The organism is Nocardia sp. PE-7 (assembly GCF_030486425.1).
GTDB classification, from domain to species: Bacteria; Actinomycetota; Actinomycetes; order Mycobacteriales; family Mycobacteriaceae; genus Nocardia; species Nocardia salmonicida_A.
Genome location: NZ_CP129614.1, coordinates 2,409,140 through 2,522,052, shown reverse-complemented (window position 1 = coordinate 2,522,052; position 112,913 = coordinate 2,409,140). Strand labels below are relative to the sequence as shown.

The 112,913-nt window shown below is 65.6% G+C and carries 116 protein-coding genes and 2 pseudogenes (1 of these 118 cut by a window edge); 69 read left to right on the top strand and 49 right to left on the bottom strand.

Going from position 1 to position 112,913, the window contains the following annotated elements; genetic code table 11:
• Positions 1–146: the 5' end (the start) of an AMP-binding protein gene (locus QX204_RS11855; protein WP_301906741.1), read on the bottom strand. The gene continues 1,918 nt to the left of window position 1, outside the view; 146 of the gene's 2,064 nt are visible here — the first part of the coding sequence; the start codon lies at positions 144–146; the stop codon falls past the left edge of the window.
• Between the two features lie 317 nt (positions 147–463).
• Here QX204_RS11855 and QX204_RS11850 point away from each other — a divergent pair, with 317 nt between their 5' ends.
• A complete protein-coding gene (locus QX204_RS11850) occupies positions 464–3,055 on the top strand; it encodes an ATP-dependent Clp protease ATP-binding subunit (protein WP_301906740.1) in 2,592 nt (863 codons plus the stop codon).
• A gap of 57 nt (positions 3,056–3,112) precedes the next feature.
• On the opposite strand, the gene QX204_RS11845 is transcribed toward QX204_RS11850, so the two are convergent.
• The 4 genes from QX204_RS11845 to QX204_RS11830 form a co-directional block, all read right to left on the bottom strand.
• Complete coding sequence (locus QX204_RS11845; RefSeq protein WP_301906739.1) at positions 3,113–3,505, bottom strand: hypothetical protein; 393 nt, start codon at positions 3,503–3,505, stop codon at positions 3,113–3,115.
• Positions 3,506–3,630: 125 nt separating this feature from the next.
• Complete coding sequence (locus QX204_RS11840; protein ID WP_301906738.1) at positions 3,631–4,467, bottom strand: carbohydrate-binding protein; 837 nt, start codon at positions 4,465–4,467, stop codon at positions 3,631–3,633.
• Positions 4,468–4,886: 419 nt separating this feature from the next.
• Positions 4,887–5,699, bottom strand: coding sequence for an N-acetylmuramoyl-L-alanine amidase (locus QX204_RS11835; RefSeq protein WP_301906737.1), 813 nt, complete (start codon positions 5,697–5,699; stop codon positions 4,887–4,889).
• 117 nt (positions 5,700–5,816) lie between these two features.
• Entirely contained in the window at positions 5,817–7,055 is a 1,239-nt protein-coding gene (locus QX204_RS11830; protein ID WP_301906736.1) for a cytochrome P450, read from the bottom strand.
• Between the two features lie 216 nt (positions 7,056–7,271).
• Between QX204_RS11830 and QX204_RS11825 the strand changes: the two genes are divergently transcribed.
• Positions 7,272–7,826: a TetR/AcrR family transcriptional regulator gene (locus QX204_RS11825; protein ID WP_301906735.1), complete on the top strand. Its 555-nt coding sequence runs from the start codon at positions 7,272–7,274 to the stop codon at positions 7,824–7,826.
• 18 nt (positions 7,827–7,844) lie between these two features.
• Here QX204_RS11825 and QX204_RS11820 read toward each other — a convergent pair whose 3' ends face one another.
• The 4 genes from QX204_RS11820 to QX204_RS11805 all read right to left on the bottom strand — a co-directional run bounded on the left by QX204_RS11820 (position 7,845) and on the right by QX204_RS11805 (position 10,297).
• Positions 7,845–8,222, bottom strand: coding sequence for a DUF5313 family protein (locus tag QX204_RS11820; RefSeq protein WP_301906734.1), 378 nt, complete (start codon positions 8,220–8,222; stop codon positions 7,845–7,847).
• Positions 8,219–8,680, bottom strand: a complete 462-nt coding sequence (locus QX204_RS11815; RefSeq protein ID WP_301906733.1) for a MarR family winged helix-turn-helix transcriptional regulator — start codon at positions 8,678–8,680, stop codon at positions 8,219–8,221. The genes QX204_RS11820 and QX204_RS11815 overlap by 4 nt, the downstream gene beginning before the upstream one ends.
• Before the next feature lie 96 nt (positions 8,681–8,776).
• Complete coding sequence (locus tag QX204_RS11810; RefSeq protein ID WP_301906732.1) at positions 8,777–9,655, bottom strand: siderophore-interacting protein; 879 nt, start codon at positions 9,653–9,655, stop codon at positions 8,777–8,779.
• Between the two features lie 39 nt (positions 9,656–9,694).
• Positions 9,695–10,297 (bottom strand): TetR/AcrR family transcriptional regulator, encoded by a 603-nt coding sequence (locus QX204_RS11805; RefSeq protein WP_301906731.1) that lies wholly within the window; start codon positions 10,295–10,297, stop codon positions 9,695–9,697.
• 128 nt (positions 10,298–10,425) lie between these two features.
• Between QX204_RS11805 and QX204_RS11800 the strand changes: the two genes are divergently transcribed.
• Complete coding sequence (locus QX204_RS11800) at positions 10,426–10,821, top strand: nuclear transport factor 2 family protein (RefSeq protein ID WP_301906730.1); 396 nt, start codon at positions 10,426–10,428, stop codon at positions 10,819–10,821.
• Between the two features lie 51 nt (positions 10,822–10,872).
• Here QX204_RS11800 and QX204_RS11795 read toward each other — a convergent pair whose 3' ends face one another.
• The 5 genes from QX204_RS11795 to QX204_RS11775 are packed head-to-tail and all read right to left on the bottom strand — an operon-like array spanning position 10,873 to position 14,688.
• The gene (locus tag QX204_RS11795; RefSeq protein WP_301906728.1) at positions 10,873–12,078 is read right to left on the bottom strand and encodes a cytochrome P450 family protein; all 1,206 of its coding nucleotides are present in this window, start codon (positions 12,076–12,078) and stop codon (positions 10,873–10,875) included.
• Positions 12,075–12,677, bottom strand: coding sequence for a GTP-binding protein (locus tag QX204_RS11790; protein ID WP_056817091.1), 603 nt, complete (start codon positions 12,675–12,677; stop codon positions 12,075–12,077). Before QX204_RS11790 ends, QX204_RS11795 begins: the two co-directional genes overlap by 4 nt.
• Positions 12,652–13,002 carry a DUF742 domain-containing protein gene (locus QX204_RS11785; protein WP_301906727.1) on the bottom strand — a complete coding sequence of 117 codons (351 nt, stop codon included), beginning with the start codon at positions 13,000–13,002 and terminating at the stop codon, positions 12,652–12,654. Before QX204_RS11785 ends, QX204_RS11790 begins: the two co-directional genes overlap by 26 nt.
• Positions 12,999–13,412 (bottom strand): roadblock/LC7 domain-containing protein, encoded by a 414-nt coding sequence (locus QX204_RS11780; RefSeq protein ID WP_301906726.1) that lies wholly within the window; start codon positions 13,410–13,412, stop codon positions 12,999–13,001. The genes QX204_RS11785 and QX204_RS11780 overlap by 4 nt, the downstream gene beginning before the upstream one ends.
• The gene (locus tag QX204_RS11775) at positions 13,390–14,688 is read right to left on the bottom strand and encodes a sensor histidine kinase (RefSeq protein WP_367620179.1); all 1,299 of its coding nucleotides are present in this window, start codon (positions 14,686–14,688) and stop codon (positions 13,390–13,392) included. The genes QX204_RS11780 and QX204_RS11775 overlap by 23 nt, the downstream gene beginning before the upstream one ends.
• Here QX204_RS11775 and QX204_RS11770 point away from each other — a divergent pair.
• Both QX204_RS11770 and QX204_RS11765 read left to right on the top strand, forming a co-directional pair.
• Positions 14,687–15,055: a hypothetical protein gene (locus QX204_RS11770; protein ID WP_301908242.1), complete on the top strand. Its 369-nt coding sequence runs from the start codon at positions 14,687–14,689 to the stop codon at positions 15,053–15,055. The two genes, QX204_RS11775 and QX204_RS11770, sit on opposite strands and share 2 nt — an antisense overlap.
• A gap of 10 nt (positions 15,056–15,065) precedes the next feature.
• Positions 15,066–15,497, top strand: coding sequence for a type II toxin-antitoxin system Rv0910 family toxin (locus QX204_RS11765; RefSeq protein WP_301906724.1), 432 nt, complete (start codon positions 15,066–15,068; stop codon positions 15,495–15,497).
• A 61-nt stretch (positions 15,498–15,558) separates the two neighbouring features.
• Here QX204_RS11765 and QX204_RS11760 read toward each other — a convergent pair whose 3' ends face one another.
• Entirely contained in the window at positions 15,559–17,091 is a 1,533-nt protein-coding gene (locus tag QX204_RS11760; protein WP_301906722.1) for a DHA2 family efflux MFS transporter permease subunit, read from the bottom strand.
• A gap of 65 nt (positions 17,092–17,156) precedes the next feature.
• Entirely contained in the window at positions 17,157–18,047 is an 891-nt protein-coding gene (dapA, locus tag QX204_RS11755; protein WP_301906721.1) for a 4-hydroxy-tetrahydrodipicolinate synthase, read from the bottom strand.
• A 71-nt stretch (positions 18,048–18,118) separates the two neighbouring features.
• Between dapA and QX204_RS11750 the strand changes: the two genes are divergently transcribed.
• Positions 18,119–18,991 carry a LysR family transcriptional regulator gene (locus QX204_RS11750; protein WP_301906720.1) on the top strand — a complete coding sequence of 291 codons (873 nt, stop codon included), beginning with the start codon at positions 18,119–18,121 and terminating at the stop codon, positions 18,989–18,991.
• Between the two features lie 44 nt (positions 18,992–19,035).
• Here QX204_RS11750 and QX204_RS11745 read toward each other — a convergent pair whose 3' ends face one another.
• Positions 19,036–20,280, bottom strand: a complete 1,245-nt coding sequence (locus QX204_RS11745) for an MFS transporter (protein ID WP_301906719.1) — start codon at positions 20,278–20,280, stop codon at positions 19,036–19,038.
• A gap of 75 nt (positions 20,281–20,355) precedes the next feature.
• On the opposite strand from QX204_RS11745, the gene QX204_RS11740 reads away from it, so the two are divergent.
• Complete coding sequence (locus tag QX204_RS11740; protein ID WP_301906717.1) at positions 20,356–21,192, top strand: TetR/AcrR family transcriptional regulator; 837 nt, start codon at positions 20,356–20,358, stop codon at positions 21,190–21,192.
• Between the two features lie 20 nt (positions 21,193–21,212).
• Here the strand turns inward: QX204_RS11740 and QX204_RS11735 are convergent, their stop codons facing one another.
• On the bottom strand, positions 21,213–21,959 hold the full coding sequence (locus tag QX204_RS11735; RefSeq protein ID WP_301906716.1) for a GntR family transcriptional regulator: 747 nt from the start codon (positions 21,957–21,959) through the stop codon (positions 21,213–21,215).
• A gap of 135 nt (positions 21,960–22,094) precedes the next feature.
• On the opposite strand from QX204_RS11735, the gene QX204_RS11730 reads away from it, so the two are divergent.
• The 6 genes from QX204_RS11730 (at position 22,095) to QX204_RS11705 (ending at position 28,244) form a co-directional block, all read left to right on the top strand.
• Positions 22,095–23,087 carry a BMP family protein gene (locus tag QX204_RS11730; RefSeq protein WP_301906715.1) on the top strand — a complete coding sequence of 331 codons (993 nt, stop codon included), beginning with the start codon at positions 22,095–22,097 and terminating at the stop codon, positions 23,085–23,087.
• A 5-nt stretch (positions 23,088–23,092) separates the two neighbouring features.
• Positions 23,093–24,670, top strand: coding sequence for an ABC transporter ATP-binding protein (locus QX204_RS11725; RefSeq protein WP_301906714.1), 1,578 nt, complete (start codon positions 23,093–23,095; stop codon positions 24,668–24,670).
• Between the two features lie 107 nt (positions 24,671–24,777).
• Positions 24,778–25,839 carry an ABC transporter permease gene (locus tag QX204_RS11720; RefSeq protein WP_301907974.1) on the top strand — a complete coding sequence of 354 codons (1,062 nt, stop codon included), beginning with the start codon at positions 24,778–24,780 and terminating at the stop codon, positions 25,837–25,839.
• A complete protein-coding gene (locus tag QX204_RS11715) occupies positions 25,836–26,762 on the top strand; it encodes an ABC transporter permease (RefSeq protein WP_301906713.1) in 927 nt (308 codons plus the stop codon). Before QX204_RS11720 ends, QX204_RS11715 begins: the two co-directional genes overlap by 4 nt.
• A 28-nt stretch (positions 26,763–26,790) precedes the next feature.
• Complete coding sequence (locus QX204_RS11710; protein WP_301906712.1) at positions 26,791–27,771, top strand: ornithine cyclodeaminase family protein; 981 nt, start codon at positions 26,791–26,793, stop codon at positions 27,769–27,771.
• The gene (locus QX204_RS11705) at positions 27,768–28,244 is read left to right on the top strand and encodes a nucleoside deaminase (RefSeq protein ID WP_301906711.1); all 477 of its coding nucleotides are present in this window, start codon (positions 27,768–27,770) and stop codon (positions 28,242–28,244) included. Before QX204_RS11710 ends, QX204_RS11705 begins: the two co-directional genes overlap by 4 nt.
• Before the next feature lie 55 nt (positions 28,245–28,299).
• Here QX204_RS11705 and QX204_RS11700 read toward each other — a convergent pair whose 3' ends face one another.
• The 3 genes from QX204_RS11700 to QX204_RS11690 all read right to left on the bottom strand — a co-directional run bounded on the left by QX204_RS11700 (position 28,300) and on the right by QX204_RS11690 (position 31,443).
• Complete coding sequence (locus QX204_RS11700; RefSeq protein ID WP_301906710.1) at positions 28,300–29,658, bottom strand: MFS transporter; 1,359 nt, start codon at positions 29,656–29,658, stop codon at positions 28,300–28,302.
• 81 nt (positions 29,659–29,739) lie between these two features.
• Entirely contained in the window at positions 29,740–31,017 is a 1,278-nt protein-coding gene (locus QX204_RS11695) for an RNA polymerase sigma factor (protein WP_301906709.1), read from the bottom strand.
• 6 nt (positions 31,018–31,023) lie between these two features.
• Positions 31,024–31,443, bottom strand: coding sequence for a YciI family protein (locus QX204_RS11690; RefSeq protein WP_056817150.1), 420 nt, complete (start codon positions 31,441–31,443; stop codon positions 31,024–31,026).
• Positions 31,444–31,696: 253 nt separating this feature from the next.
• Here QX204_RS11690 and QX204_RS11685 point away from each other — a divergent pair, with 253 nt between their 5' ends.
• From QX204_RS11685 to QX204_RS11665, 5 genes are all read left to right on the top strand, one after another.
• Positions 31,697–32,476, top strand: a complete 780-nt coding sequence (locus QX204_RS11685) for a crotonase/enoyl-CoA hydratase family protein (protein WP_301906708.1) — start codon at positions 31,697–31,699, stop codon at positions 32,474–32,476.
• A gap of 4 nt (positions 32,477–32,480) precedes the next feature.
• Entirely contained in the window at positions 32,481–33,287 is an 807-nt protein-coding gene (locus QX204_RS11680) for an SDR family oxidoreductase (RefSeq protein WP_301906707.1), read from the top strand.
• A 51-nt stretch (positions 33,288–33,338) separates the two neighbouring features.
• A complete protein-coding gene (locus QX204_RS11675; protein WP_301906706.1) occupies positions 33,339–33,908 on the top strand; it encodes a TetR/AcrR family transcriptional regulator in 570 nt (189 codons plus the stop codon).
• Between the two features lie 83 nt (positions 33,909–33,991).
• Positions 33,992–35,011 carry a medium chain dehydrogenase/reductase family protein gene (locus QX204_RS11670; RefSeq protein ID WP_301906705.1) on the top strand — a complete coding sequence of 340 codons (1,020 nt, stop codon included), beginning with the start codon at positions 33,992–33,994 and terminating at the stop codon, positions 35,009–35,011.
• A 25-nt stretch (positions 35,012–35,036) separates the two neighbouring features.
• Positions 35,037–35,609 (top strand): ABC transporter permease, encoded by a 573-nt coding sequence (locus tag QX204_RS11665; protein ID WP_301906703.1) that lies wholly within the window; start codon positions 35,037–35,039, stop codon positions 35,607–35,609.
• 50 nt (positions 35,610–35,659) lie between these two features.
• Here the strand turns inward: QX204_RS11665 and QX204_RS11660 are convergent, their stop codons facing one another.
• Complete coding sequence (locus QX204_RS11660; protein ID WP_062981759.1) at positions 35,660–36,268, bottom strand: TetR/AcrR family transcriptional regulator; 609 nt, start codon at positions 36,266–36,268, stop codon at positions 35,660–35,662.
• Between the two features lie 121 nt (positions 36,269–36,389).
• On the opposite strand from QX204_RS11660, the gene QX204_RS11655 reads away from it, so the two are divergent.
• Both QX204_RS11655 and QX204_RS11650 read left to right on the top strand, forming a co-directional pair.
• Positions 36,390–37,316, top strand: a complete 927-nt coding sequence (locus QX204_RS11655; protein WP_301906702.1) for a metal-dependent hydrolase — start codon at positions 36,390–36,392, stop codon at positions 37,314–37,316.
• Positions 37,317–37,327: 11 nt separating this feature from the next.
• Positions 37,328–38,479, top strand: coding sequence for a hypothetical protein (locus tag QX204_RS11650; protein ID WP_301906701.1), 1,152 nt, complete (start codon positions 37,328–37,330; stop codon positions 38,477–38,479).
• A gap of 90 nt (positions 38,480–38,569) precedes the next feature.
• Here the strand turns inward: QX204_RS11650 and QX204_RS11645 are convergent, their stop codons facing one another.
• Positions 38,570–38,782, bottom strand: coding sequence for a hypothetical protein (locus tag QX204_RS11645; RefSeq protein ID WP_301906700.1), 213 nt, complete (start codon positions 38,780–38,782; stop codon positions 38,570–38,572).
• 243 nt (positions 38,783–39,025) lie between these two features.
• Between QX204_RS11645 and QX204_RS11640 the strand changes: the two genes are divergently transcribed.
• The 6 genes from QX204_RS11640 (at position 39,026) to QX204_RS11615 (ending at position 45,176) form a co-directional block, all read left to right on the top strand.
• Positions 39,026–40,288, top strand: a complete 1,263-nt coding sequence (locus tag QX204_RS11640; RefSeq protein ID WP_301906699.1) for an FAD-dependent monooxygenase — start codon at positions 39,026–39,028, stop codon at positions 40,286–40,288.
• A gap of 456 nt (positions 40,289–40,744) precedes the next feature.
• A complete protein-coding gene (locus QX204_RS11635; RefSeq protein ID WP_301906697.1) occupies positions 40,745–41,140 on the top strand; it encodes a hypothetical protein in 396 nt (131 codons plus the stop codon).
• Between the two features lie 177 nt (positions 41,141–41,317).
• On the top strand, positions 41,318–43,030 hold the full coding sequence (locus QX204_RS11630; RefSeq protein WP_301906695.1) for an SMI1/KNR4 family protein: 1,713 nt from the start codon (positions 41,318–41,320) through the stop codon (positions 43,028–43,030).
• A 57-nt stretch (positions 43,031–43,087) separates the two neighbouring features.
• Positions 43,088–43,558: a hypothetical protein gene (locus tag QX204_RS11625; protein ID WP_301906694.1), complete on the top strand. Its 471-nt coding sequence runs from the start codon at positions 43,088–43,090 to the stop codon at positions 43,556–43,558.
• A 254-nt stretch (positions 43,559–43,812) separates the two neighbouring features.
• Entirely contained in the window at positions 43,813–44,421 is a 609-nt protein-coding gene (locus QX204_RS11620; RefSeq protein WP_301906693.1) for a histidine phosphatase family protein, read from the top strand.
• Positions 44,422–44,687: 266 nt separating this feature from the next.
• The gene (locus QX204_RS11615) at positions 44,688–45,176 is read left to right on the top strand and encodes a hypothetical protein (protein WP_301906692.1); all 489 of its coding nucleotides are present in this window, start codon (positions 44,688–44,690) and stop codon (positions 45,174–45,176) included.
• A gap of 553 nt (positions 45,177–45,729) precedes the next feature.
• On the opposite strand, the gene QX204_RS11610 is transcribed toward QX204_RS11615, so the two are convergent.
• Positions 45,730–46,491 (bottom strand): nuclear transport factor 2 family protein, encoded by a 762-nt coding sequence (locus QX204_RS11610; RefSeq protein ID WP_301906691.1) that lies wholly within the window; start codon positions 46,489–46,491, stop codon positions 45,730–45,732.
• A gap of 61 nt (positions 46,492–46,552) precedes the next feature.
• Between QX204_RS11610 and QX204_RS11605 the strand changes: the two genes are divergently transcribed.
• From QX204_RS11605 to QX204_RS11595, 3 genes are all read left to right on the top strand, one after another.
• Positions 46,553–47,161, top strand: a complete 609-nt coding sequence (locus tag QX204_RS11605; protein ID WP_301906690.1) for a TetR/AcrR family transcriptional regulator — start codon at positions 46,553–46,555, stop codon at positions 47,159–47,161.
• A gap of 197 nt (positions 47,162–47,358) precedes the next feature.
• On the top strand, positions 47,359–47,769 hold the full coding sequence (locus QX204_RS11600; protein WP_301906689.1) for a VOC family protein: 411 nt from the start codon (positions 47,359–47,361) through the stop codon (positions 47,767–47,769).
• Between the two features lie 260 nt (positions 47,770–48,029).
• Positions 48,030–48,512: a hypothetical protein gene (locus tag QX204_RS11595; protein ID WP_301906688.1), complete on the top strand. Its 483-nt coding sequence runs from the start codon at positions 48,030–48,032 to the stop codon at positions 48,510–48,512.
• A 212-nt stretch (positions 48,513–48,724) separates the two neighbouring features.
• Here the strand turns inward: QX204_RS11595 and QX204_RS11590 are convergent, their stop codons facing one another.
• From QX204_RS11590 to QX204_RS11575, 4 genes are all read right to left on the bottom strand, one after another.
• Positions 48,725–49,066 (bottom strand): DUF5713 family protein, encoded by a 342-nt coding sequence (locus tag QX204_RS11590; protein ID WP_301906687.1) that lies wholly within the window; start codon positions 49,064–49,066, stop codon positions 48,725–48,727.
• Between the two features lie 1,149 nt (positions 49,067–50,215).
• Positions 50,216–51,457, bottom strand: coding sequence for a lipase family protein (locus QX204_RS11585; protein WP_301906686.1), 1,242 nt, complete (start codon positions 51,455–51,457; stop codon positions 50,216–50,218).
• A gap of 180 nt (positions 51,458–51,637) precedes the next feature.
• Positions 51,638–52,477: a DUF1206 domain-containing protein gene (locus QX204_RS11580; protein ID WP_301906685.1), complete on the bottom strand. Its 840-nt coding sequence runs from the start codon at positions 52,475–52,477 to the stop codon at positions 51,638–51,640.
• Between the two features lie 87 nt (positions 52,478–52,564).
• The gene (locus tag QX204_RS11575) at positions 52,565–52,732 is read right to left on the bottom strand and encodes a CsbD family protein (RefSeq protein WP_194827835.1); all 168 of its coding nucleotides are present in this window, start codon (positions 52,730–52,732) and stop codon (positions 52,565–52,567) included.
• A gap of 193 nt (positions 52,733–52,925) precedes the next feature.
• Here QX204_RS11575 and QX204_RS11570 point away from each other — a divergent pair, with 193 nt between their 5' ends.
• Positions 52,926–53,324 (top strand): hypothetical protein, encoded by a 399-nt coding sequence (locus tag QX204_RS11570; RefSeq protein WP_301906684.1) that lies wholly within the window; start codon positions 52,926–52,928, stop codon positions 53,322–53,324.
• A gap of 49 nt (positions 53,325–53,373) precedes the next feature.
• A pseudogene (locus QX204_RS11565) lies at positions 53,374–54,207 on the top strand (metal-dependent hydrolase); the annotation flags it as partial.
• A 173-nt stretch (positions 54,208–54,380) separates the two neighbouring features.
• Here QX204_RS11565 and QX204_RS11560 read toward each other — a convergent pair.
• Entirely contained in the window at positions 54,381–54,788 is a 408-nt protein-coding gene (locus QX204_RS11560) for a PPOX class F420-dependent oxidoreductase (RefSeq protein WP_301906682.1), read from the bottom strand.
• Positions 54,789–55,051: 263 nt separating this feature from the next.
• Between QX204_RS11560 and QX204_RS11555 the strand changes: the two genes are divergently transcribed.
• Positions 55,052–55,531 carry an HIT family protein gene (locus QX204_RS11555; protein ID WP_301907973.1) on the top strand — a complete coding sequence of 160 codons (480 nt, stop codon included), beginning with the start codon at positions 55,052–55,054 and terminating at the stop codon, positions 55,529–55,531.
• Here the strand turns inward: QX204_RS11555 and QX204_RS11550 are convergent.
• Positions 55,524–56,699 carry an alanine--tRNA ligase-related protein gene (locus tag QX204_RS11550; RefSeq protein WP_301906681.1) on the bottom strand — a complete coding sequence of 392 codons (1,176 nt, stop codon included), beginning with the start codon at positions 56,697–56,699 and terminating at the stop codon, positions 55,524–55,526. The two genes, QX204_RS11555 and QX204_RS11550, sit on opposite strands and share 8 nt — an antisense overlap.
• 407 nt (positions 56,700–57,106) lie before the next feature.
• Between QX204_RS11550 and QX204_RS11545 the strand changes: the two genes are divergently transcribed.
• Both QX204_RS11545 and QX204_RS11540 read left to right on the top strand, forming a co-directional pair.
• Positions 57,107–57,661 (top strand): GNAT family N-acetyltransferase, encoded by a 555-nt coding sequence (locus QX204_RS11545; protein WP_301906680.1) that lies wholly within the window; start codon positions 57,107–57,109, stop codon positions 57,659–57,661.
• A gap of 400 nt (positions 57,662–58,061) precedes the next feature.
• Positions 58,062–58,532, top strand: coding sequence for a nuclear transport factor 2 family protein (locus QX204_RS11540; RefSeq protein ID WP_301906679.1), 471 nt, complete (start codon positions 58,062–58,064; stop codon positions 58,530–58,532).
• A gap of 49 nt (positions 58,533–58,581) precedes the next feature.
• Here QX204_RS11540 and QX204_RS11535 read toward each other — a convergent pair.
• Both QX204_RS11535 and QX204_RS11530 read right to left on the bottom strand, forming a co-directional pair.
• A pseudogene (locus tag QX204_RS11535) lies at positions 58,582–58,896 on the bottom strand (TetR/AcrR family transcriptional regulator); the annotation flags it as partial.
• Positions 58,897–58,911: 15 nt separating this feature from the next.
• Positions 58,912–59,214 (bottom strand): TetR/AcrR family transcriptional regulator, encoded by a 303-nt coding sequence (locus tag QX204_RS11530; RefSeq protein WP_301906676.1) that lies wholly within the window; start codon positions 59,212–59,214, stop codon positions 58,912–58,914.
• Positions 59,215–59,286: 72 nt separating this feature from the next.
• Here QX204_RS11530 and QX204_RS11520 point away from each other — a divergent pair, with 72 nt between their 5' ends.
• The gene (locus tag QX204_RS11520; protein ID WP_367620177.1) at positions 59,287–60,270 is read left to right on the top strand and encodes a zinc-binding dehydrogenase; all 984 of its coding nucleotides are present in this window, start codon (positions 59,287–59,289) and stop codon (positions 60,268–60,270) included.
• Positions 60,271–60,416: 146 nt separating this feature from the next.
• On the top strand, positions 60,417–60,782 hold the full coding sequence (locus QX204_RS11515) for a VOC family protein (RefSeq protein ID WP_301906674.1): 366 nt from the start codon (positions 60,417–60,419) through the stop codon (positions 60,780–60,782).
• Positions 60,783–60,804: 22 nt separating this feature from the next.
• Here QX204_RS11515 and QX204_RS11510 read toward each other — a convergent pair whose 3' ends face one another.
• Positions 60,805–62,172, bottom strand: a complete 1,368-nt coding sequence (locus tag QX204_RS11510) for an FAD-dependent oxidoreductase (protein WP_301906672.1) — start codon at positions 62,170–62,172, stop codon at positions 60,805–60,807.
• Between the two features lie 150 nt (positions 62,173–62,322).
• Here QX204_RS11510 and QX204_RS11505 point away from each other — a divergent pair, with 150 nt between their 5' ends.
• Positions 62,323–62,886, top strand: a complete 564-nt coding sequence (locus QX204_RS11505; protein ID WP_301906671.1) for a TetR/AcrR family transcriptional regulator — start codon at positions 62,323–62,325, stop codon at positions 62,884–62,886.
• A 63-nt stretch (positions 62,887–62,949) separates the two neighbouring features.
• On the opposite strand, the gene QX204_RS11500 is transcribed toward QX204_RS11505, so the two are convergent.
• Positions 62,950–63,477: a hypothetical protein gene (locus QX204_RS11500; RefSeq protein ID WP_301906669.1), complete on the bottom strand. Its 528-nt coding sequence runs from the start codon at positions 63,475–63,477 to the stop codon at positions 62,950–62,952.
• A 75-nt stretch (positions 63,478–63,552) separates the two neighbouring features.
• A complete protein-coding gene (locus QX204_RS11495) occupies positions 63,553–63,765 on the bottom strand; it encodes a hypothetical protein (protein ID WP_301906668.1) in 213 nt (70 codons plus the stop codon).
• Between the two features lie 380 nt (positions 63,766–64,145).
• On the opposite strand from QX204_RS11495, the gene QX204_RS11490 reads away from it, so the two are divergent.
• A complete protein-coding gene (locus QX204_RS11490; RefSeq protein WP_301907971.1) occupies positions 64,146–65,576 on the top strand; it encodes an FAD-dependent monooxygenase in 1,431 nt (476 codons plus the stop codon).
• A gap of 25 nt (positions 65,577–65,601) precedes the next feature.
• On the opposite strand, the gene QX204_RS11485 is transcribed toward QX204_RS11490, so the two are convergent.
• A complete protein-coding gene (locus QX204_RS11485) occupies positions 65,602–66,447 on the bottom strand; it encodes a winged helix-turn-helix transcriptional regulator (protein ID WP_301906667.1) in 846 nt (281 codons plus the stop codon).
• 112 nt (positions 66,448–66,559) lie between these two features.
• Here QX204_RS11485 and QX204_RS11480 point away from each other — a divergent pair, with 112 nt between their 5' ends.
• The 5 genes from QX204_RS11480 (at position 66,560) to QX204_RS11460 (ending at position 71,186) form a co-directional block, all read left to right on the top strand.
• Entirely contained in the window at positions 66,560–67,843 is a 1,284-nt protein-coding gene (locus tag QX204_RS11480) for an MFS transporter (RefSeq protein WP_301906666.1), read from the top strand.
• 259 nt (positions 67,844–68,102) lie between these two features.
• On the top strand, positions 68,103–69,284 hold the full coding sequence (locus QX204_RS11475; RefSeq protein WP_301907970.1) for an acyl-CoA dehydrogenase family protein: 1,182 nt from the start codon (positions 68,103–68,105) through the stop codon (positions 69,282–69,284).
• A gap of 349 nt (positions 69,285–69,633) precedes the next feature.
• The gene (locus QX204_RS11470) at positions 69,634–69,804 is read left to right on the top strand and encodes a hypothetical protein (protein ID WP_301906665.1); all 171 of its coding nucleotides are present in this window, start codon (positions 69,634–69,636) and stop codon (positions 69,802–69,804) included.
• A 38-nt stretch (positions 69,805–69,842) separates the two neighbouring features.
• Complete coding sequence (locus QX204_RS11465) at positions 69,843–70,067, top strand: hypothetical protein (protein ID WP_301906664.1); 225 nt, start codon at positions 69,843–69,845, stop codon at positions 70,065–70,067.
• Positions 70,068–70,211: 144 nt separating this feature from the next.
• A complete protein-coding gene (locus QX204_RS11460) occupies positions 70,212–71,186 on the top strand; it encodes an oxygenase MpaB family protein (RefSeq protein ID WP_301906663.1) in 975 nt (324 codons plus the stop codon).
• A 17-nt stretch (positions 71,187–71,203) separates the two neighbouring features.
• Here QX204_RS11460 and QX204_RS11455 read toward each other — a convergent pair whose 3' ends face one another.
• Entirely contained in the window at positions 71,204–71,836 is a 633-nt protein-coding gene (locus QX204_RS11455; protein WP_301906662.1) for a TetR/AcrR family transcriptional regulator, read from the bottom strand.
• A 225-nt stretch (positions 71,837–72,061) separates the two neighbouring features.
• Here QX204_RS11455 and QX204_RS11450 point away from each other — a divergent pair, with 225 nt between their 5' ends.
• On the top strand, positions 72,062–72,967 hold the full coding sequence (locus QX204_RS11450) for an oxygenase MpaB family protein (RefSeq protein ID WP_301906661.1): 906 nt from the start codon (positions 72,062–72,064) through the stop codon (positions 72,965–72,967).
• Positions 72,968–73,005: 38 nt separating this feature from the next.
• Here the strand turns inward: QX204_RS11450 and QX204_RS11445 are convergent, their stop codons facing one another.
• The gene (locus QX204_RS11445; RefSeq protein WP_301907969.1) at positions 73,006–73,761 is read right to left on the bottom strand and encodes an alpha/beta fold hydrolase; all 756 of its coding nucleotides are present in this window, start codon (positions 73,759–73,761) and stop codon (positions 73,006–73,008) included.
• Positions 73,762–74,583: 822 nt separating this feature from the next.
• Between QX204_RS11445 and QX204_RS11440 the strand changes: the two genes are divergently transcribed.
• The 5 genes from QX204_RS11440 to QX204_RS11420 all read left to right on the top strand — a co-directional run bounded on the left by QX204_RS11440 (position 74,584) and on the right by QX204_RS11420 (position 80,194).
• A complete protein-coding gene (locus tag QX204_RS11440; RefSeq protein WP_301906660.1) occupies positions 74,584–75,846 on the top strand; it encodes an ABC transporter substrate-binding protein in 1,263 nt (420 codons plus the stop codon).
• An 88-nt stretch (positions 75,847–75,934) separates the two neighbouring features.
• Positions 75,935–77,947, top strand: coding sequence for an ABC transporter permease (locus QX204_RS11435; protein ID WP_301906659.1), 2,013 nt, complete (start codon positions 75,935–75,937; stop codon positions 77,945–77,947).
• Positions 77,937–78,734: an ABC transporter ATP-binding protein gene (locus QX204_RS11430; RefSeq protein ID WP_301906658.1), complete on the top strand. Its 798-nt coding sequence runs from the start codon at positions 77,937–77,939 to the stop codon at positions 78,732–78,734. Before QX204_RS11435 ends, QX204_RS11430 begins: the two co-directional genes overlap by 11 nt.
• On the top strand, positions 78,731–79,477 hold the full coding sequence (locus QX204_RS11425) for an ABC transporter ATP-binding protein (protein ID WP_301906657.1): 747 nt from the start codon (positions 78,731–78,733) through the stop codon (positions 79,475–79,477). Before QX204_RS11430 ends, QX204_RS11425 begins: the two co-directional genes overlap by 4 nt.
• 42 nt (positions 79,478–79,519) lie before the next feature.
• A complete protein-coding gene (locus QX204_RS11420; protein WP_301906656.1) occupies positions 79,520–80,194 on the top strand; it encodes a TetR/AcrR family transcriptional regulator in 675 nt (224 codons plus the stop codon).
• Positions 80,195–80,254: 60 nt separating this feature from the next.
• Here QX204_RS11420 and QX204_RS11415 read toward each other — a convergent pair whose 3' ends face one another.
• The gene (locus QX204_RS11415; protein ID WP_301906654.1) at positions 80,255–81,253 is read right to left on the bottom strand and encodes an oxygenase MpaB family protein; all 999 of its coding nucleotides are present in this window, start codon (positions 81,251–81,253) and stop codon (positions 80,255–80,257) included.
• Between the two features lie 414 nt (positions 81,254–81,667).
• Positions 81,668–82,834: a thiolase family protein gene (locus tag QX204_RS11410; RefSeq protein WP_301906653.1), complete on the bottom strand. Its 1,167-nt coding sequence runs from the start codon at positions 82,832–82,834 to the stop codon at positions 81,668–81,670.
• A gap of 578 nt (positions 82,835–83,412) precedes the next feature.
• On the opposite strand from QX204_RS11410, the gene QX204_RS11405 reads away from it, so the two are divergent.
• The 12 genes from QX204_RS11405 to QX204_RS11350 all read left to right on the top strand — a co-directional run bounded on the left by QX204_RS11405 (position 83,413) and on the right by QX204_RS11350 (position 94,404).
• Complete coding sequence (locus QX204_RS11405) at positions 83,413–83,637, top strand: hypothetical protein (RefSeq protein ID WP_301906652.1); 225 nt, start codon at positions 83,413–83,415, stop codon at positions 83,635–83,637.
• Positions 83,637–83,822 carry a hypothetical protein gene (locus QX204_RS11400; RefSeq protein WP_301906651.1) on the top strand — a complete coding sequence of 62 codons (186 nt, stop codon included), beginning with the start codon at positions 83,637–83,639 and terminating at the stop codon, positions 83,820–83,822. The genes QX204_RS11405 and QX204_RS11400 overlap by 1 nt, the downstream gene beginning before the upstream one ends.
• Before the next feature lie 79 nt (positions 83,823–83,901).
• Positions 83,902–84,720 carry an MlaE family ABC transporter permease gene (locus QX204_RS11395; RefSeq protein ID WP_235569592.1) on the top strand — a complete coding sequence of 273 codons (819 nt, stop codon included), beginning with the start codon at positions 83,902–83,904 and terminating at the stop codon, positions 84,718–84,720.
• 1 nt (position 84,721) lies between these two features.
• Positions 84,722–85,585: an ABC transporter permease gene (locus tag QX204_RS11390; RefSeq protein ID WP_301906650.1), complete on the top strand. Its 864-nt coding sequence runs from the start codon at positions 84,722–84,724 to the stop codon at positions 85,583–85,585.
• Positions 85,586–85,594: 9 nt separating this feature from the next.
• Positions 85,595–87,037, top strand: coding sequence for an MCE family protein (locus QX204_RS11385; protein WP_301906649.1), 1,443 nt, complete (start codon positions 85,595–85,597; stop codon positions 87,035–87,037).
• Complete coding sequence (locus QX204_RS11380; protein WP_301906648.1) at positions 87,034–88,056, top strand: MCE family protein; 1,023 nt, start codon at positions 87,034–87,036, stop codon at positions 88,054–88,056. The genes QX204_RS11385 and QX204_RS11380 overlap by 4 nt, the downstream gene beginning before the upstream one ends.
• A complete protein-coding gene (locus QX204_RS11375) occupies positions 88,053–89,066 on the top strand; it encodes an MlaD family protein (RefSeq protein WP_301906647.1) in 1,014 nt (337 codons plus the stop codon). Before QX204_RS11380 ends, QX204_RS11375 begins: the two co-directional genes overlap by 4 nt.
• Positions 89,066–90,166 (top strand): MCE family protein, encoded by a 1,101-nt coding sequence (locus QX204_RS11370; RefSeq protein WP_301906646.1) that lies wholly within the window; start codon positions 89,066–89,068, stop codon positions 90,164–90,166. The genes QX204_RS11375 and QX204_RS11370 overlap by 1 nt, the downstream gene beginning before the upstream one ends.
• Entirely contained in the window at positions 90,163–91,275 is a 1,113-nt protein-coding gene (locus QX204_RS11365) for an MCE family protein (RefSeq protein ID WP_301906645.1), read from the top strand. Before QX204_RS11370 ends, QX204_RS11365 begins: the two co-directional genes overlap by 4 nt.
• A complete protein-coding gene (locus QX204_RS11360) occupies positions 91,272–92,456 on the top strand; it encodes an MCE family protein (RefSeq protein ID WP_301906644.1) in 1,185 nt (394 codons plus the stop codon). Before QX204_RS11365 ends, QX204_RS11360 begins: the two co-directional genes overlap by 4 nt.
• A 15-nt stretch (positions 92,457–92,471) precedes the next feature.
• Positions 92,472–93,074, top strand: coding sequence for a hypothetical protein (locus tag QX204_RS11355; protein ID WP_301906643.1), 603 nt, complete (start codon positions 92,472–92,474; stop codon positions 93,072–93,074).
• A 232-nt stretch (positions 93,075–93,306) separates the two neighbouring features.
• Positions 93,307–94,404 carry a TetR/AcrR family transcriptional regulator gene (locus QX204_RS11350; RefSeq protein WP_367620176.1) on the top strand — a complete coding sequence of 366 codons (1,098 nt, stop codon included), beginning with the start codon at positions 93,307–93,309 and terminating at the stop codon, positions 94,402–94,404.
• 70 nt (positions 94,405–94,474) lie between these two features.
• On the opposite strand, the gene QX204_RS11345 is transcribed toward QX204_RS11350, so the two are convergent.
• Positions 94,475–95,620 (bottom strand): acyl-CoA dehydrogenase family protein, encoded by a 1,146-nt coding sequence (locus QX204_RS11345; RefSeq protein WP_301906641.1) that lies wholly within the window; start codon positions 95,618–95,620, stop codon positions 94,475–94,477.
• Positions 95,621–95,978: 358 nt separating this feature from the next.
• Here QX204_RS11345 and QX204_RS11340 point away from each other — a divergent pair, with 358 nt between their 5' ends.
• Together QX204_RS11340 and fadD5 are read left to right on the top strand one after the other, a co-directional pair.
• Entirely contained in the window at positions 95,979–96,959 is a 981-nt protein-coding gene (locus QX204_RS11340) for an NAD(P)H-dependent flavin oxidoreductase (protein ID WP_301906640.1), read from the top strand.
• A gap of 28 nt (positions 96,960–96,987) precedes the next feature.
• The gene (fadD5, locus tag QX204_RS11335; RefSeq protein ID WP_301906639.1) at positions 96,988–98,565 is read left to right on the top strand and encodes a fatty-acid--CoA ligase FadD5; all 1,578 of its coding nucleotides are present in this window, start codon (positions 96,988–96,990) and stop codon (positions 98,563–98,565) included.
• 130 nt (positions 98,566–98,695) lie between these two features.
• Here the strand turns inward: fadD5 and QX204_RS11330 are convergent, their stop codons facing one another.
• Positions 98,696–99,799, bottom strand: coding sequence for an acyl-CoA dehydrogenase family protein (locus QX204_RS11330; RefSeq protein WP_301906638.1), 1,104 nt, complete (start codon positions 99,797–99,799; stop codon positions 98,696–98,698).
• 144 nt (positions 99,800–99,943) lie between these two features.
• Here QX204_RS11330 and QX204_RS11325 point away from each other — a divergent pair, with 144 nt between their 5' ends.
• Both QX204_RS11325 and tatB read left to right on the top strand, forming a co-directional pair.
• On the top strand, positions 99,944–101,314 hold the full coding sequence (locus tag QX204_RS11325) for a PucR family transcriptional regulator (protein ID WP_301906637.1): 1,371 nt from the start codon (positions 99,944–99,946) through the stop codon (positions 101,312–101,314).
• A 14-nt stretch (positions 101,315–101,328) separates the two neighbouring features.
• Positions 101,329–101,739, top strand: a complete 411-nt coding sequence (tatB, locus tag QX204_RS11320; RefSeq protein ID WP_301906636.1) for a Sec-independent protein translocase protein TatB — start codon at positions 101,329–101,331, stop codon at positions 101,737–101,739.
• 20 nt (positions 101,740–101,759) lie between these two features.
• Here the strand turns inward: tatB and tatC are convergent, their stop codons facing one another.
• From tatC to QX204_RS11295, 5 genes are all read right to left on the bottom strand, one after another.
• A complete protein-coding gene (gene tatC, locus QX204_RS11315) occupies positions 101,760–102,677 on the bottom strand; it encodes a twin-arginine translocase subunit TatC (protein ID WP_301906635.1) in 918 nt (305 codons plus the stop codon).
• An 87-nt stretch (positions 102,678–102,764) separates the two neighbouring features.
• Positions 102,765–103,025 (bottom strand): Sec-independent protein translocase subunit TatA, encoded by a 261-nt coding sequence (gene tatA / locus QX204_RS11310; RefSeq protein WP_301906634.1) that lies wholly within the window; start codon positions 103,023–103,025, stop codon positions 102,765–102,767.
• A 257-nt stretch (positions 103,026–103,282) separates the two neighbouring features.
• The gene (locus QX204_RS11305) at positions 103,283–104,512 is read right to left on the bottom strand and encodes a PucR family transcriptional regulator (protein WP_301906633.1); all 1,230 of its coding nucleotides are present in this window, start codon (positions 104,510–104,512) and stop codon (positions 103,283–103,285) included.
• Between the two features lie 309 nt (positions 104,513–104,821).
• The gene (locus QX204_RS11300) at positions 104,822–105,190 is read right to left on the bottom strand and encodes a histone-like nucleoid-structuring protein Lsr2 (protein ID WP_301906632.1); all 369 of its coding nucleotides are present in this window, start codon (positions 105,188–105,190) and stop codon (positions 104,822–104,824) included.
• 10 nt (positions 105,191–105,200) lie between these two features.
• A complete protein-coding gene (locus QX204_RS11295) occupies positions 105,201–106,847 on the bottom strand; it encodes an acyl-CoA synthetase (RefSeq protein WP_301906631.1) in 1,647 nt (548 codons plus the stop codon).
• 196 nt (positions 106,848–107,043) lie between these two features.
• On the opposite strand from QX204_RS11295, the gene QX204_RS11290 reads away from it, so the two are divergent.
• From QX204_RS11290 to QX204_RS11275, 4 genes are all read left to right on the top strand, one after another.
• Complete coding sequence (locus QX204_RS11290) at positions 107,044–107,901, top strand: oxygenase MpaB family protein (protein WP_301906630.1); 858 nt, start codon at positions 107,044–107,046, stop codon at positions 107,899–107,901.
• Positions 107,902–107,912: 11 nt separating this feature from the next.
• Entirely contained in the window at positions 107,913–109,838 is a 1,926-nt protein-coding gene (locus QX204_RS11285) for an AMP-dependent synthetase/ligase (RefSeq protein WP_301906629.1), read from the top strand.
• A 116-nt stretch (positions 109,839–109,954) separates the two neighbouring features.
• Positions 109,955–110,839, top strand: coding sequence for a hydroxymethylbilane synthase (gene hemC, locus QX204_RS11280; protein WP_301906628.1), 885 nt, complete (start codon positions 109,955–109,957; stop codon positions 110,837–110,839).
• 58 nt (positions 110,840–110,897) lie between these two features.
• A complete protein-coding gene (locus tag QX204_RS11275) occupies positions 110,898–111,221 on the top strand; it encodes a WhiB family transcriptional regulator (protein WP_301906627.1) in 324 nt (107 codons plus the stop codon).
• A gap of 6 nt (positions 111,222–111,227) precedes the next feature.
• Here QX204_RS11275 and QX204_RS11270 read toward each other — a convergent pair whose 3' ends face one another.
• Together QX204_RS11270 and QX204_RS11265 are read right to left on the bottom strand one after the other, a co-directional pair.
• The gene (locus tag QX204_RS11270; protein WP_301906626.1) at positions 111,228–111,860 is read right to left on the bottom strand and encodes a TetR/AcrR family transcriptional regulator; all 633 of its coding nucleotides are present in this window, start codon (positions 111,858–111,860) and stop codon (positions 111,228–111,230) included.
• Between the two features lie 46 nt (positions 111,861–111,906).
• Positions 111,907–112,650, bottom strand: a complete 744-nt coding sequence (locus QX204_RS11265) for an SDR family NAD(P)-dependent oxidoreductase (RefSeq protein WP_301906625.1) — start codon at positions 112,648–112,650, stop codon at positions 111,907–111,909.
• Between the last annotated feature and the right edge of the window lie 263 nt (positions 112,651–112,913).

Below are 112,913 nucleotides of genomic sequence, written 5' to 3'. Positions count from 1 at the left end.
ACCGCGCCGTCGGGGCGTTCCACCGGTTCACAACTGCCGATACCGGTGAACATGCGTGGGTAACTCTGGGGATCGAGTAGTACATCCCACAACGCTTGACGCGCGATCGTGAAATCCGCGCTGACATCGATGACGTCGGTGACCAAACTCCGTGCTCTACTTCCCGTCGGCCTGTTCGACCCAGTTGGTCGGCGGGCAAAAATGGGCGCTGTGGTCGATACCACCTCGCGGGTCGCCACGCTACCCCGCAGCGGCGCCCCGTCATCAAGAATCGGACAAAACCGGTGGTTCGGGACCGATTCGGCCGGATTTTGGTCGCAGGGCCACACCTGCCGACATCGCCGATGTGAAACTGTCCAATCCCTTGCACACCCTTCGGGGATGCCGAAGTATTGCTGGCAGTACCGACCCGATCTGCAGGAGTCGCCGCGATCCGCGGCACGACGAGCGAAGAGGTGTGGACATGACAGCGAGCTGGCCGAGTTCTCGGGACCCTTTCGACGACATCTTCCAGCGGTTTTTCGGTTCCGGAATGTCATCGAAACCACCGGTACAACGCATCGATCTCGGCAGGCTCATGACCGACAACGCGAAGTTGCTGGTCGGTACGGCTCGCGAGGCGGCCCAGGATTGGGGCAACCCCGACATCACTCCCGAACACCTGCTCTACGCGGCCACCGAAGCAGAACCCGGGCGCAGCATCGTGGCCGAACTCAGCCTGGACCCCGACCAGGTCGCCGAGCAGATGCAGGACTATCTCGACACCGGCCGACCCAGCGAGGACGACCTCGCCGACATCACGCTCAGCCCCGCCACCAAGGTCGCCCTGCGTGCGGCCCAGCGGCAGGCGGCCCAGTCCGGCGCCAGCTACATCGGCCCCGAACACATCCTGCTCGGCATCGCCTCACTGCCCGACAGCGTCGCGGCACAGGCCCTGGTCGCCGGGATCGCGGCCACCGAGAGCGGTGGTGTGCCCGCGCCGGGCACCCCGATGGCGACCGCGCCCTCGAAGCGGCAACAGCCGGAATCGGATACACCTACCCTCGACGAATACGGTCGCGATCTCACCGCCGAAGCCCGCGAGGGCCTGATCGACCCGGTGGTCGGCCGCGCGGAGGAGATCGAGCAGACCATCGAGATCCTGTCGCGGCGGCGCAAGAACAACCCGGTGCTGATCGGCGATCCCGGCGTCGGCAAGACCGCGATCGTGGAGGGGCTGGCCCAGCGCATCGTCAACGGTGACGTGCCGGTCACCCTCGCCGACCGCCGCGTCATCGCCCTCGATGTCGGCTCGCTGGTGGCAGGCAGTAAGTACCGCGGCGAATTCGAGGAGCGCCTGACCAAGATCCTCGACGAGGTCCGCGCCCACAAAGACGAGTTGATCGTGTTCATCGACGAGCTGCACACCATCGTCGGCGCCGGTGGCGGCGGCGAGGGCTCGATGGACGCGGGCAATCTGCTCAAGCCCGCGTTGGCCCGCGGTGATCTGCACGTCGTCGGCGCGACCACCATCGACGAGTACCGCAGATACATCGAGAAGGACGCCGCCCTGGAACGCCGGTTCCAGCCGGTGATGGTCTCGGAGCCCTCGGTGGACGACACCATCGAGATCCTGCGCGGTCTCGCCGACGTGTACGAAGAGCACCACCAGGTGCGCTTTTCCGACGAATCGCTGGTCGCGGCCGCGCAGCTGTCGGATCGCTACATCACCGACCGGTTCATGCCCGACAAGGCGATCGATTTGATCGACCAGGCGGGCGCGCGGGTCCGGCTCCGTTCGGGCACCCCCGATCCGGCGGTGAAGGCCAGGGACGAGGCGATCGCGCGCCTGTACCGGGAGAAGGACGCCGCGGTCGACAACGAGGACTACGAGAAGGCCAAGGCGCTCAAGGCCGATATCGCCGCCGCCGAGGAGGAACTGGACGAGTCCGGTGCGACGTCCTCGGAGCCGATCGTCGACGTCGTCGACATCGCCGAGGTGATCTCCAGGCGCACCGGCATTCCGGTGGCCGATCTGACCGCCGAGGAGAAGCAGCGCCTGCTCCAGCTCGAAGACGTCCTGCACAAGCGGGTGATCGGGCAGAACGAGGCGATCGTGGCGATCGCCGAAGCGGTCCGCCGGGCCAGGGCCGGACTCAAGGATCCGAACCGGCCGATCGGATCGTTCCTGTTCCTCGGTCCCACCGGTGTGGGCAAGACCGAGCTGGCAAAGGCCCTGGCGGAGGCGGTCTTCGGCGACGAGGACCGGCTGATCCGGTTCGACATGAGCGAATTCCAGGAGAAGCACACGGTCTCGCGGCTCGTCGGCGCCCCGCCCGGATATGTCGGCTACGACGATGCCGCGCAGCTCACCGACAAGGTGCGCCGTCAGCCGTATTCGGTGATCCTGTTCGACGAGGTCGAGAAGGCGCACCCCGATGTGTTCAATGTGCTGCTGCAATTGCTCGACGACGGCCGCGTCACCGATTCCAAGGGCCGGACAGTCGATTTCAAGAACACGATCGTGATCATGACGTCCAATATCGGTTCACACGTGATCCTCGAGGCGCCTCCCGGCGACCTCGACTCGATCGTGCCGCAGCTCGAACAGCTACTGCGCCAGCACTTCCGGCCCGAGTTCCTCAATCGCATCGACGAGCAGATCGTGTTCCACCGCCTCGACTCCGAGCAGTTGGAACAGATCGTGGAACTGATCCTGGATCGCACGCGTCGCATGCTCGCCGCCCAGGACATCGAACTCGAGATCAGTCGGTCCGCGGTGGACTGGTTGGGCGAGCGGGGTTTTCAGCCCGAGTTCGGTGCGCGCCCGTTGCGGCGCATCGTCCAGAAGGAGCTCGACAACCGGGTCTCGCGGTTGTTGCTCGACGGCGGGTTGGAGCCGGGTGGCAGGGTGAAGGTCGATACCGCCGACGACGATCTGGTCGTCACGGCGGTGAACCCGGGCCCACCGGAGTCCAACGGTTCGCCCACGCCGACCCCGAAGAAGGCGGCGAAGAAGCCCGCCAAGAAGGCCTCGGGCAAGAAGAGTGACGACAAGAAACTCGCATCGAAATAGCGGAAACACGACTGTGGCCCGGTTCGCGAGAACCGGGCCACAGTGTTCACGCCGGGGTCAGCCGCCGCTGACCACACAGGATTCCCCGAAGCGGAAGCCTCGGCCGACCGACACGTTCGCGCCGCTGGCGATGCCGTCCTGGACGGCGGTCAGCGCGTGGGGGCCGGTGTAGGACGGCACCCAGTTGAACATGGCGACGCCATCGGTCGGGGCGACCACGGCCAGCAGTACGCCGTTGTCGTAGAAGGCGACAGGAATGATGCCGACGCTGAGCCTGGCCAGCAACTGGTGGGTGCATCCGGTGCCGTAGTTGGTAGCCGAGCCGACGCTCAGGTTGGGTTTCACGGTCAACTGCGACACACCGGCCGAGGCGCTGGGAGCGCCGATCGTCGTGGCCAGCAACGCCGTCCCGATAGCGGCGACGGTGATGGCGAATTTCCTGTCACTCATATCTCACGTCCTTGTGCTGCGGGGCCGACCGAACGCGAGGCCGGCGAGTCTGTCTCATCCTCACCCCATCGCGGGACCGATGGTGGGAGAACACACGAACCGTTTCGCCGACCTCGTCGTGCCGTCTACACCCGCGACCAGAGTGCGGGCGTATTCGGCGGCGTCCAGTTCGGGTCGTGCACCGTGTGCGCCTGCCTGCAGCTATAGGTGGCGCCCTGGTAGGTGACCTTGTCGCCGATGGCATAGGTGGCGCCCTGACGCCACGACGATCCGGCGGGGGCAGTCGTGGTTGCCGGGTGCTCGTGCCCCGGGGTGGTCGTCGTCGGCGGTTTCGTGGTCGTGGCAGGCGGTTTCGTGGTCGTCGCCGGTGGCGTGGTGGTGGGGGCGGGGGTGCTGGTGGTCGGCCGGGCCGTGGTGGGCTTCGGAGTGGTCGTAGCCGGAGGGGTGCCGCCACCGCCACCCACCTCGAGATCGACGCAACTGTAGAAGGCCGCTGCGGTATCACCGATATTCCATACCGCACGCAATTTCTGACGACCGGAATAGTTCGACAAATCGACGGTGTGGGTTACTTCCATGGCGGGCTGTTCGTTTCGACCGTCGAACACGGCAACTCTGGTATTGCCGATGAAGTACTCCCAATTCAGCGTGCGATGGTTCGCGGTATTCTTCCACGTGAAACTCGCACTGGTGGAGACTTTCTGCGGAACCCACCCGAGACTGTCGTCGTCGAGCTCGGGATATTTGTTCGCACTGCAGTTGGTGAGCCCCTTCGAGCCCTCCACGCTCTGCGGTTCGTATTTCACCGCACCGCAGGGCACGAGGCCACGGGCGCATTGTTCCTGCCTGCTCGCCGGTCCGGTGATCCAGCCGTGCGCAGTGGCACTTCCGGCGGGCACCACCGCGGTGACGACGGGCGCCAATGCCATTGCTCCGGCGAAGAACAGAATTCGACTTCTCACTATCAATACTCCTTGGAAACGCACACGGAGGACGGCAGGGGCCGGCTTGCCGTCCGGGAAACATTTCGAGCGATGACACTGAACACTTCGATATCGAACTGTGACACCGAACATTAGGGTGACAAAGATCAACCGTCAACCGTTCCGGTAGCGGAAAATACCGTTACCGGCCGGTATTCACAGACCGTTTCGCAGCCGTGCGAATTCGGCGAACAACTCCGTTTCGAACCAACCGGTACCCATTGATGGCAACCGATTGGTTAATCCCGCAGCTATTCAAGGTGTACAGATTTGCCAGGAGTTGTCGATAGGTAGCCATGTTGGCAACAAGCCGCCTTACTGTTCGGGAGTGGGTACCCGCTGCAGGGGCATGGCGAACTTTGCGCGACTCCTCTGAAATCAGTGGGGGCCGTCTCGAATCAGCCGAGGAACGCGAGGATTCCGGCGGTGATGAGCTCGGCGTAGCGGGCTCGCCCCTCCGGGGTCTCGATGAGCGCGGCATCGATGGCCGAGCGCATGTTCCCGCATTCGACCAGGGCGCTCGGCCGCTCGGCCAGGTTGAGCCCGGCCAGATCAGCCCGCGGATCCAGTCCCGCAGACCCCACGTAGGTCGACGGCACCGCGCCTCCGGCGACCATGGCATCGCGCAGCGCAGTCGCCAGTCGCGTCCCCGCCTCGGCCTGCACCGGGTTCAGCGGAGGTTCGGTATACGCGATGTGGAATCCGTGCGCGCCCGCGCCGGTATTGCCGTCGGCGTGGATCGAGACCACCGCGTCGGCGCCCGACTGGTTCGCGATGGCGGCCCGCTGGTCGACGCACGGTCCGACGCCCGCGTCGTCGGCGCGCGTGAGGATCACCCGCACACCGCGCGCGGCGAGGGCGTCACGCACCCGCAGGGTGACGTCCCAGGCGAACTCGTGCTCGGGGTAGCCACTCGCCGCCGAGGTGCCGGTGGTGTTGCAAGCTTTCGTTCCGCCGCGCCCGTCGGGCACCGGCGCGTTGATCTGCGCGAGATGGTCGGCATTGCCGCCGTTGTGACCGGGATCGAGGACAACGGTGCGGTTCGCGGCGGGGGAAGTCGGCGGCACGACACTCTCCGAGGAAACGGCCGTCGCGGTCGGCGTCGGCGGGTTCGCATCCGTGGTGGTGGACGCGCATCCGGCGAACAGCGCTGTCGTCGCGAGCAGGCAGGCGGGCAGGAACAAACGGGTCGCACCCCGCCACCGTGCCACACCCGGCGACGAGGCGAGTCGGTCCGCGCCGTGTCACGCTCGCGGCCCGAGGCCGACCGCCTGCCGGATACGGCATCGCTACCGAATCGGTGGCTCGTGACCGGCACCGAACCGCGCTCAGCCGTGGGTGATACGCAGGGGAAGAGTCGCGTGGCGGCGGGCGAACAGGCTGGGCACCCAGCGGGGCGGCTCCGCATCGATCAGGCTGAACTGCTCGGTGCGGTCGAGAAGCAGGGTGAGCGCGGCGGTTGCTTCCAGTCGGGCCAGCGTGGACCCGATGCAGAAGTGGGCTCCCGCGCCGAACGCCGCGTTGGCACGTGCGCGCGGGCGGTCCAGGTCGACGACGTCCGGATCCGGGTAGGCGGCGGGATCACGGTTGGCGGCTCCCCACAGCAACAGCAGATGACTCCCGGCGGGCAGGTCGACGCCGGCGAGCTGCGTGTCGGCGACGACGTGGCGGTGGTGGCCACGGAAGGGCGACTCCAGGCGCAGCACCTCGTCGAGGAACGCGGGGACGAGCTCGGGGCGTTCGCGCAGACGGGTCTGCAGGTCGAGATCGGTGGCGAGCAGTCGCGCCGCCGAGGCGATCAGACCCGCGGTCGACTCCCCGCCCGCGCCGATCAACTGCACCACGATCAGCACCGCCTGCTGTTCGTCGATCGTGCCCGCCGCCATTGCCGCGACGAGCACATCGAGCAGTGTGCGCGGCGAATCGGGATCCGCCACGCGATCTTTCGCGTCGCTGATCGCCAGGTACGCGTAGTGAGCGAGCTCGGCCGCCGAGGTGATCAGCGCCGGCATCCGGCCGTCGGCAACGACACCGCCCAGCATTTCGGTGGAGTCGTAGGCCAGCGAGAGCAGTGTCGGCACATCGGCGCCCGGCAGTCCGAGGAGTTCGGCGATCAGCGCCAGCGGCAATCGATCGGCGATGCCGGTAGCCCAGTCGATCCGGTCACCGTCGAGTTCCTCCGTCCACAGCTGTTCGGTCAGCGCAGTGACGGCCGGGGCCAGCGTGCGGACCCGTTTGGCCAGGGCCGGTCCGACGATGGCGCGGTGCGCGGCATGAACCTCGCCGTCGGCCGTGGCGAGCACGTGGACGCCCTGCCCGGTCGCGTCGAGATCGAAGGTCATCGGCGCCGCACCCGGCTGGGCGACGAGCACGCCGGTCAGATGCGAGGAGAACTCCGCCGGGCGTCGGGTCGCCTCGGTGACCGCGGCCCACGAGGCGACGAGAAAGAAGTCGGTCCCCGGCACCCGGTAGACCGGCGCTTCCTCGCGCAGGGTGCGGTACATCGGGTACGGGTCGTCGAGCACCGCCGCGTCGAACAGGTCGATCGCTTCGAGGTCTGTGGTCATGGCCGCCGCCTTTCCTGGTCAGGCTGTCGGCGCTCACGGTGCATCGCGGAGAACCACACGGTCAATGTCTGTCTCGGTGTGAGACGGTGTCGCGATATCGCCGTCGCCGGAACCACCCACGTACTCCTTCGAAAAGTCCCTCTAGCTCGCCGGATTCAATCAGACAGACAGGGCAGAACGTCTCAGAGTGAGACAGCGCTGTGGGAAGATTCGCCGATGACCGACCATGTGGACTGGTTGACCGGCGGTGACCGGCGCACCATCGCCGTCGACCGCATCGAACGCGCCGCCCTCACGCTGTTCCTCGAACACGGCATCGACAACGTCACCGTGGAGGACATCGCCGCGGCCGCAGGATGCTCGCGCGCGACGCTGTATCGCTACGTCGGCGGCAAACCACACCTGGTGCGCGCGGTGATGGTCAGGGCCGCCGGGTCCGTGGTCGCGCGGGTCGAGTCGGTCCTCGACTCGGTCCCACCCGCCCGCCGACCCGTCGAAGCCATCCTGGCCGCCGTCGCCGCGATCCGCGCCGACCCGGTGCTGCGCCAGTGGCTGATCCGGCACCGCTCCCCCGACACCGACGAATTCCTCGCCGCCGCACCGGAACTCGGTCACATCGCGACCGCGCTGACCAGCATCGCCCCGGACGACGAGGCCGCGGGCTGGGTCGTGCGCGTCGTCTTGTCGCTGCTCACCTGGCCGCTGCCCGACGCCACGGCGGAACGCCACCTGGTCGAACGATTCGTCGGGCCCACCCTGCGCGCGGGCTGACCCCGGCGAGCACGCGGCTCAGCCGCGGTGGTGGCGACTCTCGTAGGCCACGCGCTCGACCTCGGCCCGACGGCGTTCGGCCTCGTTCGCCAACTCGGGATCGAAGCCGTGGCTGACCAGGCGGTGCCGCCGGTACACATAGACCAACGCCACAGTGAAGTAGACCAGCGGCAGATACAGCAACGCCATCATCGACAGCCCGATCCACAGCGGGCCGGGCACCAGCAAGAACAGGCACAGCACCGGGAGCACGGGCAGCAGGAAACGCATCAGGTATCGGCGGGTCGCGCCGGGGCCGGTGAGGTCGGCCAGCACCCAGTCCGCCATCGAGGGCGGCAGGGTGCCGCCGGTGAGGTAGCGAACGCGCTGCCAGAGATTCGGGGTCGAGTTGCTCACTGTTGCTCCCTCACGTCGGAGGCGCGGCGCGCGGCGGCGTTCACCCGGCCGAGGACATCGCGCAATTCTTCCAGATCCGCCAGGCTCACCCCGAGGCGTGCCACGACGGCGGGCGGGATCTGCTCGGCTTGTTCGCGCAGGTCACGACCTACTTCGGTGAGGTCGATGTGCAGCGTGCGCTCGTCGAGCGGATCGCGGCGGCGGGTGATGAGACCGGCGGATTCGAGCCGCTTGAGCAGTGGTGACAACGTCGCGGAGTCGAGCTGGATCGCCTCGGCCACGGCCTTCACCGACATCGGCGCCTCACCCCACAGGGCGAGCATCACCAGATACTGCGGATGCGTCAGGCCGAGCGGTTCGAGCAGCGGCCGGTAGACCGCCAGCACCGATCGATTGGCCACCGCCAGGGCGAAGCACACCTGCCGGTCGAGCCGCAACGGATCTTCGAGCTCTTGCATCGTCCACCACCTTCCTTAGCCCACACACTATTACGCCACTAATAGTTAGTGCAATAACTATTAGTGGCGTCACAGATGACGGAAGGACGATCCGCATCAGTCCTCGTCGACGACCAGCGGCTCCCCGGCGGCGGCGCGGCGGACCTTCTCGCGGCCGTTGTCCTCCTCGGTGCGGCCCTGACGCCAGTAGCCGGTGAAGGTGATCGCCCGTTTGTCGACGCCTCGGTCGCGGACGAGATTGCGGCGGGTGAGCTTCACCAACTCGGCCTCACCGGAGATCCACACATAGGGCGCGCCCGCGGGGAGCTCGGCGGCGCGGACCGCCTCGACCACCGCGTCGCCGTACCGACGATCGCCGCGGTGTACCCACTCGATCCGCACGTCGCCGCGCGTCTCGAACGACTGCTCGTCGGCCGGACCGTCGACCTCGATGAACGCCCGCACCGGCGCGCCCACGTCGAGGCGTTCGATGATCGCGCCGATCGCCGGCACGGCGGTCTCGTCACCGACGAGCAGCTGCCAGTCGGGATCGACCGGCGGAGAGTAGAGCGCATGCGGCGGGCAGAGCAGGCCGATCTCGTCGCCCGGTGCCGCGGTCGACGCCCAGTCCGAGGCGGGGCTGGCGTGCTCGGCGTGCAGGACGAAGTCGATGTCGAGCTCGCCGAGTTCGGGTCGCTGCGCGCGGACGGTGTAGGTCCGCATCGGCGGGCGGATCTCGTCGGACATCGCGAGATAGCGCTGGTACCAGCTCATTACGCTGCCGGAGTCTTCCAGGGGCGGCGGCACGACCGGACGTGGTCGACCCGGGAGTGGGAAGAAGAGCTTCGTGTATTGGTCGGGCCCGGCGTCGACGAGGGCGGCCGGATCCTGGCAGCCGAGGGTTATGCGCACCATGCGCGGTGTCAGCCGTACCGCGCGTCGCACCGTCGCCGACGCGTAGACCATGGCCGGTCGATTCACAGTCTCAGTTGCCATTAGGCAAGGCTAACCTATTGCAGGTTCGGACTGGCCGCCTCAGTCGACAGCGAGGCCGGAAACGAGCTGCTCGATCACCGCGCGGACAGCGACGATATCCCCCGTGTCTGCCGAATGCGCCAGATATTGCGCCGCCTCGTCCAGCGCACCGACCACCACCAGCGCCAGCGGCCGCACCGGCTGCTTCCTGACCCGGCCTGCGGCCATGGCCCCGGCCATCGCGTTCTCCACCAGACCGATGGTGTGGCGCAGTTCGATCTCGCGCCAGCGGGCCCACCCGAGCACCGCGGGCGCGTCCAGCAGCGCGATCCGGCGCACCTCGGTCGCGGTCGAGGCCTGCAACCACGCCAGGCAGCCCACGATCAGGCTCTCGATCGGATCCTCGGCCCTTGCCTCGGCGACGGCGGTGGCGATCACCTCGACCAGGCTGCGCTCGAGATCCTCGAACACCGCCTCGAACAGATCCCGCTTCTCGCTGAACTGGTGATAGAGCGCGCCGCGGCTGACCCCGGCGGCCTCGGCCACCGCGATCGTGCTTACCGCGCCGTACCCGAACTGCCCGAACAGCTCTCGACCGGCACGGATCACCGCGGCACGCGTCGAGGCCGAGCGTTCGGCTTGGGTCCGGCGATCAGGATTCATGGCGACGTCGAAGTCTAGGGCAGGACGGGGGCCGCAGCAGATCCGAGGCCCTTCGCCCCTTGACCGGCCACACCGGGTTCGGGAACATACAGTCATCCTGTTTGTAATATTGGAAGGGCTTGGGGACCATGTCCGATGCCACCAAAAATTTGTTCGAGCGCTATCACGCCTGTTGGGCCGAGCGCGACCCCGACCGGATCGCCGCGCTACACACGCCCGATTCGGTCTTCCACCTGCACTCCGGGGGCGCACCCGCGCACGGGCGAGCCGAGATCCGCACCGCCGCGGCGGACACCTTCGCCCTCGTCCCCGATCTGACCTTCACCCAGGTCGACCTGCGCGTCGGCGACGACTTCTGGGTGGTGCGCTGGAAGCTGTCCGGCACCTCGGCCACCGGCGGCGCCGTCGATGTGGATATCGCGGACATGGTGACCGTCGAGGACGGCGCGGTCAAGGCGAAGCACACCTACGTCGACGGTGTGGCCATGCAGGCCGCACTGACCGCGCCCTCCGAGATCGCCTGAGCCACCGCGCTCGCCGGTGTCCCCCGCCCGCACCATGTCGTGCGGGCGGATTCAGGGCATCGGCAGTGGCGGTGTCTGCGGGAATTTCACCGGCAGCGCCGCGAGCGACCGATGGAACGGGCCGGGCCGCCATACCAGTTCCTCGACGGGCACGGCCAGGGTCAGTTCCGGGAGCGCATCGAGCAATTGGTCGATCGCGTCCTGCACGATCAGGTACGCCACCGGCTTGGCCGGACACCCGTGCGGGCCCGCGCTCCAAGCCAGGTGCGCCCGATTGTCGACGACATCGCGCCCGGCGATGGCCGGATCGTTGTTGCACGCCGACATGCTGATGACAACCGGTTCGTGCGCGGGCAGCCAGGTGTCCTCGACCAGGATCGGCTGACGCGGGTAGGTCATACAGAAGTTGGCCAGCGGCGGGTCGGTGAACAGCACCTCGTCGAGCGCGTCGCGCGTGGACAGGCTGCCGCCGAGCACATCTCCCGCGAACCGGTCGTCGGTGAGCATCAGCCGCAACGTGTTGACCACCAGGTTCAGCATCGGCTCGATGCCCGCGCCGTAGAGCACCAGCAGTTGGTGCACCATTTCCTCGTCGGTCAGCGCCGCCTGGTGATGGAGCAGACGGGTGGCGACATCGTCACCGGGTTCGCGCTGACGCAACCCCACCAGATCCGCCAGCGCGGAGGCGAGCAGGTTGTTGCCCGCCTCGGCGTCGTCGCCTTCGAAGATCTGCGCCATGCCGGTCGCGACCTGCTGCCCGATCTCGGGGGTGCACCCGAGCATCGAGTTCAGCGCCTGGAACACCAGCGGAAACGCGTACTGACTCAACAGGTCCGCGGATCCGGTCGCGCAGAAGCTGTTGATCAGCGGGATGGCGAACTGTTCGACGGTGCTGTGCATCGCGTACAGATCCACCCCGGCGAGCCCGGCCACATTGGCCTGCCGATACCGGGTGTGCTCGGCGCCGGTGGTGCGCAACGCGGCCGGACGGAATTGCAGCATCGGCAGGACCGGGCAGTCCAGCGGGATATCGCGTTCCCACATCCGTGGGTCGGCCGGAAAGTGCTCCGGATCGTTGAGGATGCGCACGGCGGTGTGGTAGCCGACCACCAGCGTGGCCCGAATGCCCGGCGACAGCTCCACCGGCACCACCGAGCCGAACCGGCTCCGCATCTGCTGGTAGGCCGCCTGCGGATCCGCCGCGAACTCGGGTGCCCACATCGCCACCCGCTCGCCGGCGGCGATATCGACCGTCATGACGCTGTTGCTTCCTGTCTACGAAAGAGATATTCCGCCAAGGTGATCAGTGCGCGCAGCCCCTGATCACGGCGACGTGCGTCGAGTGCGATCACCGGCGTATCCGGTGCGAGGTCGAGTGCCTCACGCACTTCTTCGAGGGGATAGCGGCGGAATCCCTCGAATTCGTTCACCGCCACCGCGTACGGCACACCACGCTGTTCCAGCGCCGAGAGCACGTCGTCGGCCTTCTCGATACGCCGGGTGTCGACGAGCACGAGCGCGCCGAGAGCGCCACGAGCCAGTTCCTCCCACAGCGGGGCGAACCGTTCCTGGCCCGGTGTACCGAACAGATACAGCGCCAGTTGGGAATTCAGGGTGATGCGGCCGAAATCCAGGGCGACAGTGGTGGAAACCTTGCTTCCCAACCCCGCCATGTCGTCGACACCGATGCTGGCCTCGGTGATCGTCTCTTCGGTCCGCAGTGGCCTGATCTCGGAGACCCCACACACGAAGGTGGTCTTGCCGACGCCGAAATTGCCTGCGACCAGGATCTTCACCGACCGTGTCACGGTTTCCGCGACGTAGTCGACCTCATCCCGCAATGGCGCGGAGGCCATGCAACACCTCCTTGATCAATGCGAGTTCCGGCTTCACCTGTGCCGGGCTGGGGCAGTGCAGGTGACCGCTGTCGAGCAGATCGGAGACGATGATCTTCACGACGGAGGCGGGCAGGTCCAGATAGGCCGACAGTTCGGCGATCGACAGCGCGCCTCGGCGGCTGGTGAGTGCCAGCAGGCGACGCTCGTCGGGGCGGTGATCGGGACGTGCGTCGTCGACGGCACGGACCAGCGTCACCAGATCCAGATCATGGGCGGCGCGCACCCGGCCGCCGGTGCGCACATAGGACCGCACCAGGTCGGGATCTCGCCTGCCGCGGCTCAATTCCTCCCGCCTAGGCGGGGCGCGCTTCCGATCTCGTGACCGACGCGCGAGGCCAGTTCGTTCATCCGATGGGCCACCAGCGCCACGTCGACATCGGGCGTGGTGGCGACACCGAGCAGGGCGCCCGCGCCCGCGGCGGTGATCATGATCATGCCCTCGTCGTACTCGGTCATGTTCTGGCGCACCGTATTCGTCGGGCCGCCACAGAATTCGCCGAGCGCCTTACCGAGCGAGCGCAGGCCGGAGGCGGCCGCGGCGAACCGTTCGGCGTCGTCTTTGCTCACGCCACGGGAGTGGGCGATGCGCAGTCCGTCTTCGGACAGCAGGACAGCGAAGCGGACGCCGGGGATCTCGAGATCCTCGAGCAGCCACGCCAATCGGTTGGTGCTATCGGCTACCGGTGTGCTCATCGGCTGTTCCTTCCGTGGTTCGCTCGGCCGCAGCGGCACGACCGCTGCGGGATCCGCTGCGCCAGGCAGCGGCGAGGTCGGGGCGCGCCTGCCCCGACTCCGTGATTACCCCCGCCGAATCCGGGGCAACCGGTCTGCGGCGACGCTTGGGCAGGCCGCCGCTGGTGATCTCGTGGACATCGGCGCCGGGTGATTCCACCTCGGCGACCGGCACGGGAATATGGGCCGGCGCGGCGAGTTCGGGCTCGGGCAGCCGCGGTGCGTCCCCGCTCACCAGCAGCGCCGACGGCACGTACACCATGGCACGCATGCCACCGAAGATGTTGGGCCCGTCGACGTGCACGGAGAATCCGTAGCGCCGGGCCAGAGCCGCGATACCGGGGAAGCCGACCTTCGGCGCGGGACCGAGATCGTGGATGTCGACCGGACGTTCGCCGCTGAGCACCAGGCGCGCGTCCTCGAGCTGCTCGGGGCTCATGCGCATGCCCGCGTCGTCGATGATGACGGTGACGCCGTGATGGCCCTCCTGGAAACCGATCTCGACGAACGACGACGGCGGCGAGTAGCGCAGCGCGTTGTCGAGCAGTGTCGCCATCGTGTGCACGAGCGGTTCGACCGCGCGGCTGATCACGATCCGGTCGGACTGCGCCGCCCGCACGCGCAGGAATTCCCTGACCCGCCCGGTGGCGCCGCCCGCCACATCGGTGAGCGACTGTTGTGGCCACCGACGTCCGGGCAATCCACCGGAGACGATCACGTAGGACTGCGCCTGCCGGATCATCTGCTGCACGGTGTGGTCGATCCGGGTGAGGGTCTCGTAGATCGCGTCGTCGCGGTGTTCGCGCAGCGCGGCACTGACGACCTGACCGAGGTCGGTGCCCAGGCTCACCACCGAGGTGCCGAAGGATCGAACCGCGGCGCTCGTGGCTGCCCGCGAGGACGCCGAGAGATCACCGCGGGTCTGCTCCTGCGCTGCCTGTATCTCGCTCAGGCGACGTTGCTCGCCATAGCGTTCGACCATCGCTCTGGTTTCCTCGGCGACCACGCGCAGATCCTCGGCATGACCCGTGGCGATCCACTGCAGCGCCTGGCCGAACTGAGAATCGCCCAGTTCCACCGGCAGATCCACGGCAACCGAAGGGATCTCGTGTCGACGCACGGCGGTGGTGATCGCGGGCAGCGTCACCTGCGCGAGCTGCATCAACGCGTTCTCACACGCGAGGCGTTCGCGGATGGCGGCGTCGGCGCGCTGGCGCTGTCGACGCTCGTTACGCATGGCAAACACACTGACCGCGATCGCGAGCAGTAACAGCGGCGCACCGATGACGAGCAACAGCACCGCGATTCCTGAGTTCATCAGATCTTTCGTCGTCCTCGACCACACGACGCTGTTGCCGGTGGCCCTCGCCGGCCGGCCCGCCGAGGCATTCGCTTTCCGCCGCAGGGTGATTTCGGATACCCGATTCACACGCCCCGCTTCGAGCGACCCGCACACATTAGCAGCACACGTAACGATCGCGACACGGATCACACTGTCAGACATCATGATTGCCGCCCGTATCAATCCACGCTACTGGACGGTTGATCTATTCTGGTTCGCTATGCCTCGAGCCGATGGTTATGGAACCCCGGGTACCGGATAACATCCCCAGCGTGGCGAAATTGAAGCTCTCCGTCGATGTCCCCGTCCCGCCGGACCAGGCCTGGGCACACGCGTCCGACCTTCCGCACCTCGGCGATTGGCTGACCATTCACGAGGCGTGGCGCGGCACGCTGCCCGAGGAGCTGACGTCGGGCACGGTTCTCGTCGGCATCGCCCGCGTGAAGGGCTTCCGCAACAAGGTCACCTGGACGGTGCGCACCGCCGAGCCGCCGCGCAAGCTCGCCCTCACCGGTACGGGTATCGGGGGCACCAAGTTCGGCCTCGGCATGGTCGTGGAACCGAACGGCACCGGGTCGAAGGTGAGTGTCGATATCGATCTGGGCGGCGCACCGCTGTTCGGCCCGATCGGATCCGCCGTCGCGAAGGCCCTGCGCGGCGATATCGAGCGCTCACTGGAGATGTTCGTCAAGCTCTACGGCTGAGCCGCTGCGCGAAAGCCCGGACGGAACATCGTGTTCTGTCCGGGCTTTCGTCTGCCCGGGGTCAGGCCAGTGCCACGGCCTCGGCGTCGATCGGCGCCTTCGGCTTGGTCCGCGGCAGGAAGAACGCCGGGATCAAGGTCAGCAGGGCGAGCACCACAGTGACCCAGTAGGTGTTGCTGAACGCTGTCGCCGCCAGCTCCAGCCCCTGCTCGAGGACCGAAGGCGGAATCTGCGCGGCGAGGTCAGGATTGGCGTTGGCGCCGATGGCCACCTTGGCCTCCGGATGATCGTTGAGCTGAGCGGCCAGCACCACCGACATCGTCGCCGTGCCGATCGACGCAGCGGTCTGGTTGATGATGTTCATCAACGTCGACCCGCGCGCTACCTGTGCGTGCGAGAGCGTCTGGATGGCGGCGGTCATCACCGGCATCATCGTGCAGCCCATGCCGAGCCCCATCACGAACAGCGCGCCACCGATCAGCAGGTACGAGGTGTCGGCGCCCAGCTGGGTGAACCCGGACAGGCCGAGGGTGATGAAGGTGATGCCGAACATGACGATCTTGCCGGGGCCGATCTTGTCGACCAGGAATCCCGCGACCGGCATCGTCAGCATGGCGCCGATCCCCTGTGGCGCCATGAGTAGACCGGAGTCGAACGCGGTTTCACCGCGAACCTGCTGCAGGTAGTTCGGCAGCAGGAAACCGGCGCCGAAGAACGCCGTCGCGAACAGCGACATGGTCAGCACGGAGAAGCGCAGCGACGGATTGGAGAACAGCCGCAGGTCGATCAGCGGATGGTCGGTGCGCAGCGCGTGGAAGACGAACGCGATCAACAGCACCGCGCCGATGACAGCCGGAATCAGCACGCGCGCGGCCAGGACAGTACCCTTCTCCGGAATGGAGGAGACACCGAACAGGAACAGCGCGAGGCCGGGCGAGGCCAACAGCATGCCGAGGAAGTCGAACGATTCCGACGGCTTCGGCTTGTCGGGAGCGAGCACGATCCACGCCAGGATCAGCGCGACGATGCCGAGCGGGAGGTTGATCAGGAAGATCCAGTGCCAGCTGAACGCGTCGATCAGCCAGCCACCGAGAATCGGACCGCAGATCGGGCCGAGCAGCATGGGTACACCGAGCACCGCCATCACACGCCCGATCCGCTGTGGGCCCGCGGCGTGGGTCATGATCGTCATGCCCAGCGGCATCAGCATGCCGCCGCCGATGCCCTGGATGACGCGGAATGCCACCAGCGACTCGATACTCCAGGCCATCGAACACAGCACCGACCCGATGATGAAGAAGGTCAGCGCCGCCATGTAGAGGCGTTTGGTGCCGAACCGGTCGGCGGCCCAGCCCGTCATCGGGATGACCGAGGCCAGCGCCAAGGTGTAGCCGGTCATGGTCCAGGCGACGACCTCGACGGAGGCGTTGAAGTCCTGCATGAAGGTCGGGATCGCCACGGTGACCACCGTGATGTCGAGAATCGACATCACGGCGCCGAGGACGACGACGCCCGCCACCTTCAGTACTGCGGCATCCAGCTTGTCGGGAGTGCGATCGGGCGCGGCGGCGCCGATATCCGGAGGTTTCGTCACCGGTTAACCCAAGCACTTTTCGGTCCCGATGACCAGTGAAATCTAGTGTTCGTAATCCCCGGGTGTCACACCCTCGTGATCGTTGCCGCCTCGCTCGCCGCCAGCGCCGCCTCGGTCGCCGCGTTCGAGGCAGGCAACATAGGCAACCGAACAGTCGGACTGGAGATCTGGCCACGCTCGGCGAGTACCGCCTTGATGACGGTGGGGTTCGGTTCGGCGAACAGCGCCGCACCGAGTGCGTCGAGGCTGTTGCCGATGGCGCGGGCCCTGAGCACATCACCGGCGTGCCACGCCTCGATGAGATCGGCGTAGGCGCGGGGCGCGATATTGGCCGCGGCCAGGATCGCGCCGTGCGCGCCGAGAGCGAGCAGCGCGGAGGCGAATCGGTCGTCGCCGCTGAGCACCGTCGCCGGGGTCCGCGCGGCCATCAATTCGACGCTGGCCGCGTCGATGCCGCCGACAGCGTGCTTGAAACCGGCGATATTCGACGTGTTCGCGAGGCGAATCAGCGTGCTCCCGCTCAGCGGGCGACCGGTGCGGTGTGGCACGTCGTAGACCAGCAGCGGAGCCGGGCTGATCGCCGCCAGCTGCGTGAAGTGCGCGATCACGCCCTCCTCGCTGGGTCGCACGTAGTACGGCACCACCGCCAGCACCGCCGCGACCGGCCGGCCGAGTTCGGCGATAGCCCTGACCGATTCCGCGGTGGCGTTGCCCCCCGCACAGGCGATCAGCGGCGCACCGCGGTCGGCGCAGACGCCGGCACAGATATCCAGGACCCGCCCGCGCTCGGCGGCGGTGAGCGCCGACGGTTCCGCGGTGGTGCCGAGCGCCACAAGCCCGCTCGCCCCCGCGTCGAGGACCGCGTGCGCGTGCCGTTCCAGCGCGCCGGGCTCGAGCGCCCCGTCGTCGGTGAACGGGGTGATCAGGGGGACGAAGAGGCCGTGTAGCGATGTCATGACTCTATAGTCGAGCCGACCCCACCATCAGGTCCAGTTCACATTCCTGACGGCTACCGTAAGCTGAACTGATGCTCGATGTACGCAAACTTCGCCTGCTCCGCGAACTCGCCCATCGCGGCACCATCGCCGCGGTCGCGGAGGCGCTCAGCTATACGCCCTCGGCGGTGTCCCAACAACTCACCGCGCTCGAACGCGAAGCGGGCGTCGCGCTGCTCGAACGTTCGGGCCGTCGCGTCACTCTCACACCCGCCGCCCACATGCTGGTCGGCCACACCGAGACGATCCTGGCGGCCCTCGAACACGCCGACGCCGAATTGTCCTGTACCCGTGACGAATTAGCGGGCACCCTGCGTATAGGCACTTTCCCGACGGCGGCGCGTACCCTGCTGTCCCCCGCCCTGGTCACCCTGAGTACCGAACACCCGCGCCTGGAACTCACCGTCACCGAGATCGACCCCGCCGACATCCCGAACGCCTTACGCGCGGGCACCTTGGACGTGGCACTCACCCACGACTACGACCTGGTCCCCGCCGACGCCGACCCCTCTTTGCACACCGAGCCTTTGCACACCGAAACCGTCTACCTCGCCACGCGAACCCCGGTGCCCACCAAGGATTCGCTGGCAGCGCACCGCCGATCCCCCTGGATCGCGGGAACTCCGGGAACCCTGTGTCACACCTTGACGATCCGAGCCTGCCAGGCAACCGGATTCACTCCCCACATCCGGCACCACGCCGACGACTTCGACACCGTCCTCACCCTCGTCGCCGCAGGCGCGGGCACCGCGATAGTCCCCGCCCTCGCCCTCTACGCGCCCCCTGAACAAATCATCCTCACCCCCCTCCCCATCCGCCGCCACACCCAGCTCGTATACCGGAACGGCACCGGCCTACACCCCGCGATCCACGCCGCTCGCACAGCTCTCCACGCCGCGGCCTAGATCCGGATCGAGCGAGAGGCGCGCACGACCCCCGATACCCGGCGTCAACCGGCCGCTGTGGCCGAACTCGCGGAACGCTGTAGGCGAGCACCGAACAGTGTCAGGCCGAGGGCGATCACCAGGAGCAGAGCCAGGGTCCAGGCCAGGGCCGAAAAGCCTTGTGGCGCAGCCGCTGCCGCGACGATCGGGCCGATGGTCGCGCCGACGTAGAAGCTGAACATGGCCACCGAGGAGGCAGCCGCCCGGGCCTCGCCGCCGAGTTCTCCCGCACTCTGCAGGACCGCGGGAGCGATGACGCCGAGGCCGCCGACCAGGATCGCCAGCAACACGGTCAGGACCGCGAGGTGCGAGCCTTCGAACGTGGCGGCGACCATGGCGGTCGCCGCGATCAGCACGCCGAGCACCATCTGAGTGGGCTTGGACAGCCGGGCCAGTGGGATGGCGAGCAGCGGCAGCGCCACCATCACCGGGAGTGCGCCCGCCCGCAGAGTCAACAGTTCGCCCGAACCCGTTACCAGGCCGGTGATCTCGATACCGGTGTAGATGCCGACCATCACGGCCATGCTCAGGGCGCCCGCCACGAGCATCGGGAGCAGCGGCGTGATCCGCAGCACCGCGGGGATGGCGGCGTAGCTGTGGCGTAGCGGGAGGTCGCGGCCGGTGGGGGCGTCATCGAGCATGACCGTCCGCAGACCGAAGGCCAAGGCCGCGAAAACGACTGCGGAGCCGAGGAATACGGTGCGCCACGGGAACGACGCGACCACGGCCTGCGAGACGATCTGGGCGATGACGGTGGCTGCCAGGAAGGAGGTGGCCACCGACATGGTGACCACGGCCCGGTGTGCTGGAGCGATACGCGTGCCGACGTAGGCCATGATCGCCGGCGGAATCGAGCCGACAACGAGCCCCTGCACGATCCGCAGCGCGACGGCCACCGGCGCACTGAACGCCAAACCGGTCAATAAGGTGACCACTGCGGCCACGAGCATGCCGGTGACCAGCACCCGGCGGTGTCCGTAGCGGTCCGACAACGGGCCGAACAGCACGAAGCCGCCCGCGTAGCCGAAGGCGAAGGCGCTGATGACCCAGGTCATCACGCCCGCACCCACGCCCCACTCGGCTTTCATGGCGCCGAACAGCGGGATCGGGGTGTACATCTGGCCGGTGGCCAGCAGGGCGGACAGCACGAAGACGGGCAGGGTTCGCCCGGTGTGGGCACGCGGCGAGGTGCCACGAGTGCGGGCAGGGGCCGGACTTCCGGTCGGAAGCTGAACTGTCGGTGACGCCATGCCGACGACAGTAGGCCGCTCAGCCACCCGTAGTCAACCAAATAGTTGGTTTAAAGAGCTGGTAAAGTCGGACCCATGACGGCGAGCACCATCAAACGCAGCGACGCGACCAGACAGGCACTGCTCCGCGCGGCGCGAGCCGAATTCGCGCAGTACGGCCTGGCCGGAGCCCGCGTCGATCGCATCGCCGAGGCCGCGGGCGTTAACAAGGAACGCATCTACGGCCTGTTCGGCAGCAAGGACAGGCTTTTCGACGTCATCATCGTCGACACCATGCGCGAATTCATGGAGGTCGTCCAACCGCTGGCCGAGACCGAGCCCGGCGACTACGTCGGCAAGCTGTTCGACTACCACCGCGACAACCCACAACTGCTGCGCCTACTGCTCTGGGAGGGCCTGCACCGCGGCGCCGACGCGCACGACATCGACGGGTGGCGCGCCGACCACTACGTGCGGAAATTCGACCGCGCCCAAGAACAATTCGGCGTCGACGAGCAGCAGGCGGGCCGCCTGCTGCTCGCCCTCTGCGGCCTCGCCAACTGGTCCCACGCCGTCCCACAGACCACCCGCCTACTGCTCGGCGACGCCGCGTCCGATACCGACGCCACCCGCGAGTTCGTGAAGGAATTCGCCCGGGCCGCGATGCGAAACAAGGCGACCACACCCGCCGAGCGAGCCCCGGACGCCACCCCCGATCCAATCTCCCCCGAATCGGTCAACACCTTGACCACCCCGGTGGACGCCGCCGCTCGCCGCCTCCGCGATGCCCAGGCCGCCGCCGACGCCGCGCGCGCCGAACTCGCCACGGCCCTGCGCGCCGCCCACTCCGCCGGGGCGGGCGCCAACCAGCTCGCCCGCCAGGTCGCCGGCACCATCTCCCGCCCACTCGTCCTCAAGCTGCTGGCCGAATAGACCCCCGAGATAGCGGTGGCTTACGCGGTCTTCTCGCGGTGGGAGCTGCGCTGGCGGGTGCGGGTCGCCGAGACGGGGTCGATGTCGGGCATCGACCATTGGGCCGAGAGGGCGAGGCTGGGTTCTCGGCCGGAAGCTACATGGCGATAGGCGATTTCGGCTGCGGCGTCGGGATCGTTCGCGGCGATAGCCGCGTACAGAGCTTCGTGTTCGTCACATTGGGTGCCGGGGTCGCGTTCCTTCGTCAGGTGGAACAGCCAGCGGACTCGAGATTCCAAGGGGCGCAGCAGCGACTGCAACAGCGGGTTGCCCGAGACTTCGACGATCACCGCGTGAAAACCGGCGTTCGCGGCGGCGATCGCGGCCTGATCGCCACGGGCGGTCGCCTGACGCGCCGCGGTCAGCTGCGCGCGCAGGGCGGCCAGATCGGCCGTTCCGGCACGTTCGGCGGCCAGACGCGCCGCGAGGACCTCGAGGCTCTCGCGGACATCGAAGAGATCGCGCACGTCGGTCACCGTGAACGGGGCGACGATCGCGCCCTGCCGCGGCACGATCACGACCAGACCTTCCCGTTCGAGCATCTGCAGCGCCTCCCGTAGCGGGATCCGCGAGATGGCCAACTCGGTCGCGAGGTCGCGTTCCACCAGCCGCTGACCAGGACTCAACCGCAGATCGATGATCCGGTCACGCAACTCCTCGTAGGCCCGATCCCGCAGCGACTTCTTCGCCGGTTCGTCTGCCACCGCACCATCCTTCTGCTCCTGCACGACACCAACGGTAGCCCGCTCGCGGCGCGCGACCGTTTCTTACTTTTCCGTAATCCGCCCGTCATCTGCGAGCCGCAGGCTGACACTTAACGGTATACCGCTAAGTGAGCGGTTCGTTCGAACAAGGAGTACCCCGTGCACAAGTCCACTCGGCGCGCGATCGCCTTCGGCTCGGCCGCCCTCGCCGCCGCTGCCCTCCTGTCGGCCTGCGGTTCCGCCGACACTTCGGCAACGGGCGGCAAGCTGAAGGTCGGTGTGTTCTTCCCCGGCTCGCTCTCCGACACCGGCTTCATGCAGTCGGGGTATCTCGGCTACCAGCGCATCGCCGACAAGCTCGGCGACAAGGTGGAGCTCAGCAAGGTCGAGCAGGTCGCGGCCAGCGACTACCAGCAGGCACTGGTCCGCTTCGCCTCCACCAACGACCTGGTGATCTCCCTCGGCGGACAGACCGACGCCGACGTGCGCAAGGTGGCGCCGCAGTTCCCGAACGTGAAATTCGTCGAGATCGGCGGCCCGGCCGACGCCGAGCCCATGGCCAACCTCGCCTACTACGACCCCCAGCAGGCCGAAGCCGAATTCCTCAGCGGCGCGGTGGCGGCGGCGGGCTCCAAGTCCGGCGCGGTGGCCTTCGTGGGCGGTGTCGAGTTGCCCGCGATCGTCAACGCCGCCAACGCATTCGGCAACGGCGCCCGTTTCGCAGAGCCGGACGCGAAGGTACTGACCCCGCAGTACGTCGGTGACTTCAACGACCCCGCCAAGGCCAAGCAGGCCGCGCTGGCCGATTACGGCGCGGGCGCGGGCACGCTCGGTCAGATCGTGAACCTGGGCAAAGCGGGCATGGAGCAGGCCGCGGCCCAGTCCGGCGCCACGATGGTCGGCGGCCCGATCCCCGGTGACTGCACCAACCCCGTGTACCTGGGCTACGTCCACACCGATATCGGCGCCGAGGTCGAGTTCGCGGTGAACGCCGCGCTCGACAACTCGTGGAAGGCCGAGAATGTGCGGTTCGGGCTGACCTCGCCCAACGACGGCACCGATTTCGTGTTGTGCAGCAAGGACTCCGGGGTCGCCGACGCACTCGCGAAGGCGAAAACGGCTCTGTCCACCGGCGCGGTCAAGCCGTACTGAGCACCATGAGCACTCCCGCATTGACCCTGCAGGGGGTCGGCAAGCGCTTCGGTGACGTGCAGGCTCTCCACGATGTGGACGTCACCGTCGAATCCGGCACTGTCCATTGCATTCTCGGCGAGAACGGCGCGGGCAAGTCGACGCTGTGCAACCTCGTCTTCGGCGGCTACCGCCCCGATGCCGGTCGGATAGAGCTGGGCGGCAGCGATTTCCGCCCCGACTCCCCCGCCGCCGCGATGGCCGCGGGCGTCGCGATGGTGCACCAGCACTTCAGCTTGGTCACGACCATGACCGTCGGCGAGAACCTGTTGCTCACCCAGCGCGGACTCCGGATGCGCCGCAAGGACCTGACCGACCGGCTCGCCGAGATCGCCCAGCGCTACCGCCTGCGGATCGATCTCGACCAGCAGGTCGCGACGATGCCGGTCGGCGCGCGGCAGAAGGTCGAGATCGTGAAGGCGTTGCTGCGCGATCCGGCACTGATCCTGCTCGACGAACCGACGGGAGTGCTCGACCCGGCCGAGATCGACGCGTTGATCGACACCTGTCGCGCCATCGCCGCCGACGGCAAAGCGGTGGTCCTGGTCACGCACAAACTCGGCGAGGTGGCCAGGGTCGCCGACGCCGCGACCGTGCTGCGACGCGGCACGGTCGCCGGTGGCGGGCGGATGTCGAACACCACCATCGCCCAGTTGCTCACCGCCATGGTGGGACGCACCGCTGCCGATCTCGACCCCACCGTCGCCGCGACCATCGGGCTCGATCCGACAGCGGTACCTGTCTCGACAGCGGACCCGGTCGTGAAGGAGTCGCCGAGCGAACCCGGTTCACCCGCACCGGTTCTCACCGTCGATCGAGTCACCGTGCGCCGCGCCGACGGTAGCGCCGCGCTCGACGACGCGCGACTGGTCGTGCGGCCCGGCGAGATCGTCGGGATCGCGGGCGTCGAAGGCAACGGACAGAGTGAGCTGGTCGCGGTGCTCGCGGGCAGCACCCCGGTGACCGCGGGCACCGTCACCCTCGACGGCGTCGACATCACCACCGCACGACCGGCGGCGCGCACCGAGCGCGGTCTCGGCATCGTGCCCGAGGACCGCCATCGCGACGCGATGGTCGCCGATATGACGTTGGCCGAGAACCTCTTCCTCGGCCGGCTCAGCCGATTCCGGCGCTTCGGCCTGCTCGACAAACGGGCTATCGGCCGCGCCGCACAGACCGAACTCGACCGGTTCGATGTGCGAGCGGCCGGACCGTGGGTGCGGATGGGCTCGCTCTCGGGCGGCAATCAGCAGAAGGTGGTGCTGGCCCGCGAGCTGTCGGCCGCGAACCTGCGCTGTCTCGTCGCCGCTCAGCCGACGCGCGGATTGGATATCGGCGCGGTCGATTTCGTGCTGACCCAGCTGCGGCGCGCGGCGGCCGACGGCTGCGGCGTGCTGGTGGTGTCGAGCGAGGTACCCGAGCTGCTTGCCCTGTGTGACCGGGTGTTGGTCGCCTATCGCGGTGCGCTCGCGGGACCGGTGGAGACCTCCGATCCCACAGCGGCACAACAGATCAGCGAATTGATGATGGGAGTATCGGTATGACCGCGGCGAACGAGAGCCGTCCCGCGCGGCGACCAGCCACGACCGGACTCGGCCGGATCGAGCTGCGCCAGTGGGCGCATCAGCCGATCGTCGTCGCCGCCGCGGCCATGGTCGCCGCCGGTGTGATCGGTCTGATCCTGGCCGCCGTAGCGGGCGCGGCGCCGGCCGCGACGATGACCGCGCTGTGGGAGGGGATGTTCGGCAGCGACTACGCCATCGGCGCTTCGCTCAATGTCGCCGCCACGTTGATGCTGGTCGCGGTCGGTTTCACCATCGCGCATCGCGCCGGATTGGTCAATGTCGGCGGCGAGGGGCAGATCTGCGCGGGCGGTATCGCCGCCACCGCGATCGGCACCACGCTCACCGGCGCTCCGGCCGCGATCACTCTGCCCGCTGTCCTGATCGGCGCCGCGGCGGCCGGTTGGCTGTGGGCGGCGATCGCGGCGTATCTGCGGGTCCGACGTGGAACCAGCGAGATCATCACCACGCTGCTGCTCAACTTCGTCGGCCTGGCACTGGTGCTGCTCGTCGTGCACGAGCCCGCGCTGCTGCGGCAGCCGGTGACCTCCTCGGAGACGCTGCCGCAATCCGAACAGCTCACCGCGGCGGCACATCTACCGCTGCTCGGCATCGAACGCTCCCCCGCGACGATCGCCTTGTGGATCGCGGTGATCGCCGCGATCGGCACCGCGATCCTGGTGCGCCACACCGCACTCGGCACCCGCCTGCGCGCGGTCGGGCTCAATCCCGACGCGGCCGCCCGACTCGGACTGCCGGTCGGCCGGTTGCGTTTCCTGAGCCTGTCGAGCGCGGGCGCGTTCGCCGGTGTGGCGGGCGGACTACTGGTCGCGACAGCGCCGTTCGTGCTCGCCGAGGGATTCTCCTCCGGCTACGGCTTCTCCGGTCTTGTCGTCGGCCTGCTCGCCCGTGGCTCGTTGTCGGCGGTCGTGGCCGTCTCGCTGTTGCTCGGCTTCCTCGTCTCCGGCGGGATCAACCTGCAACTGGCGGCCAACGTGCCCGCCTCGACCATCGCCGTCGTGGAGTCGCTGATGATCGTGTTCATCGCGGGCGCCGCCCTCTGGACCAGAAGCGCACGCAAGTCCGCACCCACGGCAACACAACCGGTTTCCCCCGTGGATTCCGCCGATCTGGCAGGAGCGCCGCGATGAGCCTCGACACGGTCACCGACATCGCCACCAGCGGCATCGGTTTCACCCTGCCCATCCTGGTCGCCGCGAGCGGCGAGCTGGTCAGCGAGCGCGCGGGCGTGCTCAATCTGAGCCTCGAGGCGATGATGCTGACCGGCGCGTTCGCCGGTGTGCTCGGCGCCGTGACCACCGGTTCGCCGGTACTCGGTGCGGCCGCCGCGGTGATCGCCGCCCTGATCTTCGGTGTGCTGCAAGCGATCTGGAGTATCGGCCTGCGCGCCGACCAGATCGTCGTCGGCATCGCCAGCAACGCGCTGGCGCTCGGCGCCAGCACCTACGGTGCGCGGCTGCTGCTCGCCGATGGCAAGGGGCACAGCGTGCCGGGTTTCGACGCGCTGAAGATTCCGCTGCTGCACGAGATCCCGGTGATCGGGCCCGCCCTGTTCGGTCAGACCGCACTCGGCTATCTGTGCATCGCTGTCGTCGCCGTGCTGGCGTTCGTGTTCTCCCGCCGCACCAAGCTGGGCCTGGTGATCGACGCGATCGGTGAGGACGCCGTCGCCGCCGACCGCACCGGCCTTTCCGTGCGGGCCGTGCGCTACGGCTGTGTGCTGCTGGCCGCGTTCGCCGCGGGCCTCGGCGGTGCGCAACTCGCGCTGTCGGAAGTGCATTCGTTCAGCGACAACATGACCGGCGGCATCGGCTATCTCGCCGTGGTCGCGGTGATCGCGGGCCGTTGGCGCGCGCTCGGCGTGATCTGGGCATCGGTGTTCTTCGGCATCGCCCAGGCTTTGCAGTTCGCCCTGCCCGCACTCGGTGTGGACGTGCCGTTCGCGCTGCTGGTGATGCTGCCCTACCTGATCGCGATCGTCGCCGTCAGCGGCCTGGTCGGCAACAGCCGCTCGCCGCGCGACCTCACCGTCGCCTTCGCCCGAACTTCCTGACCTGTCGCTACTTTCGTAGGAGCCACCGTTGACTCTGATCCTGTCGCATTCCGATGTGACCGCTGTCCTCGATCGCGGCGAGGTGCTCGCCGCCGTCGAGCGCGCACACGCAGATCTGGCCCTCGGCACCGCGTTCGTGCCCGCCCCACCGGCGATGACCCTGGGCGAGGCCGCGTTCGTGCCGATGGTCGCCGCCGCCGAGTCCGCCGGCGCGGCCGCGGTGAAACTGCTCGCCGACCTGCCTGCCAATCGCGAGCGCGGACTGCCGGTGCAGCGCTCGGTGATCGTGGTGACCTCGGCGGCCGACGGTGCGTGCGAGGCACTGATCGACGGACGGCTCGTGACCGCCGTTCGTACCGCGGCCGCCAGCGCCGTGGCCACGAAATACCTTTCCCGGCAAGCCAGTTCGATCCTCGGCGTGATCGGTGCGGGCAATCTGGCCGTCGAACACACCCGCGCGATCGCGACCGTGCGCGAGCTCGAGACCGTGCTGGTCTGGTCGCGAACCGCGGCCACGGTCGACCGATTCCGCAGTGCGATAGCCGATCTCGGCGTCGAGGTGCGCGCCCTCGACAGCCCGGAGGCAGTCACCCGCGCCGCCGATGTGCTGTGCACCCTCACGCCCTCCCGCGAACCGATCGTCCGCGGCGCGTGGTTCGGCGAGGGCCTGCACGTCAATGCCGTCGGAGCGCCGCCGCGTGCGGATCACCGGGAGGTGGACGGCGAAGCCCTGCGCCGGTCCAGGGTCGTCGTAGACTCGGTCGGCACCACGCTCACCAAGTCCGGGGACACCCTGATGGCCATCGCCGAAGGCGCGATCACCCAGGACGCGGTGAGCACCGAGCTGGGCGAGGTGATCGCGGGCCGGGCACCCGGACGTCGCGACGACCGCGACATCACCCTGTTCAATTCGGTGGGTATCGGCCTGCAGGATCTGGCCGCCGCCCGCCTGCTCATCGACAAGGCCCGCGCCAACGGCATCGGAACGGAAGTGGATCTCACCTCATGAGCGAGCTGACCGATATCGACATCACCCACCTGCGCCGCGCCATCGACCTCGCCGGGCACGCGGCCGCGCTCGGCGACCGGCCTTTCGGCGCGGTCGCGGTCACCCCGGACGGCGCTGTCCTGGCCGAGGGCGTGAACGCGGTGAACTCCACCGGCGATGTCACCACCCACGCCGAACTGGTCGCGATCACCCTCGCGACCGCCGCGGGCCACGCCGCGCAGTTGCTCGGCGCCACCGTCTACGCCAGCGGCGAACCGTGTCCGATGTGCGCCGCCGCGATGGTGTGGGCTGGTGTCGGTCGCATCGTCTTCGCCGCCGCCGCCGCCGAATTCGGGCCGATCCTGCCCCCTGGTCCCAGCTTCGCGCTCACCTGCGCCGCGGTCGTCGCGAGCTCGAACGTGCCGGTCGAGGTCAGCGGACCGCACCTCGGCGAGGAAGCGCTCGCCGTGTTCCGCGCGGCCGCGAAGAACTAGTCCCGGACACACCGAGGGCGCGGCGCCACATCGACGCCGCGCCCTCGGTGTGCGGTCACTTCGCCGCGGCGATCTCGACGGGCTCGCCCAGCTCACGCTGTTCCTCGATCGCCTCGGGAGTGCCCGGCACCTGCGTACCGCGCAGCGAGACGCCCTTGGTCTCGATGAGGAAGAACGACGCGATCAAGCCGACGGCGCACGCACCGAACATGTAGAACGCCGGAATCATGTTGTTGCCGGTCGCGCTGATGAGCGCCTCGTTGACCACCGGCGCGGTACCACCGAACATCGAGGTGGCGACGTTGTAACCGATCGCCACACCGGCGAAACGCACGATGGTCGGGAACATCGCGGGGAAGGTGGCCGAGATCGTCGCCAGCTGGGGAGCGTAGAGCAGGCCCAGGATCGCGAAGCCGACGATCGCGCCGGTGAGCGAGGACCCGATCAGGTGGTAGACCGGGATCACCGCGATCATCATCGCCGCGCACGAGAACATCCACATCGGTTTGCGCCCGATCCGGTCCGAGAGCGCACCGAGGAACGGCAGGGTGCACAGCATCGCGATCTGGCCGATCAGCGGCACGAGCAGCGCGTCGGATTCCTCCATGCCGAGCGTGGAACCGAGGTAGGTCGGGGTGTAGCTGAGCAACGAGTAGTTGACGACGTTGAGCGCGATCACCAGGCCGAACAGAGTGAGCACCGGGCGCAGGTACTTCGTCACCAGATCGCGGTAGACGCCGGAGACTTCCTCGGTCTCGTCCTTGCGGTCGACCTCGCGGAACACCGGGGTGTCCTCCACCCGGCTGCGCAGGTACATGCCGATCAGGCCGAGCGGACCGGCGATCATGAACGGGATGCGCCAACCCCACGAATCCATCGACGCGTCGTCGAGCACATTCACCAGCAGCAGGGCGACGAGATTGCCGAGGGTGAAGCCGGCGAGCGTACCGACCTCCAGGAAACTGCCATAGAATCCGCGCTTGCGATCGGGCGCGTATTCGGCCATGAATGTCGCGGCGCCACCGTATTCACCACCTGCGGACAGTCCCTGGATCATGCGCAGCGCGTAGAGCAGAATCGGGGCGGCGATGCCGATCATCTCGAAGCTCGGGATGAGGCCGACGGCGAGCGTCGATCCGGCCATCAGAATAATCGTGGTGGCGAGTACTCGCTTACGCCCGATGCGGTCGCCGAGCGGGCCCCAGATCATGCCGCCCACCGGCCGGATCAGGAACGATACGGCGAAACCGAGCAGCGTGTAGACCATCCCGGACTCGCCGTCACCGGGGAACAACGATCTCGCGATATACGTCGCCAGATAGGCGTAGACACCATAGTCGAACCATTCGACCGCATTACCGATCGCCGACGCACCGATTGCCCGGTGCAGCACCGATTTCGATTCCTTCGCCATCCACAACACCCTCTCGTCGTCGCCTTTCACGAATACCCGACCACTTTGCGAGCAAACGTTACGAGCACGCGAAGGCCCGGGTCACACGAGAGCAGCGAGTTTGTTCGCGAGAAAAGCCTTTTCGCGTTCGTTGCCGCACCGGCGGATGGCTTCGGCCAGCTCCGCACGAGCTTCGGTGGTGCGGCCGAGTCGGCTGAGTAGCTCGCCGCGCACGCTGGGCAGCAGGTGCGAGGTGGACAGGGTGCCGGCTGCGGCGAGCTCGTCGACGATCGGCAAGGCCGCCGCCGGGCCCTCGGCCATCGACACCGCCACCGCCCGGTTCAGGTCCACCACCGGTGAGGGCGCGAGCCTGCCCAACGCCTCGTACAGCACCACTACCCGTTCCCAATCGGTCCGTTCGACCGAGGGCGCGACCGCGTGACATTCGGCGATCGCGGCCTGCAGACCGTACGCGCCGAGACCACGCCCCACTTCACCGGCTTTCACCAGCGCGGCACGACCGCGACGGATCGCCGAGCGGTCCCAGCGGCGGCGATCCTGCTGTTCGAGCAACACCGGCTCCCCGTCGGGACCGGTGCGCGCGGGGAACCGCGCCGCGGTCAGCTCGAGCAGCGCGAGCAGGCCGTAGACCTCGGGTTCGGCGGGCATCAGCCGCGAGAGCACGCGGGCCAGCCGTTGTGCTTCGCCCGCGAGATCGAAGCGGATGAGGTCGTCGCCGGTGCTGGCCGACGATCCCTCGGTGAAGATCAGGTAGATGACGCCGAGCACCGAACCCAGACGAGCCCGGCGCTCGGCGGCGGGCGGCACTTCGAACGCGACCTCGGCCGCGCCGAGTGTCTTCTTCGCCCTGGTGATCCTGGCCTGCACGGTCGCGGTGGGCACCAGGCAGGCCTTGGCGATCTCGTCGCTGGTCAGACCGCCGACGACGCGCAGCGTCAAGGCCAGACGTGCCTCCCGCGACAGCACCGGGTGACACGAGATGAACATCAACGCGAGCACGTCGTCGTCGATCTGATCGGGATCCCACAGCACGTCCGCCGCCGCACGGACGGGGTCGCCACCGGTGAGCGCATCGCCCTCGCCGAGGTGGGCGGCGAGGGCGGTGTAGCGATCGTCGAGCGCGGCGCGGCGCCGGAACGCGTCGATCGCGCGGCGTCTGCCGACGGTGAGCAACCACCCGGCCGGCTGACGTGGCACGCCTTCGCGCGGCCACGTCACCAGCGCCTCCGCCAGTGCTTCCTGGGCCAGATCCTCGGCCATCGCGAAATCGCGGGTGTAGCGCGCGAGCGCGCCGACGATACGGGCCGATTCGATCCGCCAGACGGCGGCGACGGCCTCGCGGCCGGTGTGGTCACTCATCGCGGTTCAGAGCTGGCCGGTGGCTTCACGCCAGGCGCGCTCCTTCTTGATCCAGATGTTGTCCTGCGGGAATTCGTCGATGCTGGTGACCCGGCGGATCTCGGTCTTGGTGCCGGGGCCGACATAGGGCATTCGCTTGGCCCACTCGATCGCCTCCTCCTTGGAGGCCACGTTGAGGATGTAGTACCCGCCGAACAGTTCCTTGGTCTCCCCGTAGGGCCCGTCGGTGATCACCGGGGTCTCCGACGAGTAGTCCACGACCACGCCCTGGGCCGCGTCGTCGAGCCCCTCGGCGGCGACGAGTACCCCGGCACTGATCAACTCGTCGTTGAACTTGCCCATGGTCTCGAGAATCTCGTTGAAGTCGATATCGGCCATGGCCGCCCAGGCTTCGTCGGTGGCGCGCATGATCAGCATGTACTTCATGGTTTCGTCTCCTCGGATCGATGTGGGCCCGCCTGCCGGGCCCTGCGTTCATCCCTAGGTCGAACGGGCACCACGGCAGATCGACACCCGGCCGAAAATTCTTTTTCGCGAGTGTTCGGCAGCCTACGGCGAGTGCGGGATGCGCGCCTCGACGACGGACGCGAATCCCCGATTCGGATATTCAAGATCGTCCGGCGTGATACAGATCGAAGAGGTTTGTCATGCCGACAGCCACCTAGCGAAGGAGTCACTCGTGAGCGCAGTCCTCGTCGAGCAACGCGAGCATGTGCTCGTGATCGTGCTGAATCGGCCCGAAGCCATGAACTCGGTCAACGCCGAAGTGAGCGCGGGGGTCGGCGAGGCGCTCGAGCGAGCCGAGGCCGATCCGGAGATCCGCGCGGTGGTTCTCACCGGCGCGGGCGAGAAGGCGTTCTGCGCCGGCGCGGATCTGAAGGCGCTGAGTCGTGGTGAGTCGATTCTCGCCCCGGGACATGAGGACTGGAACCTGGCCGGGTACGTCCGACACGCCATCAGCAAGCCGACCATCGCCGCGGTGAACGGTTTCGCGCTCGGCGGCGGCACCGAACTCGTCCTGGCCAGCGATCTCGCGGTCGCCGCCGAGACCGCCACCTTCGGCCTGCCCGAGGTCGCCCGCGGCCTGTTCGCCGCGGCCGGTGGCGCGTTCCGCCTGCCCGAGCAGCTGCCGCGCAAGGTGGCGATGGAGATGATCCTCACCGGCGAGCCGATCACCGCGGCCCGGGCGCTGGAGCTGGGCCTGATCAATCGTGTCGTGCCCGCCGCCGAGGTTCTCGATGCCGCGCTGGCGCTGGCCGGCCGGATCGCCGAGAACGCGCCGCTGGCGGTGCAGGCGAGCAAGCGGGTGGCGCTGGGCATCATCGACGGCAAGCTCGCCGACGACACCGCCTGGGACCAGTCCAACCGCGAGATCATGGCCGTCGCGGTGACCGAGGACATGCGTGAGGGCGCCATCGCTTTCGCGCAGAAGCGCAAGCCGAACTGGCAGGCGCGCTGACCCGATGCGGATCCTGATCCTCGGCGCCTCCGGTTTCGTCGGCAGCGCGCTGCACGCGCACTTCGCCGAGAATCACGAGGTCGTCGGGACCAGCCGGGGCGGGCACGGGCTCGCCCCGGTGGATCTCGCCGACACCGGCGCGGTGCGGACCCTGCTCGAGCAGGGGTTCGACGTGGTGATCCACACCGCCGGTGTCGTGGATCTCGGTGCCGCGCAACGTGATCCCACCGCCGCCTACGCGGCCAACGTCGCGCCGATGGTGCCGCTGCTCGAGGCCGTCGACGATACCGGCGCCGAACTCGTCTACCTGTCGACCGACAATGTCTTCGACGGCACGGCCGACCACTACGACGAAAGCGCGACGCGCACACCGATCAACGTCTACGGCGAGACCAAGGTGGCCGCCGAGGATCTGGTCCTCGCACACGAGCGCCACCTCGTTGTCCGCCTCCCGCTCGTGTACGGGCGCAGCCCGTTGTCGAACAAATTCCTGGCCCGCTTCGCCGCACCCGAGATCCAGGCGCGCACCGACATCGTGTGCAATCCGCTGTATCTGCCGAGCCTGGCGCCCGCGCTCGAGCAGCTCACCGACGAATCGGGCGTGGTCCACCTCGCGGGCGCGGAAATTCTCAGCCGCTACGACCTCATGACCCGGGTCCGCGACCACCTCGACGCCCCAGCGCGCATCGTGGCAACCGATCGCTTCAGCGCCGCGCCGGACTGTCCACGGCCATTACGCCTGGTCATGCGCAGTGAACGGCACAGCCTGACCGGCCCGGACGTCGACACCGCTCTCGCTGATCTGCACTGATCCCCTGGTTGGCATCGACGCTCACGAAAGAGTGAGTGTACAGTCACTCACATGACCAAGCGCGGTGCCACCCTCTCCACCTCGGACGTCCGGCGAGACGCAGTCGTCGACGCCGCGATCGTCGAGTTCGCCAAGACCGGCTATCACGGCACCCCGATCAACACCGTCGCCGCGCGCGCCGACATCTCCCCCGCCTACGTCTTCAAACTCTTCCCCGGCAAGGTGGCCCTGTTCGTCGCCGCGCTCGATCGCTGCTTCGATCTCGTCGAACGCGCGATGTCCACGGGCGCAGCGAATTCCACCGCCGAGGACCCGGCCGGAATCCTGCACGACATGGGCGGCGCCTACGCCGAACTCATCGCCGACAAGAGCCTGCTCATGTTGCAGGTGCACGCCCAATCCGCCACCGACATCCCGGAGATCGCCGACGCGCTGCGCCGCGGCCTGGCCAAGGTGACCACCTTCGCGCAGCGCCGCTCCGGCGGCACTCCCGAGCAGATCCAGTACTTCATCGCCTACGGCCAGCTGTGCCACCTCGTCACCACCCTCGGGCTCGACGGCAACGACAGCCCCTGGGCCACCGCCCTCACCACCGGAATGCGCCACCCGAAAGCCCACTGACCCCTCGCTCCAGCCTTTTGCGGTTGGAGCTTCTTTTTCCACCAAGAGTGATTGACCAGTCACACACCATGGAAGGCAACCTGATGAACAGCATTACCGCCACCGAGATCGTCCTGCCCGGACGAGTGGACCCGAGCGGCCTGCTCGTCACCCGACGCGAACTCCCCGCACCGGGCCCCGGTCGCGCGCTGGTTCGGGTCGAGGCCTCCGGAGTGTCCTTCGCCGAGCAGCAGATGCGCCGCGGCAAGTACTTCGACCAGCCGCCCTTCCCCTTCGTCCCCGGCTACGACCTGGTCGGCACGGTGATCGCGGCCGACGACGCGACGCTGATCGGGCAACGGGTCGCCGCTCTGACCAAGACCGGCGGCTGGAGCAGCCACGTCGACCTCGCCGCCGCAGACCTGATCCCGGTACCGGACGCACTCGACGCCGCCGCCGCGGAAACCTTTGTCGTGAACGGCATTACCGCCTGGCAGATGCTGCACCGCACGGCCGATGTCCGGTCCGGCGACACGATCCTCGTTCACGGCGCCAACGGCGGCGTCGGCTCGACCCTGGTCCAATTGGCCAGGGCCGCGGGTATTCACGTGATCGGCACCGCGTCCGCTCGCCATGCCGACGCGGTCACCGCACTGGGCGCTACCTGGATCGACTACCGCGGCGATGTGCCGCAGCAGGTTCGAACTCTCGCACCGCAGGGCGTCGATGCCGTCTTCGATCACATCGGTGGACCCGGCATCACCGACTCGTTCGCCCTGCTCGCCGACGGCGGCACGCTCGTTTCCTACGGAACGGCGGCCACCAAGAACGACGAGGGCGATTCCCGACTGCCGGTCTTGAAACTGTTCGCCCGCCTGCTGTGGTGGAACATGCTGCCCAACAAGCGAAGCGCGCACTTCTACAACCTGTGGGCGGGCAAACGCCACCTCACCCGCTTCCGTGCTCGTATCGCCGAAGACCTCACCAAGGTCTTCGCGCTCGCCGCCGCGGGCACCGTCACCGCCCAGGTCGCGGCCCGCATCCCGCTCACCGATGCCGCCCGAGCGATGGAGCTCGCCGAATCCGGCACCGTCACCGGCAAAGTCGTCCTCGTCAGCGCCTGACCCGCTCACACACCGGAGATCGATCATGTACGCCTCCCAGCCCGTTCGCACTGTCCTCGACAATCGCCCCATCTATTTGAGCTTCGGCCTCGCCTGGCTCGTCGGCCACGGCGCGTTCGCCCTCAGCCATGGTCCGAACCCCCTGCTCGAGCTGCCGAGTTTCGTGCCGAGCGCACTCCTCGGCGTCGGTTTGCTGGCGGCCATGATCGTGACCATCGTGGTCTCCATGAGAGCCCAGCGGGGCGCGACGGGACGCGAAGCGGTCGTGGGCAATCTGCTCGGCGCCTCGTGGCCGATCGGCTTCGCGGCACTGTTCTTCCTGATCACGGCTCTCGGCTCCACGCTGAGCCCCGATACCGCCGCGACGTTGTGGCCGACCGGATCCGGGCTGATCGTCGGGCTGCTCTACCTGGCAGGCGGTGCCGCCTACCGCGATGTCCTGCAGTACACGCTCGGCGCATGGCTTGCCGTGAGTTCCACGGCCGCACTGTTTCTCGACGGCGCGTACCTGTACTGGGCGCTGGCGCTGGCCGGTGGGGGCAGCTATCTGCTCGCCGCCGTGATCGAGCCGCGCCGGATCGCCGCCGCGGCGGCCTGAGATTTCAGCGACGTGCCCGTCCGGCTTTCCGGGCGGGCACGCTCGGCGTTTCAGCTCGATGGCTGCGCGCTGATCGCAGTGCCCATCCATCGGTGCAGGTAGCGGCGCAATTCTTCGTCGGAGCGTGTCGGACTACCCGGTGACAGGAAGAACGACTGCATCGTGCGCAGGACGTATTCGACGAGTTCGCGCAGAGCGGGCTCGTCGTAACCATGAGCCGCCCAGTCGACATCGAAGCGGCGGATCATGGTCATGCCGAAAGCTTGGGCTTCATCGGAGGTGATGCTCTCCGGGTGGACGTTGGAGTACGAACTCGACAGCAGAATGCCCAGGTGAGGCGTACGACGGACATCGGTGAGAGTGAAGACGACGGCCTCGGTCATCGCCTCGACGGGGTCGGCGAGGCCACTGACCTGGTTGGTGAGTCGGTCGAGGAAATCGTCGACCGAGGCGATGGCCGCGGCGGTCATGAGCGCGTCGGCACTGGGGAAATATCGGTAGACCGTCTGGCGGATGACGCCGAGCGATTCGGCCACGTCGGCGATGCTGATCTCCGCACCGGTCCGGCCGATCAGTTCGACTGCCGCGGCGATGATCCGGCGGGTTGCCTCCGCGTCGTCCCCCGGCGGACTACCGCCCCACCCACGTCTACGTGCCACCGGGTGGACGCTAGCACAACCCCAGGTCAGAGCGAATTCCGTCAAAGTGATCATACACTCGTCGGCCTCTTCGTATGATTGCTTCAATCAACCGAGTGGCAGACAACGAGGTAACCCCACCGTGACCGATCTTCACGTCCGCAAAATGGATTTCGCGTTCTCCGACTACGACGTGCCGTTTCTGTGGAACCCACAGAACCCGGCGTTCTCGTCGATGGCCAATGCCGTGTCGTTCCTGGCGATCGGCTTCGAGAAGATGATCGTGCAGCTGATCACGCAGGCGAAACCGCAGATCACCGACCCCGAGGTGGCCTCGGAGGCCGATGCGTTCATGCGTCAGGAGGGTCAGCATTCCAACGCCCACCGCCAGCATGTGAAGGCGCTGATCCGCCGTTACCCGGGCCTGCAGGAGACCCTCGACGCGGTGATCGGCGAGTTCGACAAGCTCACCGCCGAGACCCCGGTGAAGTACCGCCTCGCCTACACCGCCGACCTCGAGGCGACCTTCACGCCGGTGTTCAAGCTGATGCTCGACAACGACAAGAATCTGTTCGCCCCCGGCGACGATCGCGTCGCCTCACTGTTCATCTGGCATTTCGTCGAGGAAGTCGAGCATCGCAGCTCGGCGCTGATCATCTTCAACTCGGTGGTCGACAGTGAGCTGTACCGGATGCGGGTGGCGGCGTCGATCTTCCGGCACGTGCTGCAGGTGATCCGGGTGGCGTGCGAGGGCTTCAACGAGCATGTGCCGCTGGAAGATCGGCAGGTCGACGCGCTGTCGATGTTCGCCAACTACCGCAGGGGCCAGACGCTGCGCCGCTGGCTGCCCTTCCTCCAGCCGGCCGACAACGGGACGATGCCGCGCGCGTTCGACGATCTCGGGCTGGGCGAACAGCTCGTCGCGCTGGGCGGCATCATCCGCAGCCAGATGCCGCGCCACAATCCCGCGCACGAGAAGCTGCCCGCACTCGCCGACGAGTGGTTCCGCCGCTACGACGAGGGCTATGACGTCACCCGTTGGTACACCGCCGATTCCGTCAGCTCGTAGAAGGTATCCCGATGGCTGATCACTGTTCCCCGACCTTCGCCGACCTCGCTCACGAACTCGGCTTCTCCTGCGAAGAAGCGGGCGGTCTCGTCGAGTTCCGCAGCCCGTTCGCCCTGGAGAACTGGACCCTGCCGGTTCTCGAACTCACCATCGTCGTCGGCGCGATTCTCGCGCTCTGGTACGCGATCGTGCGCCTGCGCCGCCACGGCGACCCCACCAATCTGGTCCTGTGGTTCGGCGCCACCGCCTACCTGTTCATCATCGAACCGCCCCTGTACTTCCCGGCCGCGTTCGGCATCGAAGACCACATCGACACGATGTTCGCGCACAACGTGTTCACCGTGGACTTCCTCTGGGGTCGCCTACCTATCTACATCATCGCGATCTATCCGCTGATGGCCACGATGGCGTTCGGCCTCGTCCGGATGCTCGGCATCTTCCGCCGATTCGGTGTTCTGATCGGCGCCACCTGCGTGGGTTTCGTTCACCACGCCTTCTACGAGATCTTCGATCACCTCGGGCCGCAGCTGCGCTGGTGGGAATGGTCGGTGGACAACCCGATCAATCAGCCCATGTTCGATTCGGTCCCGATGGGCAGCGTCGTGGTCTTCGCGGCGCTGTGGCCGATGTCGCTCGCGTTCTGCGTGCAGTACTTCGTCGGCCGCCACGTCGATGACGGCAGACGTTTCTCCGGCATCGAATTGACCTGGCGCACCATCGTCATCGGCCTGCTGGCCTCACTCGGCACCTTCCTGCTCCCCCTGCCCGCGACCGTCATCGGCATGAGCGGGGACACCGTGCGCGGCATCGTCTACGCACTGGAGCTGGCCGTCCTCGCGGTGGTCGCCGGATTCGTGATGATCCGCCAGTGGACCCAATTGCGCCAGGGCTCCACGCCCCCCTCGCAATACGCGGACCCGTTCGTCCAACGGTTCGCCACCCTCTATCTCGCCGTCTTCGCGCTCCTCTGGATCGCGTCACTGCCCGACTTCTTCGACGCCGTCGACGGTCGGACGAGCAACGGCGATCCCATCGGAAACCTGTGGTACACAGCGGCCTGCTTCGTGATCGCCATCGCATCGGTCGTGGCCACCTTCACGGTGCCCCGCTCGAAAACCAGCCCGGAGGCCCCTGTTTCGGCGGCTTCGAACGTGCCCAGCTGAGCCAGCACCAGCGGTGCCGGGCCAACCGGCACGAGAGGCGATGATGTCGGCGCGCAGGACAGGCGCCGACATCATCGCCTATTCTTCGGTTCAGGATGCGTTCGGACTATCGCTGAGGGTGGACGAGCCGACGCTCAGCAGTTGCAGGATGTTCTGGAAGAAATCGCACCCGCCCGGCGCGCCGATGGGGAACTCGACGCACCCGGCGACCGGGGCGACCTGTTCGGTGGCGGCCTGGGCGGTCGCCAGCGGTGCCGACATCAGCGCCCCGGCCAGGGTGGCCGCAGCCAGTGTTCGTCTCATCGAAATTCCTTACTGCTCTGAGCTTTCGGACTATCGCACTGCCCTCGAGCAGTAAAGTCACGCTATTGCGGCATCAACTGAGCCACTAGCCCCCGGTTCCCTGGCCCACGGATCCGGGGGCACATGTTTGCGGCTGCACCGATGAATTCTGGAGTGCGCTGTCGTCGATACAGCTGGATACACCCACAGCGGTGGGCCTGTACCGGGACCGCTCCCGTACGGGAGGGAATACAGGAGGCAGTGGTGGGCGTCGACGATTCCGAACAGGGGCAGACGATCCGAACGAGCGGTCCCAGGGTGGTGGTGGCCGGGGCGAGCATCGCCGGCCCCGCGCTGGCCCACTGGTTGAGCCGGTGGGGGGCCGAGGTGACTGTGGTGGAGCGAGCGCCCGCCTTGCGTCCGGGAGGGCAGGCCGTAGACGCGCGCGGGGTGGCCAAGGAGGTCATCCGGCGCATGGGACTGGACGCGGCGGTCCGCGCGGCGTGCACCGAGACCGCCGGCGCCCACACCGTGGACGTCCACGGAAACGTGCTGGAGACCTTCCGTGCCGACGACCACGGCGGCGACGGGTACATCGCCGAGATCGAGATCCTGCGCGGGGACCTGTCCCAGGTGCTCTACGACGACACTCGCGATGGTGTCGAGTACATCTTCGGCGACCGCATCACCGAACTCACCCAGGACGCGGGCGGGGTCGACGTGGCCTTCGCCGGCGGCGACCGGCGACGCTTCGACCTGGTGGTCGGAGCCGACGGATTGCATTCGCCGCTTCGGGCGATGGTCTTCGGGCCGCACGAGCGGTTCGTCCGCCATCTCGGGCACATGCTGGCCTTCTACAGTGTGCCCAACGAGTTCGGACTGGACCGCTGGCTGATCGACTTTCAGGAGTCCGGTCGCTCGGCCGGGCTGCGACCCATCCGGGACGCCACCCGCGCGATGGCCATGTTCTCCTTCCCTTCCCCGGACTTCGACGTCGACTACCGCGACGTCACGGCCCAGAAGCACTTGTTGCGTGAGCGAATGGCCGACCTCGGCTGGCTGACCCCGAACATCCTCGCGCACTTGGACGACACATCGGATTTCTACCTCGACCAGGTCGCTCAGGTGGTGATGGACCGCTGGTCGAGCGGGCGGGTGGCGCTGCTCGGGGACGCGGCGTTCAGCTCGTCGCCGTTTTCCGGGGCGGGCACCGGGCTGGCCCTGGTCGGCGCCTACATTCTGGCCGGAGAGCTGGCCACCGCCAGCTGGGACCCCGAAGCCGGGTTCGCCGCGTACGAACAGCGGATGCGCTCGTTCGTCGAGGCCAACCAGGAGATCGGCCGATTGCACGCACACAGCCGCGACCTTCCGGGGTCAGATCCCGAGCCAACCCCCGATTTCACCAGTGAATGGTTCACCGAACTGATCGACCGCGCGATCAACGGCGTCGAGCTACCCGACTACACCGGAGTGCCGCCCACCGCGGCCCCGACCGAGCCGCCGATCACCGTGTCGGCCGAGCCGTAGATGTCGCGCGACGTGACGAACGGTCCGACGCTCGCCAGGACACCGTCGGACCAAGCCGACGAACGCACTCGAATGCCGAGTTGAGCGCGTCCGCGGCTACCGCAGTATGCGACCGATAATTTCGGATCGAAACCTGTCAAAGACCTGCAATTCGGCATTCGGGTACGCGATTCGACCCTCGAATCAATCGAGCCCGGACCGGTCTGCGTCGGCCCGAGGCTCGTTTTGCTACCGCATTGTTCACTGGATTCATATGGCCCGAGCGCTGGCGCGAGACCGCGTGGATCAACCACCCGTGGGGCCACGTCCGCTCGATGTCATCGAGCGGGGACAGGATCACCACCTCGCCCGACACGCTCCGGCGCCAGACCTCAGTTTTGTGGGATTGAGTCAACCATGCTGTAGCACATACGGTTTCGTCAGCAGCTTGATCGACACATGAGCAAGGGGAACCCGATGACGCGAATCAAATACCTCGGCGCCGCGATTGCCGCGGTTGCGTTTGCCGTAGGTATACCAGCTGTTACGGCATCCCCAGCGATGGCCGCCAACGAAAAGTGCATGGACTTCAGCACGCCGACCGTGGGCGGAAAAACGGCGTCGATAAACGTCTGCTGGAACTGGGTCAGTAATGGCCAAGGCGCCTACGACGGCCGGGTCTGGGGCAAGTTCTACGACCCCTACACCAACAACGGCAAGATTTACCTTCAGGCCCGAGTCGAACCGGATCGTTGGGTCAGTTTTGTCTCCGCAGGCACCGAGACCGCCAACGGCAAAAGCTTCAACAAGCCGTACACGAATATCAAGTCCCTCGCGTTCAAGGCATGCCTCACAGGACACGGCTGCCGCTAGCACTTCGATCGGTTTCGCCGACTCCAGCGGCAATGGCGACATGCGTCAAGTTCTCAGCATGTGGACGCGCAACAGGCTGAGCGATTCTCGACCACCGGCAGAGCTGTCTGCCCCGGAGACGGCCGAGACGGTCTCCGGAGCAGACAGCGATGCATAGGTGAAGGCAATGACGAGACAATGCATGTGACCCCCATCGAAGAGACCCTGCGACGGATCGACTCATGGCTCGCCGCGCACGCGCCGCGCACCTACGCATCGCTGCGGCCACCTGCCGAACCGGAGACCATCAGTGCCGGAGCTGCCGAGCTGGGGGTGGAGTTCCCCGCCGATCTGGTCGCGTATCTGCGGCACCACGACGGAGTCTCCCCCGGTGCGGGGAGCTTCAGCTTCCCCGGCCATCAGCCCTACACCCTCGCCGAGATCGTCGCCTCGAGCCGGATGCACCACGAACTGTGGGGTAGGCACGGCGAGGACCTGCCATTCGAGGGCTACTGGCACCAGGATTTCGTCATCTTCGCCCGCACCTCCAGTGTGGACGCGCTGGTCGTGGACTGCCGTCGAGGCGAGTCGTTCGGCGCGGTAGGCCAGCATGTGGAGTCCGAGGGCACGAGATTCGGGAACTGGGAAAGTCTCGCAGCATTCTCGGAACAGATCGCCGACTCCCTCGAAGGCGGAACCGCTATGACAGCGGGCCTACCGTATGTCCCTGTCGTCGACGACGGGATGTTGCTGTGGGAGTTCACACCCGAGCCTAGATCTGAGCCCCAGTCCCTGCTCGACCTCGCATCCGCCGCCGACCCGATCGTCGCCGCGCCGCGCCGGCCGACCTCCCGCGCGGCACCGACGAAGAACTGGCCGAGCGGATACAACTCGTTCTGTCTGACCTTTGCACAGGGCTTGGACGAGGCCGAACTACTGCGCCGGTTCGGAGCGTTGCCCGAGACCCGGCGGCCGCGAGGTCGGCGTAAGACGAGGAGTGGGAACAGCGTGCTGCTGCCGGCCGTCCGGGTGGGAACCCACGACGGCTGGGCGTTCGGGATCCAGGAAGAGGCGGGTGTCTATGGTTTCGAGGGCGCGCGCGAGGAGGTGCTGCGCCGTGTGTCCTGTAGTACCCGCGCGGTGTCCGTGAGCTGTTGGGGCGGAATCGGCTCGATCGCGGTGTCCCTATTCGACAACAGTGAACCCGTGACGAGGTACGACACTCGATCGGCTGTTGTGCCCGACGGGACGCGCGACCCGTTCGAGGTCTTCCCCGGTCTGCCGTTTCACGACAAGTGGGCGGCGCGTTGGGATCCGGACCAACAGTGCGCGGTCAGCGTTGTGCCCCCGCTGGGTCGGGAATCCACGCCCGAGCAGTGGCGCGAACAGCTGCTGGCGGTGTGCGGCGCGGTCGTTCGCGGCTGTGGCATCCCGCTGCCCCCACCCGGCCTGAACGGGGAACTCGACAGCGCGCAAATCCTGCCCCTGCTGCCCACCGACGGCAACCAGCGGGTTCCCGTGCCTGACCAGTTCGCGGCCCTGGTCGACGCCGCGACGCCCGAGCACCTACGCCGCGTACTCGCCGCGCAAATGACGTCGCTGGCCGCCGAGACCGGACTCGACACCTACGACGAGGTCACCGACATATTGCCGCTTCTGAGCGAGGGTAATCGCCCCGGTCTTACCGACGATTCGGCCCTGGGCCTGCGGCTACGTCGCGTACACGTCGAGTCCAGGGCGACGCGTCACGTTCATAGCGACCAGGTTGTCCGGCAGGACCGTGCCATGGCCGCCCGTGCGCTGGCCGACGCGCTCACCTTGCCGGTTCACGAAGCCTTGGGCTTGGTCGTGGTCCTGCGTCACGACCCGCAGTGGCGGCGGGAGTTTCGCAAGCAGCTGGCCGAGGACTGATTCCTGCCCCGCAACCGGACTCCTGCTCAGCGATCAGTGAATTCGATGGGAGCGTATATGCCCGCGGTACGGCGGTTCTGGATTGAATTCGATCGAGGCCACACATCAGCCCTCTGGTGGAGCGCGCCGTATGCCGGTGTCACCGGCTACGACGAGCAGGACTGTTTGGCAATGGTGGCGGATCTGCTCACCGACGGCGCGAAGTTACCTCCGGTGCGCCGCATCACGCCGGACATCGTGGTGGACGAGAACCTTCCGGTGAACATTCGCGCTCTCGGAGTACCGTCCGGATCGCACTCATCGGTGCTGACTTCAGTCAGCACGAGTGAGCGACAATGCCGCTCGGCGCTCGGTCGCGAAAGTTCGCCATCTGCCGAATCCAGGACAGTGATCTCCCCAGGTCGCCTGACGGGATCGGCGGTGCCGAAACGGCCGGGTGAGCGGGTCGCGTGTGTCGACATGCCGCTCGCACCTCCGCTACCGGTGATTTCGCCTGCGCTCAGTCCAGTGCGCGAAAGATCCCGATGAATGGGAAACCCCGTGTTCGCTTCGGGCAAATGACTGCTTTTGTGAGACACGCCACCCCAAATTCCGGTTCTTCGGCATACCTGAAGTGGCGTTCTCCACGATGAAAGGCATTCCCACCCATGCGAATCCGATCTCTTCGATTGCCCATTGCGGTGATGGCGGCCGCGGTAGCGGCTACAACCGCTACTACCGGCGTCGCGTCCGCCGATATCGACTTCGGAAGCTCCGGGAGCAGCTCCGGCAGCAGCGGCGAAATGGTCATCACCCTGGTACGCCATGCCGAGTCCCTCGGTAACACCTCCGGCCTGATCGACACCAAGGTGCCCGGACCCGATCTGACCTCACGCGGCCGGACACAGGCAGACAATCTGGCCCTGCAGTCGGCCGACAAGAATTACGACTGCGCTTTCGCGTCCAACATGGTGCGTACCGAGCAAACGGCGGCACCGACCGTCGCCGAGCAGGACCTGAGCCTCAACATTCAGCCCGGTTTCCGGGAGATCGAGGCAGGTCAGTACGAGGGCACCCCGGAGGCCGAGGCGCTGTCCGGATACCTACAGGCGCCGATCAAGTGGCTCTCCGGCGACCTGAACGCACGGATTCCAGGCTCCATCGACGGCAACGAGTTCGATGGCCGTGTCGATCAGGCACTGCTCGATGTGCAGCGCCGCGGCTGCGCCAACCCGGTGATCTTCTCGCACGGCGGCACCATCATGTTCTGGTCGATGATGAATGCCGACAACGCCGACCCGGGCAAACTCGGCACCGATCCGATGCGCAACGGCGGCCGCGTCGTCCTCGAGGGCAGCCCGCAGAAGGGCTGGACGATTGTCGAGTGGGTCGGCCACCCGGACCTGGGCTGATTCAGCCTATTTCGCCCGGGCGTTGAGATGGTCCGGAAGTCTCGGCTACTTACCTCTCGGCATACTCCGGCGGAACATCGAATCTAGGCTTCGACAGGTGAACGTCGTGCTCGAAACCGCGCCCTACTTCGTCATCCCGGCATCCCTTCAGACGGGATCCGTTGTCGGCCTGTAGGTTTCCGATCGAAGGCGCGGCCGGATTTCGCTGCGGATGGGCTGCGCGGGTAGCGTCGCCCGCGCAGAGCTCGGTCGGAGGGGATGAAGGCATGGTGGTGTCGCTGGGGCGGTGGTGGCGTTGTGTCACCTGCTGGCGCGTGGTGACCTTGGTCTTGGTCGCATTCCCACGGGTGCTATATGCGCACTTCCCGGAGCTGCCCGACAGTGACGCCGAGGCGGACCACAGCGAGGCCACGGTGGTCGTCTCAGAGACCGTCGTCGGGGTAAGCTCCCCGACGACGCCGCTGCTCGAGCAATTGCTCGTATTCGTCACAGAGTCCGGCCTCGTGGTGCTGCTGCCCGCAGTCGTCTTCGCGCTGCCGCGCAGGCAGGTCCGGCGCAGAACACGCTGGGCCGCAGGGATCCTGGCCGTTCTCGGCACGGTAGACGGATATCTCGGGATGAAGGCGCTCGAGCACAACGACACGGCGGGATGGGATTTGCTGCTCCCGTCGCCATTCTACCTGCTGGCAGCGGGCGCGCTCGTGCTGAGCCAACGGCAGCACCGGCCCGAGGCGAGTGAGCCCGCGACGAGCTAGCGTGGCAACGACACAACCGGTAGCTGGATGTTGCCACGTTTTGTGACAGCAGTTCGGCGCCTCACGAATGCCCGCACCGCATACCGGGCGCTGATCGGCCGTCCAAACCGGTTGGCCGACAGTGCCTCCTGACGTCCGCTACTGCCGATGAGCGTGAAACAGGGCGCCGGTCCCGCCACATACGATGCCGTCGTGAGTGATCAACTTTTGGCCGAAGCACATCAATTCCTCGACTGGGCCAGAGGAGAAGGTGCCAACCTCGACGGGACCGCATCGATGGAGAAGGTAGGCGTCTCGATGATGTCCGCGCAGTCAGTGACACCGGAGTCACACAGTTCACGCTGAACTGGATCTACAACTGCCTCGAGGATCCAGATGCAGACAACCTCGGGTTCAAGCTCGCCGGCGCGCTTCGAGACTTCGGCGAGCAGGACCGCGCCCACTACTTGACCGAGCTACTCGACTACCGCAGCTGAAATCTCTACTCGGGTCAGAACTTTCAACGTCCGCTCATGCCGCCTATCGGGCGGTCACGAACGTCCGCAGCTGCCGATTATCGGATGGATGTCGAGCGATTCCGGGTGGCGGGAGGGCGCAGTCGGGTGATGGTTCGGGTTGCGAGTCCCGCCCCGCGCATCAGCCATTTAAAGGCTGTCGTCGAAGGCCCCGGGACGATTCCGGCCAGTTGCACGCCGTCGAGCAGGTCGTAGAGCGTTTCGCCTTCATACATCAGGTGTTCGGCGTTGAAGTGATATCGGTCCACGGCGGTGCACTGGATGAACGCGCCGTTGCCCGGGATCGCGGGCGCGCCCGCTCCGTATGGATGAAGCTTCAGCGGCCCGACGATGTGACCACTTCCGTAGTAACGCACGACCATTCTGACCTCACCGTCCGGTGACAGGTCGATGTAGCACTGTCCGGGTATCGGGTCGTAGCGCCAGTCGGGAATGGCATCGAAGAACGCGAAGTTGTAGGCCACGAATTCGTCGAGGCCGACCATGGTCGCGCCGAGCGTCGTCACATCCTTGTACCTGAGATCATGTGTGTAGAGCTCGTGGTTATAGCTCATATCCCGGGTCTGCCAGCTCCACCAGTACTTCTTCGCCCAGTCGAGGGTCCAGGCGATATCGAGGCCGTGGTCGGCATAGAACTCGATCTTCTTCTCGTATTCGTCGAACCACGTCTGCGTCATGGCGGTCAGCGCGGCTTCGTCGAGAACTTCGACCGGCACGGCACGGTTGGTCAGCACTGTCGGTATCGGCTGCGTCAGGCGCGGCTGTCGCAGTGAAAGGTGGAACTGCTCGTCGGTGAACATGACCCTCTCCATCCAGAAGCAGGTGCTTCCTGATCAATGATGGTTGTTGTAATGTGGTGCCGTGTCAAGGAGTTACGGCGGACAAACGGCTGAGAGCCGCGCCGCCGACCGGCGAGCGCGGCTGATCGACGTTGGTGTCGAAATGGTTGGCACGCAGGGCGTTTCCGCCCTGGGTATGCGATCCGTCTGTCGTGCGGCGGGGCTGAGTCAGCGGTTCTTCTACGAGAGCTTCACCGGTACGGACGTGCTGCTGCACGCGGTGTACCGGGCTGCGCTGTCTCGCCTAGAACAAGCGGTAGCGCCCGGGGTGGCATCCAGCGACCTGCACGCGGTGTTCGAGGCCGCCGCCCGCCTGATGGAGGACGATCCACGTATCTGCCGCATCCTGTTGGTCGAGCCGGTGGCCGATGTACGGTTGAGAGGCTATGTGCGAGAAAGCATTCCGGCTATCGCGACAGCTGCACTGGGTGATCGCATCGTGGGTTCCCCTGACGATCCCTATGTCCGAATGCGCTTTTCGGCACTCTTCGGCGCCTTGATCTCACTGTTCGTCGAGTGGACGGAAGGCAGTCTCGGCACCGACCGGAACGCCTTCGCCAGCCATGTGACCACCGTCGCGACACAACTCATGAGCGAGGTCAGCTCGGCCGAAACAAGCCGCCGATCATGAGGCGAGCCTCGTAAATCGCAATGTGGGCGCGTCTCGCGGGCTGGGCGTGGCAACTGAACGTCCGCTCTTACCCCATGCCGCTGTCACGAAGGTCTGCATCTGCCGAGCACCGCGCATCTTGGTGCGATCGGAGCCGATCCATGATTGGGATGGATTAGTTGAATTGTATTGTTGGAGTGGATATGTGGGCGGATCATATGAGCGTGGGGGCAGTGCGGTTCGCGCGGCCTACGGCACGACTCGACGATGTGATCGCTTTCTACCGCGACGATCTGGGGTTAGCCGTGCTGGCGCAGTGGTATGACCACGACGGGTACGACGGGGTCGTATTCGGACTGCCAGGGACGGGGGTGCAACTGGAGATTACCCAGCATGGGGCACCGCCAGTGATTCCGCCGCCTCATCCGGAGAACCAACTCGTGCTGTATCTGCTAGGGGAGCAAGCACTTCGGGCCGTGGTCGATCGGCTAGCCGGACGCGGGCACCATCCGGTCGCACCCGCAAATCCATATTGGATACGCGGCGGCGCGGTGCTGTTCGCCGATCCGGACGGTTGGCTCGTGGTCCTGATGCCGCGAGTGTTCGGCGAGCAGACCAGGACCGGGTAGAGCAGCAGGAAGGTCCAAATTGGATCTAGGACTCTGAGGGGAACATCCCGCAACTGCCGCGACCGACCAGCGTTCGCAGACGCACCTATGCGCTGCTGCGTCTACCTTGCGAGATGGGCGAGCGGTGGATACGTTGACGCAGTGATTCTTTCAATTGGGAAGGGCGTCGTGCGCCTCAGTCGGTGATCCCTGGAGGGGCGCAGTCCCCCGACGCGCGCCGTAGTGCGGGTGTTGGGTCGAGTACCCGTGACCGGAAGCGGTTGCAGCGCAAGCGTTTGACAGCGATCAGCGAGATCCAATTCGATTATCGGCCAGGACCGCCCGGACGTACCGACGTTTACCAGATCATGCCCCGTATCGACACAATCCCGCTGACCGATCTCATCGACACCTACGAAATCAGCGCCGACATGCAGCCTGCGGGCGACGCTTACGGTGGTCTCGTACCCCAATTCCTCCGATTCGAGTCAGCAGTCGACCATTTTCACGGATCCTCCCCCCTCACCGCAGGAAAGAAGATCCCTGTACTCGCTTGCAACTGTGGGGAATTAGGCTGCTGGCCATTGCTGACGCGCATAAGCCTGACCGGCGGACTTGTCGTCTGGGACTGCTTCGAACAGCCCTATCGCACCACTCGTGACTACACCGCGTTCGGTCCATTCCTGTTCGACCGCAATCAGTACGACAAAGCTGTCGAGGGACTCGGCGCCTCAATCGCCGCCCCAGTCGTACCAGACCGTTGAGCAAACGCATAACCGCAACTGCTCTCGCGAAACATCCTGTTGCCGCTACCCGCGCGGTTCGTCCGGCCAGATCGACGCACGGCCGTGCCGATGAGCGCGTGCTCAAACCGGTTCGGAGTGCTGGATTTTGACGACTCGAGGAGTATCAAGTTGTAGCCGCTTCCTCCGCGGGCGGGTTCACTCATTCGTTTCCGAGCCCTGCTATTCGCAGCTCACCAGTCTCGCCCGGCGATCAGTTCCTCGGAATCCGCCTCCGTGAACCCGTAAGCCGAGGCGATCGAGCAGAAGTCGTCGCCGATCACTTCTCGCGCCACCGTCTCGATTTCGCTGCCCGCTGCCTCGAACTCCGACTGCAGGTCGTTGAACTCCGCCACCGCAGCTTGGGTAAGCACATACAGGGCCGCCAGATCCGACGGTCGTTCCGACTCGATCGTCTCACACAGCCGCAGCAAGACCGCCCTGCACTGGTCGAGCACGGCATCGGGAAAGTAGGGGTCCTCGTACATCTCTTGCAGGAACACATGCCCTGCGGTCTGATGGTTCGTGATCGGCATGGCGCTTCTCCGTCTCTCGATGTGGCGCGCCGATCATGCATGACACCACCGACAACAGCGCGGTCGGCAAGCTGCCCTACACCTAGCTGGGCGTTCAGATGTGGCGTTACGCATCCGGACTGCGCTCCGCCAACATCAGGGAGCCGAGCTATGGGGACATGGCGCGCGAAGCCCTCGACTACGTGATCGCGCGACGTCCGACGCCGAGCGATTGGTTCCACCCGAACACGACGAGTTTGTCGATCCGCCAATCCGGTAGGCCGCTCATCTAATCTTTTGAGGATCGGTTTTGTGGAGTTCGCTCGAAAGTCCCCCATTTCGCGAGGAAACGCTCATGACCTCGAGTTGGAGCACAGATCCCGTCCAAGACGGCTGGTCGGTGGAACTTTTCTGGATGCGGTACGAAACCGGCACGGTGTTCGGCTACGGCGTCACAGGGACTGCTCCGGCAACCGAAGACGGGAAGGTCTACACGTTCGAATACAGGTTGAATGGACCCTTCAAGCCAGACTCCGGCAGCTCCGCAGTCGACAGCTATCGGACGATCTTCAAGGCGAGTCGATTTCTGGAGACAAGTTCAGAGATGGCCACGAGATCAGTGTCGATGATGGACGCTCTACGGTCTTCGATGGCCCCCGACAACGGTACCGCATCGTCGCTTGCGAAATGGGCCCCCAACGCCCATCGGTCGAGGGAAGCGGATCGGGCCGCGATCGACCGCCGGTCTGTATCTCGTGATCGCTAGTGTCGGACCATGTCTACGTTGCTGGCCGTCATCGGGGAACACGACGATGCGTCCGAGTTCCTGAACTGGCCTGGGGACTTCGATCTCGATCGGTCGGACCATGCCGAGGACGTGCACCTCGCTTCAGGCGCGCTGCTCCAGGGTTCGCCGGGGACGGGGCCGGGGGTACCTACTTCTTCTGCGGCGAAGGCGGCGAGGAACGGCCGATCATGTACGCCGACTCCGAAGGCTCTGCTGGTCTGGTAGCGATCGGCGTACCGGAGTTGTTGAAGCTCTTGCTCGTTGTGCCATGGTGGCGCGACTGCCCTTCGCTCACCCTGGACGAGAGTCACGAAGCGTCAGCAGAATACTTGTGTGACCTTCCGGATCTGTTCGATCGACGCGACCGGTCAGCCGTGAACACGTTATGAACCGTTGTTCGAGCAGGTGTTCGCCGCCGGCTTCGCGGCGAATCGGTCGGCCAGATAGGTCACGGCCGTCGACAATCCCACCACCCCTTCGGTACCGTGCTCGCCGACCGGATTCTCCACCAGCTGCACCGGAACCCCAGCGGCACAGTACTTTCCGGCCAACGCCCGTGCCGAGTCGATAGGCGCGAACTCGTCGGCGACAGCATGATGGAGCAGCACCGGCACGACGGGGACACCCGGGCGGAACAAGGGACTGGCCATCCGAACCACCTTGCTCAATTCGGTATTGTTCGTGATCGATCCAGGCCAAGCTTCCAGCGCAGCGGCATCGAGGAAGGGATACGCGATGGTGGCGTCGAGCAGGCAGTCGGCTCGGCTCGCGGCCAACATCCCGCGGCCGGACTCATTGAGGTACTGAGACACATCGGCTTCCGGATAGGAGCGGTTCAACCCCACCAGACCGACCACGGCCGCCCCGCCGGCGATTCCACCGCTGAAGCCGGACATGGTGGCCTCCAGGTCGGCGACGATCCCGCCCAGCGCCACACCTGCCAATCTCAGATCCGGGGCGTAGGCACTCTGCGCTTGCGCTGCGATAGCGGTGGCCTGTGCCCCGCCGGAATATCCCCACATGCCGATCGGCGCCGCGGGGTCGACATTCGCCGGCGCGAACGCTTTGGCGGCGCGAACGCCGTCCAGAATGCCGTGGACGTACCCGTCGGCGCCGAACAAATCGGAGTCGGGCCCCTGATAGTCCGGCACGACCAGCGCCCAACCTTGTTGCAGCGCAAACCGAATCATGCCGGTCTCGGTATACGCGTTACTCGGGACGCCGTCGATCCCACCGCGCAGCGCGTAGGAGGGTGCGCATTTCGAACCGACACCGTCTTCGGCGACCTGGTACGACAGCAGCGGACGCGGGCCGCCTCCGGTCCATTCTTGTTGCGGTACAAGAACTGTCGCGATGTAGGCGCGGGGCGCCCCATGATTGTCGATCGTCTTGTACTGCACCTGCCATGCCTGTGCGGGTAGCGGCAGCAGGAACGACTCGGGTTCGATCGCCCGGGACGTGAGCACTGTCCCGTTGGGTAGGTCTGCGAGACCGGCCGGCTCGGCGTAGAACGAATCCTGTTCCGGCAGAGGAACTGCCGTAGCCCACCCCGCGCACGCCGTCACCAGCGCGACAACCGCGCCGACCACCGTCGCCCGCAAAGTCGCGATATCCATTGTCCGCATCGCACACTCCCACCCCGAGAACCTGTTCTAGTTTGCGTCCGCGAGCGTAGTGCATTCGATGGGACCTGATACCCGAGTTGCGGGGAAGTCCCGCCCGATCGGCCGGTTACTTCCCCGCTCGCAGCCCAACCACTCCCCCCGCGATATACCGATGGCAGGTCTGGCGCTGTGCGGAGTCGGCTACATCTTGGTGTATCGCGCCATGGCGAAACTGTAGAGACCGTAGGTGATGATGCCCAGGCCGGCCGCGATCAACAGAGTCGCTCCGAAAGGCTGTGCTCCCAGAGTTTTGAACGCGCCGTCGAGTCCGGCGGCTTCGCTGGGATCGGATCGGCCCACCGCGAGTATCACCAGCAATCCGATGGCCGCGACGGCCAATCCCTTCGCGATGTATCCCACCGTGCCCAACCGACGAACCAGTTTGCTCGGGGAGCCGTGCAAGTCTTCGAGGAAGCTCTGGGTCGCCCCCTTGTACACGTGATAGCCACCCACCGCGATGATGATCAATCCAGCGGCGACGAGGGCGATCGTGCCCACGCTCGATCGCATCATCGCAGCAGTGATCCCCGTACTCTGCTCGCTACTGGATTTGCCCGCACCCCTGGCGAATCCGAATGCGGAGATGGCGAAGCCGAGGTAGACCACCGCCAAGGAGAATGCCTTGACGCGATGGACGGCCTCGGATTTCTTGCTGTCGGCGTCCGGTTTGGAGGAGCTGCCGAGTGCCGCTTCGGCGAGCCGCCACAATGCCATCAGAGAGAACGCCACCACACCGATCCAGAGCGCGAGGACACCGCCCGGCTTGGCGGCCAGTTCGGCCATCGCCCCCGATTGGTCGGCGGAGCCGCCTCCGCCGCCGAGGGCGAGCCGGATGGCGACATAACCGATGAGCACGTGCACGAGACCGCTCATCACGAAGCCCGCACGGGCGAATCGTTCGAAGATGCCGTTCTGGGCCACCTTGGCCACGGTGCTGGACGAGTTGTCGTACGACGATGGGGAGACAGTGTTGTTCGGCATGGTGAAAGCCCCTGCGTGTAGTGGATCAGTCGAAGTGGTCCGCAACGGTCGGCGCGCGGGGTCAACTACGAGGTCTCGTCGGCGAAGCTAGTTCTTGAACGCGTCCTTGATCTTGGCGGCGGACTGCTTCAGATTGCCCTTGACCTGTTCGGCTCGGCCTTCGGCCTCGAGGCTTCGGTTGCCGGTGGCTCGCCCGTACGCCTTCTTCACCCGGCCCTTGGTGGCCTCGACGGAATTCGCGATCTTCTTGCTCATACTCATGGCGGCTTCCTCGCTGTGTGAAATCAAGTCAACACAGGGATACCCCCGATCGAGAAGAGGGAACACACGTCGACCGTGCGGGGGTGTCGCTGGGTGCGCTGCTGCACCATTTTCCCACCGAAGCGACCTGCTGACCGATGCGGTGGCGCATTCCTTCGGACGTCGGATCGAGGATTACGGGCGGCTGATGGCCGATCTGGATCCCACGGCAGACAAGCTCGACGCGGCGATCGATCTGCTGTGGTCGATGTACGCGCGCCCCACCTTCACCGCATGGCACGAGTTGTGGGTGGCGGCTAGGACCGACCCGGACTCGGCGGCTCCGATGATCGAGATCGATCGGCAATTCATGGTGGCCGGCGAACTGCTCTACACCCAACTGTTCCCTGCCACCGACGACGCCCACCACCGACTCGACAAGACGGTGGGACCGCACCTCGTCTACGCGCTGCTCACCGGGCTCGCCACAGCGCAATCGATACCCGGCTACGAGCCGTTCCGTGCCGCCGAGGTCCTCGACGCGTTCAAGGCGATGATCCGCGTCTACCTCGGCACGCCCACACCGCCGCCAGTCGCCTACCGATGAATGTTCGTCACACCACTGATCGAATACAAGACAATCGAGGGGGAACCTCATGAACGCCACCGATCCGACCAAACGAGTCGTGCGTGCTCGCCCCATCCAATTCTCTTATCCCACTGGCACACTCGACCGTCACTTCGTCGACGGAGACCTGGTGATGAGTCACGTGATCGCGTATCTCTCGGCAACGTTCCCAGAGGGTGAGGACTTCTTCGTCCGCTCGGTCCGCCGTTGCGCGGGAGATATCACCGATTCCGAATGAAGTCACAGGTGCAGGGTTTCATCGGCCAGGAAGTCACCCACGGTCGTGAGCATCGCGCCCTGAACGAGCGCCTGCAGGGCATGGGCTATCCCACGCGGCGAGGAGACAGCACGACCCGTCGCGTCTTGATCAGATACGAGCGTTGGCTCTCGCCGCTGACCTGTCTGGCGATCACGGCCGCGCTCGAGTACTTCACCGCGGTGTTCGCCGAGACGCTGCTCAGCGACGAGCGAGCCCAGGCACTGCTGGGATCCACCGAGGTCCGGTCGATGCTGCTGTGGCACGCGATCGAAGAACCAGAACACCGGGCCAGTCGCCTTCGACGTCTACCGCGCCGCCGGCGGCACAGAACGCCGACGAATCTGGGCGATGCGAGCCATCTCGGCCTCCTTCATCACCGCGATCGTCGTCAACACCACATTGTCGCTACTCGGGGACCGCGCCACCTATAACCCGATCCGACTGGGACGCAGCCTTGCCGCGATTCCGCGCTCCCCGTTCCTGACGTGCGCCGTCCAGCGCCTGGTAGGGGCTTACGCCAAGCGTGGCTACCATCCCGACGACTCCGACAACGCAACACTGCTCGCGCACTGGACTGCGGCACTGTTCGGCGAGAAAGGCCGCCGCTGGCCCGGCGCGTCAGGCGAAATCAGCGAGGTGAGTGCGGTCGCGCCGATCGCTGTGATGGTGCCCTCCAGCCGAACACAGTTGTCATGCCACACATCGCACGGTCATGAATGCCACATCGTTCGAATTGAGGACATCAACGCCTCGATGTGGGCGCTGCGCACCTTTCGTCAGTGCCAGGTGTGGCGGGTGTCGTACCACTGGTCGCCGACTGGCTCACCGGCGAGGTTCCAACTCCAGGACTGCACGGGAGTTATGCGTAGATAGAAGCCGGGCCCCACCATGCCCACTCGCTCGACGGGCGGTTCGGCGCGACCGTAGACGCGGAGTCCGCGGGCGATGAAGGGGTCGATCGAGATCACGTCATCGACAACCAGCGCCACCTCGGCATTGCCCGTACCGACATTGCGCGCCTTGCGTGTCTTGGGGAACGTTGCACCACCGCCGACCCAGAAGCAGGTGCCGTCGAATTCGAAGGCGACAGGCACAACGTCGGGCTGTCCATCTGCGGCTCGGGTGGCGAGGCGAGCGAGCGGCTGTGACCGGAGGTAGTCGACTTCGGCATCCGTGAAGCTCATACTGTCGGATTATGGCCTAATCGACCACGCATTCCGATCAACGAATCAGTTCACCGGCAGCTCACCTGCCCACTGCCAGCCAAACCACCTTGACGAGTGCCTCATCCGGCCCGACGGTCGGAACAGCCCACCGTCATCCGAGTTTCCTGGTTTCGCACCGGGGACTCGGTCTGACGATCAGCAGGCGCTCTCACATGGCTGCGGTTCCGCCGGTGATCAAATTCGGTCGCAGCCGTTCCGCGCCGACATTAGCCTCGATGACCATGAGCGATCAGTGCCTATTTTGTAGCATCGTTGCCGGCGACCTACCAGGTGTGAAGGTGGCCGAGGATGAAACAACCCTCGCGTTCATGGACATTCATCCGGCCTCCGACGGCCACCTGCTGGTGGTTCCCAAGCGGCACAGCAGAGATCTTCTCGACATTCCAGCCGAGGATCTCGCCGCCGTCACCCTGGCGGCACAGCGGATCGCCAAGGTAGTCGTCACGGAATTTGGTGCCGATGGGGTGAACCTGCTCAATTGCTGCGGCGCCGAAGCTTGGCAAACGGTCTTCCACTTTCATCTGCATGTTGTCCCACGCTATGTCGACAAGGCCAAGGACCGGCTCGCGCTGCCTTGGCAACCCGGTACTACCGCTGACATGGACACTGTCACCGTCTGTGGCGAGCGGCTTCGCAGCGCCTTGGAATTGCTCGCCGACGTCCCCGCCAATCGGATCGACACGGCCCGACCTGTCATCTGACCCCGGTTTCGGTGTTGAGGTACACCACGAGATCGCGGGGCAGGCCGTGGGTGTCGTGCAGGTAGTGGTAGTCGTCGTCGGTCAAGGGTCCGGTGAATCGGCGGTGGGACAGGAGCTTTCGTCCGCGTTGGAGCAGTAGGTCGAATTTTCGTTCCTCATCGAGCAGGACGGTGCGTACCTCGTGGGGGTCGACAGATTGCTGGAAGTGTCCGAGGGTGTGTTCCACGAGCGCGATCGGCAAGTCGGACAGGGTGCGGATGGGATCGTCGCGCCACAGCGTGGTCAGGGTGCGGCGGATCAAACGGCGGAGTATGTGACCGCGACCGGACGGGGACGGTGTGACGTGGTCGCCGAGGCCCGATCGCAGATGATCCGACAGCAGTCGTAGCGACCGCTCGTCCAGCGGGCCCCAGATTCTGGGCAGGGTGGTGAGCCAGGGCTCGAAAACGTCGATCTCGAAGATCGACCGCGTGTTCTGCAGGATGCGCACCAGCCGTTCCACACCCAGGCCGGTGTCGATACCGGGTCGGCGCATCGGTTCGAGGCTGCCGTCGGAATGCCGGATGTAGCGCATCATGACGTGGTTCCACACCTCCACCCATCGATCATCGGATGTCGGTGTGCCCTGCGGTTTTTCGTCTCCCGCCCAGAGGAAGATCTCGGAATCGGGTCCGCAGAGTCCGGTCGGGCCGTTGGACCACCAGTTCTCGTCCGTGGTCGGTTCAACCGGCAACCCCAGGTCATCCCACGTGCACCACGACTCGTGGTCGGGCTCGACCTGGTCGTCACCGCCGAAGACCGTGACGTGCATCCGGCAGGGGTCGATGCCGAAACCATCGCGCAGCAGTTCGAATCCCCAACGCAGGCTCCGCGGGCCGCCGTAGTCGCCGAGTGACCAGGACCCGAGCATTTCGAACACGGTGAGGTGGGTATCGTCGCCGACTTCGTCGAGATCGGTGGTGCGCAGGCATCGTTGCAAGCCGGTGAGCCGCCGGCCGAGCGGGTGGGGTCGGCCCATCAGATAGGGGGTCAACGGGTGCATTCCGGAGGTGGTGAACAGCACCGGGTCATCCGGCGAGGGAATGAGCGATCCGCCCGGCGTGATCTCATGCCCACGTTCGCGGAAGAAGTCGAGGAAGGTCTGAACGGTCTGGTCTGTTGTGATCACGGTGGTTGCTCCATCGATGTGAAATCGACCGGAAGCGACCGCACACGGCAAGTCCGGCAACAAGACCGACGCGAACCAGCGGACCGTTTCCGGCCGCCGGCATGGGAGAAAGAGGTCAGGCGGCAGCGACCGGCGAGCTGAGAGCTCGTGCGGTCGCGGCAGCGATGCGTGAAGTGACCTTCATGCTGCGACGGTAGCAACGGGGCTGTGCAGGACACCACTGATTTATGGGTGGTGTAGTGATGGGTCGCCCGCGTCGACTGCCGAAACCAGCTAGCCCACCCTCAGCCCTCACCCGGACGCTCAGGTGAGGGTGATGGCCACCGAAATTTCCGGCACTGCTGGGTCGGCAGCCGAGAATGCTTGTTATGCCTCCTCAGAAAACTCTACGAACCAGCAGGCTCACCTTGGTCCCACTGTCCGACGAGCACTTCGACTATGAGGTACAACTCGATGGCGATCCCGAGGTCATGCGCTATCTGGGAACTGGCCGGCCCCGATCCCGCAACGAAGTCGAAGTCCTGCATCGGCGGCGGCTTGCCGTGGCCGACCGCGTTCCTGGACTCGGCTTCTGGGCCGGTTTCGTTGATGCGGACTTCGTCGGCTGGTGGATCCTGGAGCCGCCGGAGCACGAATACCAGGGGTCGATTGCTGGGCAGGCCGAGCTCGGATACCGGCTCCTGTCCCGATACTGGCGCAAGGGCTTGGCCAGCGAGGGGGCACGCGAACTTCTTCGACACGGATTCAACGACCTCGGCCTCACCCGGATCTTTGCTGAGACCATGATCGTGAACACCGCGTCCCGGGCGACGATGGTCTCAGTTGGGATGCACTACATACGGACATTCCACCTCGAGTGGGACGAGCCACTGCCCGGCAGTGAACAGGGCGAGGTCGAGTACGCCATCACCGGCGAACAATGGCTCGCTCAACGCCCGGGGATGACCCGGACGGACGCGTAGCGGTAAGCCCGCTACATTGACAATGCTTGTTGTGATGCACATTTCGTGATTTCGGCAGCAAGGTGGTGGTGTGATCGCGGGACTCGCAAACCTCGTGGCGATTGAACTACCGGTGGCCGAGCGTGAAGTCCTGCGTTGAGGGTTAGGTGAATGCTGCGGCCCGCAGACTGTACGGAGGCGTTGGTGGTCCCGATGGACCGAGCATCCGAGAACATCGGACCCAGTTCCACGAGCGGGGTGCTCGGCCGCAACGCGCTCGCATGACGTGGAGCGCATGTCTTGGGACTCTCCGGATCGACTGGTCGACAGCGCTACTCGATGCACGCTCAGACCGTTGGTCATGCATTGCGTCCAAATGAGCTAGTCGACGAAATGCGCCCGGCTCGGGCAAGGTGGCTGTATGGGCAACATCCTGACAAGCGCCACCCGCACCGTTGTCGAAGAGCTTCTGCGTCGAATCGGTTCGGGTGACCCGGACGCCACCTCAGCGCTCTACGCTCCGGTCGTCGATTGGAAGTTGGATTGGCCGGAGGACGAGCACGGCCGGACCGAGACCCCGTGGATTCGGCATCGGTCCACGCGCGCCGACGTGGCTGAGCACTACCGCGACATCTCGCGGTACCACGTGCCCGAACAGAACGGAACCGTGATCGAACGTATCTTGATCGATGGCGCGGATGCGGTGGTGCTGGGTGAGATCCGCCAAACCGCTCGGTCTACCGGCCGTGCCTACCGGTCCCGTTTCGCGCTGCACCTCACTGTCGAGAACGACCTCATCACCCGCCACCACGTCTACGAAGACAGCATCGCCGTTGCTCAGGCGTTCGACCCACAAGCGGCCGGTGAGAATTCGGACCAGACAATCGCTTAGCCTGCACTCCCCTACCGCAGCAAATCGACGGAACCCCCTCTACTGCCGTCTACTGACGGGCGCGCATCGCGGGCATCAATCGTGGCACCGGCGGCAGCGGCACAGACGTCGGTGAGGCGTGGAAGGCTTGGATCATGAGGGCTGCGAAGCGGCGGGAGGCCGCGATTCGTGCTGCCGGAGTTCCAGCCTGGATGCCGTTGTTGGCCATGATCATAAGGACGAGGTCGTCCACCACGATGTCGGGGCGCAGGCGGCCGGTGTCCTTGGCGCGACGGATCAGTTCGGCGGCGCCGGTGAGCGAGGAGTTACGGATCGCGGCGAAGTCCAGCGCGTGTGGGTAGGCGGCCATGAAGGCCGCGGCGAACCCGTGGTCGCGGGCTTACAGCTCGCAGAGCTTCTCGACGGTGCGGCAGAAGCCGTGCCAGGGATCGGGGTCGGCGAGCCCTTCGTCCACGAGCGTCCGGCACGCGAGCATCTGATCGGTGAACGCCTCGGCCACCAGCATCTCCTTGGTCGGGAAATGGCGATACAGGGTGGCAGGGCCGACCTGGGCGCGCCGGGCGATCTCGCGCATCGGCACATCCAGACCGTCGATGACGAACACCGCGCGGGCCGCGTCGAGGATGCGTTCGCGGTTGTCGCGGGCATCCGACCGCAGGGTGTGAGGCAAACCAGTGGTCACCGCTCTCACTTTAGCTAAACGGACGGGGGCGTCCGTTACGGTCCCACTTCGTCAGTTCCGGTCGAACAGAACATGGAGGCACCGATGAAGGCGGTAACGGTCCCAGCATTCGGAGGTCCCGAGGTCCTCACGGTGGTCGAACTTCCCGACCCGAAACCGGCCGTCGGACAGGTGGTGATCACGACCGAGGCGATCGGCGTCGGCGGGGTCGACACCCTTCTCCGAAGTGGCGCGCTGGCCGCCTACGGAGCCACGCCGGGTCGCGTTCTCGGCCAAGAGGTCGCCGGCACCGTGACCGAGGTCGGCGAGGATGTTCACACAGGGTGGATCGGTCAGCGTGTGTGGGCGTTCACCGGCGAGGGCGGCGGATACACCGAGCGCGCCGTCGCCTCGGCCGAAACGCTCGTCCCCCTCCCGCAGACCCTGTCGGCTGTCGACGCGGTCACACTCGGCAGCTCGGCCATGGTGGCCCACTTCGCTTTGCGCCATGCGCATTTCGCGCGCGGCGAGTCGGTGCTGGTGCGTGGCGCGGCCGGCGGAATCGGCGTGGTGGCGGTTCAGCTCGCGGCTGGTGGCGGGGCCGGTGCGATCGCGGTCACGACCTCCTCCCCGGAGCGCGGCGATCGCCTGCGCGAACTCGGCGCGACCCACGTGTTGGACCGGGCTGGCCGGGGCGCGGAGAACGCCCCGGCAGGCTACGACGTCATCATCGACATCGCCTCGGGCGCGGATCTACCGTCGTTCCTCGCCATGCTCGAGCCGAACGGTCGCATGGTGGCTGTCGGCGTGATGGCAGGCATGCCACCGGCGGATTTCGGTATGGAAATCGTCAAGGCGTTCAGGAAATCGACGTCGTTCGCGACCTTCAGTGCCGATACTGTGCCTACAGCCGACCGGCGGGCCGCGACCGCCGAACTCTTTGCCGCCTCGGTTCGCGGCGATCTGAAAGCAGTTGTGCACGAGATGCTTTCCCTGGAAGAAGCTGTGCTGGCCCACCAGAAAATCGAGAACGGCGAGGTATTCGGCAGAATCGTGCTCACGCCATCGGCGGGTTAGGGGCACCGATGAGACCGTTTGCTGCTCAGGCCATCCGGTAATACTGCGGTCCGTGCGGCGGCAACTGGCCGGCGCCGCAGCGCGGAAGATCAACGAGCCGTGGAACTCTTAACGGACGACCACGACCCCGCCTCTACGGTGGATCGATGGCATCGATCAAACAGATCCAAGTCACCTTCGACTGCGCAGAACCCGAGCGTCTCGCTGGCTTCTGGTCGGCGGTATTGGGTTACGAGCATCGGGGTTCGGCATGCGTCGATCCCTCCGGCGTGGGCCCTCGCCTGTACTTTCAGCGCGTTCCAGAAGGCAAGGTTGTCAAGAATCGGGTGCATCTCGACGTGCGGGTCGGTACCGGGCTCGTGGGGGAAGAGCGCGTGACGGCGCTCGAGACCGAATGCACGCGACTGGTCGCGCTCGGAGCGGTGCGTGTTCGGCTACTTCGTGCCGATGGTGTCAACGAGTCGTGCTTGGTGATGCAGGACATCGAGGGTAACGAGTTCTGCCTCGACTGAGTCGCCGCGGACGGACTCCAGGCTATTTCCGGCCCACGTCCAGAATCCGGCCGAGGCCTTCCAGTACGGCGCGGGCATTCGCGATACCGATGCGGGCGGCGATGGTAGGCGTGAGAAGCGCGCCGGGCTTGTCGACGAGTCCCATCACCCGGTACAGGGCGGTCGCGACCGCGGTGTCGCGTTCGGCGGCGATCAGCACCGGATCGAGCGCCGCGACGGCGACTCGGACCGGCAGCGAGGCACTGGCGCTGACGTGGGGCATGGCGCCGTCGGCGATCACGGTGAGTTGCCAGGCGTTGTCGATCTCGGGCGTGACCGCGCTGTAAAACCTTGCGGCAAGATCGTTTCCACCCCGAGCGAGGCACTCGCGCAGCACCGCCATCTGGATCGCGGCGACTGTCATGCCCTGGCCGTAGACGGGGCTGAAGCTGCACAGGCTGTCGCCGACCGCGAGCAGTCCGTCGGGGAAACGATCGAGCCGCTCATAGCGGCGGCGCAGGTTGGCCTTGTACCGGAAGGTCGCGATGTCGCCCACCAGTTCACCGTTCTTGATGGCATCGAGTACGTCGGGCGGGGCGATCATCGCGGCGAAGTCGAGGAATCCGGCCGCGTCCTTCGGTGGTTCCTCGCCGTCGTGGCCGATCAGGGTGAGGATGTGGCGGTTTCCTTCGACGGCGAACAGCGCGAGGGCGCGCGGGGGTAGGTCACGGACACCGATCGTGACCAGCTTGTCGTGGGGCAGCGCGTTCGGCGGCAGCTGGATGAGAGCGCTGCGGTAGATGATGTCGATGGTGGTGCCTTCTTCGACCGGGCGGTCGTAGCCGAGCTTGTCCAGCCATGCGGGGACGACGCTGGCACGGCCCATCGACGCTACGACCAGGTCCGCGTCGACGGTTTCGCGCGCACCGTCCGCACGGTCCAGAATCGCGATGCCGGTGATCCGAGTTCCGTCGGCGTCGACGACGGGCGCCCCGGCCTCGCACCTGTCGCGAATGGTGACGTTGGACAGCGCCTCGACTCGCCTGCGGAGCTGGTGCTCGAGGTGTGGGCGACTTGCCTGAAAAGCTTTGTGGCCGGTCGATACTCGCTTGAGGGTGCGGCCGGCCATGGTGAAGCGGACTTCGCGAAGCGCATCGCATTCGACCACGCCGCTCGTTCGCATGTCGTCGCCGAACCCCGGGAACAGTTCCTCGAGGATGTCCTTGCCCCGCGGCAGCAGCCCGTGCACGTGGCGCCCCTGCGGGACGCCTTTTCGCGCCTCGGAATCCGAGGGCAGGGCATCTCGCTCGATCACCGTCACTCTCGAGTAGGCCTCGCTGAGCACCCGAGCCGCGAGTAACCCGCCGATGCCCGCACCCAACACGACTGCGTGATCGCCGATTTTCGGCATGCCGTACCTCCGAACGTCGATGTTCCGAGTCCTGTGCACGGATCAATTCGCGGATCCATCACTGAGACTGATACCGAATGTAGTCTCAGTACTGACTCGACCGCAACCGGTCGTGCCGCCCCGGAGCGAGGAGCATGCAGAATGACCGGCATGACCAATGCGACACAGTCGTCCTCGTTGCTCGCGGACACCGCCTTGGCGATGATGGCCGAGACCGGCCTGGACGATCTGACGCTGACCGCGGTCGCTCGCCGGGCGGGCGTCTCGCGCGCTACCGCCTACCGCGAGTTCGGAGACAAGAACGGCCTCATCGCAGCCGTCAGCAAGATCGAGGTAGCCCGCATGATGAGCGCCGCCTACCAGGAGATCGACATCTTCACTCCGGTACGGCAGTTGGCGAAAGACGCTGTGGTCTTTGCCATCTGCTACCTGCGTCGACACCCGGTGATCTCCCGGCTGCGCGACCGTGAACCCGGATGGCTGATCAATGTCGCGATCGAGCACGAAGGGTCCGAGCTCAACCTGATCGAGACCGTCGGCGCCTTCATCGCGCCGCTACTGGCGGCTCGCGACGACAGCGCGTCGCTCATGGTCACCCCGGCGCAGGCCGCGGAGATCGCCGTTCGCACCGTGCTGTCGCATGTACTGATCAAGCGCAGCAGCCTCACCGACGAACAGGTCGGCGACGCGGTAGCCCGCGCCGTCAGTCGCTAGCGGATTCCACGCTGCGACGGATTGCGCCATCTGTATCAGCGAATGACGCTCGCCGGATGGAGTTCAGTGCCGGCAGAGCCATTCGGTGCCGTAGTGCCCGGCGTTGCCTCCGTCCAGGCGGACCCAGTGGCCGTCACCCTCGCAGGGTGCGCCTTCGACCTGTGCCGAGTTCTGCGGGGTGATCGAGGGAACGTCGACCGGTGCAGGGATTTCGGCGGGTGCTGTGGTGCCCGGGCCCGCACCATGGTCGGGGTTGGTGCAGATCGTTCCCTCGCACGGCACCCAGGTGCCGTCGCCGTTGGGGTTCTCAATCGCGTCGGGGCCGACATAACTGCCGAGCGGGCAGCCCGGATCTTGGCGCTTCGCGCAATATTCGGCGCCCAGGCTGTTGCCGGTGGAGCCGTCGGCGCCGCGCTCCCCCGGGCTGACAGTCGGCTGCGACGGGACCGAAGTCGCCGAGGCAGGCGTGGTCGATGAAGCGGTGGCCGCGGCCGTGCCGCTGGGCGCCGGCGAGGGCGTCGAGTCCGTCGAGCATCCAGCCGAACCCAGAACGAGGGCCATTCCGGCGAGAACTGTCAGCGCACGCTTCATCGAAGCTCCGTTTCAGAGGGTGTCCGGCGGCAGATATCCGGCAGTGGGGATGTGGTTTTGAAGGATTCGGTGCGGTCAGCGACAGACCGAATCGGAGATCGCTTGTGCCACCGGAAGCAACGGGCTGGTCTTTCCTCCGGTTACCTCGACGACGAAGGCCAGCGGGTACGCCACAACCGAGCACAAGGGCGAGGGCGGCGCGGGGGTGGCGTTCGAGACGCCGCTCGTCGCGACGGTGAGTGTGGCGATCGCGCCACCGACGAGGGCTGCACCCAACAGCTTCCGCATGATTGTCCGTCCTTCGCTGGTATCGAGACAGGTTGGAGCGCTGCCCGCCGATCATTAACCAATAGGTTGCCATTGCCAATATTTCGTCCAGTAGATTTCGAACATTCGCACTTGTCAAGCTGGCTCGCGTGGCGATCAACTCCCATTCAGCTGGTTTGCGTACAAGTTGCGCCCCGCTGGATATCCGGACCCAGGGAGCCCACGGTGGGCAGGTCGGCTCCGCATATATCGCTTGTGGCAAGGCGCGGGGGTGCCGCACAATGGGCGGCCGAGGCCAGGACCAGCGGAAATCCGGAATCAGACCATGCGCGCAGGCGTGGTGGCTGATGAGGGAACGCACCGGCGACTGGGTGGGCAAGACTTGGGCGAATGGGTGGTTCATGTTCGATGTGATCATTGCCGGGTGCGGACCGACCGGCGCGATGCTGGCCGCCGAACTACGGCTGCACGATGTGCGGGTACTCGTCGTGGAGAAGGAACCCGAGCCGGTGGCGTCGTACGTGCGCATCGTCAGTCTGCATATTCGCAGTCTCGAACTGATGGCGATGCGCGGACTGCTGGATCGCATTCTCGAACGCGGACGACAGCGTCCGGTGGGCGGAGTCTTCGCCGCCATCGCGACACCCACGCCCGAGGGCTTGGATTCCGCCTACGCCTATCAGCTGGGAATCCCGCAGCCGATCATCAACCATCTGCTCGAAGAACACGCGATCGAACTGGGTGCGCAGGTCCGGAGTGGTTGTGCGGTAGCCGGTTTCGCGCAGGATGACGAAAGTGTGACCGTCGAACTGGTCGGCGGGGAGCGGCTGCGGTCGCGGTATCTCGTCGGCTGCGACGGCGCGCGCAGTACGGTGCGCAAACTGCTCGGCGTCGGCTTCCCGGGCGAGCCCGCGCGGACCGAGACGCTGATGGGCGAGATGGAAGTGGGTGTGCCGTCTGAGGAGATCGCCGCCAAGGTGGCCGAAATCGGCGATACGAACAAACGATTCATTCTCCGGCCCTTCGGCGAAGGGATCTATAGCGTCGTGATCCCCGCTGCGGGAGTCAACGAGGATCGCACGGAACCGCCCACCCTCGAGGATTTCCGGCAGCAGTTGCGCGCCATCGCCGGAACCGATTTCGGCGTGCACTCCCCGCGGTGGCTGTCGCGCTTCGGCGATGCCACCCGACTGGCCGAGCGCTATCGGGTCGGCCGGGTGCTGCTGGCGGGCGATGCGGCGCATATCCATCCGCCCGCCGGCGGTCAGGGCCTCAACCTGGGTGTGCAAGACGCAGTCAACCTCGGCTGGAAACTGGCCGCACAGGTCCACGGCTGGGCGCCGGAAGGATTGCTGGATACCTACCAGAGCGAACGTCATCCGGTCGCCGCGGAGGTGCTGGACAACACCCGCGCCCAGGTAGCGCTGTCGTCCACCGAACCAGGTGCGCGGGCCGTACGCAGACTGCTCACCGAACTGATGGATATCGACGAGGTGAACCGCTACCTGGTCGCGAAGATCACCGCGATCGACATCCGCTACGACCTCGGCGCGGGGCCCGATCTGCTCGGCCGCCGCCTGCCAGACATCGATCTGAAGCAGGGCAGGCTGTACGACCGGCTACATCAGGGCCGTGGCCTGATGCTGGACCGCACCGAACGCCTGAACGTCAACGGCTGGTCGGACCGTGTCGATGCCATCACCGATCCCACTGTGCCACTGGATATCCCAGCTCTCCTGCTCCGCCCCGACGGCTACGTCGCCTGGATCGGCGAGCACCAGCACGACCTGAACGACCACCTCTGCCGTTGGTTCGGCAAGCCCACCGACTGATGCCACCCGGGCCGACGGGACGCGGTCAGCCGCGCTCGGCGCCGGGCGGCCACACCACATCGACTGGAACACCTCGCTCACGCGCCAGGGCGACGACTGTCCCGGTGCCGGCACGCTCGCCGACCTTGCCGTCCCACACTGCGATCATCCGGTCCGCCGCGCCGACGAGGACCTCGTTGGCGGCCTCGTAGGCTTCGCGACCCGCGGTGTCGAAGTCCATCACCCGAACCGTCGTGGCTCGCTCGATGAGCGTGTCGAACTGTTCCAGTGCGTCCGGTTTCACCTTCGCTGCTCGGTAATCGCGCGACGGCAGTACCACCTCGAGGTGGCCTCCCACGTCGAGGACTGCTTCGGCGAACACGCTGTCCGCGCCGCGGGCGAGGCACGAGATGCCGACCAGATTCGGGGTGTCGGCGATCAGATCGGCGATCGCCGCGCGAACGATCGGGACCGTGTCGGCGGTGATGTTCGTGTGCCCGGTGACGCTGATTCGCATGGCGCCATGATGCCGGACCCGATCACCCGCCAGACCCTCGATGTATTCGGCTCCCCATCGGTTCAATTCGGTGACGAAGCCGCGCAGCGCTTTCCCGGTGGTGGTGAGCGAATACTCCACGCGTGGTGGGACTTCAGCGAAGGCGTGCCTGTTCACGATGCCGTCTTGTTCCAACTCGCGTAGTTGGCGCGTGAGTACGCGCGGGGTCACCTCGCCGACCTTGCGGCGTAGTTCGCCGTAGCGCAGGGGCTCGTCGAGCAGGTATTTGACGATGGTCATCTTCCACGCGCCGCCGAGCACGGCGATGCTCACTTCGACAGGGCAACTCCGCATCGCTCGCACGATCGGGGCCCGGACTTCGTCCTCATCAGCCATACGCTCGATGGTATCCAACTCGTCCAAATGGACAATATTGTGCATACTGTCGATTTCGTTCAGTGGTTGATAGAACCGAGGGTAAGGACGTCGAGCAACGCGAAGGATTCCGGTGAGTATTTCCGAAGTCGATATCGAGCAGCGCCCGAACCGGCGAGTGCCCCGTATTCATCCCGCATGGACGATCGTGGCGGTGGCCGCCCTCGCGCTCGTCGCGGCGGGGAGTTTCGCCACGATCGCGGGCCTGATCACCGAACCGCTGGTCACGACGAAGGGGTGGACTCGCACCGGCATCGGTGCGGCCGTGGCGGTGAACATGGTGCTCTACGGGGTGGTCGGGCCGTTCGCGGCGGCCATGATGGACCGCTACGGCATCCGCCGCGTGACGTCGTACGCACTGCTCGCGCTGATCGTGAGTTCGGTTCTCACCGCGACGTTCACCCCGTCGGTGATCTGGTTCGTGCTGTGGTTCGGCTTCGCCATCGGCGTCGGGACCGGATCGATCACCACGGTGTTCGCCGCGACGGTGGCGAATCGGTGGTTCTACCGAAAGATCGGTCTGGCCACCGGAATACTCACCGCGGCAAGCGTATTCGGCCAGTTCGCGATGCTGCCGCTGCTGTCGGTACTGCTCGAACGCTCCGACTGGCGCGCACCCGTTCTCGCGTGCGGCGCCCTGGCGACGGTGGCCTTGCTCGGCGTCTTGTTCTTCCTCCGCGAGAGCCCCGCCGCGGTCGGCGTCGTCCGGTACGGCGCCGATCCCGACACCGAACCGGTCTGCACGGATCGCCAGGTCAACCCGTTCGCCCGCACGATCGCCGCCCTGCTCCGCGCCCTTGGCGATAGTCGATTCTGGGTCCTGGCCTCGATGTTCGCGCTGTGCGGGGCGACCACGAACGGCCTGATGTGGAGCCACTTCACCCCGGCCGCGCATGATCACGGCATGGCCGCCACCGCCGCGTCGGGCCTGCTGGCCATCATCGGCGTCGCCAATATTCTCGGCACCGTCTCCGCGGGGTGGCTCACCGACCGGATCGAACCGCGGCTGCTGCTCGCGGTGTTCTTCCTCGGCCGCGGCCTGTCCCTCGCCCTTCTTCCGGTGCTGTTCACCAGCGGATGGTCGCCGGACCTCGTCGTCTTCGCCGTGGTATTCGGCATTCTCGACGTCGCGACAGTGCCACCGACACTGACCCTGTGCCGCCACTACTTCGGCGCCGACAGCGCCCTGACCTTCGGCTGGATCAGCGTCTTCCACCAACTCGGTGCGGGCGCGATGGCCCTCACCGGCGGACTGATCCGCGATATCAACGGCTCCTACACTCCCCTCTGGATCACCGCTGCCCTCGCCTGCCTCACTGCGGCCGGCCTCGGAACCGCCGGCTCCCGTCTCCGATAAGTCCCGAGGTCCATCAGGTTCACCAGCCCCTCACTGGGCGAATACTCAGTAACATAGGCCACATGTAGTCGACTACTACGCTATTCATGGCCAATAATTGGGCTCTTCACGCAAGAATATGCATTAACTTATTGGGGCTTACGTCGAAGTCGGCGTGTGCCGAGGAGGCCATGATGTCCGCAACCTTCGTCGATGTCGCCCGAACGCCGTCGGCGCGTGCGATGTGGGCGGCAAGCGCCACGATCACCGAGTGGCCGAGATGACCGGCGACGGCGTTGCGACGGTGGTCGCTGATCTGACCAAGAAGACCGAGTTGCTGGTGCGACAGCTGATCTTGCCGGTCGAGGAGCAACACGGCGGGAATGCGCACGACCTACCCGGCGACGTGCGGCGCGCGTTGCAGACTGCGGCGAGAACGGCGGGAGTCTTCGCGCCTCAAGTGGGTGCGGCGTTCGGTGGCCTCGGACTGAACATGCGTGATCGCGCGCCCGTCTTCGAGGCTTCCGGGTATTCGCTGTTCGGCCCTATCGCACAGAACTGCGCGGCACCCGACGAGGGCAATATGCACCTGTTGGAACGCTTGGCGTCGCCGGCTCAACAGGACCGATACCTGCGACCCTTGGCAACCGGCCGAATCCGGTCGTGTTTCGCGATGACAGAGCCGGTGCCCGGCAATGGGTTCGACCCGTCCACCCTGAGCACGACTGCCGAAAAGACCAGGTACGGCTGGGTGATCAACGGCCGGAAATGGTTCGTCACCGGCGCCGACGGCGCCGCGTTCGCCATCGTGGTGGCACGCACGAGCGGCGAGCCGGATTCCCGGGGCGGAGCGACGATGTTCCTCGTCGACGCGGGCGCACCCGGTTTACGGGTGCAGCATGATCGGGCGACCGTGTTCGCGCGGGAGTCGGAGTTGATCTTCGAGAACCTCGAGGTGAGCGACGACATGATCCTTGGCGAGGTGGACCGCGGATTCGACTACGCCCAGACCAGACTGTGGAACACCAGGCTGACCAACTGCATGCGCTGGCTCGGATCAGCGCGGCGCGCTGCTGACATCGCGGTGGCGCGCGCCGCGACCCAGTCGTCGTCCGGGGGCAGGCTGGGCGATCTCGGCATGGTCCAGCAGTTGATCGCCGACAACGAGATCGATATCGCGGCGTCCCGGGGACTGGTGGACCGGGCGTGCCTGTTGCTCGATGCGGGCGAGCCGTCGGCGCAGGCGACCTCGATCGCGAAGACATTCGTTGCCGAGGCGGTGGGACGGGTGGTCGATCGGTCGCTGCAGATCTGCAGTGCGCCAGGTAATTTCGAGGACGCTCCCCTGTCGTGGCTGTACCGCGAGGTTCGGCTGTACCGCATAGACGACGGCCCCTTGGAGACTCTACGGTGGGCGATCGCACGTCGAGCGCTTCGCGCAGCCGACGGACGGACCTCATGAGCACCATCCCAGTCGGCCGGGCGAGGGGAATTCCCAGATTTCGAGATCTTCCTCCCATGCGCTAAGTTACTATCAATTCCAGCGCGAAACAGCTAGAGTATCTAGCACAATATGGCCTATATCACTACCTATGTGACACTGATGCCACATGAGAACCGGGTTAAGTAATGGATCATTTCACCATACTCGGTGCCGAAGCGGGAGGTCACACGATGTCGGCAGTCGAGCTATGCCCGCTATCCCCGAAGGCCTACCGCGCGCACGGGCGCCCCGGCACGATTGTCGACAGTAAAGGCTGATGCCACTGTCTCGATCGCCTCGCCCCGAGGAACCCGACACTCACCTGCGAGTGATCAGTGCCGACCTGGTGGTGGATTTCTGCGGTTGCCGCACCGCTGTGCGGAACTACCTGCGCGACAGGCTATCCCATCCGCATCCCTCCATCGTCGCCATAGAGATCAGCGATGGGTTTCTCCCGAACCGTCGAATGCCCTGCGAGGCGCTGTGGCTGGACCCGTGATCGAGTCCCGATGAGCTCTCGCCAGCGGTCGGCCCCTCATGAACCTGCTCGCCACCATCGCTCACGACACCTCCGGGCAACGCGCCGTCGTGATGGTCACCCACGGCCAGCAGGCCGCTGAACGCACCGATCGGATCATCACGTTGCGCGACGGCGCATACACAGCAACGAAGCCTGCGCTCGACCGAGCGCACCTGTCGAGCGCCTATTGCTTCTTTGTCGATCAAACTCCGAATACTGGGCCATACGCCGAGGCATTTTGATAGCTTCGTGGCAGTACATCTATCACAGCGGTCTGCATGTCATCCGGCCCTCGCGCTGATCGTGTGCGATCCCGGCCGCGGCGAGATCCGCATCCGGCCGCCACCACCTGGAACACGCCGATCTCCGGAGACAGAAGGAAGACGATGACCACCACCACTCACCGAAATGCTGGATCCGGCAACGAATCCGAACCTCGCAGCGTGCGAGTCGCCATCGATCCCGCGGACCCGATCGAGCTGGTCGCCATCGATTCGATGACCGCCGAGATGGTCGGCCACTGGACCTACCTCATGGTCGAGGGCGCCGCCTTCGCCATGCAGGGTCTGCACCCGACCATCCGCGATGTCGTCGACAAGTACTCGGTCTCGCGTACCGATCCGGCGGGACGCGCCATTCGGTCGGTCGACTCGGTGCTGCGCTGGACCTACGGCGGGGCCGAAGCGATCAAGGAAGGCCAACGCCTGCGCTCGCTGCACGAACCGTTGCGGATGAAGAACGCGGACGGAAAATCCATCAGCGCCCTGAATCCTGATGCCTACCAATGGGTTATCGCCACCGCCTACGTCACCACCGCCAAGGCTGGACCGCTACTGATCGGGCGCGAGTTCACCGCTGCGGAATTGGACGAGTTGCTGGCCGACAATCTCCGCATCGCGCGGATATTGCAGGTGCCCATGAAGGGTTACCCGCAGACCAGAGCCGAGTTCGACACCTATTACGAGCACATGGTCCGCGACGTACTGTGCGCCACCGACGATGTGCGCGAGGAGTTCCGGCAGCTGCGCGACGGCGAGATCGACCAGTTGGCGAAGATGCCGTTTCCGGCGGATCGGGTGTTGCGCTTGGCGATGCTGCCCATGCTGCGATTCAACTACCTGTCCATCGTCGGCCTCTTGGACCCGCGGCTGCGAGCCATGATCGGCGTCGAATGGAGCCGCGCCGAACAACGCAGCCTGGAGCGGATTTACACGGTGATCCGGTTCGCTTACCGCGTACTGCCGGAACGGTTGACCTATTTTCCGATCGCCTACCATGCGCGCAAGCACCACCAGTCCATCCAGCGGATGAAGAAGCGGGAGCTCAAATCGGCCGCCTACAAAGTGCGCCCGAAGCAGTAGCCCGCCCCACCTGCACGCTATCGAATGGCGTGTGGGAACAGCAGCGGAGCAAGGTACTGCCGGGCGAAATCGCGTGCGGCATCGGCGTCATGGAGCGGAAGTACCCCACCCGGATTCGAGATGAAGGACATGGTCAGTCTGACGAACAGCTCGGCCACGACGTCGGGATCGAAGTCGCCGAGCTCGCCGCGTTGCTGCCAGTAGGCGATGAACCGGGCGACACCGATGCGCCCGTGATCGACGAATTCGTCACCGGTCACGAAATCGGCCATCTGTTCGGCGGCGGCCGAGGTGCGCAGATTTCGCGTCAGCAGCCGTGGCGCGGAAGCTTCACTGACGAAGGCCGAGAACATCTCCGCGAGCGCACCGACCGGGCCCGCCGATGTCCGCATGGCCTCGTAGATGATGTCGCCGACCCGTTCGGCCTCGGCCATCAGCGCGTACCGGACGATCGCCGACTTGGTTCCGAACCTGCGATAGACCGTCGCGACGCCCACTTCGGCGCCGTCGGCGATGTGCACCATGGTCGTATCTTCGAAACCGACCTGTACGAAGGACTCGCGAGCGGCGTCGACGATGCGCCGGGATTTGGCGTCCAGTCGACTCAGCTCGGCCCAGGATTCGGGCAAGGGCGCTGGATGGTCGTTCACCGCTGACACCCTACCGGCTGATTCGGCCATCTCGAGTGGAGCGCGGCCGCCCGCGGGGGCGGGGACGCGACTGCGCGCCACTGCCGATATCCGAGACCGAATGATAGTCTGATGTCAGTACTACTATCACAAAGAGGTGGAGAAGTGACTCGGGACGCCAAGATTCGAGAGGTACTGGACTCTCAACAATTCCCAGCCACACAGACCTCGATCCGACCCGAGGTGATGACCGAGTTCCGCAAACACACCGCCAGCGCCCTGTCCGCCGTCTTCGCGGGTGCGGCGTTCGATCAGGTAGCCCTGGTGCCCGTTGCGGCCGCGGTGGATCGAACCGGCAGATTCGCCGACAACTTCGCCAATCGTGTTGTGCGCAGTGGGTTCTCGTCATTGCTGGCCTTCTGGGGCGACCCGGTCGATCGAGCCGCCGAGGCCGACTGGCTCAAGACGAGACACCGCGACGTCCACGGCAACGGCACGGGTGACTATTCCGAGATCCGTTACAGCGCACTGAATCCTGATGCCTGGGTGTGGGTCGGCCTCAGTGGCGTCTACCTCGCGTTGCGAACCTTCACCTACTGCACCGGCACCGTGCTGCGACCCGCGGAACAAGAAGCGGCCTATCAACTGCTGCGAGAATCGTTCTCCGGCCTGGAACTGCGCGCCGAAGCCGGGAAATTGCCCGCGACGCTGGCGGAGGCGACCGCCTATTACGACCGGATGGTCGAGACCGAATTACAGTCCAGCCCCTTCCTGGTGGAACAGTTCGCCGCGCTCACGAGACTGCCGCTGCCGACGATCGGAATGTCGGCGCCCGCGCGAGCAGCGCTGTCGCCGTTGTGGTTGCTCATTCGCCCGATCGTGGGTCACGTCATTCAAGTCTGCTCGTCCAAGGCGATGGTTCCGGAAATGCAGGCACTCACCGGTTTCCGGCTGCGCCCGCGCCACGATGTGGAATTCGCCGTCTACACCGCGGTGTTGCAGACGGCGTGGCGACTTCTGCCGGATCGAGTGTTGCTGGCGCCACTCGCGTACAACCGACTCCAGTACGAGAAGCTCGTGCATGTGCATCGCAAGTACGCGCTGCACACTTTCTCGCCGCCCACCGAGCGCAGCGGCGGTTGCCCGATCTGACACCCGCTGACCACTATCGGTGGCCGTGTTCCGACAGGTCAGGATGTTCCGGCGATGGCATCGCGCACCACAGCGGCGACACGGTCGGGCCTCGAGACCGGGGAGGCGTGGGAGGAGTCGACCTCTGCTGTACGTCCGGGCGCGGCACGCCCCGCCATCATTCGCTGTAGCGCGGGCGGGATCACTCGGTCCTGGGTCGAGACGAGATACCAGCTCGGAGTCTGCGTCCAGGACGGCGGACCGCTGGGTTCGAGATCAGCTTGCAGCGCAGCCGTTTTCTGGTGGGTGTACATGTCGGCGGCGACCGCCGGCGTCACGTCCTGGGCGAAGACCTGATGAAAGAAGACCTCCGGAATGAACCCGTCGATGCCGATGCCGATCGGGCTGGTCGAATCCACGACCGGAGTGACCAGCACGGCGGGCGGCAGCAGCAGACTGCCCGGGTACATGAACGGATTCAGCAGCAGCTGCAAGATTTCGCCCTCGGCGGGCGCGAACGCGGAGACGAAGACGTTCGCCGTCACATCGGGGTCGTGGACGTTGCTGATGACCGACCCCCCATAGGAGTGACCGACCAGCACGATCGGGCCGTCGATGGTCGCGAGGAATGTGGTGAGCGCGGCCGCGTCCGCGGACACGCTGCGCAACGGATTGTCGAATGTGCGCACCGGGATTCCTTGCGCGCTGAGCTCTTCGACCACCTTCACCCAGCTACTGGAGTCGGCGAAGGCCCCGTGCACGAGCACTACCGTCGGCGTTGCCGGGGGCGCGGCACCAACCGGCGCGGCGGCCATTGCGGTGAGGGCCAGAAAGGCTGTCGCGGTGGCGAAAAGCCGCCGACGGTACGTTGATCGGGAATTCACGAATCCTCCAGGGCAGACAAGCTTATCGGCATGGAAATGGCGCGGGCGAGGCTGAGCCGTGTGCCACGGGAGCTGAATCCATCGCGTGACAAGGCGAAATGGACGACCTGACCATTGGAATGGTCAATAACTTATCGCCCCGATCGGGCGACGACAAGCAGAACGCGCGGAAACCCTGGATGACCGAAGAAGGGGATCCGCATACTGAGCGAACCCCAACCAGAAGTGCGTCGAACTGAGGGGATTCACAGCCTGCGGCCCGTGCCGTCGGGGGTGACGCGACACCCTGGCCCACCGCCGTCATCCCTCCACCTCCAGCCGCATCATGACAGAATCAGTGATAACTTTATGGTTGTTCCACACAGCCTGCGGCGGCATGGTCGCCGTTGTAGTCCACCGAGGACCGGCCACATCGGCGTGGCGGCACTCCCAGTTCGTTGCACACTCCTGGCCGAAGCCGAACCCAGTAGGCAAATCCACATGCCCTCAGACCATCGGGCCCCCTCGATTCCCGAGGCCCACCCCGCGGTTGAAGTCTGCGAGATAGGGCGTCTCACCTCGCATTTCGCGCCGAAAAAAGGTTCCGAATTCAGCTTGACACCCCTGTAAGGCTGGGTTAGCTTCTAGTGGCTCAGATCACAAGTAGCGGTCGGGTCGCCGGAATCGCCGAACAGGCGATCGGGCGTCGAACATGAGATCGACGGGTTGACCGGCGCTGTTCGCCAGGACAACCGGCCTGGAAAGGCATTCAGAATGGCCAGTAATTCTCGCCGGATTGCCGCGGCTGCGGTGGCCGCAGCGTGTGTGTTCTCCGTTGCTTCGTGCAGTGACGACAGCAGTTCCGAGGCGGGCGGCAGCACGACCGCCATCGCGCCGGGAGTCAAGGCGGCCGGCGCCCCGATCAAGATCGGCTTGTTCAATCCCTCGAAGGGCCCGGCTACCCAGGCGGGTGTGACCACCGGCAGGAACGCGGCGGTCGAGTACATCAACAACCAGATCGGCGGGATCAACGGCCGCCCGATCGAGATCGTCGACTGCGGTATCGACAACACCTCGCCGGAATCCACGATCTCGTGCGCCAATCAGTTCGTGCAGGCAGGCGTGGTGGCGGCGGTCGACGGCTACAACGCCGAATCGGCTGCGGCGATGCCGATTTTGACGTCCGCGGCGATTCCGCTGATCGGCCAGATTCCCTTCAATACCGCTACCGGCGCGGTTCCCGAGAACCGCGTGTTCTTCGGTCCGCCGCCCGCGGCATTCCTGGTCGGATTCCTGCAATCGCTGAAGCAGGCGGGCAAGAACTCGTTGACCCTGGTCAACTCCGATCTGCCCCAGGCACATCAGGTGTTCGACGGCCTTTTGACCCCGCTGGGCAAACAGTTGGGAATCGAAGTCAAGAGTGCCTACTATCCGCCGGCGGGACCGAACTTCACCGCGCTCGCGTCGACGATCGCGGACGGTTCTCCCGCCGCGGGCGGTCTGATGACCGCGCCCAACGACAACACCTGCAACAAGCTGGCCCAAGCACTGAAGTCCGTGAAGTATTCGGGCACTGTGTTTCTGGCCGCGTGCACGGAATACGTCGACGTGATGGGCGCACAGGCCGTCGGTGCTCAGTCCTATTCGCCGGTGTGGCTGCCGCCTGCCATCGACTCGGCTCCCGAGCCCGCGAAATCCAATCTGAAGACAGCCGAACAATTCATCGACAATGCCGGTGGAACGGCCGGGTTCTACGCGTACGGCACCTTCGCCACCCTCGTCGATCTCGCCAAGGCACTCACCGCCGCCCCGCCTGCCGAATTCACCGGTCCGGCGATCCTCACCGCACTCAAGGGGCTCGTCGACTACCAGAGTTTCCTCGGCCCGAAGCTGAACTGCGGCAAGGCAACGACGCCCAACTGCACCACCGACATGTTGTTGTTCGAGGTGACCGGGGACAAGAAGACGACACCCGTCTCCGGTGGGTACATCACGCCCAGCCCCGAGGTCCTCAAATTGATTCCGGGTGCGGCGTAACCGATCCGGATGACCTCGGTGGACAGGGCGCTCGCACTATCGGCGACCTGTCCACCGGGGCCTGGGCTATCCACAGAAAACAGGGCACATGGGCCAGTTCTTGCAATTCGTCTTCCTAGGTCTGTCGACCGGCGCGGTCTACGCGGTCTTGGCCACATCCCTGGTGGGTGTGCACGCCGCGACGGGAATCATCAATTTCGCGCAGGGCGCGTTCGCGCTGTGGGCGGTCTATGTCGTCGCGGCCCTGCGAACCGACGGGATATTCGTCCTGCCGCTGGGCAGCATCGCGCTCGGCAGCGAAGATCACCCGACACCCATGGTGGCCGCGATCGCACTGGGAATCGCCTCGGCGACGGTGTGGGCGTTGCTGGCGCACCTGGTGGTGTTCCGGCCCCTGCGTCACGCGCCGGTATTGGCACAGGTGGTCGCCTCGGTCGGACTGATGCTGTTCATCCAGGCGTTGGTGGGACTGCGGTTCGATACCGAAAACCTCTTCGCCACACCGATTCTGCCGGAGAGCACGGTGACTGTGGCCGGTGCGCTGGTGAACGTCTCCGATCTCGTGTTGGCCGCGATCGCGATCGTGATCGCCGTCGGCCTGCGGGCCTATTTCACGCTCACCACTGTCGGCATCGCGACTCGCGCGGGCTCAGAAGACGAACTCGCCGCACGACTGACCGGGTATTCGCCCGACCGGCTGGCCGCGATCGTCTGGGCGCTGACCGGCGCCGCGTGCGGACTGATCGGAGTGCTCGCGGCCTTCACCATCGGATTGAACGAGACGAGCTACACCTTCTATGTGATCCCCGCGCTGGCGGCGGCACTGGTCGGCCGACTGTCCTCCTTCGGCGTCGCCTGTGCGGCGGGATTGACGTTGGGCTCGTTCCAGGCGGTCATCCTCTGGATCGACACCAAGGACTGGTGGCCGAATTGGGCGCAGTCCGGGCTCTCCGACGCTGTACCGTTCGTCATCGTTGTCGTGGCGTTGTTCCTGCTCGGCGGCCGGATACCGGCGCGCGGGTCACTCGGGGCGGTGAAGATGCCCGCCGTGCGTATCCCCCGGGTCAAGATCACCCCGACCATCGCGGTGCTGGCAGTCGCGATCGTCGCGATCGTCGCGACGACCGGGACGTGGCGCTACGGCGTGGTGACCTCGATCATTCTGTCGCTGATCGCGCTGTCACTGGTGTTGCTGACCGGTTACCTCGGTCAGATCTCGCTGGCCAGTATGGCTTTCGCCGGCACAGCGGGCTTCGCGTTGTCGAAATTGTCCACCGAATGGCACGTCCCCTTTCCGCTCGGCATCGTCGCAGCCGCCTTGGCTGCCACCGCGTTGGGCATTCTGGTCGCGGTGCCGGCGTTGCGCATCCGTGGCGCCCAACTGGCGGTGGTGACCTTGGCCGCCGCCTTGGCCATTCAAAGCTTCGTCTTCAACAACCCCTCGTTGACTCCCGCGCAGGGCAACATCATCACCGACCCCACCCTGTTCGGCATCGACCTGGGGGTTCGCGACGGCACCAACCTTGTCACGCTGCCCTTTTCGCTGATGGTCCTGGTGGTCGTCGCCCTCTGCACGCTGGCGGTGATGCGGATCATGGCGGGCGCGACCGGTCGGGCGATGTTGGCCGTGCGGTCCAACGAGCGAGCAGCGGCATCGGTCGGAATCGACGTCGCCGCAACGAAATTGCTCGGCTTCGCTGTCTCGGCGTTCCTGGCCGGCATCGGCGGTTGCCTGATCGGCTACAGCAGAGGCCAGCTCTCGGCGGGTTCGTTCACCGTGATGATCGGCCTGACGCTGTTGGCGATGACTTACGTCGGTGGCATCACCTCGGTGTCGGGTGCGTTCATCGCCGGCACCATCGGCCCGCTGGGAGTCGGCTACGTATTCCTCAATCAAACACTCGAACTCGGCGAATACTACGAGGTCATCGCCGCGACAGTGTTGTTGCTGATGGCCGTGCTCAATCCGGTCGGCGTCGCGGGGGCGGTGGCCTCGGCGATCGAGTGGCTCACCGCGAGGGTCCCACGCCGAAGCGGCCGTGAGATCACCGGCGACCAAGCCGCTGAGTCGGGAAAGAAGGCAGTAGCGCATGTCCGATAGCGTGCAACCCCTGTTGCGGACCCACGGATTGTCGGTTCGCTACGGCGGTGTCGCGGCCAACACCGACATCGACATTGCCGTCGGCCCCGGAGAAATCGTGGGTCTGATCGGACCCAACGGCGCGGGAAAGACGACGTTCGTCGACGCGGTCACCGGGTTCACCCCCTACACCGGAAACGTCACCCTCGAAGGCGTCGCGCTCGACCGACTCGGCACGCATCGACGACGACGCGCCGGATTGGCCCGAACCTGGCAGGCGGGTGAGCTCTTCGGCGACCTCACGGTTGCGCAGAATCTGGCCGTCGCGATACAGCCGACCGGTCTGCGCATGCTGTTCGCCGACATCATCGGCGGTTCGGCGCCGCCGAGCGAGATCATCGACGCAGCACTGGAATTGGTGGGTGTGCCCGGCGTCGCCGACCAGCGTCCCGGCGAATTGACCCTGGGCCAGCAGAAATTGGTCGGGGTGGCGCGCGCGCTGGTCGGCGGTTCGAAGGTGGTGCTCCTCGATGAGCCCGCCGCTGGACTCGACACGCACGAGAGCCAGGACTTCGGTCAGCATCTGCGGCGCATCGCCACCGCGGGTGTTGGGGTGTTGCTCATCGACCACGACATGTCTCTGGTTCTCGATACCTGTTCGCGGCTCTACGTGCTGGATTTCGGTGTCGTCATCGCCGCGGGCGAGCCCGGCCGAATTCGGGAGGACCCACGGGTGATCGCCGCCTATCTCGGCACCACCCGCACCGACGCCGACGACGCGGCCCGACCGGTAGGAGAGCGCAAATGACCACCTCGGCGATGCCGGAGACGCCAGTGATCGAGGTGGAGCCCGCCCTGAACATCGAAGGGCTCACCGTCGGATACGGTGGTGTACCCGCCGTGCGCGATCTGAACGCTCAGGTGCGAGCGGGCGAGATCCTCGCACTCCTGGGTCCGAACGGGGCAGGCAAGACCACCACGCTGCTCGCGTCGGTCGGAGCGCTGCCTGCGCTGTCCGGCAGCATCACCGCGCTCGGCGAACCGCTGGACCGACGGGTGGAGGCCAACGCGCGCCGCGGCGTCATCCTGGTTCCCGACAGCCGGGGCGTCTTCCACCGCTTGTCGGTCGACGACAACCTGCGCCTGGCCCGCCGCAAGCACGGCCCCTCCGTCGATGACGTCTTCGACTACTTCCCCGCGCTGCGGTCGATGCGTTCGCGCCGATGCGGCACACTCTCCGGCGGCGAACAACAGATGCTGGCGTTGGCGAAAGCGCTGCTGTGCGCACCCAAGATCCTGCTCGTCGACGAACTCAGCCTCGGGCTGTCGCCGATCGCCGTGGAGGGCCTGCTCCCCCGGCTGCGTCAGATCGCCGACGACCAGCACATGGCCGTGGTGCTGGTCGAACAACACATCGAACTGGCGTTGTCGATCGCCGATACGGCGGTCGTGCTCCATCACGGCCGGGCCGTGTTGTCCGGCTCCGCGGCCGAGCTCCGCGGCCGCCGAGATATGGTCGAGGCGGCCTACTTCGGAAATGCCGAAGGATGACACCGCCACGAACGGTGCGTGGGACAGCATCGAGGAGGAAGGTTGGCCGGAACCGGGCACCCTGATCGTCGCGCCACAGCGCCCGCGCGCCGCAGCACCCGCAATCGCCCGACCGACTCCGTACTCCTGGACGCGGCGTGCGCGGTGATCGCCGAGGTGGGTCTCGATCGAGCCACGATGGACAGCATCGCTCAACGCGCCGATACCTCCAGGGTGACTCTCTATGCCCACTTCGGCTCCCGCGACGCACTCATCGACGCGGTTATCGAACGCGAGCTCGCCGCGTTGACCACCTGGATGTTCGAGATCTACGACAACGGCGAGGCGATGACCTACGGGCAGCGGGCCCGATATTCGATCGAGTCGCTCTTCGATTACGCCCGCCGCCACCCCGAAGGATTCCGCGTCCTGCTCGACAACCGATACGACGACAGCCACCCAGGGCGTCGGTTGTCCGCCGCACTCGAACCGCGTATCGCCGAACGATTGCGAGCCAACTACGCCGAGCGTGGAACTCCCATCCACGGCGGCGCGGACACACTCGCCACGATGCTCCTCGGCATCAGCTTGGACGTTGCCTACCGCGCCGTCATCCTCGCGGGAGCCGACATCGGCGCGGCCTGCGATCTGGCGATCACAGCCTCACTCGCGGTTCTGCGAGCCGTCGACCCCGAGCAACTGCGTGCCATCGACACCCACGCGCCGACTACGCCGTAAGAGCTCGAGCGCGGCGGCGAGGCGAACACCTCACCCGCCGCGGTCATCGGAACCGTTCGATCAGATGAGAGCGCGCTGCTTCCTGATGCGGTTGCGCACGTCGCGCATCATCGCGTGGGTGCCGGCGAACCTGACGAACTTCGGGATGAAGCGGTTGACGAAGCCGACGAACTGGAAAAGGTGCTCGAACCGGCGCTGATCGGAGGTGCTCCATTCGACCGCCATCTGCTCGCGGAAATGCGGCGGCAGAAAGCCCGCGGTCAGGAACCGCAGCAGGCTGCCGAACGTCACCCGGATGGACCAGTGGATCATTCGCAGGTGCAGCAGATCGTCGATGTAGGCGCGGAATTCGTCGTCGCACACCACCCCCTTGCACGCCTCCAGCCAGTACTCGTCGAACTCGGCGCGCGTCTTCGGCCACATATCGGGGTGTACCTGCAGCGTGGTGCCGAAGGTGTCCGAGCCCTGGTAGAACGCCTCGAGTTCGTCGGCGGTCATCTTGCCGCACAGCAGTTGGTGAGTGTCCTCGAAACCGATGTAGATCGCCGCGGCCACATACATCTGCAAGTTCCGGTCGAAGGCGTTGTATTTGACCTTCGAATCCGGCCGCGACCTGACTTGGCGGTGCGCGACATTGACCGCCTCGCGCATGGCCGACTTGTCCTCGTCGCTGCCGAGAACGGCCACCGCGAGGTAAGCGGAGGTGGTGCGCAACCGCTTCCACGGATGCACCATGAGCGCACCGGATTCGACCTGGCTCTCCATCACACCCGCCGCGACTCCCTGGTGCGCGAATTGCATCGCCACGTTCGCGGCCGCACCCGCGAACATCCAGAAGTCCAAGGCATCGGCCAACTGAGCGGGCCGTTTGCGCGGGGACCGGTGGGTGTCGGGAATGTGGAGGCGAACCCGATCGAGCGTCAGGGCACGTTCCGGCGCCGCGAATTCCACCGCTGGGACGGCCGACCCTCGCCACGCCGGGGCCGCACCTTCCTCGACGTAGGAATCACTGTGTGGGTCTACGTAATTGGGTTCGCCAGGCCTGATTGCCGTGCTCATCGTCATCCTTTCCGAGATGTGCCGCGCGACCGAGCAGCCGAGGCGACGCACAGCAGCCCGACGCACCTCGCGAACGCGGTTCGGTGCCAAGAGTACACCGGAACGCCTTCTATGTTACTGACTATTCCGCTACTTGATGAAGAGGATCCGGAATAGGAATAGCATTTACAAGATGATTGACAGCGTCGCTCGCGGTCACTAAGTTCATGACTATTCACCCCTAGCCGCGAAGCGGGCATGCGCCGCGGCGCTGGGTGGACACGACGGGAGTTCGCTCCCGGAGCACAAGACTCGCGGCGTGGGATGTCCAGGCCCTGTTGTCCCCACTGCCGCGAGTCCTGTGTCCGCGCCCTGCACGAACCCGCCCGCCGACCGCTCGTAGCGTCCGGCGGGCACTCGTGTATCGGCGCGCCCTCAGAGACGTTCGATGATGGTGGCGTTGGCCAAGCCGCCCGCCTCGCACATGGTCTGGAGCCCGTAGCGACCGCCGGTCTGTTCGAGATGGTTGACCATAGTCGCGAGCAAACGGGTCCCCGAAGCACCGAGTGGATGGCCGAGCGCGATGGCGCCGCCACGCGGGTTGACCTTGGCCGGATCGGCGCCGAGCTCGTGCTGCCAGACGAGCGGGACCGGAGCGAACGCCTCGTTCACCTCGAAGGTATCGATGTCGTCGACAGTGAGTGAGACCCGGTCGAGCGCCTTACGGGTCGCGGGGACGACGGCGGTGAGCATGAGGGTGGGATCGTCGCCGACGACGGCGAAGGAGTGGAAGCGGGCGCGAGGGGTCAGACCCAGTTTCGCCGCCATCGCCTCGCTCATGATGAGCGCGGCCGACGCACCGTCGGTGAGCGGCGAGGAGTTGCCTGCGGTCACCGACCAGTCGATCTCGGGAAAACGGTCGAGGAAAGCGGAATCCGTGAAGGCGGGGCGCAGGTTCGCCAAACCTTCGACAGTGGTGCCGGTCCGAATCGTCTCGTCGGCGACGAGGTCTCCGGCGGCGACGAGCTCGGCGTCGAAGCCTCCCGCGGCCGCGGTGGCGGCAGCCAGCCGATGCGAGCGCGCCGCGAACTCGTCGAGGACCGCGCGGTCCAGTTTCCAACGGGCCGCGATGATCTCGGCCGCGATCCCCTGCCCGATCAGGCCGGCCGGGTAGCGAGCGGCGAGCGGGCCGCGCAGGGAGTCCTTGCCCTGGGTGTTGGAGAACATCGGAGTCCGGCTCATCGACTCGACGCCACAGGCGATCGCCACGTCGTACGCGCCGGCGAGCACGCCCTGGGCGGCGAAATGCACGGCCTGCTGGCTCGAACCACACTGTCGATCAACCGTGGTGCCGGGCACCGACTCCGGGAATCCCGCCGCCAACACCGCGGTCCTGGCGATGTTGTTGGCCTGTTCACCGCTCTGGGTGACACAGCCGGCGATCACATCGTCGACGAGGGCCGGGTCGATCCCGGTGCGTGCGACCAGCTCGGCCAACACACCGGCCAGCAGCGTGGCCGGATGTACGGACGACAGTCCACCGCCGGATTTACCCCGACCCGACGGTGTACGAACCACATCGACGATGACAGCTGACATCATGAACCTCCTGCACGGTCGCCGACCATACGACGACATCCCTCGAGTAAGTTAATATTCATTCTTATCACTTGCTGTGGGATCGTGACCAATATGCAGCTATTAGGCCCATATCGGGCTAATATGTTAGCTTCGATTCCGCAGCATCACGAGTTGGGGGCATGATGCGCGGGCCGCATCGGCACCGGCACACACCCCTCAGCGGCCTCCGGTGCCGATGCGGCGATCTCCGCGCTCGCGATCGGTCGCGCCTACCCGCACGCCGCGCGACCCGCGAGATGACGCCGCGGCACGACCTGCGACGGCGCCCGATTCGACGCCCTATAGGCAATCCCGAATCTATGAGATATGTTACCGGTAATTCTCATCACAGCGATGAGAATGGGTAGTAACTTGATCTTCGATGTTCACCCTCCCGAGTCCTGGAAGCTTCGATGCTTCGCAAATGACTCGCGGGAAGCCGAGATCGTTCTTCAGGGCCCACCCCTGAAGAACGCTCGACAACAACATCGCACCGCCAACGACGGCCGCCAGCAGGCCGGACGTCGTCCAAGGTCCCGAGGAAGGACACCGGTACCACCATGTTGCGACGGCTGGACAGGTTTCTCAGCTATGAGATGAAGGTGTCCGAATTCCTCGGCACTCTCATCATCATCGGCATCCCCTACGGACTGGTGGGGGTCATCTGGACGTTCACCCACACCAGCCATCTGAGTGACCTTCACGGGGTCGATCTGATCGCCTCGTTCGTCGGATCGATCGTCTGTTGGCCGGTCCTCATCTTCGCGAATGTGACGATGACCTGATGATGGCGCTGGTTTGGGTCATCGACATCGTCGTGATCATCGTCAAGATCCTGGGCGGGCGGACACAGGTCAATCCTGTTCTGCGACTCGGCATGTGGATCGCGCTGCTCTGCGTCATCGCCTTGTGTCTGGCGGTCGTCGGCGGACTCGTCGTCCTCCTCGAACACTGGCTGAGCTCGCTCTGAGCAGCCGGGAACACATTCCCCCGCAGCAAGAAAGGATCGGTGCAGCGTGACGCCGCAACCGGCCACCGAACCGTCCGAGATCGGACGGCTCATCGACAGCGCCACCGGGCTCTGGCGACGGCATCCCCAACAGTCGCTCGAGACCCTCGGCAGGCAGGTCCTGCTCGGCAGGGCAACGATCGCGCAGCTGTTCCTGTCGCTCGTGCAACGGCGATTTCCGTTCCAGGAGTTCATCAAACAGTGCGCGTTCATGGCCAACGTCTCGGCGTTGCCGACCGTGTTCGTCGCGATTCCGGTCGCGGTGGTGGTCTCGATCCAGGTCGGCGCACTGGTCAATCAGGTCGGCGCCACCACCTTCATCGGCGCGGTCGCCGGGCTCGGCATCATCCGCCAGGGCGCACCGCTTGTCACCTCGCTGATGATCGCGGGCGCGGTCGGCTCGGCCATCTGCGCCGATCTGGGCTCCCGCACGATCAGAGAAGAGATCGACGCGATGAAGGTGATGGGCGTGGATCCGGTGCGCAGACTGGTCGTACCTCGGCTGGTTGCCGCCGTCCTGGTGAGCATGCTGCTGTGCGGGTTCATCGTGTTCGTCGGCTTCGCCACCGCCTACATGTTCAACGTCTACGCCCAGCAGGGCACACCGGGATCGTTCATCAGCTCGTTCGCCTCGTTCGCTGTCGCCAACGACCTCGTGGCCGCGCTGTTCAAGGCGGCGATCTTCGGCCTGCTCACCGCGATCATCGCCTGTGACATCGGCCTCCACACCAAAGGTGGTCCGGGCGGTGTCGCGAATTCGGTGAACTCGGCGGTGGTCACCTCGATCCTGATGCTGTTCGCCACCAACATCATCGTCACCCAGCTGTACAACATCTTCTTCCCCGCGAAGGTCGTGTGAGATGGCCGCCGAGTACATCCCCCCGGCACTACGTCCGGTCCGTGCGATCAAAGCGACCGCCAAGATCCCCGTCCAGGCCAATCAGCGCCTCGGTCACCAGGCGATCGTGTTCTTCCAGGCCCTGATCGCCATCCCGTTCACGCTGCGCCATTACCGCAAGGAAGTCGCCCGCCTGGTCGCCGATGTCGGCTGGGGTAACGGCTCGCTCATCGTCGGCGGCGGCACCGTGGGTGTGGTCATCGCGCTGTGCGCGTTCGGCGGCATCACCGTGGGAGTCGAGTCCTATACCGCGTTGAACCTGCTCACGATGGGACCGCTGACCGGGGCCATCTCCGGCTTCGCCACCACCCGGGAGATCGCGCCGATCCTGGGCACGCTCGCCTTCGCCATCCAGTCCGGTTGCCGATTCACCGCGCAGCTCGGCTCGATGCGGATCTCCGAAGAGATCGACGCGCTGGAATCCATCGCGATCCGGCCGCTGCCCTACCTGGTGACCACCCGGATGATCGCGGCCACGATCACCATCATCCCCCTGTACACCCTCGGGCTGGCGGTCGCCTATATCGCGACCAAGCTGTCGGTGCTGTTCCTCGGCGGGACGACCGCAGGCACCTATGACCACTACTTCTTCCAGTTCCTGATCGGCGGGGACGTGTTCTTCTCGATCTTCAAAGTGGTGGTGTTCGTTCTCATCGCGGCGTTCATCCAGTGCTACTACGGCTTCGTCGCCTCCGGCGGCCCCGAAGGCGTCGGGGTCGCGGCGGGCCAGGCCATCAAGATGGTCATCGTCGTCATGGTCTTCACCAATCTGTTTCTCACGCTTGCGATCTGGGGCATCGACCCCGGATTCCGGATCTCGGGATAGGTCGATCGAATGATTCTCGATCTCAGCGGCCGCGGCCCCAAACCCCTGCAGCTCACGCTCGCGGGACTGGCGGTGATCACCGCGTTCGCGGTCGCTCTGTATCTGCTCGCCCTGCGCTACAACGGCGAGTTCGAAGACACGGTGGTGGTCGGTGCCGACCTCACCAGTACCGGCGACGGGCTACCGCAGCGCGCCGACGTGAAGTACCGCGGCATGCTGGTCGGCTCGGTCGGTTCGGTGGAGATGGTCGCCAAGGGCGAACGCCAGCACGCCACTTTGGAGCTGAAGCCGGGTCTGGCGCAGACGATTCCGAACACGGTCACCGTGCGCGTCATCCCCGACAACATCTTCGGCGTCTCCTCGCTCCAACTCGTGGACAATGAGGCGACCGCCGAAGGGCTGCGCGAGGGCGCGCTTATCCGCGAGGACACCAGCGAGGCCACGATCCAGCTGCAGACCACGCTCAACACCCTGCGCGATGTGCTCGACACCATCCAGCCCGAAAAGCTCGGCCGAGTGTTGGCCACCCTGTCCGCAGCGCTCGATCCGAGCAGCCGGGTACCGGGTTCTACGGTGGAGCGCCTCGACACCTGGCTCACCACCATCCACCAGATCCCCGAAATCGGCCATCTGCTCGGCAATTTCGGTCAGGCGGCGACCGCGCTGAGCCAGTCGGCACCGGAACTTGTCGGCGTACTGGCCGATTCGGTGACCACTGCGCGCACGCTCAACGAGCACCGCGCCCAAATGGTGGAGCTGCTCACACAGGGCAACTCCGCCATTGAATCGGTCAACGCCCTGTTCGCCGCGAATCCCGATTCGGGCAAAGAATTGGTCTCCGGCCTGGACCAGCTGCTCGGTGGCATTGCCAAGGATCCCACCACACTGCAGTCGACGGCAGCCAACCTCAACAACTCGTTGCGCAGGCTGCAGCAGACGTTCAACTTCGGCCCCAGCAAGCAGATGACCTGGCGTATGGATGTGACGTTCACACCGTTCCAGCAGTACACCGCCAAGGACTGCCCGCACTACGGCGAGATGGCCGGACCCCGCTGCGGTGGCCCTACCGTGCCAGAAGTCGCACCGCCGCAAGAGTATCCGGCACAGATGCTGCCGAAGCGACTCGAGTCCGCCGGACCGGCACCGGCGCTGCCGATTCCCGGGCTACCCACACTGCCGAGCATCACCGTGCCGACTGTTCCCGGCATGCCGACGCTCCCCGGCCTGCCCGCCATTCCGGGTCTGCCCGCCATTCCGGGGATCACCGCACCCGCCTCGTCTGTTGATCCAGCGCCTGGCGCCACCCCCGCGGCGCGGCCTCGACTCAGCGGCATCGCCGCGGTATCGGAACTGGTCGGCGGGAAACCGACGTTCAGTCAGCTGCTGCTGCTCGGATCGATCCTGGGCAACATCGCCATCGTCCCCGACATCGAAAGTGGTGTCCAACAGTGAAATCCAGCAAAGCACTGCTCGGATTCAGCTTCTTCGCCGTCCTGGCGACGCTGCTCACCTACACGATCTGGTCGACCCTGCAACGCAGCGTCCCCGGCAACACCAAGAGCTATTCGGCGGTCTTCACCGATGTTCTCGGATTGCGCATCGGCGACGACGTCCGGATGGCGGGTGTGCGAGTCGGCCGGATCGACAAGATCGATTTCACCGACAACTACATCGCCAAGGTCGACTTCCAGATCGAGGCGCGCCAGCACCTGACCGACACCACCAAAGCCCTGGTGCGATACCAGAATCTGATCGGTCAGCGCTACCTGGCGCTGGCGCCGGGCACCGGCGAGGGCACCGTTGTGCCCGCCGGCTCGCAGATCCCGCTCGAGCGGACCGAGCCGTCCTTCGATGTCTCGGCGCTGTTGTCCGGATTCGAGCCACTGTTCAGTGTGCTGCAACCCGACCAGATCAATTCGCTGTCGGAAACGCTCATCCAGGCATTGCAGGGCAACGAGGTGTCGCTGGCGGCGCTGATCACCCAGGCTGCCCAGTTGGCCGGCACCTTCGGTGAACGCGACCAGATCATCGGCGATGTGCTGAGCAATCTCAGCTCGGTGATGGCGGGTCTGGCCAACCGCAGCGACGAGCTGGAGACCCTGATCACGCAGACTCGCAGTCTGATGGACGGGCTCTACACCGAGGGTGAATCGCTGAAGAGTTCGGTCGAACGGGTGGCGGGCGCGACGAACGGCCTTGTCTCGCTCATCGAGCAGGTCAAGCCCGGATTGGCCGACGCGCAACGCAACGCCACTACCGGCGTGATGATGTTGCTCTACAACGGTGCCGCCCTCGATCGCGCTGCGGTCGAATTCCCTGACTTCCTCAACGGCGTCGCCCGGTTCACCCAGTACGGCACCTACGGCAATGCCTACATCTGTCGCCTCGACGTCTCGCTATGGGGCGTTCTCCTGCCCGAGGGCGTGTTCTCGCAGGTCGGCGGCACCTCACAATCGGAAGTGTGCCGATGATCAAATCACGCGTTCCAGCGTTTCTGCGAGACAACCGGCACCTGCGGCTCGGCCTGATCGCGGCCCTCTCGGTGCTGGTATTGCTCGGCGGTTCGAGTCTGATCAACCAGGTCCAACTCGGCGACAAGACCGTGCACGCCGAGTTCGCCCAGGCCGCCGGCTTACGGCCGGGCGCGACAGTCGATGTCTCCGGCATCGAGGTCGGTGAGGTCCAGGCGGTGAAGCTGGTCAACGACCGGGTGGAGGTGGCGCTGCGGATCCGCAAGGACATCCGTCTCGGCGCCGACGCCCACGCGGCGATCAAGATGTCGACCATCCTCGGCAGGCTGCACATCGTGCTGCGGCCCGGGAACGGAAAAGAGCTCCCCGACAACCGGATCCGGCTCGACAACACCGAGGTTCCGTACAACCTGAGCAAGGTCATCCAGGATCCGCAGTACACCTCCTCGTTCGAGCGGATCGAACGGATCGACCCGGAGAAACTGCGCACCGCACTCGATGTGTTCAGTGCCCAGCTGGGCGATTCACCCGCCATGGCGGTACAGGCCCTCGACAGCATCGGCGCGCTCGCCCAGGTGATCAACAGCAGGCGCGACGAGGTCGACACCCTGCTCAAGAGCATGGACCAGGTCTCCCAACTGGTCTCGGACAACCGCAACAGCGTGCTGGTGCTGCTCACCAGGGGCGAAGCGATCGGGGCCGCCGTGCAGAAGCGCCAGACCCTGCTCACCCAGCTGCTCGACAACGTCGCCGACATGTCGAGGCTGCTCCAGGACATGGGCATCGAGAACAACGGTGAACTCGGACCGCTGATCGCGAACCTCAACACGATGGCCGACGGCCTGACCAAGAACAAGGAGAACCTGGACCGGATCTACGAATATGCCCCGGTCACGTTGCGCCAGTTCAACAATCTGCTCGGCAACGGTCCCTATGGCGAGATCTGGGCACCGTGGATCCTTCCGGACAACTGGCTGTGCTTCGCACAGGCCATACAGGGGTGCAACTGATGAGGACCACACGCACGAGCAAGTTGGCGGCGGTCTGCTTGGCCGCGACACTCGCCTCGGGCTGCGCCCTGCTGCCCGACAGCGTGACCGGCCTGGGTAATCAGGTGTTGGGCGCGCAGAAGCGCATCAGCGCCGACTTCGAGAACGTGGCCGGACTGTACGCGGGCAACGAGGTCTCCGTGCTCGGCGTGCCGGTCGGTGTCGTCGATTCGGTGACACCGCGCGGCAGCTACGTCGAAGTGGTGATGTCGGTCGACCGCGATGTTCGCATTCCCGCCGAAGCGATGGCGGCGCTGGTGTCGCCGCAGCTGATCACCAACCGCCATGTCGAGATCGCCCCGGCCTATACCGGCTCAGGGCCCGAGCTCGCCGACGGTGCGCATCTTCCGCTGTCTCGCACCAGGACACCCGTCGAACTGGACCGGATCCTGGCCAACTTCGATCAGCTGGGCGAGGCGCTCAAGGGCGACAGCCAGAGCGGGCCCATGGCGAGCCGGGTGCTCTTCCCGCTGCTCGACGGCAACGGCGACCGGTTGCGCGAAACGCTCGACGAACTGTCGGCGGCTTTCGAGCTGACTTTCGCCAACAAGGATCAGATCGCCAACACCGTCATCGAACTCAGCGAGATCACCCAGATCATCGCCGACAACGATCAAACCGTCCGCGATTTCAGCGGTCGCATCACCGAGTTGGTCGCGTTGTTCGGACAGCAGTCCCCCGGTCTGCAGGCGGTGCTGACCCAGCTCGACGACTTCATCACCAATACCTCCTCGGTTGTCGGCCAGAATCAGGATCAGCTCGCGGGCGCGCTCACCAAGTTCGTCGCGATCGCAGCCCAGATGCGGGCCAATGCCCGCAATCTGACCGAGATCATCGATGTCGGTCCGCTGATGTTCCAGAACTTCGACAACGCGATCAGCCGGGAACACCAGGCGCTGCGCCTGCACGGTCTGCTCGACAAGATCGTGCTCGACAGCGAGGTGGTCTCGCTGTTCTGTGAGCGCGTCCAGATGCGTCTGGACGGCTGCCGCACCGGAAAAATCTCCGATATGGGCCCGGACTTCGGGCTTACCGCCGCGCTGTTGGGACTGACGAAATGACTTTGCGCACCACGCTGGCAGCGGCCTTCTGCGCCGCTGCCGTGGCCGCATCGAGCAGCGGCTGCTCGATGACCGTGGCCGAGCTGCCGATGCCCGAACCGGGTATCGGCGGGCCCGGCTACACCTTGCACGCCACTTTCCGGGACGCGCTCAACCTGCCCAACCGCGCCCACGTGAAGATCGGCGGCACCGACATCGGTGTCGTCACCGGAATCTCGACGACCTCGTTCCTCGCCGACGTCGAGATGCTGATCCGCGACGACATCCAACTGCCGCAGGGCACCACCGTGGAGCTGCGCCAGGCGACCCCGCTCGGTGACATCTTCGTCGCTATGACCCTGCCCAGCGCCGAGACCGCCGGACCACCGCTGCGCGAGGGCGCGACCATCGGCACCGAGCTCACCGCATCGGCCGCCTCGGTCGAGCAATTGATGATGTCGGTGTCGATGCTGATCAACGGCGGCGGACTCAACCAGGCAGCCAAGGTCACCTCCGAGCTCAACTCCATCTTCGCGGGCAAGGCGCCCCAACTGCAGCACTTGATCGGGGAAATGACCTCGGTCATCGAGGCGCTCAACGCACGTACCGGCGACCTCGACGCGACGCTCACCGGGTTGTCGGTGCTGACCGGCGAATTGGCTCGGCGCAAGGCCGAACTCGGTGCCGCGGCCGACGACTTCCCGCAACTGATCGGGCTGTTCGCCGAGAACAACCAGGCCATCGTCGACCTGATCAACAAGGTGGCGGTGACGATGGACGCCCTCGGCGACTTCAGCGCGACGAACGGGCCGCAGTTCGTCAGCTTGTTCCAGAGCATCCAGAATCTGATGTCCGGATTCTCGCAGATGGGTGATGACCTCACGGGCACGCTCGACGGCCTTCACAAGATCTACCCCTCGGTGATGGACAGCGTGCAGGGACCGACGCTGGCCGTCGGAGCGATCCTGTCCTACCTCGATGTCGGTGCGATCACCGATCCGGCCGGCAGCCGCTGGCCCGACGGCACCGACGTGCCCGCGTTCATCGGCAGTATCACCGACGTGATCGCCAAGGTGACCGGCCGCCTCAACAGCACACCGCAACAGCCGATCCAAGAGGGGCCCCGATGAATTCACCGTTGTGGGAGTGGCTGGTTCGCCGTCGCATCGCGGTCGCCAATGCCGGCTTGGTCGTCGTCCTACTGCTGGGCAGCGGGTACCTGGGCGGTGCGGTCCTGCGGATCGACCCGACGAACAAGCGCTACGTAGTCACTGTCGAACTGGCCATCTCGGGTGGACTCACCAAGGGCAGCGACGTGACGTTCCGAGGCGTTCGGGTCGGCCGGGTCGATGACGTGCGGGTCGCAGGCGACGGGATCGCGGCCGTGGCCGAGATCGAGGAGGGCACCCGGATTCCGCTCGGCGGCACGGTCGCCGTCGCCCGTTTGTCGGCCGCGGGCGAGCAGTACCTGGATTTCCGCCCCGAGACCGATACCGGGCCGTATCTGCGCGACGGCTCCGTCATCGCCCGGGCCGACACTGGTGTGCCTGTGCAGGTGCAGTCGGTCCTGTTGAACATGTCGGGCCTGGTCAGCGGATTGAACCCCGAACGCCTCAATGTCATCGTCAACGAACTCGACAAAGCGCTCGCGGGCGGTCCGGACGGTTTGCGCAACATGATCTCCGGGATCAGCCGCGCGATGGCAGGGCTCAACGATCTGCTGCCGCAGACCGAGCACCTGCTGCGCAATCTCGAGGTCATCGCCTCGACGACCGCGCATGCGCAACCCGACCTGGGGACTCTGACCAATGCGGGTAGTGCCCTGTTCCAGCAGTTCTCCGCCGCCGATGCCGAATTGCGGCACCTGCTCCAGGAGGGTCCGGGTCAGCTGGCCACGCTCGGGGGCTTCATCTCCCGCACCCAGAACCCGATCACGGACCTGGTGACGAACTTCGTCGCGATCACCCGCGCGGCCAAACTGCGTCAGCCCGCGATCGAGTTGCTGTTTCCGACGCTGAGCCGCTTCTCCGAGGCGGTCGGCATCCCGGCGCACGACAACGCCTTCTTCACCCTCGTCGACCCGTGGCCGCGACCGACCTGCGACTACGACACCGTGCCGATTCTGCCCACGCGGGCCACCACTGATACCAGGGTGCGGCTCTACAACTACTGCGTCACGGACAACCCCGCGCTGCAGATCCGTGGGTCGGCGAACGCACCACGGCCCGCCGGACCCGACAACGGTGCGGGACCGCCGCCCGGTGTGACCGGTGACGAACTGTCCCAGCCCTCGGTGCCCGCACCAAGATAAGGAGCACGAAAAGCAATGACCAACGACGAAACACCCACCAGCGCAGCACCATCGGAAGGGGTCGCGGACACGGCCGATGCGAAGACCACCACCGCGGCCAAGTGGTGGGCGATGGACCGCAAGACTCTCGGCCTGCGCGGCGCTACCGCGATCGTCCTCGGCGCCTCGGTGGCGACCTCGGTGTTCCTGTTCGTGGAGAACAAGGGCAACACCGATCTCCTCGAGGCCCAACAGCAGGCCCGCGAGGCCGCGTGCCACTACGCCCCCGCGTTGGCCGACTACGACAGCAAGAGCCTCGACACCTACTTCAAGGCCGTCCTCGCGGGCGCGACGGGTGACTGGAAGAAGCAGTTCGAATCCACCAGCACCGAGCTTCGCGACGCCCTCACCCAGGGTGAGGTCGTCTCGAAGGTCACCGATACCCAGTGCGCGCTGCGCTCCGGCGACGAGAACTCCGCCGAGGCGATCGTGGTGATCGGGACGACCATCTCCAGCCTGGGCACCGAACACAAGGCCAAGCCCAGTCAACTGTCGATGGTGTTCGACCTGCGCAACGACGGCGGCCGCTGGCTCGTCGAGAAGGTGAACTCCCCGTTGACCTCGCCACCCACCCCATGACTCGGTCCGGCGGATCGACCTCACGCCCCGAGGCGATAGCATGACAGGCAAGATCATCGGGAATTCACTTTCCCCGCGCGGAACAAAGGGTAGGACGACGAGCAACCAGGCAGACGAATCCCCCGCGGATGCGCCGACCCGCCAGGTCAGGCGCAGGCCGAAAAATCGTCGTGCCCAGATCGCGGCGGAATCGGCCGCCGCCTTCGGCGCGCACGGGTACCACGGTGTGAGCATGGACGACATCGCGCGGCGCCTCGATATCAGTTCCACCGCGCTGTATCGGCACTTTCCGAGCAAGTACGCGTTGTTCCGGGAAGAACTTCTGCGGTTGTCCGGGATAGCCCTCGGCGCGGTCGAACTTCCCGCCGAGGCCGCCGACTGGACGCCACGCCAGCGCGTGGATCATGTGCTCGACGCCATCATCGGCTTGACCATCACCAATCGGCCGACCGTGGCGTTGGCCCGCTGGGAGCGTCGCTATCTGGAGCCGGCCGATCTTCAGGAATTCACCGATCAGTTCGCTGTGGCCGTCGCCACGCTGCGCAAGCTGATCGGCGAGGTACGACCCGAGCTGGACGGTCGAGACCGGGCGGTTCGCGCGGTCTCGATCTTTGCTGTGGTCAGCAGCATCGGCGACCATCACGCCACCGTGCCGGCGAAATCTCTCGCCCGGCTGCTCCATACGACCAGCTGGACGTTGATCGATGCTGATCTCAGCGGACTCGACGACACCGAGCCTGCCGATCTCGAGCGCGCGCAGACACAGCCGTTCAAGCACGATCTACTGCTGGGCAAGGCCGTCGAGCTGTTCCACGAGCGCGGCTATCCGAATGTCAGCATGGAAGACATCGCCGCCGCCGCGGATCTGTCGGCCGCCTCGGCGGTATATCGCTATTACCGCAGCAAGAGCGACCTGTTGGTAGCGGCTTTCCGACGCGCCGCCGACCGGGTATCGGGAGCGATCGCGCCCGCGGTGGCCGCAGCGGACACCCCTGCCGAGGCACTCGGCACCCTGATCGATCTCTACGTCTCCGGTTCGTTCGCCGAGCGCGCGCTGACCTTCGTCTACTACGCCGAGTTCAGCCATGTCGACCAACCCGACCAGGTAACCCTGCGCCATCTTCAACAGTTGATCATCACCGAATGGGCGAAGTTGGTCGTAGAGGCCAGGCCGGACCTGCCCATCGGCGAGGCCCGAATCCTCGTGCACGCGGCGTTCAGCCTCGTGGTCGACCTCGGGCGCACCTTCGGCGACCACGGAATCAGTCCGCAGGAGAAGGTGATCCGTTTGCTCGAAACCGTTCTGCTCGGTCAGCCCCTGCCGCGGTAGGCAGCGACTCACGCCGCAATTCCAGGGGCGTCCGACCACGACCGGTCGGACGCCCCCTTGAATCTGCGTCTCAGAGTCCGTAGGTTTTGCCGATGATGTCACGCTGGATCTCGCTCGTACCACCGAAGATCGTCGAGACCAACGCACCACGAACATGCTTTTCCATGTCGAACTCGCGCGCGTACCCGTAACCACCCATCATCTGCATCCCCGCCAACGCGACCAGCTTCGATGTCTCGGTCGCCTTGAGCTTGGCCATCGACGCCTCCCGCGCGAAAGTCTTGGACGGATTCGCATCCACCGCCGCAGCGACGCTGTAAACCAACAGTTTGGTGCACTCGATCTCGGTCGCGAGATCAGCGACCCGGTGACGCAACGCCTGGAACGTCCCGATCGGGCGACCGAACTGCTTACGCTCGGAAACGAACTGCAACGTGTCCTCGAACGCACGCTCAGCCGCACCCAAACTCATCGCGGCCAGGATCAGCCGTTCGAAGTTCAACCCCGTCATCAACTGCCGCCACCCGTTACCGACCTCACCCACGACCGCGTCCTCCGGCAGCACACAGTCGGTGAAGTAGAGGTCGTTGGTTTCTTTCTGGTTGCCCATCAACTCGATCGGGTTGATCTTCAACCCCGGCGTGCCGGCGGGCACATGGAACATCGTCAAGCCCTCGTGCTTGCCCCCGCTACGGTCGGTGCGGGCCACGAGCAGGATGTTCTCCGAGATATGGGCGTTGGAACACCACGTCTTCTGACCATTGATCAACCACCCATCGGTGGTCTTCTCCGCGCGGGTGGTGATGTTACCGACATCGGACCCGGCTTCGGGCTCTGACATCGAGATCGACTGCGACGCACCGCGCACGATGCCCCGCAACACCGTGTCTTTCTGTGAGTCGGAGCCGAACTTGGCGTAGGCGCCACCGGTGATCAGCGTCGGCCCGATCGCACCGATCGGCAGCAGCCCACGCAGGCTTTCCTCGAGCAGGATGCACATATCGACCATCGTGGCGTCGGAACCACCGTATTCCTCGGGCACCGTGAGCCCGAGCCAGCCGAGTTCGGCCATCTTGGCGTAGAGGGCGGGGTTGTGTTGCTCGGCGTCGTGGTCGGTCAGCGCGTCACGCTTTTCCCGGGTGCCTGCCTCGCGTTTGGCGAACGCGGCGACCGCTGCCGCGAAATCTTGCTGTTCCGGGCTGAATTCGACGCCCATAGTGTTTTCTCCCTTGTTTCGTGAGTTGAGGGTCAGCTACCTGTCGTCATCGAGCGGCTTGCCGTTCTCCTGGTGGATCAACGCGCAGAATTCATCGATGTTGGCGATGAGACGCTTCGCTCTCGCCGCAGGGCGGCCTTTCCGGCCTCGGCGCCGATCCCCGCCCGGCACACCCGATCATCGGATCGACCGGGTTGAGCCAAGCGGTTTCGCGCTTGACCGAGTTCGTTGACAGGAGCGCTCCAGCTCGGTTAAGTTAACAACCATTCTCATTAAGTTAACCACGATTCTCGCCGGATGCAAAGGGGCCAAGCGTTTCCTTCCACCGGCGCGGAACTCCTGAGCGGAGAGAGGCTCCATGCTGCGCACCCGATTCACCGAGGCCTTCGGTGTCGAGCACCCCATCGTGCAGGGCGGGATGATGTGGGTCGGCCGTGCCGAACTCGCGGCCGCGGTCTCGGAGGCGGGTGGTCTCGGCATCATCACCGGACTGACCCAGCCGACCCCGCAGGCGCTCCGCGAGGAAATCGCCCGGACCAAAGACCTCACCGACAAGCCGTTCGGGGTGAATCTGACCATCCTGCCCTCGATCACTCCGCCGCCCTACGCGGAGTACCGCCAGGCGATCATCGACGGCGGCGTCCCGATCGTGGAGATCGCCGGCGGCAACCCCGGAACCCACCTGCCCTACCTCAAGGACGCCGGCATCAAGGTGCTGCACAAGTGCACCAGCGTCAAGCACGCGCTCAAGGCACAGCAGGTCGGGGTGGACGGGATCAGCATCGACGGCTTCGAATGCGCCGGTCACCCCGGCGAGAACGACACACCGGGCCTGGTCCTGATTCCCGCCGCCGCTCGCGAGATCGAGATCCCGATGATCGCCTCCGGCGGCATCGCCGATGCTCGTGGACTGGTCGCCGCGATGGCGCTCGGTGCGGACGGCGTGAATATGGGGACCCGGTTCCTGTGCACTGTCGAGTCGCCGATCGCGCATGTGGTCAAGGAACAGATCGTCGCCAACACCGAGCTCGACACCAAGCTGATCTTCCGGACCTTGAACAACACCGCCCGCGTCGCCGACAACGCCGTGAGCCGTCAGGTCGTCGAGATCGAGCGCCGGGGCGGCACGTTCGACGATGTCCGCGAACTCGTGGCAGGTGCTCGCGGCCGCAAGGTCTACGAGGACGGCGACCTCGACGCGGGCATCTGGAGTGTGGGCCAGTGTCAGGGCTTGATCCATGACATTCCCACCTGCGCAGACCTCGTAGCGCGGATCGTGCGCGAGGCCGAGGCACTCATCGCCGGGCGCCTGTCCAGCTCGGTCGCCCAACCGGCCTGACCCCTTCCGCGCCTTCGAGGAGACGATGATGTCCACAGAACCCCTGCGCTCGCGACGCAATCACTGGATGAACCAGATCGCGATCCATGCCACCACCATCCCGGACGCTCCCGCATTGCGTTACCTGGGCAAGACCACGAGCTGGGGTGAACTGCACTGGCGGGTAGGGCGTTTGGCCGATGCGCTCGCTCGCCGCGGCGTCGGGCCCGGCGACCGCGTGATGATCCTGATGCTCAACAACACCGAGTACCTCGAATCGGTGTTCGCGATCAACACCCTGGGCGCTATCGCGGTGCCGGTGAACTTCCGGCTCACTCCGCCGGAGATCGCCTACCTGGTCGCCGACAGCGGCGCCGCGGTGATCATCACCGACGAGGCACTCTCCCCTCTCGCCGCCGCGGTAGCCGCCCAGTCCGATGATCTGCGTACTCATATCGTGGTCGGCGCAACCACCGGCGACGGGGTGCTCGGCTACGAGGACCTCATAGCCGAGAACGGCGAGCCGCACGAGCCGCGCGATGTCACCGAGGACACCGCCGCCCTGATCATGTACACCTCCGGCACCACCGGAAACCCCAAAGGCGCGGTCCTGACCCACCTGAACATGAATTCGCAGGCTCTCACCTGTATTCGCGCCATGCGCTACAGCCCCGACGACATCGCCTTCTGCGCCTCGCCGCTGTTCCACATCGCCGGTTTGGGCAGCATCGCGTCGTGTTTCGTCCTCGGTGCGTTGACGGTGATCCATCCGCTCAAGGCCTTCGACGCGAAGGAGGTGCTCGACGCCTGGGAAAGCGAACGTGCGACCTCGGTATTCCTCGTACCCGCTCAATGGCAGGTGGTGTGCGCCGATCCGACTGTCGCACAGCGCGATCTGCGGCTGCGGGTGATCAGCTGGGGCGCGGCCCCAGCCTCCGACACCGTGCTGCGAGCCATGGCGCAGACCTTCCCGAACGCGCTCAACGTGGCCGTCTTCGGGCAGACCGAGATGTCGCCGATCACCTGCGTCCTCGACGGCGAGGACGCGATCCGCAAGCTCGGCTCCGTCGGCAAGCCGATCCCCACCATCGCCACCCGCGTCGTCGATGACGAGATGAACGATGTCGCCCAGGGCGAGATCGGCGAAATCGTCTATCGCGGACCGACTTTGATGCGCGAATACTGGAACAACCCGCGTGCGAGCGCCGACGCGTTCGCGGGCGGGTGGTTCCACTCCGGAGATCTCGTTCGCCTCGACGAGGAGGGCTTCGTCTACGTTGTCGACCGCAAGAAGGACATGATCATCTCCGGCGGCGAGAACATCTACTGCGCCGAGGTCGAGAACGTGCTGTTCGCGCACCCGCGGATCAGGGAGGCAGCGGTGATCGGCCGTGTCGACGACAGATGGGGCGAGGTCCCGGTCGCTGTCGTGGCCGTCGAGGACACCGGTGACATCGGTCTCGCCGACCTCGAACCGCACCTCAACGCCCACCTCGCCCGCTACAAGCACCCGAAGGTCTTGGTGGTGGTCGACGCACTGCCGCGCAACGCGGGCGGCAAGGTCGTCAAGCACGAACTGCGCACACTGTACGGCTCGCCGGGCTTGACGCCCGCGGTCACCGGCTGAGAAACCCCCTGAGTTTCGGCGGTGGCCACCTCGACAGCACAGCCGAGGTGGCCACCGCCGAACTCGTCGAACAGCAGCGCCGACCACGGGGATCGGCAGGCCACTGCTCGGTCGTCGGCGGTGTTCGCGATCAGAGCGAATGTACCTGTCGATGCAACCTCGACAGGACCGCGTCCTCGGCGACTCCCGGCATGCCACAGATCTGTATGGAGCGGTCGACCACCCGACCCACCGCTTCGACGACGAACGTCTTCGCGCTCGAGATCGCCTGTGCCGATGGCTCCTCGACATCGAAGAGCAGACAGGCCCGGTCCACGAGTGCGCGGGCGGCCAGAATATCGATCTCGTTGTCGACGATGAACTGCTCGACCACCCCTGCGACGCTTCCTACCGACGTGTGGGCGGCCGACCGCTCGATGGCGATGTCGGCGGCCCGACGCGCTGATCCCATCCAGCGCATGCAGGCGGTCAACGTCGCCGGCCCGACCCTGGCCAGGGCATAGTCGGCGCCGCGGTCCACGTCGCCGAGCACCGCGTCCTCGCCGACCTCGAGATCCTCGAAGACCAACTCGCCGTCGCCACCGAGTGTCCGTGTCCGAGGGGAATCGACCGCACGCCGCAGCGTGTAGCCCGGAGTATCGGCGTCCACCACGAACATCGTCGTATCGCCGCGAGATCCGCCACTACCGCCGGTGTGGGCGGTCACGATCGCGACGGAGGCACCGACGGCGCCGCGGACGAACTGCGGCCGGCCATTGATCACCCACCCGGCACCGGTGCGCGTGGCCACGATCGGCAGCTCCGATGTCTGCGACCTGGCCACGTCCGTCGATTCAGTCGATACAGAGCATGAACGGATGCGTCCGGCCGCCAGCGGGATCAGGTACCGATTTCGCTGTTCCGCCGAAGCCAGATGTTCGAGCAGGAAGATGTTGCCGTCGTCGGGCGCGGCGCAATTCAGCGCGAGCGGACCGAACTGCGAATACCCGGACGCTTCGACGATCGGAAGACGATCGCGCATGTTCAGGCCCGATCCGCCGAATTCGGTGCCTATCTGAGGAGCGAACACCCCGGCCGTTCTGGCAGCCGTGTGCAGCGCCGAACGGACGTCATCGGGCAGATCGGCAGCGATGCCGTGAAATCGATCTTCGACGTCGATCACGACGTCCCGCACCAGCAACTCGGTTCGTCTGGCCAGGTCCGCGACAACGGTGCGGCCCGACTCTGCGGACACCATGCTCCTCCCGCACGGTCGCCGACCCTCGCCGCCCACGACCTTAAGTTACCATCTATTTTGCCTATTAGCTGCCATGATTCGACTGTCTAGCAACACTATAGAGCATATGCAGGAAGTCATGTTACTGTTCATTCTGCATCGATGCTCGGACTACGATGCACCGCGCGAGCTGCCGCCAACGCAGCCGGTTCGCCCGTGCGGGCCCCGCCTGCCCGACCGACTCAGTTCGAGCACCGCGACGGAACCTCCTTCGAGGCCGATGCCAGTCGCAGAGTACTGACTTCGGGTGCAGTCACCGAGTCGGCCGAGGATCGCGGAAGGGTACCAACGATGGCAATCCCATCCGAAAATGCCGTATGGCTGCGAACACTGCACGATGTGGCATCGCTGACCGATCAACTCGTTCTTCATTTCATCGACGATGTAGCGACGTATGACATTTCGCCCGGCACGCCGATCGCGACGAGCCTGGTAGCGATCACCCGGGCTTCCCTCGAGGTCGCGCAAGGGATGCTCGAGGGAAACGACGTCACACACGAACTCGGCGAACTTGCGATCATCGCCGCGGGATTGGCGGGCGAAGGCGTACCTATCGACCTCGTCCTGCACGGTTTCCATGAAGGCATGCGGATCGTTGTCGGCCAGATGTTCCTTCAGTACCAGGATTGCACCCGCGAGACTGTGATCGACGGATTCCAGATCGCCATGACGATCAGCGACCAACTCTGCATGACCGTTGCTCACGCGTACGTCGGCGAGCACGGCGGAGCAAGATTCGGACCGGACGCAGAGCGGACACTCACTTCCGCACTGCTGGCCGGGCAGTGGACACACTCCATGGCCCGCAAATGCGGCATAACCATCGCTGCCACGTACTCGGTGCTCGCCGTCACGATTCGAGAAATCCCGGATTCCGGGATCGCCTTGCACTACCTGCGCAAGCTGCGAAAAGCCCTGGCCCACCACAGCGACGGCCAGGGTTTGGCGCGGCTGTCTGCCGACGGTGGGACGATTCTCATCCCGGCCGAGACGGTGGCCGAGCACGAACTCGATGCCTTGGTCGCAGCGCTGGCGGGGGCGGCCCAGGTCGAGCTGGTCGCGGCAGTGGTGTCGACACCCACCGCCGATATCGCCTCAGCCGCGAAAACCGCACACGAAATACTCGAAGTCGTCGAGCGACTCGCCTGCGCACCGGGCCTCTATCGATTCGATGAACTGGCACTGGAATACCAGCTTTCGCGACCAGGACCAGGTCTCTCCCGGCTCGGCGAGTTGGTGGCGCCGCTGGAGCAATATCCCGATTTGCGGAAAACATTGCGGGTGCATATCGCCAACAACTTGAACCGGGCACAGACCGCGCGAACCATGAATATCCACGCCAATACCGTCGATTACCGACTTCGCCGAATCGCCCGGCTCACCGGGCTCAACCCGGCGCGGGCATCGGATCTGTGGCAGTTGCGGGCGGCGATGGTAGCCCGAGACTGCCGCGATGACAGCCCGAGAAACTGATGGAGCCCACGTAGATGTTCAGCAGCGTCGGGTGGAGCGAGACGATCATTCTCGTCATCGCCGCCCTCGTCATCATCGGCCCGGAGCGCCTTCCCGGTGCGCTGCGCTGGACGATCGACAGCGTGCGCCAACTGCGAGACTTCGCCGCCGGCGCGACAACACACTTGAAGCAGGACATCGGCCCGGAGTTCGACAACCTACGCAAACCCCTCGCCGAGCTCGACAAGATGCGCGGCATGTCACCTCGATCGCTGGTCACCCAGTATCTCCTCGATGGCGACGACTCGCTACTGCGTGACATCGAGGGTGCGCTACCCACCACCGAAGATCTCGACGTGGTCGCCAAGCCGGTACACGGACCCTCGGCGACCGAACCGCCTGCATCGTCGCCGCCGCACGGGTGGCAAGCCACCGACTACACCTGAGGTCATCCAGGGACGAGGGTCTATTTCTCGGGCTGCGATGAGATGGGTTCAGCCGAGATCAACGGATCGGGCGCACTCAGATGCGAAGCCGTCTCGTCGTCGAGATCGTCACCCTCGGCCGCTACGCGTCGGTCGCGTCGCTTGTCGTTGATTCGAGCGAACTGCACCGCCATTTCGAACAACACAGTCAACGCGACCGCCAGAACCAACATCGAAATCGGGTCCTGCGGTGTGACGACCGCGGCGAAGACGAAAAGACCGAAGATCATTCCGCGTCGCCACGCTCGCAGCTGCGCGTAGGTGAGCACTCCGATCACGTTCAATCCGACGATGATCACCGGTGTCTCGAAACTGACCCCGAAGATGATCAACAACTGGATGATCAGACCGAAGTATTCTGAACCGCTCAACGCGGTGATCTGCGCCTCGCTGCCGATTTCGAGCAGGAAGCTCAACGCGTGGGCGACCACGAAATACGCGAGCACCGCACCTGTCGAGAACAAGATCGTCCCCGCGGTGACGAACCACACCGCGTACCGGCGTTCCTTGGCATAGAGCCCGGGTGTGATGAAAGACCAGAGTTGATACAGCCATACCGGCGCGGCGAACACCACCCCCGCGGTGAACCCGACCTTCAGCCGGAGCATGAATTGTTCGAAGGGACCGGTCGCGAACAACCGACACGATCCGTCGGGTGTGAGCGCCGCGCGCGTCGAGGGATCGAGCGCACAGTAGGGCCCGAGCAACACATCACCCAGGCTCTGGATTCCGAGAATCGCGTGGGCGTACCAATAGACTCCGAGCAGTGTCGTGACTGCGACAGCTGCTATCGAGATCAGTAGCCGGGCACGCAGCTCCTGGAGATGTTGGACCAGCGACATCGTGCCGTCAGGATTGCTCCGACGCTTGCCCCGTAACAGGTCGATCGAAATTCGCACAGTGGTAGGCCCTTTGGGATTGCGGCTCGGTCGACGACGGCGGCGTACCGAAGTGAGCAATCGCCCACTTCGGTACCGGCACAACGCTCAGAGCGTCTTCGATCGGTATGCCATCGGTTCACTGTGCGGTGCTGCTGTCGGCTGTGCCGACACAGCCTGCACTTCGGGCTCCCGCGGCCGCTCGGTCGCCGAGTCTGCTCCCTCGGATTGCATCTGACTCACCTCGCTCTTGAAGATTCGTAGCGACCGACCGAGGCCGCGCGCGGCATCCGGCATGCGCTTCGCACCGAAGAACAGCACGAAGACAGCGGCGACAATCAACCAATGCCATACGCTGAACTGACCCATATTTACCTCCTGGATTCGACATGGTCGGCTCGGAATCAATCCGATCGCGAGCCAATGAATTTCGACATTCAGCTCACCAGATCCACCTCGCCTGCGTATTCCGGGAAAACCATGTCGCGACGTCGACGTATCCCGTGCGCAGCCGACCGATCGACTCCGGACACACGACATCGCCTGGTGGTGCCCCGTTCCCGAGACAACTCTGACAATCAGCCGCCGAATTGCGGACGGCGGTAAGGATTCTCCAGAACTATCGGCTATACGATGACACCGCGACCGGTATCGCTCTCCTGGTAGTTCGCTTTGCGAACTACCAGCGCCGACTGCAGGTACCAGAGCCCATCGGCCGATGAAGGATCGAAGCCCGTGAGCTTGCAGATTCCCTTCAGCCGATAGTCGATGGTGTTCATATGCACATTGAGCTGTCGCGCGGTCCTACGACGATTCAGATTGTTGTCGAGGTGCGTGCACAAGGTCTCCATCAGAATCGGGTGATCATCGAGTGGATTCAGTAGCGCATCGAGATGCCGACGCACCGGAGATGGTCGGGTCAACTGATATTCAACCGCCAGATCAGCGAAACGAAACACACCAGGCGGGCGCTGCATTCTTTGCGCCAGATCCAAGAGTTCGTACAGCTGATCAACGGTCTCCGGAATTTCCGTCGGCGACGCCTCCGCACAGGTCGCGGTCAACTCGATTCCGGCCACGGCGGACAGATCAGCCAACAAGTTCCCGAGATCCCCGACTTCAGCCGCCGGTATGAGGACGACGCCACCGCGCACGTCGAGTCGCGACAACGAACGCACCGACCAATGCGAATCCAGGGCAGACCGAATATTGCGTATCATCCGCCGGAGGTCCATCTGGGTGACAAAAGCGTCGGAGCTGCCGTCGCCGCGGGCTGGAAAGTGCACCGCCAGCACGGAATAGCGCTCGGCGATCTCGAAGCCACTGCACCGCGTGATCGTCGAGGTGTCCTGCCCACCGAGCAACGCGACCGCTAACGCATTTCTGGTCCGTTGATCGTCGACAACCTCTGCCTCGACATGGTCGGCGTAGGCCAGCGATATCGCCGATGTCACGCTGTCCAGCATTTCGGTCGCGAGTTGCCGCACTGCCGCCAGCTTCTGCTCGTCGGTGCCGACCAGATTCGAGGCGATCAACTCCAGACTGGTTTCGAAACCCCGATCGATCGCGCGTTCGATCACCTCGCTGGGCACCTCGGTGCGCGGCGGCGGCGCGGCAATGCGATGGCGAACAGTAATGCCCCGCCCACGGACCGGAACCGCGGCCGGCGTGGGACCGGGACGTAGAGCATCAGCGGTAGCCAAGGCATCAGCGCTGACGCCACCGCGGCTCGTGGTCATGTTGTCGAGCATGCGGGCGACCAACTCGTCGGCGAGTGCTCGGACTCTGAGGGAGGATTCCGCCGTGGCCACACGGGGCCGCACAGAATCGATTCGGGGTGAATAGTCGGTAGTCATCGATGACTTCCTCACTGCGTTCAACGTCACCTCTCGGCGGCGATGGCTGGCAAGCAGTCTCCCACGGCGGGCACTCCAGCACAAGTTTATGTTAGTCCTCATTCCAGTCTGATGAGGCTCGAATCCCCTCCGCCGCCCAGCGCTTGACGCATCCACCCCTCGCACCTGCACCAGGAAATGCCCGGCCTAAACCAGCTGACCGCAGCTGTTCTCACAGTTCAGCGCGCAACCCACCGTAGTTCAAGACGCTCAAGTGATCTACGTCGATAGCGAGCCACGCAAGCAAGATCAGATTAAGTTACCGTTGATTCATGCCAATTCGGGATGGGTGGCGGGCTGTTCATACGCGGCGACGACCTCCCGCGAGAGCCTCCCGCGAGTGGCGACTCGGTGTCCGTTCCGACGTGCCCACGCCCGTATCCTCGGGCCATCGTTGCGCCGTGTCGACGTGGGGTCCGTGCGGCTGGCTCCCACTCGGCGACCGCGAGATCGCGACGTTCGCCCCAGTGGTCGGGCGAGCGAAATCCAGGGCTCGAACACCTCACGAAGCTTCGTCGCGTTGGGTCCGGTCACATCGATTTGATAGAGAACGCCGTCGATACCGAATGTGACGGTTTCGTCCGCGCGCGACGTTCCGTCGATGTCGTCGACAAGGTGGATCTCGATGTATCGAGTCATCTTTCGGCCCTTACCGAGGATCGGTGTTCTCGAGCTTGCGACGAAGCAGTTTGCCGGTGGCGTTGCGTGGCAACTCGTCCACGAACACCACATCCCGCGGGACCTTGTGTCGCGCGAGGGCCGCCTTGACGTGGTCCTTTATCTGCTGTGCGTCGCGCGAAGCACCCGGTGCAGGCACCACGAACGCGCGCAGGCGTTTTCCGAAGTCACGATCGTCTACCGCCACGACCGCCGCCTCGAGGATATCCGGTCGTTCCACGAGCAGGTTTTCGACCTCGAGCGGAAAGACGTTCTCCCCGCCGGAGATGATCATGTCGTCGTCTCGACCATCGATGAACAGCCTTCCGGCCGCATCGAAATGGCCGACATCGCCGCTGGACTGCATGCCGTCGACGATCTCCTTACCCGTGCCGTCGGTATAACCGCCGAAACTGAGTGCGCTGGCGACGAAGATGGTGCCGACCACGCCCGGTTCGGTGACCCGACGGCGGGCTTCGTCGTAGATCGCGACCCGGCAGCCCACGGGTGGACGACCGACGGTGCCAGGCGCTTCACGCATGTCGGCGGGCGTGGCGACGGCCGCCACCGCGACCTCCGTCGAGGCATACAGGTTGTAGAGCACCTCACCGAACGCCAGCGCGGTACGCCTGCTCAAATCGGGCGAAATGGAGGATCCGGCCGCGAAGATCACCTTCAACGAGGAGGTGTCGTATCCGGCCAGAACGGACTCACCCAGATCCACGATGCGCTGCAACATCGTGGGTACCAGCACCAGGGTGCCCGCACGATGGTGCTCGATGTCGGCGAGCGTGCGGCGCGGGTCGAATTTCCGCTGCTGCAGGATGATCGTGCTACCCAGCGCCCAGCCCAGGATCAGCTGCGACAGGCCGGTTCCATGGAATGCCGGCGCCGCGAGCACAGTGGTACTCGCCCTCGGCAAGGGAATCCGATCGAGGAACTGCGCCGATTGCAACGGCGACACCTTCCCTCGCGGTGCACCTTTCGGCGTTCCGGTCGTGCCGCTGGTCAGCACCACGATCCCGCCGGGCTGTTTAGGACTCGCCAGCGGGCGGGTGCTCTGGCCCGCTCGAACATCATCCAGAGTGAGCTGCCCGTGACTCGCCCTGCCGTCATCAGAGGTCAGAATAATGGGTAACTTATCGGGCAGGTTGCCGAAGCGGTCGAGAAACTCCGCATCCAACAGGATCGCACCGACGCCTTCGCGCTCGGCCACCGATACCAGTTGCGGCCCTGCCATTCCCGTATTGAGCAACACGATTCGCGCGCCCAGCTTGCCCGCGGCGAGAAGCGACAAGACCATCCCCCGATGGTCGCGACACAGTGCGGCCAACACGGTGTCACTCGTGATCCCCCGCGCGGCAAGGCCGTTGGCCACGGCGTTCGACCTGAGATCGAGCTCTTCGAAGGTCAGCGGCCCCCGCTCGTCGACGATGGCAGTTGCGGCGCCGTTGTGGCGAGCCGCGTGCGCGAACGCGGTAACCACAGGGCCGAGCACTGTCGCATCCTTGGCAGTGCGGAGCAGTTCCACCGGATGCTGGAGTTCGATCGCGCCGCTCCTGCGCAGGACCCCGACGGCGGACAGGCCGTCAGTCATGGTTCTGACCAGGGCTGCAGGCATACTCGGGATCGCCGACATGGACACCTCCGAAGGGCTCGGGTACTCGGGACGAGCGATCGGAATCCACACCCCGACAGCCGATGGAGATCGTAGCCTGTGTCGGAATGATTGGTAACTTAATGCTGCCGAAAGTGCGGAAAAGTATTGTGGAAGCTCGGCCCCGGTGAGAAGATGAGCGCGTGAATCTCTCATCCTTTCGAACCGGAGGGCGGCCATGACCCGTTCAGCAAGGGCTGGTCGGCCGCAGGATGTCTCGGACGACATCGCGCGCCGCCACCGCTATCTCAACGGTGTCGGCGCGATACTCGGCGGCCCGGCGAATGTGATCATGCAGCTGAGCCTGCCGCCGGTGGGGCGCGGTGTGGTGGAGAGCGTCGTCGAATCAGGCAGCTACGCAACGCGACCGGCCAAGCGCGGCCGAACCACGCTCACCTATCTCGCGGTGGCGATGATCGGAACCGACGAAGATCAGGCGGCATACCGCGCCGCGGTGGGCACCGCCCACCGCCAGGTGCGCTCGGGCCCGCACAGCCCTGTCAAATACAACGCCTTCGACCCTCGGCTCCAACTGTGGGTCGCCGCCTGCCTGTACCGCGGCGTCCTGGATACGGTGAACCTGCTGTACGGCGGGATGAACGAGCAGGATGCCGACGCGATGTATCACGATGCCGCCAGATTCGGGACAACTCTGCAGATGCCCGCCGAACTGTGGCCGGCCGACCGCGCGGCCTTCGATCGGTACTGGGACTCGATGCTCGGTGATCTGTCTTTCGACGACGAAGTCCGCACCTACCTGCTCAACTATGTTGTCGAGCTGGCGGCGTGGAGTCGAGTTACCCAAGTGCTGTTCGGTCGGTTGAATCGCTTCTTCACCACCGGGTTTCTGCCACAGCAGTTCCGTGACGCGTTGGGCCTGGGGTGGAGCCCTCGCAGGCAGCGCGTGTTCGAAATCGTGATGCGCACCGTCGGTCGGCTGCTCGATGTGCTGCCGGATGCGTGGCGAGCTCAGCCCTTCGAACGCTACCTGGAAGACATGCGTGAGCGTCGATCCCAGGGCAAGAATTTGATCTGAGCGGGCACAGGGTGCATCGAGCCAGATCCTCGGTCGCTTTTCCGCATCGCTGCGGCAATTTCGTCTTCACCTTGCCCGAGGCATTTCAAGCGACCGTCGCGATGGGAGGGGACACGACGGCATTGCGGAGCCATGACCGCACGAGTCAGTACTCCTGGCGTCAATACGGAGAGGCCGTGCGTGACATCGCGTGCGGACTTCTCGAACTGTCGGTCGACAAGGGCGAGACGATCGGCCTGATGCTGTCGAACAGGCCGGAATTCCACCTGGTGGACGCCGCCGCTCTGCACGTGGGCGCGACTCCGTTCTCGATCTACAACTCGATGTCCCCACAGCAGATCGCCGAAGTGTGCGCCAATGCCGAAAACCGAATCATTGTCACCGAGAGCCGGTTCCTGCCCGCTCTCCGGCAAGCCGGGGTGGCGTTCGAGGTGATCGTCTGCGTAGACGATCCGGTTCGCGGAACGCTGCCCCTGGAAAAACTCGCCGAGATGAAAGCGAAGGCGCGCATCTTCGACTCGGTCTGGCGCGATGTCCGCCCTGACGACCTCGCGACAATCAGTTACACCTCCGGTACAACCGGTTCACCGAAGGGTGTGGAGTTATCGCATGCCAACATCCTGGCCCAACTGCTGGGGCTCGCCGAACATCTACCCGTAGGTCCTCGGGACCGGATCCTGTCCTACCTGCCTGCCGCCCATATCGCCGACCGGGTAACCGCTCACTACGGCGCCATGGTTCGCGGTGTTCAGGTGACGACGCTGCACGAGCCGACGAAGTTGGCCGAGGCGTTGTCGAACACCCGCCCGACGATCGTGTTCGGGGTTCCCCAGGTGTGGCAGAAGACCGAATCCGCGATCGAACGTGGAATCGATACTCACCCGAACGCGGTCGCCCGAAGGATCGGCCGTTGGGCACTGGCAACCGGGCGGCGCTGCGCGAACATACACGTCGAAGGGGGCCGACCCGGTCCAGGATTACGGCTCCGGTCTCGAGTGGCCGAGCGCCTGGTGCTGCGCCGAGTTCTGCGCGCGGCCGGCCTGGACGCCGTGCGTTTCGCGGTTTCGGGTGCCGCGCCGTTGTCCGGGGAAACCACCCGGTTCTTTCGTGCGTTCGGAATCCCCCTGAGCCAAGTCTGGGGGCTCACCGAGGCCACTGGCGTGTGCACCACGACCTCGCCGACCGATCTGTCGGCAGGGTCGGCCGGAAAGCCGGTTGTCGGCATCGAAATGCGCCTCGGTATCGATGGCGAGATATTCGTGCGCGGACCGACCGTCATGCGCGGATACCACCAGGACCTGGCGGCCACCTACCAGGCCATCGATGCCGAGGGCTGGTTGCGTACCGGCGACCTCGGAGAGATCGATGCCGGGGGCGGACTGTGCATCGTGGGGCGCAAGAGCGAGATGATCATCACCGATGAGGGAGACAACGTTTCTCCGGCCATCATCGAGAATGCCATCGCCGCCGCGTCTTTCCTGATCGGCCATGTGCTGGTGATCGGTGAGCAGCGGCCATACCTGACAGCGCTGATCACGCTGGACGAAGACGCCATCGCCGCCGATGCTCGACGGGCGAACCTCGAGCCGGCGACGCTCGAGGTTCTGTGCACACGACCCGGGATTCGCGCCGCGGTGTCCGAAGCCGTCCGCAGAGCGAATTCCACCGTGTCGGGACCCGAGCAGGTCCGGCGGTTCACGCTGCTCGACCATGCCTGGCGGCTCGGTAGCGCGGAAGTCACTCCCAAATCGAGCCTGCGTCGCCGGGTGATCGAGCAGAAATACGGTGTGGAAATCGAGTCGCTCTACCATCGCTCGCCACCGAGCAACGTCATCGATGCGGCTGCGGCGGCGATACCCGCGAAGCGGGTTCTCCACGACCGGAGCACCGCACAGACCGAACACTATTCGGCCTACTGGCCGTCACGTGGAATGTAATCGGCAGCGAGAGCTCGTAGCTCTCGCCGTCGTGAGCCCGGAACCGACCAGACTGAGAGCAAGGGTCCACTATGCCTCGTTCACACAGCATTCGGATATCGACACGTTCGAGTCCGATGGCTGTTCATCAGGCCGAACAAGTGGCTGCAGGGCTCAATCGGCTCGGCGCCGACACCGAGCTGATCAAGCTCACGACGGCGGGTGATCGGTGGATGGGCGACCTGGCAGCGCTCGGCGGCAAGGGCGCGTTCGTCAAGGAGATCGACAATGCGTTGCTTCGCGGCGAGGCCGACGTGGCGGTGCACTGCCTGAAGGATATTCCCGGCGATGTCCCGATCCCACCGGGTACGACCTTCGCCGCCTACTTGGCCCGCGAAGATGTCCGCGATGCCGTGATCAGCCGCACCGGCGCTGCACTGGCCGACCTTTCCGCCGGGGCCAGGGTCGGCACGAGTTCCGTCCGCCGAACAGCGCAACTGCGACTGCGTCACCCCCACCTCGATATCCAGCCGCTGCGCGGCAACGTCAACACCAGACTGGCCCGCCTCGACGAGGGTCACTTCGACGCGATCATCGCCGCGGTGTCAGGTCTTCGACGGGTCGGTCAGCAACACCGAATCACCGAAACCCTCACCGTCGATCACATGTGCCCACCGATCGGCGCGGGAATCATCGTGCTGCAGTGTCGCGACGATGACGACGAGGTGAAGCAGCTCGCTGCTCAGCTGGACCATCCTGGCACCCGCCGCCATGCAACGGCCGAACGAGCGATGCTGCACGCGCTGCAAGGGCATTGCAACTCTCCGATCGCCGGCTTGGCGACCGACGCTCCGGGCGGGCGAATCATATTGCGCGGCAAAGTCTTCTCCGCGGACGGATCGCGATGGCTCGATGCCCAGGATTGGGGCGTCGAGGACGATCCCGAGTCCTTGGGATTCTTCATCGGGTCGAACCTGCTGCGCCAGGGCGCACGTCGATTGATCGACGAGATCCCGCACTGATCCGTGCGCATGCCGACGCACTCGACAATGACGACTCACGATCAACAGGAGAACACCGATGGCTGCCGACAACCGACGACCTGATCGCAGCGCGCGTGTCGTCCTCCCGGGGCCGACAGCCGCAGCATGGGACTGGCAGTTGACCGCCCGGTGCAGGCAGATGGACCACGAGCTGTTCTTTCCGAGCACTGAGGACAGCCTCGGATCAGTCCGCACCCAGGTTCTGCTCGCGAAGAAGGTCTGTCAGGCGTGCCCGGTGCTCGCCCATTGTCGCGCCTACGCGATCGAAGCCGGCGAGACGCACGGGATCTGGGGTGGAATGACGGCATTGGAACGCGGGCGGCACCGGCGTCGAACCTCGTTGCGCCACACGGACACCTAGTGCGCACTAGCCGAGGCCGGACAGGCCTGTCCAGAACAGGGCGACGGTGGTGTCGACCGCGTCGGCTTTAGGGATCGGGCGACCGGCATCGAACCAGTAGCGCGCCGCCAGATGGCTGGCGCCGACGAGACCGAACGCGCAGGCCCGGGCGCGGTAGGGATCCATCCCCGCCGCGTCGAGTTCGGCACCGACCAGTGCGGCGCATTCGGTCATCGCGATACGCACCCGGCCCTCGACGCTCGGCTCACTCGGGACCGGGGTGTCGAAGACGAGTGTGTATCCCGCGCCGTCGTCTTCGTCGACGAAGTCGAAATAGGCCGATACCACGTGCCGGACCTTGTTCTCGTACCCCGTGTTCGTGCGGAGCGCGTGCCGGATCCCATCGGTCATGTGGTCCAGATAGCGTTGCAGGACAGTGGAATACAGGTCGACCTTGCCCATGAAGTGGTCGTAGAGCACCGGCTTGCTCACCTGTGCCCTGATACTGATCTCCTCCATGCTGGCGCCGTGGAAACCGTGATTCACGAAGACGTCGCGCGCGGCGTCGATGACGACCTCGCGCCGACGTGCACGGGCGATGACGCGAGCTGCGCGGGGAGAGATGTGCGCGTTCCCCACTTCGCCGCGCAGGGCGGTCATCGGGCAGCGCTCGATCCGTCAGCCCGAGTCGGTGGCGAGCAGCCGATCACGCTCGCCACAGCTGGCTTCCCGACCGGGATACCACGATATTGGGAACCACGGCATTGGCGGACAGGCGAGTGATGGCCAAGACCAGTTCCGCGATGTCGCCGGTGGTGAGCATCGCCGCACGGTCGAGTTCCTCGCGTTTCCACGCCGTCATATCGGTATCGACATAGCCGGGTGAGATGGCTGTCGCGCTGACTCCGTTCGCGGACTCCTCCAGCGAGATGGTTTCGCAGAGGGACACCAAAGCGGCTTTCGACGCCCCATAGGCGGCCAAGCCCGGCTCGCCGGCGACACCGGTGATCGAGGCCAGCGCGACGATTTTCGCGCCCGTGTCGGGGTTGTCCTTCGCCGTCTCACGCAGCAACGGCAGGCAGTGCTGCACGAGGGTCAGGGGACCGCGGACGTTGATGTCGAACATGCGGTTGTAGCTGGAGGCGCTCATGGTCGCCACCGGTCCGGCGGTGCCGGTGCCCGCGCAGTGCACCAAGACGTCGAGGCCACCGAACCGATCGGCGTGGACGTCGGCGAGCCGCTGAAGCTGCTCGGAATCGTTCATATTGGCGATCACGGTCACCACGTCGACGCCGTGGTCGTTGCGCAGCTGTTCAGCGGTGGCATCCAGCACGGCTTTGTCGCGGGCGGCGAGCGTGAGGTCGTAGCCGAGTTCGGCCAGGCGCCGCGCGACCTCGGCGCCGATCCCGCGCGAGCCGCCGGTGATCAGGGCGGATCGTCGATTCGTCATCGCTGCGCCGATCCCGCGCCGGGGACCTGTGACACTCCCCCACCGAACTTCGCCCCGCAGGGCGGTGTCCGAATCACGTCGACGATGACAGTGGACATCTTTGACTCTCCTCGCGCGTCGTCGCCGACGGTCGGCGACAGCGTCAACAAGTTAATCATGATTCTCTCGATTAAGGAATGTCGCTTGCGCGCTGGAAGCTCGACGCATCGTGGAGGCTCCGACGCTATGTTATGCCCTGTTCACGCACAGGGATCACCCGACGC

Bases quoted from the DNA above. Each gene is read 5' to 3' on its own strand.
- QX204_RS11725 (WP_301906714.1), top strand. From the start codon at position 23,093: ATGAGCACTCCCGCATTGACCCTGCAGGGGGTCGGCAAGCGCTTCGGT.
- QX204_RS11340 (WP_301906640.1), top strand. From the start codon at position 95,979: ATGCTGCGCACCCGATTCACCGAGGCCTTCGGTGTCGAGCACCCCATC.
- QX204_RS11630 (WP_301906695.1), top strand. From the start codon at position 41,318: ATGCATGTGACCCCCATCGAAGAGACCCTGCGACGGATCGACTCATGG.
- QX204_RS11445 (WP_301907969.1), bottom strand. From the start codon at position 73,761: ATGGCCGCCGCGCCGGTTGGTGCCGCGCCCCCGGCAACGCCGACGGTA.
- QX204_RS11680 (WP_301906707.1), top strand. From the start codon at position 32,481: ATGCGGATCCTGATCCTCGGCGCCTCCGGTTTCGTCGGCAGCGCGCTG.
- QX204_RS11375 (WP_301906647.1), top strand. From the start codon at position 88,053: ATGATCAAATCACGCGTTCCAGCGTTTCTGCGAGACAACCGGCACCTG.
- QX204_RS11275 (WP_301906627.1), top strand. From the start codon at position 110,898: ATGGCTGCCGACAACCGACGACCTGATCGCAGCGCGCGTGTCGTCCTC.
- QX204_RS11325 (WP_301906637.1), top strand. From the start codon at position 99,944: ATGCTCGGACTACGATGCACCGCGCGAGCTGCCGCCAACGCAGCCGGT.
- tatB (WP_301906636.1), top strand. From the start codon at position 101,329: ATGTTCAGCAGCGTCGGGTGGAGCGAGACGATCATTCTCGTCATCGCC.
- QX204_RS11745 (WP_301906719.1), bottom strand. From the start codon at position 20,280: ATGGCGTCACCGACAGTTCAGCTTCCGACCGGAAGTCCGGCCCCTGCC.
- QX204_RS11510 (WP_301906672.1), bottom strand. From the start codon at position 62,172: ATGCCGAAAATCGGCGATCACGCAGTCGTGTTGGGTGCGGGCATCGGC.
- QX204_RS11485 (WP_301906667.1), bottom strand. From the start codon at position 66,447: ATGGCTGATGAGGACGAAGTCCGGGCCCCGATCGTGCGAGCGATGCGG.
- fadD5 (WP_301906639.1), top strand. From the start codon at position 96,988: ATGTCCACAGAACCCCTGCGCTCGCGACGCAATCACTGGATGAACCAG.
- QX204_RS11450 (WP_301906661.1), top strand. From the start codon at position 72,062: ATGACCGAGTTCCGCAAACACACCGCCAGCGCCCTGTCCGCCGTCTTC.
- QX204_RS11620 (WP_301906693.1), top strand. From the start codon at position 43,813: ATGGTCATCACCCTGGTACGCCATGCCGAGTCCCTCGGTAACACCTCC.
- QX204_RS11805 (WP_301906731.1), bottom strand. From the start codon at position 10,297: ATGAATCCTGATCGCCGGACCCAAGCCGAACGCTCGGCCTCGACGCGT.
- QX204_RS11265 (WP_301906625.1), bottom strand. From the start codon at position 112,650: ATGACGAATCGACGATCCGCCCTGATCACCGGCGGCTCGCGCGGGATC.
- QX204_RS11570 (WP_301906684.1), top strand. From the start codon at position 52,926: ATGGCCGATCTGGATCCCACGGCAGACAAGCTCGACGCGGCGATCGAT.
- QX204_RS11845 (WP_301906739.1), bottom strand. From the start codon at position 3,505: ATGAGTGACAGGAAATTCGCCATCACCGTCGCCGCTATCGGGACGGCG.
- QX204_RS11720 (WP_301907974.1), top strand. From the start codon at position 24,778: ATGGTCGCCGCCGGTGTGATCGGTCTGATCCTGGCCGCCGTAGCGGGC.
- QX204_RS11500 (WP_301906669.1), bottom strand. From the start codon at position 63,477: ATGAAGCGTGCGCTGACAGTTCTCGCCGGAATGGCCCTCGTTCTGGGT.
- QX204_RS11300 (WP_301906632.1), bottom strand. From the start codon at position 105,190: ATGACTCGATACATCGAGATCCACCTTGTCGACGACATCGACGGAACG.
- QX204_RS11635 (WP_301906697.1), top strand. From the start codon at position 40,745: ATGACGCGAATCAAATACCTCGGCGCCGCGATTGCCGCGGTTGCGTTT.
- QX204_RS11740 (WP_301906717.1), top strand. From the start codon at position 20,356: ATGACGGCGAGCACCATCAAACGCAGCGACGCGACCAGACAGGCACTG.
- QX204_RS11365 (WP_301906645.1), top strand. From the start codon at position 90,163: ATGACTTTGCGCACCACGCTGGCAGCGGCCTTCTGCGCCGCTGCCGTG.
- QX204_RS11800 (WP_301906730.1), top strand. From the start codon at position 10,426: ATGTCCGATGCCACCAAAAATTTGTTCGAGCGCTATCACGCCTGTTGG.
- QX204_RS11585 (WP_301906686.1), bottom strand. From the start codon at position 51,457: ATGCGGACAATGGATATCGCGACTTTGCGGGCGACGGTGGTCGGCGCG.
- dapA (WP_301906721.1), bottom strand. From the start codon at position 18,047: ATGACATCGCTACACGGCCTCTTCGTCCCCCTGATCACCCCGTTCACC.
- QX204_RS11345 (WP_301906641.1), bottom strand. From the start codon at position 95,620: ATGGGCGTCGAATTCAGCCCGGAACAGCAAGATTTCGCGGCAGCGGTC.
- QX204_RS11650 (WP_301906701.1), top strand. From the start codon at position 37,328: ATGGCTGATCACTGTTCCCCGACCTTCGCCGACCTCGCTCACGAACTC.
- QX204_RS11695 (WP_301906709.1), bottom strand. From the start codon at position 31,017: ATGAGTGACCACACCGGCCGCGAGGCCGTCGCCGCCGTCTGGCGGATC.
- QX204_RS11465 (WP_301906664.1), top strand. From the start codon at position 69,843: ATGAACCTGCTCGCCACCATCGCTCACGACACCTCCGGGCAACGCGCC.
- QX204_RS11795 (WP_301906728.1), bottom strand. From the start codon at position 12,078: ATGACGGTCGATATCGCCGCCGGCGAGCGGGTGGCGATGTGGGCACCC.
- QX204_RS11675 (WP_301906706.1), top strand. From the start codon at position 33,339: ATGACCAAGCGCGGTGCCACCCTCTCCACCTCGGACGTCCGGCGAGAC.
- QX204_RS11290 (WP_301906630.1), top strand. From the start codon at position 107,044: ATGACCCGTTCAGCAAGGGCTGGTCGGCCGCAGGATGTCTCGGACGAC.
- QX204_RS11665 (WP_301906703.1), top strand. From the start codon at position 35,037: ATGTACGCCTCCCAGCCCGTTCGCACTGTCCTCGACAATCGCCCCATC.
- QX204_RS11815 (WP_301906733.1), bottom strand. From the start codon at position 8,680: ATGCAAGAGCTCGAAGATCCGTTGCGGCTCGACCGGCAGGTGTGCTTC.
- QX204_RS11405 (WP_301906652.1), top strand. From the start codon at position 83,413: ATGTTGCGACGGCTGGACAGGTTTCTCAGCTATGAGATGAAGGTGTCC.
- QX204_RS11770 (WP_301908242.1), top strand. From the start codon at position 14,687: ATGGCAAACACACTGACCGCGATCGCGAGCAGTAACAGCGGCGCACCG.
- QX204_RS11625 (WP_301906694.1), top strand. From the start codon at position 43,088: ATGCCCGCGGTACGGCGGTTCTGGATTGAATTCGATCGAGGCCACACA.
- QX204_RS11305 (WP_301906633.1), bottom strand. From the start codon at position 104,512: ATGACTACCGACTATTCACCCCGAATCGATTCTGTGCGGCCCCGTGTG.
- QX204_RS11440 (WP_301906660.1), top strand. From the start codon at position 74,584: ATGGCCAGTAATTCTCGCCGGATTGCCGCGGCTGCGGTGGCCGCAGCG.
- QX204_RS11540 (WP_301906679.1), top strand. From the start codon at position 58,062: ATGGGCAACATCCTGACAAGCGCCACCCGCACCGTTGTCGAAGAGCTT.
- QX204_RS11780 (WP_301906726.1), bottom strand. From the start codon at position 13,412: ATGAGCACACCGGTAGCCGATAGCACCAACCGATTGGCGTGGCTGCTC.
- QX204_RS11750 (WP_301906720.1), top strand. From the start codon at position 18,119: ATGCTCGATGTACGCAAACTTCGCCTGCTCCGCGAACTCGCCCATCGC.
- QX204_RS11715 (WP_301906713.1), top strand. From the start codon at position 25,836: ATGAGCCTCGACACGGTCACCGACATCGCCACCAGCGGCATCGGTTTC.
- QX204_RS11515 (WP_301906674.1), top strand. From the start codon at position 60,417: ATGGCATCGATCAAACAGATCCAAGTCACCTTCGACTGCGCAGAACCC.
- QX204_RS11555 (WP_301907973.1), top strand. From the start codon at position 55,052: ATGAGCGATCAGTGCCTATTTTGTAGCATCGTTGCCGGCGACCTACCA.
- QX204_RS11435 (WP_301906659.1), top strand. From the start codon at position 75,935: ATGGGCCAGTTCTTGCAATTCGTCTTCCTAGGTCTGTCGACCGGCGCG.
- QX204_RS11400 (WP_301906651.1), top strand. From the start codon at position 83,637: ATGATGGCGCTGGTTTGGGTCATCGACATCGTCGTGATCATCGTCAAG.
- QX204_RS11415 (WP_301906654.1), bottom strand. From the start codon at position 81,253: ATGAGCACGGCAATCAGGCCTGGCGAACCCAATTACGTAGACCCACAC.
- QX204_RS11410 (WP_301906653.1), bottom strand. From the start codon at position 82,834: ATGATGTCAGCTGTCATCGTCGATGTGGTTCGTACACCGTCGGGTCGG.
- QX204_RS11495 (WP_301906668.1), bottom strand. From the start codon at position 63,765: ATGCGGAAGCTGTTGGGTGCAGCCCTCGTCGGTGGCGCGATCGCCACA.
- QX204_RS11830 (WP_301906736.1), bottom strand. From the start codon at position 7,055: ATGACCACAGACCTCGAAGCGATCGACCTGTTCGACGCGGCGGTGCTC.
- QX204_RS11385 (WP_301906649.1), top strand. From the start codon at position 85,595: ATGATTCTCGATCTCAGCGGCCGCGGCCCCAAACCCCTGCAGCTCACG.
- QX204_RS11520 (WP_367620177.1), top strand. From the start codon at position 59,287: ATGGAGGCACCGATGAAGGCGGTAACGGTCCCAGCATTCGGAGGTCCC.
- QX204_RS11425 (WP_301906657.1), top strand. From the start codon at position 78,731: ATGACCACCTCGGCGATGCCGGAGACGCCAGTGATCGAGGTGGAGCCC.
- QX204_RS11790 (WP_056817091.1), bottom strand. From the start codon at position 12,677: ATGGCCTCCGCGCCATTGCGGGATGAGGTCGACTACGTCGCGGAAACC.
- QX204_RS11575 (WP_194827835.1), bottom strand. From the start codon at position 52,732: ATGAGCAAGAAGATCGCGAATTCCGTCGAGGCCACCAAGGGCCGGGTG.
- QX204_RS11670 (WP_301906705.1), top strand. From the start codon at position 33,992: ATGAACAGCATTACCGCCACCGAGATCGTCCTGCCCGGACGAGTGGAC.
- hemC (WP_301906628.1), top strand. From the start codon at position 109,955: ATGGCTGTTCATCAGGCCGAACAAGTGGCTGCAGGGCTCAATCGGCTC.
- QX204_RS11615 (WP_301906692.1), top strand. From the start codon at position 44,688: ATGGTGGTGTCGCTGGGGCGGTGGTGGCGTTGTGTCACCTGCTGGCGC.
- QX204_RS11370 (WP_301906646.1), top strand. From the start codon at position 89,066: ATGAGGACCACACGCACGAGCAAGTTGGCGGCGGTCTGCTTGGCCGCG.
- QX204_RS11590 (WP_301906687.1), bottom strand. From the start codon at position 49,066: ATGCCGATCACGAACCATCAGACCGCAGGGCATGTGTTCCTGCAAGAG.
- QX204_RS11600 (WP_301906689.1), top strand. From the start codon at position 47,359: ATGAGCGTGGGGGCAGTGCGGTTCGCGCGGCCTACGGCACGACTCGAC.
- QX204_RS11430 (WP_301906658.1), top strand. From the start codon at position 77,937: ATGTCCGATAGCGTGCAACCCCTGTTGCGGACCCACGGATTGTCGGTT.
- QX204_RS11645 (WP_301906700.1), bottom strand. From the start codon at position 38,782: ATGAGACGAACACTGGCTGCGGCCACCCTGGCCGGGGCGCTGATGTCG.
- QX204_RS11350 (WP_367620176.1), top strand. From the start codon at position 93,307: ATGGACGACATCGCGCGGCGCCTCGATATCAGTTCCACCGCGCTGTAT.
- tatA (WP_301906634.1), bottom strand. From the start codon at position 103,025: ATGGGTCAGTTCAGCGTATGGCATTGGTTGATTGTCGCCGCTGTCTTC.
- QX204_RS11295 (WP_301906631.1), bottom strand. From the start codon at position 106,847: ATGTCGGCGATCCCGAGTATGCCTGCAGCCCTGGTCAGAACCATGACT.
- QX204_RS11850 (WP_301906740.1), top strand. From the start codon at position 464: ATGACAGCGAGCTGGCCGAGTTCTCGGGACCCTTTCGACGACATCTTC.
- QX204_RS11610 (WP_301906691.1), bottom strand. From the start codon at position 46,491: ATGTTCACCGACGAGCAGTTCCACCTTTCACTGCGACAGCCGCGCCTG.
- QX204_RS11505 (WP_301906671.1), top strand. From the start codon at position 62,323: ATGACCAATGCGACACAGTCGTCCTCGTTGCTCGCGGACACCGCCTTG.
- QX204_RS11460 (WP_301906663.1), top strand. From the start codon at position 70,212: ATGACCACCACCACTCACCGAAATGCTGGATCCGGCAACGAATCCGAA.
- QX204_RS11270 (WP_301906626.1), bottom strand. From the start codon at position 111,860: ATGACCGCCCTGCGCGGCGAAGTGGGGAACGCGCACATCTCTCCCCGC.
- QX204_RS11360 (WP_301906644.1), top strand. From the start codon at position 91,272: ATGAATTCACCGTTGTGGGAGTGGCTGGTTCGCCGTCGCATCGCGGTC.
- QX204_RS11490 (WP_301907971.1), top strand. From the start codon at position 64,146: ATGTTCGATGTGATCATTGCCGGGTGCGGACCGACCGGCGCGATGCTG.
- QX204_RS11475 (WP_301907970.1), top strand. From the start codon at position 68,103: ATGACCGGCGACGGCGTTGCGACGGTGGTCGCTGATCTGACCAAGAAG.
- QX204_RS11825 (WP_301906735.1), top strand. From the start codon at position 7,272: ATGACCGACCATGTGGACTGGTTGACCGGCGGTGACCGGCGCACCATC.
- QX204_RS11580 (WP_301906685.1), bottom strand. From the start codon at position 52,477: ATGCCGAACAACACTGTCTCCCCATCGTCGTACGACAACTCGTCCAGC.
- QX204_RS11700 (WP_301906710.1), bottom strand. From the start codon at position 29,658: ATGGCGAAGGAATCGAAATCGGTGCTGCACCGGGCAATCGGTGCGTCG.
- QX204_RS11560 (WP_301906682.1), bottom strand. From the start codon at position 54,788: ATGAGCTTCACGGATGCCGAAGTCGACTACCTCCGGTCACAGCCGCTC.
- QX204_RS11705 (WP_301906711.1), top strand. From the start codon at position 27,768: ATGAGCGAGCTGACCGATATCGACATCACCCACCTGCGCCGCGCCATC.
- QX204_RS11390 (WP_301906650.1), top strand. From the start codon at position 84,722: ATGGCCGCCGAGTACATCCCCCCGGCACTACGTCCGGTCCGTGCGATC.
- QX204_RS11690 (WP_056817150.1), bottom strand. From the start codon at position 31,443: ATGAAGTACATGCTGATCATGCGCGCCACCGACGAAGCCTGGGCGGCC.
- QX204_RS11775 (WP_367620179.1), bottom strand. From the start codon at position 14,688: ATGCGTAACGAGCGTCGACAGCGCCAGCGCGCCGACGCCGCCATCCGC.
- QX204_RS11355 (WP_301906643.1), top strand. From the start codon at position 92,472: ATGACCAACGACGAAACACCCACCAGCGCAGCACCATCGGAAGGGGTC.
- QX204_RS11810 (WP_301906732.1), bottom strand. From the start codon at position 9,655: ATGGCAACTGAGACTGTGAATCGACCGGCCATGGTCTACGCGTCGGCG.